Origin of the sequence: Brevundimonas sp. TSRC1-1 (genome assembly GCF_049898245.1) — a bacterium.
GTDB lineage: Bacteria > Pseudomonadota > Alphaproteobacteria > Caulobacterales > Caulobacteraceae > Brevundimonas > Brevundimonas mediterranea_A.
The window spans coordinates 441,629-553,248 of sequence record NZ_JAFCXI010000001.1; the positions used below are offsets into that span (position 1 = coordinate 441,629).

Genomic DNA, 111,620 nt, shown 5'->3' on the forward strand with positions numbered 1-111,620 from the left:
CCAGCCCTTTTCGACCCTGTTGATGCATTTCGCGGAAGAGCTGAACGCCAATGTCATCATTCGCGGTTTGCGCGCGGTCGCCGACTTCGAATACGAGTTCCAGATGACGGCCATGAATCAGCGCCTCAATCAGGACATCGAGACGGTATTCCTGATGGCCGATCCCCGGCATCAGGCCATCGCCTCGCGGCTGGTCAAGGAAATCGCCCGTCTGGACGGCGCGATCGACAGTTTCGTCAGCCCCGCCATCGCCGCGCGCGTGCGGGACAAGGTCAAGAACAGAGGATGAGTTCGTCAATGCGTCTTGGTGTGATCGCGGCGGCCGCCGCCGCTCTTCTGGCGTCGGTTGCGACCCAGGCTCCGGCCGTGGCCCAAGCCCAGGTTCAGGCTCCCGCTGCGGACTGGCGCACCGTCGCGCCCGAGAACCTGCTGGTCATCGACACCCCCAAGGGCCGGATCCTGGTCGAGCTGACGCCGGTCGCCGCCCCCGCCCACGCCGAACGCATCCGCACCCTGGCCAACCAGGGCTTCTATGACGGGCTGAAGTTCCACCGCGTCATCCCCGACTTCATGGCCCAGACCGGCGACCCCCAGGGCACGGGCGAGGGCGGCAGCGAACTGCCGGACCTGAAGGCGGAGTTCAGCTTCCGTCGTGGTCGCGACGCCGGATTCGTCGCCGTGCCGAATGCGGGGCAGGGCGTGCGCGGTCTGATCGGCGTTCTGCCGGTCGAGACCCAGCCCGACGCCCAGATGATGATCACCGCCGACTTCAAGGTCGGCGCCCACGGCCTGTTCTGCCCCGGCGTCCTGGGCATGGCCCGCGCCGGCGCGCCCGACAGCGCCAACAGCCAGTTCTTCCTGATGATGGGCGACCGGGACCAGTTGAACGGCGTCTACACCGCCTTCGGCCGCGTGGTTTCGGGCCTGGACGTGGTGAACAAGCTGAACAAGGGCACGGACGCCGAAGACGGCAAGGTCGCCAACCCTGACGTCATGACGCGGGTCCGCATGGCCTCGGCCCTGCCGGAAGGCGAACGGCCCACCGTCCGTGTGCTGAATCCGGCCAGCGCCGCCTTCGCCGAACGGATCGCGGCGGCCCGCACGGCGCGCGGCGGCAGCTTCAATATCTGCGACGTTCAACCGGTGGCTGAGGTCGTCGGCGGCTGATCGCCAAAATACAGGGGAGGGCCGGGCGATGACCATTCGAAACACGCTGATGGCGGCAGGCCTTGCGGCGCTGCTGGCCAGTCCGGCTCTGGCGCAGCAGGCGGCCGTGCCGCCGCCCCCGCCCGCGCCGACCGAATGGCGCGCCGTCGCGCCCGACAATCTGCTGGTCATCGACACGACCAAGGGCCGGATCCTGGTCGAACTGGCCCCCGAGATCGCCCCCGCCCATGTCGAGCGGATCAAGCTGCTGGCCTCGCGCGGCTTCTACGACAATCTGGCCTGGCACCGGGTCATCGACTGGTTCATGGCCCAGACCGGCGACCCCCTGGGGACCGGCGACGGCCAGAGCTGGTATCCTGACCTGAAGGCCGAGTTCACCTTCCGACGCGGACCGGACATGGCCTTCACCCCCGCAGCCACGCCGGCCGGGGCCCTGATCGGCTTCTACCATTCCCTCCCGGTCCAGACCCAGCCCGACGCCCTGATGGCGGGTACGGCCGACCGCAAGGTGCATGGCTGGGGTCTCTATTGCCCGGGCGTCGCCGGCATGGCCCGCGACGAGGGCAATGACACCGCCAACAGCCAGTTCTTCCTGATGCGTCAGGCCTATCCGGCTCTGGACAAGCGCTACACCATCTGGGGCCGCGTCGTCGTCGGGCTTGAGGTCGTGCGCGCCCTGAAAGCCAGCCCCAATCCGGACGGCGTCGTCACCGATCCCGACCGGATGACGCGCGTCCGGCTGGCATCCGACCTGCCGTCGGCCGAGCGCCCGGCGGTGCAGATGCTGAACACCACCTCGCCGACCTTCCGCGCCCTGGTCGATCAGGCGCGTCAGGCCAAGGGGGCGGACTTTTCGGTCTGCGACATCGACGTGCCGGTGCGGCTGGCGACGGCGGGCTGACGCTCAGGTCGCCGCAGGTCCCCGGCCTCGGCCCCGCCGACGCCTGCGCCGCTTGGGCGGCTTCTTGTCTTCGCGCATCTGCTGCAGCAACAGGCCTTCACGCAGGCCCCGGTCGGCGACCCGCACCCGTTCCGACGGCCAGGCGCGCTGTATGGCCTCCAGAATGGCGGCGCCGGCCAGGACCAGATCGGCGCGATCGGGTCCAATACAGGCCTCCCTGGCCCGGCCGTCCGGGCCCAGGGTCTTCAGCCGTTCCGCCGCCGCCTCGCAGTCGCCGCGCGTCATCCATAGTCCATCGACCCGGTCGCGATTGTAGCGCGGCAGGTTCAGGTGAATGCCCGCCAGGCTGGTGATCGCGCCCGAGGTGCCGACCAGATGGGCGCGGTCCGCCAGGAACAGCTCCATCATGGCCGCATCCTCGATCCCGCCCGCCGCAATGGCCGCGCCCATGTCGTTCACCATGGCTTCGTACCAGTCCTCGCCGGCGCCTTCCGGCTCCGGGTGGCGCTCGGCCAGGGTGACCACGCCCAGGGGCGCGGACATCCAGGCGGTGGTCTTCCAGTCGGCGTCTTCCCGCTTCAGCCAGGACAGTTCGGTCGAACCGCCGCCGACATCGATGATCAGCACGGCCTCGGCCTTGGGATCGATCAGGTTCAGACAGCCCTCGACCGCCAGCCGCGCCTCTTCGGCCGGATCGATGATCCGCAGCCGCAAGCCGGTGCCCTTGCGCACACGATCGATGAACTCGGCGCCGTTCTCGGCCGCGCGGCAGGCCTGGGTGGCGACCGCGCTCAGCCGAACCGACTCCACGCCCTTCCTGACGATCCGGTCGGCGCACAGGGCCAGGGCGTCATAGGCCCGGTCCATCGCCCGCGGGTCCAGCCGTCCCGTGCGGGACAGGCCTTCGCCCAGCCGCACGATCCGGCTGAAGCTGTCGACCACCCGAAAGCCGTCGCGCGACGGCCGCGCGATCAGCAGCCGGCAATTATTGGTCCCCAGATCGAGCGCGCCATACAGGGGCGCGTCCCGACCCGACGCATCCCGCTCGCGGGAAGGCTGGGACCGCTCGTCGCGCCGTCGGGGCGCGCCGTGGGTCTCCGGCATGGGCCGTCATTCCGATGTGGGCGGTCCAAAGCGGCGCCCGTCCGGATCAGCCTAGCCCGCGAAGATCGTCCGCGCCAAGCCATTCTGTCAGGAAGATGAACGGACCTGTGGGCGTCCCGGTCATCCGCACCAGCGTAACAAGACCTCATGACCCAGGTTCACACCGCCCGTTTCGCCATCGGCCAGATCGTTCGTCACCGCGACAACGCCTTTCGCGGCGTGGTGATGGACGTCGATCACGGCTACGCCGGCCCCGCCGTCGAAACCGGCGCGGTGGCGGCGGACCAGCCCTTCTACCGCGTCTTCGCCCTGGGCGAGGACGGCGGCTTCGTCGCCTATGCGGCGGAGGGGGTGCTGGAAGACGGCCAGTCCGTCCTGCTGCCCGATGACGCCCAGCGCTGGTTCACCACCGACGCCGAGGGCCATCACGCCCCCCTGCATGAAGGCATTCACTGAGGAAGACTTGGAAGGGGCGTCCGCCGGGCGTTAGGATGGGGCAAAGAGGAGCGTCCATGTCCGACTTCGAACACGTCTTCGAACAACCGCCAGAGGGCGCGGCCGCCGACTGGACCATTCCCCAGAACTGGGCCGCCTATACCGAGGTCGAACACCAGACCTGGGACACGCTGTACGCCCGCCAGATGAAGATCCTGCCCGGCCGGGCCTGTGACGCCTTCCTGAACGGGCTGAGGGCGCTGGACCTGAATGCAGGCGGAATCCCCGAATTCGAGATCATCAATCCCAAGCTCCAGGCCCTGACCGGCTGGACCGTGGTCTGCGTGCCCGGTCTGGTGCCCGACGAGGTCTTCTTCGATCACCTGGCCAATCGCCGCTTCGTCTCGGGCCAGTTCATCCGCAAACCGGACCAGCTGGATTACCTCCAGGAACCCGACATCTTTCATGATGTCTTCGGCCATGTGCCCATGCTGACCGACCCCGATTTCGCCGCCTATATGGAGGCCTATGGCAAGGGCGGACAGCGCGCCGCCGGTCTGGGCATGCTGCCGAACCTGGCCCGGCTCTACTGGTACACGGTCGAGTTCGGCCTGATGCAGGAGGCCGGAGCCTTGCGCATCTACGGCGCCGGCATCGTCTCGTCGGCGACCGAAAGCGTCTTTGCGCTGGAAGATCCGTCGCCGAACCGGCTGGGTTTCGATCTGGAGCGGGTGATGCGGACCCTGTACCGGATCGACGACTTCCAGCAGGTCTATTTCGTCATCGACAGCCTGGAAGCGCTGAAGGACGAGACGCTGAAGGACTTCGGCCCCGTCTATGACGCCCTGAAAGGCCAGGCCGACCTGCCGATTGAGACCGTCCTGCCCAGCGATCAGGTCTTCACGCGCGGCACTCAAGCCTATGCGTCCAGGGGCGGGCGGTTCGCGGCCTAGGGCCGCTGGAACGGATAGAAGCCGCCGCCCAAATCCAGAATCGCCGTCAGTTCATCCAGCGCGCTCCGGCTCTCGTTTAGCAGGGCCGGATCGGCGAGGTCGGCGGGGCGCAATTCGTCGCGGTACCAGCGCTCGCCCCATGTCTTGAGCCGAGCGTGCAGCGCGTCCGTCAGGCGCATCGCTGGATTGGTCGCCGCCAGTTCCGCCTCGGTCAGCACGACCCGCAGACGCAGGCAGGCGGGGCCGCCGCCGTTGCGCATCGACTGGCGCACATCGACGTAAAGCACCTGGCCTATGGGACCGTTGGAGGCGGCCAGAGCCTGCGCCACCGCATGGCTGCGCGGGTTGTCGCGGGTCTCGGTCGGACAGATCAGGGTCAGGCGGTCCTCGCCCGGAATCTGGATCAGCATCGAGTTGAACAGGTAGCTGCTGATGGCGTCGGCCAGGGGCAGGTCGGCGGACGACACCTCGACGAAGATCGGGTCGAACAGGCCTTCGGCCGCGCGACGGATGGCCGCCTGGGTTCCGGCCGTGTCCTCGAAGGCGAGGTCGTGGAAGAACAGGGTGTCCCGCGCCCCGACGCAGACCACGTCATTGTGGAAGGTGCCGCCGGCGATGGCGGCCTTCGACTGCTGGGCCAGGACGACGCCGCTGGCGCCGTGGCGACGACCGACGGCCTGCGACGCCTCGCGCGTCTGGCGGGCGGGGTAGGGGCCGTCCCAGGGCGTGAAGGCCTCGCGCCCCCAGACCAGCAGATTGACGCCCGACGCCCCATGCTCGGCGCACAGGCGCACATGGTTGGCGGCGCCCTCGTCGGCCAGATGGGCCACGGAGGGCAGGGCGTCATGGACGGCGAAACGATCGGCGGCGGGGAAGAGGGCGTCCAGCGCCCGCTTCGTCTGCTGATGCTCCAGCGACCGGTGCAGATTGGTGACGAGATTGGCGGGTGTGAAATGCACCCGACCGTCGGCGGCGTCGGCGCTGGGCGTCACGGTCGCGGCGTTGGCGGCCCACATGGGCGAGGCGGAACAGGCGGCGGCGGCGAAGGATGGCGCGTCCTTCCAGGCCTGTTCCAGCACCTGGGCGTCCGAGCCCGTGAAACCGAGGGTGCGCAGGAAGGGGATGTTCGGCCGCTCATGCGGCGGCAGGACGAACTGGGGCAGGCCCAGGTCCGCCAGGGTCTTCATCTTGTCGAGCCCCTGCAGCACCGCCGCGCGCGGGTTCGACGCCTCGCCCTTGTTCAGGCTGGAGGCCAGATTGCCCGGCGACAGGCCGGCGTAGGAGTGGGTCGGGCCGATCAGGCCGTCGGCGTTGGCTTCGATGGCGGGGGTCATTCGGCCCTCTCCCCTTGCGGGAGAGGGAGGTCGCGCACGACGGCGCAAGCCGTCGTCCTGGCGCGAGCGGGTGAGGGGTCACGCAGGCGGTCGGCAGGGAGAAACCCCTCATCCGACCCGCTGCGCGGGCCACCTTCTCCCGCAAGGGGAGAAGGACTCACGACCGTAACCCCTTGATCTCGCCCTCGATGTTCGCGACCGCGTCCGCCTCGAAGCTGGCCACCGGATAGGCGCAGTAGTCGGCGGCGTAATAGGCCGACGGCCGATGGTTTCCGCTGGCGCCCAGGCCGCCGAAGGGCATGTCGCCGGCGGCGCCGGTGGTGGGGCGGTTGAAGTTGACCACGCCCGCGCGGATGCGACGGATGAAATGGTCCCAGTTGGACGGGTCGTCGCTGACCAGGCCGGCGGACAGGCCGTACCGGGTGGCGTTGGCCGCCTGGATCGCGGCGTCGAAGGTCGGCACGCGGATCACCGACAGGAAGGGGGCGAACATCTCCTCGTCGGGGACGTCGATCCCGGTCACGTCGATGACGGCCGGCTTTACGAAGGCGCCGGGCAAGTTGGCGACGGGACCCGAGGCGCGGATGACCTTGGCTCCGGCGTCGATCCGTTCCTGCAGCGCTTTCAATGCCGCTTCGGCGGCGCGGGCGGAGATCAGCGGTCCGGCGTAGGGTTCGGGGTCGCTGTCCCAAGGACCGAAGACCAGGCGGTCAGACAGGGCGGCGATGGCTTCGATGATGGCGTCGCCCTGCGCTCCCTCCGGCACGATCAGGCGCCGGGCGCAAGAACAGCGCTGGCCGGTGGTGATGAAGGCGGACTGCACCGCGATGCCCGCGACGGCCTGAGCGTCGGCGGCGTCCCAGACTACCAGCGGATTGTTGCCGCCCAGCTCCAGCGCCAGGATGACGTGGGGATCGTCGGCGAACTTGCGCCGGAAATGGGCGCCGGCCGCGCCCGAGCCGGTGAACATCAGGGCGTCGATCCCGGCGTCGAGCAGGGCCGCGCCGGTCTCGCGTCCGCCCTGGACGACATTGACCACGCCGGTCGGCAGGTCGGCGGCGGCGAAGGCCTCGGCCATGACCTGACCGACCAGGGGCGTCTCATCCGACGGCTTGAACACGACGGTGTCGCCAGCCAGCAGGGCGGGGACGATATGGCCATTGGGCAGATGGCCGGGGAAGTTGAACGGGCCCAGCACCGCCGCCACGCCGTGTGGTCGATGCCGCAGCGTCGCCCGGCCGAAGGCGGTGTCGCTGGTCCGTTCGCCGGTGCGTTCGTCATAGGCGCGGATCGAGATGTCGACCTTGCCGATCATGGCGGCGGCCTCGGTCTTCGTCTCCCACAGGGGCTTGCCGGTCTCGCGGGCGATGGCCTCGGCGATCTGGGGCGCGCGGTCCTTCAGCACGGCCTGATAGCGTTTGACCGCGTCGATGCGGTCGGCGCGAGGCGCGTCGGCCCAGGCTGGAAAGGCGGCGCGGGCGGCGTCGACGGCGGCTTGGACCTGAACCGGACTGGCGGCCTCGCCTTCCCAGTTCACGGCTTCGGTGGCGGGGTCGATGGAGTTGAAAATGGTCATGGCTCTATTCCAGTCCGCTCATCACGATTTCACCCGCACGCTGGCGCCTGCGCCCACCTTCAGGGCCGCAGCGGTCTCGGCGCCGATGCGAACCGTGTCGCCGTCGATGTCCGCCTTGGCGCGGACGGCGCGGAAGGCGGCGATGCTGTCGGTCGAGATCAGGGCCGGCAGTTCGGCCTCGACCCGGTCGGTGATCTCGACCGTCAGGCGGCGCGCGTCGCGCACGGTGCGGATATTGTCGCGCCCGCACGACACGGTCGGACCGGCGTCGAAGATGTCCACCAGACCGTTGGGCCTGAAGCCTTCGCTTTCCAGCAAGGCCATGGCCGGTACGCCCTGGGGGTGGACCTTGCCGATCACGGCGCGCGCCGGCTCGGGCAGCAGCTCGGTATAGATCGGGTGGCGCGGGGCCAGGTCCAGGATGAATTGTTTGTCGGTCGATCCGCTCATCCTGTCGGCGTGATCAAACTCCATCGGGAAGAACTTGTGCGCCACATGGTCCCAGAACGGGCAGGCCCCGTCTGGCGAGAAGACGCCGCGCAACTCGGCCAGCACGTTCTCGGCGAACAGTTCGGGCTGGGCGCCGATCAGCATGTAGCGCGACTGGCTCAGCAGGCGACCCGCCCCGCCCTTCCTCCGATCGGCCTTGAGGAACAGCGACCCGACCTCGGTCCAGCCCGTGCATTCATTGACCAGCACCAGGGTCTGGTGATCCAGCTTGACCCCGAGGGACGGCGAGGAGGCCGTGTTGTTGACGATGCGGAACGAGAAGAAGGGCCGTTTCAGACCCACGGTCGCCTTGACCGATCCGACCCCGTCGATGTCGCCGGTGTCGCCGTCTTCCAGCATCAGGGTGTACCAGGCCTCCTGGTGCGTCATCTCGCCCCGGAAACTGGCCTGGCTCAGCTCCAGCCGTTCCGCCAGGGCGTCGGGATCTTCCGGCAGGCTGGTGAAGCCGGGGCCGGACAGGATGGCCAGCTCCAGCAGATAGTCGAGATCGGCGGGGCCGGCGGGACGGACGACGAGCATTCAGAGGGTTTCCATCCGCAGGGCTTTGAGTTTGGCCGCGTCGATCTCGCCCGAGGCGATCTTGCACAGGATCAGGGCGCTGAGCTGGGCGCGTTCGACGAAGCTGTCGGGCCAGGCGAACTCCTGTTCCGAATGGATGTCGCCGCCCCGGACGCCCAGGGTGTCGATGTTGGGCAATCCGGCGGCGTGGAGGTTGTTGCCTTCGCAGACGCCGCCCGAAGGCTTCCAGGCGATGGGCTGGCCCAGCAGGGCGCCGGCTTGTTTCACCGCCTCGAACAGGGCCGTCTGGGCGGCGTCCATCGGCTTGGGCGGACGGGTGAAGCCGCCGTGCAGGTCCAGGGTCAGACCCTCGAACGGCGGCGTGGCGGCGATGGCGTGGACCGAGGCGTCGATCCAGTCGGCGGCGGCCTTGTCTGGCACACGCACGTTGAACCGCACCACAGCGTTGTCGGCGACGACGTTCAGGGCCCCGCCGCCCGAAATCTTGGCCACATTGACGGTGACGCCGTCCTTCTGGCCGTTCAGCCCGTGAAGGGCGGCGGCGATCATGGCCGCTCCCGCTATGGCGTTGCGGCCCTCTTCGAAGGCGCGGCCGGCATGGGCGGCCTTGCCCGTCACGATCAGATGATAGTTGCCGCTGCCCTTGCGCGCACCGGCCAGGGTGCCGTCCGCCAGGGCCGGTTCATAGGTCAGGCCCACATGCCCGCGCGCGCCCAGTTCGGCCAGCAGCGGGGCCGAGGCGGGCGAGCCGATCTCCTCGTCGGGGCTCAGCAGCACGGTCCAGCCGACGCCGTGCTTTTCGGGGTGGGTCTCGAAGGCGTCCAGCGCGGCCAGCAGCACGCTGATCCCGCCCTTCATGTCGGCGACGCCGGGGCCGTTCAGGGCGCCGTCCGCGCGGGTCGTGACGGTCTGGAAGCGGCTGTCGGCAGGGAAGACGGTATCGTAGTGGCCGGTCAGGACGACCTGGATCGGAGCCTCGGGACGGGCGGTGATCTTCAGCGCGTCGGCGTGAGCCTCGGTCCGCACCGAGCCGTCGTCGGCGACGGTGGTGGAGCCCTGGGTGGCGATCCGTTCGACGACGGCGCCGGGCAGGGCCCTGGCTACGGCCTCCAGCGCGTCCAGCACGGCGTTCAAACCGGCGGCGTTGCGGCTGCCGGAGTTGATGTTCGCCCAGTCGATGGTGCGGCCGATAATCGCCTCGCGTCGCGCGGCGACGTGGTCGAGGACGGCCTGGTCCGTGGTCAGAATCCGCATCGGCCCGACCCTAGCCGTCGCGGGGCCAAAGGTGAAGGTCGCGTGGGGCACGTCGGGCGGCTGAGGCTTAGTTCCGGTTCGGGCGGCGGTCGGTGCGCTGGCCGGCTTCGCGGCTTTCGCGGCGCCAGCGGATCGACAGGCTGGTGTCGCCCTGACCGCCGAACTGCGAACTGATGGCCAGGTTGCGGCGCGGCTGCCATTCGACCTTGACCGCCGCCCCGCCTTCGCCGCCGCCGATGACCTCCAGATAGACGTTGTCGGTGATGTAGCGACCGCCGGCGACCGTCACGGCCGAGGCCTGGCCGCCGAAGGACAGACGGTCAAGCCCGGCCAGTTCGCGCAGGTTCCCGATCACGTCGAAGCCGCCGCCGCCCGCCAGGGCCGCGACCCCGGCGGCCAGTTGCGCCGCCTCGAACGGCGACAGTTGCGAGGCCGAACGGCCGAACAGCACCTGCGACAGGATTTCGTCCTGGGGCAGGGCGGGGGTGGACGTCAGGGCGATCTTCGGCTGGTCGGCTGTGCCGGTCACGGCGATGGAGGCGGTCAGGGCCGTATCCTCGCGCGTCGCCGACAGGTTCAGGCGGATCTGCTTCGGATCGGTCGACAGGGTCACGCGGCCGGTGTCGTTGAAGATGAACCGCTTGCCCGCGAACTCGTAATCGCCGCGCACCACATTGGCCGTGCCGGTCAGTTGCGGCTGGGCGATGGTGCCGCGCACCCGGGCGTTGACGTCGAGCACGACGTTCAGGCCGCGGCCGCTGACCCGCACCTTGCCGCCGGTCGAGCGCAGGGCGATGTCCATGCCGATCTGCGGCCCGCGTTGACGGGCCTCGGTCTCGACCGGATCGCCGCCGGGACGATTGATCTCGACCACGTCCATCGAGACGATGCCGGTGGCGCCGGGCACTTCCGGCTCGATCCGGGCCTCGTCGATATTCATCTGGCCCGACAGCTGGATGTTGCCGTCCTGACCGCGAACAATGGTGATCGGACCTGAAGCGCGGGCCTCGCCGATATCGTTGTCGATGACCCGGAACCGCGTGAGGTTCAACTGCGCCGTCGAGCCCGAGCCTTCGCGCAGCCCGATCCGGCCCTGGCCGGCGACTGTGCCGCCGGCGGTGTCATTGGCGGTGAAGGTCTCGATCAGGGCCGTGGTGTCGTCGAAGCTTGTCCTCAGAGTCAGGTCGCCCAGGACCAGGCCGACCGCCTTCTCGCGATAGGAGCCCTGGGTCAGGTCGAACCGTCCGTTCAGGCGTGGCGCGGCCAGGGTACCGCCTAGGGTCGCCTGGCCCGCCACCTGGCCCGCCAGACTGCGGTCGCCGCCCAGAAACAGGTCCCAGATCGGCTGGATCTGGCCGTTGATCGAAACATTGCCGGACATGGGCCGCTGGCGGGCGATGGCCAGACGCAGCGGGGCGGCCGAGGCCTCGACCGGCAGGACGACATCGGCCGCCGCCTGGACAGCGCCCTCGTCGGACGCCGTCGCCTTGATCGTCAGGCTGTTGTTGATCAGGGTCGCGTCCAGCCGGCCGTCGACCGAAAGCCCGCTGGGGGCGTCGATGCTGCGGACATCCGCCAGGGTGACGTTGGCCGCCCCGGACAGGTCGTCGCCCGCGCCGCGCAGGGCGACCCGCCCGGTGGCGCGGCCGCGGAGATTGGGCGACAGGGTCTGCAGGTCCACGCTGGTCAGGTCAGCCTGGATGATCGCCGTGCGCGCGTCCTGACGCAGATCGGCCAGCAGCACGCCGCTGCCGACACCCAGGTCCAGGTGGGCTGTCCGGCTCTGGCCGTTCAGGGTGATCATGGCGGCGCTGCGGGTGGTGAAGGCCACCTCGCGCACCCGGCCGCCGCCGCGCAGGGTCAGGGTCTGGGCGGCCCCGCGCCGCGAATAGACGCCTGTGCCGTTGAACTGGGCGGGGACGCCGCCGCTGACGTCCAGCGCCAGGGTGAAGGGCAGGTTGTCCAGCGTGCCGCGGCCGTCCAGGTCGATGGTGCGGATGTTCCAGCTCTGGCCGGCCAGGCGGATGTTGCGGCCGTTGACGTCCAGGATGGCGCTTTCGGATCCGCCGCCTTCGGTCAGACGGATGCGGCCGTTGGCCTCGCCCGACGCCAGGAAGGCGCCGGTGCGGGCGGTGAAGGTCAGGTCCGCGCTGGAGGGGACGTTGTTGGACAGGGCGATCGCCCCCTGGGCGGTCACCCCGCCGGCGTTGACGTCCAGATCGCTCAGCCGGATCCGCCGCCCGCCCAGGAAGAAGTTCCCGGACGCCCGGGCCGGGCCGTAGTTCGAACCGCTGGTCACAGTGATCCGGCCGTCCGACGCATCCGCGCCCTTGCGGAAACTCAGGATCAGGTCGGCCTGGGTCAGGGTCAGGGCGCCGGCCGTGACCGTATCGAATCCGGCGGTCAGATCGACGCGCGGCTGGGACAATGTGCCGGTCAGGGCGCCGCGCCCGTTCATGTCGCCGCCGATCTCGACCGGCCCCACGGCGAAGGGGCCGCGCGCGTTCCAGTCCAGCGCCAGCCGCAGGCGGCCGTCGGTCTCGATCAGGCCCTTGGCCCCGGCGCGGCCCGCCGCTCCGGTCAGTTCGCCGCGATCCACCTCGATCCGGTTCCCATTCAGCTTGCCGGTCAGTTGCAGGCGCGGCGTGCGGCCCAGCAACCGGTTCAGCTCGTCCATTCCGACCGTCAGATTGCGGCCCCGGCCGTCGAAGGTCAGCACCCAGGGCGCGCCGGTCTTGGCCGACGAGGCGCGGACCGGACCGCCAAAGGCGCCCTTGGCCTCGGGCAGGACCCGCGAGGCGTCGGTCAGTTGCGCATCGCCGCGGAAGCCCATGCCGCTCAGCAGATTGCGCGAGCCCGAGCCCTTCAGCGTCAGCCCCTGGCCTTGAAGATCAAGTTTTTCCAGCAACAGGGCGCCGTCCTTCATCCGGGCGGCCTCCATCTGCACGCGCGGCGTCGCGCCCAGCAGGCCGCCGATCAGCCCCTCGGATGAACCTCCGACGGCGCGGATGTCCCCGTCCAGATCGATCCGGCCGTCCTTGACCTGGACGTTCAGCGGACCGGCCAGGCGGGTGGCGCGATAGCTGGCCAGATTGGCGTTCAGCAGGCTGGCCTGACCCTCCAGGGTCCAGGTCTCGGCGTCGCCCTTGAACAGTCCGGAATAGGCGGCCGGCCCGCCGACGTCGGACCCGACCAGACGGCTCAGCGAGACGGTCTGGAGATCCAGCCTGATTCCATCAGGCGAACTGCGATCCGACATGCGGATCAGACCGCGGGCCTCGGACGCGACATTGTCCGACATCAGTTTCCAGCCCACGCCCTGGAACGCCTTGTCCTTGGCCGGCACCATGGCGAAGCCGAACCGGGCGGTGCGGCCCACGCGCTGAACAAAGGGTTCGAACAGGTCCGATCCGCTGAAGTCGAAGAAGCCCGAGACGCGCGATCCGTTTTCGCCGAACCGGCCATCGACGGTCAGGGGCGTGAACTGGCCGGTCTGGACCTTGGCGTGGACCATGTCGGCGTTCACCAAGGCCACGGCCGAGAAGGGCAGGTCGGGCGAATAGCCCAGGGATCCGGCCAGCGGCCCGCCCTGGGCTTCATTGGCGCGCAGATTGACGCGGGTCTCTTCCAGCTTGCCGCCGAAGGTCGCCGCCAGCCGCAGATAGTCGCCGTGACGGTTCAGGCTGTCGGCGTTGACGGTCGCGGTCTTGGCCCCGCGTCGCGGCAGGGCGATGTCGCCCGTCAGGTTCCAGCGGCCGTATTCCTTGGAGAAGCCTTCCAGCAGTTCGACCCTGGCGGAGAAGCGGTCGATATCGACGTCGATCGGTTGGGGGCCGCCGGGTTCGCCGCTGGGAGCGTCCAGAACCGGCCGACGAACCAGCTGGATCACCTCGGCGCTGATGTCGGTGGCGTGGAACCGACGGGTGATCAACGGCCAGTAGGACCAGTCGACCCGGACATTGCGGGCGTCCAGCCAGACGCCGTCCCGGTCCGTCACCGTGACCCGGTCCAGGGTGAAGTCGTCGAACAGGTCGCCCTTCAGCCCATAGACGTTGATCCGGCCATAGCGGCTGATCTTCTGGCCCTGGACGAAGCCGGTCACCAGGTCACGCCCGCCGTCCGAGACGATGTACATCCGCCCGCCGATCAGGGCGATGACCAGCAGCACCAGCAGGCCGCCGACCACGCCGCCGACGACCAGGGCCAACAGCTGCAGCAGGCTGCGCTTCTTGCGAACTTCGGCCGCGGATTCTTCCGGCGGTGCGGCGTCCGGCGTGTTTTCGGGCGGGGCTTCGGTCAAAACGCCTGCCCGATGCTGATGTAGATCTGGAAGGCGGAATCGCCCTCGCGCTTGTCCAGCGGCACGGCGATGTCGGCGCGGATGGGACCGAACGGCAGCTTGTAGCGGACGCCCAGACCCGCGCCGTACCGCATGTTGGTCAGGTTCGGCGTCTCCTGGAAGCCGACGGCGCCCGCATCGACGAAGGCCACGGCCTGGAAGCTCTGACCGATGTCACGGCGCACCTCCAGCGAGGTCTCGAACAGCGACAGGCCGCCGCGCGGGGTCAGGTCGGGCAGTTTGGGATTGACGCTCTGATAGGAGTAACCGCGCACCGATCCGCCGCCGCCCGAGTAGAACAGACGGTCCGACGGCACGCTCAGCTCGCCGCCGCCGATGATCGAACCGATGCGGAGACGGCCGGCCAGAACCGTGCGCGCCCCGTCCTGGAGCGGCAGATAGGCCGTGGCCTGGGTTTCGCCGCGCAGGAACAGGATCGTGTCCTGGCCGGTCACGGCGGTCGGCTGGACCGAGGCGGTCACGCGCCAGCCCTGGATCGGATTCAGCGGGTCGTTGGAGTTGTCGATATAGGCGCTGGTCCGCCCGGTGATGATGGCCAGATCGCGATCGAAGCTGACCGCACGGGGCGGGATGGAGGTGTAGTCGTACCGGATCTCGTTGTACCGGCCGGCGTCCAGCCCGACCCCATAGTTGAAGTAGGAGGTCTTGCCGATCCGCTGCTGCAGTTCGGCGGCCAGCACCAGGGCGGTGCGGTCGTAGGCGTCGGTGTCTTCCTTGACCACGCCGGCGCTCAGCTTCAGCGTCCGACCCGGCTTGCGCCAGTGGGGCAGGGACAGGTCGGCGCCGATCCGGCTGTCGATATCGGCCAGCCGTGTTTCCAGCCGAAGGGTGTCGGCGCGGCCGAACCGGTTGTAGCGGGTCCAGATCAGATCGACCCCCGCGCCCTCGGCCGTGGACCAGGTGGCCCCGGCCTCCAGCACGCGGCGCGGCCGGTCCTGCAGATTGACGATGATGGGGCGATGCCCGTCGGCGTTGGTCTGGTCGACGGGCGCCAGGGCGACGCCGACCCCGTCATAGACCCCCGTGTCCAGCAGCCGGCGTTCCAGTTCGGCCACCTGGTCAGGATCATAGCGATCGCCCTCGGTCCAGGGGGCCAGGCCCGCGACCCAGGCCGGGTTGGTGCGACCGGTCCGGGGCATGACCACGCCGTCCAGCAGGACGAGTCGGCCCGAGTCGATGCGGTATTCCGGGGCGACCGTGAAGGCGGCGTGATCAACCACGACGCGGCGCGGATCGGCCTTGGCGTCGGCGTAGCCGTCGCGGACCAGGGTGGCGACGGCCCGGCCCTCGCCGGAGATGACGTCCACGGCCCGGCCAGGGGCTCCCGCCTTCAGGCCTATGGCCTTCAGGGCGTCGGCGGCGCTTTCGGCGTCGGGCGCTGGATCGGTCCAGGTGATCGTGGGCTGGGTCAGCAGGAACCGGCGGCCAGGCTGGACGTCCACGATGGCCGACGGCCGATCCTCGCCCTCGACCACGTCTTCCAGCACGGGCTGGTAATAGGCTTCGGAACGCAGCAGGGCCTCGGCTGCCGACAGGGCACCCTGGGCGCGGCGGCGGGCTTCGAAACGGCTTTCCGGGGCCCCATCCACCTCGCCGACCGCACGTTCCAGCATGCGGCGCAGTTCGGCGTCCATGTCGCCGCGGATCTGGGCGCGAGGATCGGCTGAGGCGGCCTGGGCGGAAAGGCTGCAGGTCGCCAGGGCAGCGAGAAACAGGGTGGGCCGGAACGTCAAACTCTAGCTTTCGTCAAGGGCGCGGACTCCAAGTCGGCGTCTCGGTACGCCCTTGCATCCTGATGTGGCGGCGAAGCGGCGCGCCTCAGTAGAACAGGGTTTCGCTTTCCGGCTGAACCGACTGTTCGGACGTCCGCTCTTCCGGCGGAAGGGGGGCTGGCGCGGGCGCCGGCGCCGGATCGGTCACTTCAGGCGCGACGACAGGCTCGGCCGAATCCTCGGCGGCGGGAGCCTGTTCTTCGACCGGAGGGGCGTCGGCATAGTCGTCCTGCGACCTCGATTGGTAGTCGTCGCAGCCCGCAAGCACCAGCGCGCCCAGCGCCGTCGCGGTCAGAACGAAGATCGAGCGTCTCATCAGAAATAGTTCCCCGGATATCGTCCGTTGCAACGCCCTCGGCGCCGCCTCGTTCCCATAGCGCGGAAAACTTCAGGGGTCATCCCGCCTCTTGCTCCAGGCCGCCTCGCCCAGGGCGGTCAGGGGCGGGACGGTCGGCGTTGGCGGTTCGGCGCCGTCGAAGCGGGGCGCAGGGGCGGGCAGGCCGTTCCGGAAGGTCGCCCGGTCGCGATTGTGCGGATGATCCGGCGCCTCCGCCAGGCCGAGGACGGGCGTCACGCAGGCCTCGGTCCCGGCGAAATGCGTCGCCCAGTCGTCCCGGTCCCTCGCCGCGAACAGGGCGGCGAACCGGTCGTGCAGGGCGGCCCAGCCGGTCCTGTCATGCTGAGGCGCTTCGGACGGATCGATCCCAAGGCCCGCCAGCAGCGCGGCGTAGAAGCGCGGCTCCAGCGCCGCGACCGCGATGAAGCCGCCGTCCCGACAGGCGTAGCAGCGATAGAAGGGCGCGCCTCCGTCCAGCAGATTGGCTCCGCGGCGCTCGCTCCATAGCCCCTGGCCGCGCAGGGCCTGGAACAGGCCGCCCAACAGGGCCGCGCCGTCGGTCATGGCGGCGTCCACGATCCGGCCCCGTCCGGTGGTCCTGGCCTCCAGCAAGGCCGCCAGCACCCCTGTCGCCAGCATCATGGCCCCGCCGCCGTAATCGCCGACCAGGTTCAGCGGCGGGGGCGGCGGGCGGTCCGCCTCGCCCATGGCGTGCAGCACCCCCGACAGGCCGATATAGTTCAGGTCGTGCCCCACGGCGTCGGCCAGCGGCCCAGTCTGGCCCCAGCCTGTCACCCGACCGAAGACCAGGGCCGGGTTGCGGGCGTGCAGAACCTCGGGACCATAGCCCAGCCGTTCCATGACCCCCGGACGGAAGCCTTCGATCACGGCGTCCGCGCCGTCGACCAGGCGCAGGATCCGCTCGCGGTCGCTGTCGGACTTCAGGTCCACGGGTACGGCGGTCCGTCCGCGATGCAGCAGGGCCCCGCCCACCTCGGCGAAAACGGGGACGCCCGCCGAGGCCGCGCGGGTCAGACGCAGCACCTCGGCCCCCATGTCGGCCAGCATCAGGCCGGCGAAAGTCACCGGCCCCAGGCCGTCGAACTCCAGGATGCGCAGTCCGTTCAGCGGTTTCATACGCATTGAGTAGCAGACCCGGTCTTGACCGGAAGAGCGGATTGCAACAGAAGGCGCCCTTCGACGGTTCGGGCCAGTCCTGAACGTCGCACGGTGCGTCCTTAGCTCAGTTGGTTAGAGCATCTGACTTTTAATCAGAGGGTCCTCGGTTCGAGCCCGAGAGGACGTACCATTTTCTCTTTCGCGGTGTCGGGTTCTGGCGGAACCTGGCCTGACCGGTCCCCTGGCGTCCGACGCCAGGCCCGGGCGCCGGAGTCGGCGATTGCGCCCCGGACCTCCGCAAGCTCCGCCGCCAGCGTCCCCGCAGTCCTGTGGCGCCGGTCATCAGCAGCCACCCGTGATAGCCACCCTGGGTGATGCGCTCGAATCCCCCGACCCAGTCCCACCCAAGGAAATGGGTCAGGGCCGCGCCTGCGCCGCCCAACGCCATAGCACCGAGGGCGGCCCAGGTCAGGCGACGATAGGCGAACGGAGCGGCCGCGGAGCCCGCCGCCGTCAGCATGGCCACGGCGAAGGCGACGGCGGCCAAGGCGACAAGGCCGTTGTGACCCGCCTGGGCGGTCGACATCGGCACGCCCGGCGGATCCATTGGAAACCACACCGCGATCGCGGCCGACGCAGCGCCAGCGACCAGCAGGGCGGCCCCCGGGACGCGCCCGGGGCTCCGGCTGTCCCGCCACAGGGCCAATCCCAGAGCCATGATCAACAGACCCGTCACCGCCCAGGCGCCGTTGATCGCCGCGCCGTCCGCCGCTCCCGACATGCCGAGGGCGCTGACTGGATCAGCCAGGTGGGAGTAGCCGGGTTGGTGCGCGCCGCCGAGCACGACCGAAAGCAGAAAAAGCACCGGCGCAAGAAGGCCGGCCACATAGAGGGCCCGGATCACGCTGGCCCCCTTTGGCGCCGCAGACGGCCCGTCATCCTGAGGCCGTCGCGCAGGTTGAGGCCGATCAGCGTGACGTTGACCAGGCCCGCCGCCAGTTCCAGCGCCTGAATCGCGTAAAAGGTCGCGTCAAACGCAGCACTCCGGGCCCTGAACGCCAGGAATAGGGCGGCGGGCAGCAGGATCAGCAGGCCATTGGCGGCGACCACCTGCATGCGTCGGGACTTTACGCCGATCAGGCCGGTCCGCCGGCCGTCAGCCAGGATGAATCCCGAGCCTCCCGTGGCCATGAGGGCCGGGATCAGCACCAGAAAGCCCCAGGGTATGGCTGTCTTAACGGCTGCAACCACCTCCGGGGGAGCAAATATCTCGCTGAGGGCCGTCGAAACCCAGAAGATCGCGATCATCAGAATCGCGATCAGGCCGGCGATCACGTGAACGACTCTGAGCATGATCCCTCTCCGCTCTTCGGAGGAGGCGGCGGTGGGTAGGCGCTGCTCACCCCTTGCTGATCAATAAGGTGCGGCCGGGCGAACGGGCGTTGATCTGGCTCAATCGGACAGGTGAAAACGACGCCGTCCCTCTGATTCTGCTTCAAAGCGACGCCTGGGGAAGGACTGGCCATGGCTTCCCGTCGCCCGCCTGCCGTGGTTCAAGACGCCATGCGCGCCCTATCTCTGGTCACCACCGCCTCCCTGCTGCTGTCCGGCTGCGGCGGCGCCGTGAGCGATTTTGGGGCCGGGGTCGGGGCCGCGGCGACGGCGCCGCTGGAGGATTTCAACCTGCGCCGGGAATACATCCCGACGGTGCTGTTGCAGGCCGAGGCCAATCCCTATGACCTGCGTAATCTGAACCAGTGCTCGACCATCGGGGCCGAGGTGGCGCGGCTGGACGAGGCCCTGGGGCCGGATACGGACGAGCCGCCGCGCCAGGACGGCTCGTATCGCAGCGAACAGGCGGCCGATGCGGCGGCCAAGGCGGCCCTGGACGCCATTCGCGGGACGACGACCGATTTCATTCCCGGACGAAGCTGGATCCGCCGGCTCAGCGGCGCCGATCAGCATAGCCGCCATGTCCAGTCGGCCATCCAGGCGGGGCGGATGCGGCGGGCGTTTCTGAAGGGGATTGGCATGCAGAGGAACTGCGCCCCGCCGGCGGCGCCGAGCTGGTTCCGGCCGAAGCGGTAGGGGCGGCTTGGCCGTTCGACCCACGACCGACAGGATCTAACGTCTGCCGGCAGGCCGGCGCTTGTCGGTGCGATCGCCTCTGATCTGTACCGCGCCGTCCTTGGCGAAGGCCTCGAAGGAGGATTTGTCGATGTTGCGGAACTCGCCGGTCCGGTCCCAGTCCCAGTCGAACGAGATCCGCTCGCCCTTGTGCGCGAACTTGCCGGACCAGTGGGCGAAGAATGAGTATTTGTCGCCGCCGATGATGATGACGTGGCGGTGCAGGGCCGTCTCGTTCCCCGCGTCGCGGGACGGCTCTTCCAGATAGGTGTTGTAGGCGTGGAAGCCTGACTTCTCGACGCGCATCAAATGGTTCCGGGGGTCAGTTCGACACATGCCGCGCATGGAAGTCGCGGCGGAACTGTTCGAATCGGCCTTCCGAAATCGCGGCGCGCATGGCGGCGGTCAGGGCCTGGTAGAAGGCGATATTGTGCCAGCTGAGCAGGACCTTGCCGAGGATTTCGTCGGCGCGGATCAGGTGGTGCAGATAGGCCTTGGAATACTGCGACGACGGCCCGTCGATGGCGGGATCGAGCGGATCCTGGTCCTCGGCGAAGCGGGCGTTCTTCAGGTTCAGCGGGCCGTCCCAGGTCCAGGCCTGGCCGTGGCGGCCGGCGCGGGTCGGCAGGACGCAGTCGAACATGTCCACGCCGCGATACACCGCCTCGACCAGGTCGATCGGCTTGCCCACCCCCATCAGATAGCGGGGACGGTCGGCGGGCAGCATCTCGGGAGCGTAGTCCAGCACCTCGCACATGGCCTGGTGGCCTTCGCCCACGGCCAGACCGCCGATCGCGTAGCCGTCGAAGCCGATCTCACGCAGCTGGTCCGACGACTGGCGACGAAGGTCCTCGAAGGTCGAGCCCTGCTGGATGCCGAACAGGGCCTGGTTTTCCCGCTCGCCGAACCGGGCCTTGGAGCGGGCGCCCCAGCGGATCGACAGTTCCATGGCCTTGCGGGCCGCGTCCTTCTCGGCCGGATACGCCACGCACTGGTCCAGTTGCATCGAGATGTCGGCGCCGATCCGGTCGGCCTGGATCTCGATCGAGCGTTCTGGCGTCAGGACGTGTTTGGAACCGTCGATGTGGGAGGAGAAGGTCACGGCCTCTTCCTTCACCTTTGAAATCCCGGCCAGGGACATGACCTGGAAGCCGCCGCTGTCGGTCAGGATCGGCTTGTCCCAGCCCATGAATTTGTGGAGCCCGCCCAGCCGCTCCATCCGCTCGGGGCCGGGGCGCAGCATCAGATGATAGGTGTTGCCCAGGATGATGTCGGCGCCGGTCGCCTTGACCTGGTCCACCGTCATCGCCTTGACCGTCGCCGCCGTGCCGACAGGCATGAAGGCGGGGGTGCGGATGTCGCCGCGCGCGGTCTTCAGCACGCCGGTGCGGGCGCGGCCCTCTTTGGCGGAAATCTCGAAGGGGAAGGGCATCAGGCGATCAGTCGTTCAAGCTGTTCGACCCGCGCCAGATCCTTGGGGCGGCCGAACAGGCGGTAGAGGGCGATATGGTCCCGGATGTCGGGCACGAACAGCGGGACGTCGTCGATGAAGACCGGACGGCGCGACGTAAAGGCCACCGGCCGCCATTCGGCGCCGTCGCGGGTCTCCAGATCGGCCATGACCTCGACCAGGATCGGCTGATCCGGGGCGCGGCCGAAGACGGCCGAGCGGAACAGGCCCTCGCCCGGGTCGGGCACGATCTGTCCGTCCAGGGCCGCCAGCAGGGCGCGGGCGTCGCGCGGAGCGCACAGGACGTCGATGTCGGGCACATGCAGGTCGGTCAGACCGTAAAGCGCCATGGCCGCCCCGCCGAAGATCCACCAGGGCTGGTCCAGGTCGCGCGCGGCCTCGCCGACGGCGATCAGGCCGTCCTGGAGGTCTTGCGGGAGATCGAGTTCGAAATCGTCGGGCGTCACGGGCGATCTTTCGTCAGGGGACGGCATTTAAGGGTTCAGGCGGCGGAAGGCTACAGGGCGAGCGGAGGCGCCGACGCGCTTTCGCTGCGAAGTTGGAGGCCCATCGCGAGTGGAGGGCAGGACGGAGCGCCGGGCCTCGCCCGGGATGGATTAGTTTTTACCGTTTCGACGAAGACAGACGCTCCGCGCGCAGGGTGTTTCTGCCGGCCGGGGATATTGAAGCGGCAGTTGTGATGCCTCTTCCCCAAGGCCTGCGTCAGGTCGGCGATCCCTGCGAAGGACCGTCCCGAGTGCGACCGGGTTCCTAACCCCGAGTCCTCCGCCGACGTTTCTGCGCGGGATGAGCCCACCGATGCACCGTCATGCGGCGCGAGGGGATCCCACCCCCGCCCCTGATCCCTACGCTCCCGCCGCCGCAAGGTCGCAGGCCTTACGAGCCCTCCTAACGACGAGACCGGGGGTATTATGCGGGGGTTTTGGGGGGTGATTAGAAGAGGGGGGTGAGATTTTGTTAGGGCGTTGGAATCGTTGAAGGCGAGGCAGCGTCATTGTGCGCGCTGGCTCACCTCCCTGCGCGGGAAGGCGCGCGGGGAGGACCGGTCGCGTAGCGACCAGGCGGGGGCGACTCCGGCGGTGGTGATGACCGACCCGACTTCAGACACCGAGTCGCCCCCTCCTGGCGCTCGCTGACGCGATCGCCGGTCCTCCCCGTTCGCCTGCGCGAACGGGGAGGTGAGGTCATCGGCTTTCGCCCGCCCGGAACAGCAAGGACCCGTCCCCGTAGGAGTAAAACCGATACCCGTCGGCGACGGCATGGGCGTAGGCGGTCTTCATCGCAGCCTGGCCGGCGAAGGCGCTGACCAGCATGAAGAGGGTGGATTTGGGCAGGTGGAAATTGGTCATCAGCACGTCCACGGCGCGGAAGCGGTAGCCGGGGGTGATGAAGATGGCGGTGTCGCCGTGGAAGGGGCGGATCTCGCCGGCCTCGGTCGTGGCGGATTCCAGCAGGCGCAGCGAGGTGGTGCCGACGCAGACGATGCGGCCGCCGGCGGCATGGACGGCGTTCAGGGCGGCGGCGGTCTCGGGCGAGACCTCGCCCCATTCGCTGTGCATCTTATGATCGGCCAGGTCATCGGCCTTGACCGGCAGGAAGGTGCCTGCGCCGACATGCAGGGTGACGGCGTGGGTGGAGACGCCCCGGGCCCGGATGGCCTCGAGCAGGGCGGGGGTGAAGTGCAGGCCCGCCGTGGGGGCGGCGACCGAGCCGTCGTGTTCGGCGAAGACGGTCTGATAGTCCGACCGGTCGCGGTCGTCCTCGGGCCGTTTGGCGGCGATATAGGGGGGCAGGGGCATGACCCCGACGTCGCGGATCGCGTCGTCCAGCGCCGGGCCGGACAGGTCGAACTTCAGGGTGATCAGGCCGTCGTCGCCCTTGTCGGCCACGGTGGCGTCGAGGCGGCCCAGGTCGCAGGCGGCGTCGGCTTCCTGTCCGAAGCGGATTCTATCGCCCGGCTTGATGCGCTTGCCCGGCTTCATGAAGGCGGACCAGACGTCGGGGGCGTCGCGGTGGTGAAGGGTGGCCTCGACGGCGACCGTCAGGGTCTCTCCTTCGGGGCCGGGACGGGTGCGGACGCCCGACAGGCGGGCGGGGATGACGCGGGTGTCGTTGAACACCAGGGCGTCGCCGGGCCTCAGGAAGTCGGGCAGGTCGCGGATGATGCGGTCGTCCAGGGCACCGTCCTTGACCACCAGCAGCCGGGCGGAATCGCGCGGATCGGCGGGGCGCAGGGCGATGCGGTCCTCGGGCAGGTCGAAGTCGAAATCGGCGGTCTTCATCGGCGGGGCAAAGGCCATGCCGGGCGCGGGGGGTCAAGTGCGGCGGCCGGTGAACCTCCGCGCGCCTGCGGGGTTGAGGTAGCATGAAAACCCTCGCACTCCTCCCGTCCGTCCTCATCGGCGCCGTCGCAAGCGCCCGGTCCATGACGCCCATGGCGGCCATTGCGGGGGCGCGGCTGGCGCACCGGGAGACGCCGGGGCGGCTGGTGCTGCTGGATCATCCGCTGTTCAAGTTCGGCGGTCTGGCCATGGGCGTGGGCGAGCTGTTCGGCGACAAGATGAAGTCGGCGCCGGACCGGACGGTGTTCCTGGGCCTGCTGGCGCGGGTGATGAGCGCGGGGATCGCCGGGTCGGCTTTGGCGCCGCGGGGGCGTGAGAAGCTGGGGGCGGCGCTTGCGGTTGGGACGGCCGTGCCGTTGGCTTATCTGGGGCTGGCCGGACGCAAGAAGGCGATGGTGCGGATCGGGCAGACGAAGAGCGGCCTGATCGAGGATGCGATCATCGTGGCGGCCGGGGCGGCGGTGGTGAGTTGGGCGGTGGGAGCGTTCGACCGAGGGCGGTGAGCGGGTATGATAGGGGCCAAATAATCAGGAGCCCTCCCCATGATCACCCGCATCCAGCCCGGCGCCCGCATGAGCGAGGCTGTGGTTCACGGCGACACCGTCTATCTGGCCGGGCAGGTCGGAGAGCCGGGCGATGACGTGATCGCCCAGACGAAGACGGCGCTGGCCGAGGTGGACGCCCTGCTGGCCCAGGCGGGCAGCGACAAGTCGAAGATCCTGATGGCCCAGATCTGGCTGGCCGATATCGCCGATTTCGACGCGATGAACAGCGTCTGGGACGCCTGGGTCGATACGGCTAATCCGCCGGCGCGGGCGACGGGCGAGAGCCGGCTGGCCTCGCCGGACTACAAGGTCGAGGTGATCGTCATCGCCGCCAGGGGCTGACGGGGCGGGGGATAAGGCGGTTGACCCGGCGGGTTGCAGACTGCAAACCGCCGCCATGCTTCAGAACCTCGAAATCCTCGCCCGTGAGGCCAAGTCCTGGCCGTTCGAACAAGCCCGCAATCTGCTGGCCCATGTTCTGAAAAAGCGGCTGGGCGAGAGCGAGCGGGCTGAGGCGCGGGCGCTGATCGACGCCGGCAAGGCCGACGAGGCCCTGGCCAAGTTCGAGGCCCTGCGCCGGCCGGTGGTGCTGGAGACGGGTTATGGCCCCTCGGGTCTGCCGCACATGGGCACCTTCGGCGAGGTGGCGCGGACCACCATGGTGCGCAACGCCTTCCGGGCCCTGACCGGCGACCACTGGCGCACGCGACTGATCGCCTTCAGCGACGACATGGACGGGTTGAGGAAGGTGCCGGAAGGCGTGCCGAACCCGGAGATGCTGCGCGAGGATCTGAATCTGTCGCTGACCCGGGTGCGCGATCCGTTCGGCACGCACGACAGTTTCGGGGCGCACAATAATGCGCGGCTGCGGGCGTTTCTGGACTCGTTCGGCTTCGACTACGAGTTCATGAGCTCGACCGAGACCTACAAGTCCGGCGCATTCGATGCGACGCTGTTGACCCTGCTGGAGCGGTTCGACGCGGTCATGGCCATCATGCTGCCGACCCTGGGCGAAGAGCGGCGGGCGACCTATTCGCCCTTCCTGCCGGTCAGCCCGATCACCGGCCATGTGCTGCAGGTGCCGACGCTGGAGCGGAATGTCGAGAAGGGCACCATCGTCTTCGACGATCCGGCGGGCGGGCGCACCGAACTGCCGGTCACGGGCGGTCATGTGAAGCTGCAATGGAAGCCGGACTGGGCCATGCGCTGGGTCGCGCTGGACGTCGATTACGAGATGTCGGGCAAGGACCTGATCGAGAGCGTGCGCGAGAGCGGCAAGATCTGTCGCGCCCTGGGCGGCACGCCGCCGGAAGGGTTCAACTATGAACTGTTCCTGGATATCGAAGGCAAGAAGATCTCCAAGTCCAAGGGCAACGGCCTGACGATGGACGAATGGCTGCGCTACGGCACGCCGGAGAGCCTGAGCTGGTACATGTTCCAGTCGCCGAAGTCGGCCAAGAGCCTGCACTTCAACGTCATTCCGCGCGCCATCGACGACTATCTGGCCTTCATCGAAAGCTACAAGACCCAGGAGCCGGCCAAGCGGATCGACAACGCCGTCTGGTCGATCCATGCGGGGAACCCGCCGACCCATACCTCGCCGGTGTCGTTCGCCCTGCTGCTGAACCTGGTGGGGGTGGCCAACGCCTCGACCAAGGACCAGCTGTGGGCCTATTTCGCCAAATATCTGCCCGACGCGACGCCGCAGAACGAGCCGCTGCTGGACCAGCTGATGGACCGGGCGCTGAACTATTACGAGGACTTCGTGAAGCCCTCGAAGGCGTATCGCCTGCCCGATGACAAGGAGAAGGCGGCGCTGCTGGATCTGGCGGAACGGCTGAAGGCGTTGCCGGCGGACACCACGGACGGCGAGCTGATCCAGAACGAGGTCTATGCGGTGGGCAAGGCGCATGCGTTCGAGCCGCTGAGGGCCTGGTTCGGGGCGCTGTACGAAGTGCTGCTGGGCGCCAGCCAGGGGCCGCGCTTCGGCTCGTTCGCGGCCATCTACGGCCTGCCGCAGACCATCGCCCTGATCGAGGCGGGGGCGAACGGGCGTCTGGCGGACTAACCAGATCGGCCTTGGCGCGAGCCGCTCTCGGGGGGGGGGGCGGCGTCGATGAAGATGAACGGAAAATAACGGCGAAGCTCCGGGAGCCTTCAGGTTCGGCCGGGCATTGTCTCCTCATCGGCAAGCCCGATGACAGGAGATAGAGTTATGTCGAGCAAGTTTCTGAAGACGGGTCTGGCCACGGCTGCGGCGCTGGCCGCCCTGGTGACCGCCGCCCCCATGGCCGCCCAGGCCCAGGCCAATGGCGTGACCAACTGCGACGCCCCCGGCGGCCGTCAACGCGTTGGCGCCCTGATCGGCGCGGTCGTCGGCGGCGTGGTCGGCTCGAACCTGGCGCGCAATGAGCGCACGGCCGGGACCGTGGTCGGCGCCGGCGCCGGCGCGGCGGCCGGCTCCTATATCGGCTGCAACCAGCAGCGCACCCGCGCCGCGGCCCAGGCCAACGCCAACACCTATCGCGCCGGCACGAACCTGCGCATCCGCAGCGGCCCCGGCACCGGCTTCCGCCAGGCGGGCAGCCTGTCGGCCGGCCAACAGTTCACGGCCGTCGCCTCGCAAGGCGACTGGATCCAGATCGCCGGCGGCGGTTGGGTCAATGCGAATTACGTGACCCGCTAAGGGTCGCTTGCGGAAAGACTGTTTTCGGCGGCGGGCTGCTTACGCCCCGTCCGGTTCCGCCGCCGGGACAGTCGAAGGCTCACGGTTCGCCGTTCGAGCCTGGCCCCGTCCGGTTCGCCGGGCGGGGCTTTCTATTGGCTGACCCACAGGATGCGGGCCATCCATTCGATCTCGCGCCGGGGCACGATCCGGGGCGGATAGTCGGGGTTGATCGAGGACAGGGTGGCGGCGCGGGCGGTCAGGCCGGTCAGCTCCTTGGCCACCACCTCGCCCGAGGTCAGGCGCGCCACGACCCGGTCGCCGCGCCGCACGGCGGGGTCGCCGCGGTCGACGATGACACGGTCGCCCTCGCGATACAGGGGCGCCATCGAATCCCCGCTGATCCGCAGGCTGAAGGTGGTGGCGTTGACCCGGGGCAGTTCGGTCTGATCCCAGCCGTCGCCGACCGGCAGGCCGGCGTCGTCGAAGAAACCGTCCAGGCCGGCGCGGGCCAGGCCCAGCAGGGGCACGGTCGTGGACGTCGGCGGCGCATCGTCGGCCAGGGCGGCGAACTCGGCCAGGGAGACGCCGGTCGCCTGAAGGATCAGGGTCATGCTCTCGGTCGAAGGCCAGCGGGGACGGGGCGGATCGCCGGCGCCGAACCGTTTGGACGGATTGAAACTGGTCGCATCCAGCCCCGCCCGCCGCGCCAGCCCCGACGGCGACAACCCCTCGCGCCGCGCCAGGGCGTCCACGGCCTTCCAGAGTTTCGCGTGCGACAGGGGCATGGGGTTCCCGCGACTGAGTCGGGGAAGTTTAGGGGATGGGATTAGGAATTTCTACCTAGACGCAAACTCGGCCTCAGCCTTGCGCTCCTGCCAGGCCCAGAAGGTGCCGACGCCGATGCAGATGATGATGAGATAGCCGATCAAGTTCATCACTGTGTAGAGCGACGCTATGGGGATCGTCTTCGTCGTCAGGATCATGATGTGAGCCATGACAGTAATCAGCTGTAGGCCGGCTACCCATACGGGCCAGGATTGATGCGCCCGCCAGGCTAAAGCGGCGAATACCACTAGGGACATCGCATCAATGAGAAACATCCCAATAGGCAATCCGCGAAAGCCGTTGTTCTCCTGAACGAGCAGTGAGGCGAACCAAGCGGCAAGAAGATAACCGGCACCGACTCGTTCTCGCGGTCCGCCCTTGATGAAGGCGAAAAGGACCATGCCGACCATGAAGATCGCGCCGACGACCGCATAACCCATGTTCACCATGCAAATCGCCCCCGCACTGAGTGCACGGGGGCGATAATGAACCATTGCTGGTTAAACGATAATGTCAGTCCGCTAAGCTTACCAAAAATTCACCCGACCGAGCGAAGGTGGCCGGTCTGCTTGACAGGCTTGGGATCAAGCCAGTCGTCGGGCTTGCCAACCGGACCGATGGCGTAGGTGCCGTAACCCATACGACGGTGATCCTTCTGGAGTTCCGCGTGGCAGGCGACGATGGACTCGCGGGCGGCGGCGAGGGCGGCGATGGTTTCCATGGCCTTGGCCTGCGACGCGGTGGCGGCGACGGGCGAAAGGGACAGGGCGGCGCGGGCGCCGATGAAGGATTGAACCAGCGTCGTCGCCTGGGTGATGGCGGCGTCGATCGCGTGTTCGGTCGCGTGGAGATCGCCGGCGACGCTGGCGATGACTTCGGTCCGTTCCATAGAAAGCCCCTAAAACAAGGTTTACAAGAGATGTAAGCTTAACATGGATTAACCTTGCTTGGTAGAGTCTTGTTAACCGTGATGGTCGTGCGCGTGTTCAGCGCCGATTGTTCGACGAACGGGGTGTCATTTCTGTTTTCGTCCGCCCGAAGCCGCTGAAAGGCTTAGGGATTGTCCAGCAGGAAATGGGCGGTCAGGGAGGCGATGGGCTGGCTGCGGGCTTCCTGCCAGGCCTCGGCCTGGACATGGGCGACGCGGCGGCCGGCGCGGCTGATGCTGGCGCGGGCGAAGACGTCGACCGGGCGGCCGGTGCGAAGATAGGCTACGGTGACATTGATCGGGCGGGGCAGGCGCGGGCTGGGGAAGGCCAGGGCGACCTGGGCCATGGCCGTCATTTCCAGCAGGGCCGCTGTCGAACCACCGTGCAGGGCCGGCAGCATGGGATTGCCGATCAGCCGGTCGGCGAAGGGCAGGATGACGGTGATCTCGTCGCCGCTGACCAAGGTCTGAAGGTTCAGGAAACGGGCGTAGGGGATGCGTTCGAGAAGGTCGCTCATGCCGTGGCCTCACGGTTGGCGGCCGTCTTCTCCCGGGCGGGGCGCGCGCGGTTCAGCACATAGGCGGACTGGGCCGCCGCGACCGGGTCGGATGGGTCTTCTTCGAAGGCCCAGGCCCGGACGAAGGCGATGGTCGGCGTCAGCCGGTAGCATTTCCCCTGGGCCAGCAGGTCCACGCGCGGATGGGCGGCGCGCATATAGTCCACCCGCAGATCCAGGGTGGCGATGGGCTGAAACTCGGCCATGGCCGTCCAGACCGCCAGGCCGCCGATGTGGTCCAGCAGGGTGGTGACGAGGCCGCCGGCCAGGACGCCGGTGTCGGGATCGCCGACCAGATCGGGCCGCCAGGGCACGCGAATACGGGGATCGCCCTCGTGCAGGCCGTCGAAGACGAAGCCCAGCGCGCTGGTGTGGGCGGACCCCGTCGCCAGCTGGGGCAGGATGGTGTCGACGAAACTGTCTTGCATGCGAAAGGAACGCCCGTGAAGCCGATGATCGTCTCCTGTATGGAGGGGGGACCCGACGGCGTCGAGAGCGTTACGGTCCCATGATCCGCCCCGAAGACCTGCTGCACCCCACGCCCGCCGGCCTGTATTGCCCGCCGGGTGACTTCTACGTCGATCCGGTGCGGCCGGTGGATCGGGCGGTGATCACCCACGGCCATTCGGATCATGCGCGGGCCGGGCACGGCGTGGTGCTGGCGACACGCCAGACCCTGGCCATCATGGCCGAACGCTATGGCGCCGAGTTCGCGGGGCAGATGCGGGCTGTGGAGTATGGCGAGGCCGCCGCGGTCAACGGCGTGGACCTGCGGCTGGTCCCGGCCGGCCATGTGCTGGGCTCGGCCCAGGTCGAGGCGAGGTGGAAGGGCCTGACCATGGTGGTGTCGGGCGACTACAAGCGCCGGCGCGACCCGACCTGCCCGGCGTTCGAGCCCACGCCCTGTCATGTCTTCATCTCGGAGGCGACCTTCGGCCTGCCGGTGTTCCGCCATCCGCCGACCGAGGAGGAGATCGGACGGCTGATCCGGTCGCTGGGTCAGTTTCCGGAACGCGCCCATCTGGTCGGCGCCTACGCCCTGGGCAAGGCGCAGCGGATCATCATGAGCCTGCGCGAGGCGGGGTGGGAGCGGCCGATCTATGTCCACGGGGCGATGGAGCGGCTGAACGCCCTGTATGAACGCGAGGGGATCGACCTGGGGCCGGTCCTGCCGGCGCGGGGTCTGGGCAAGGGCGCCTTGGGCGGCGAGGTGGTGATCGCGCCGCCGTCGGCGATCCAGGATCGCTGGGCCCGCAGTTTCGCCGATCCGGTGACGGCCTTTGCGTCCGGCTGGATGGGGGTGCGGGCGCGGGCGCGCCAGAGGGGCGTGGAACTGCCGCTGGTGGTGTCGGATCACGCCGACTGGGGCGAACTGGTCGCCACCTTCGAAGAGCTGAAGCCCGACGAGATCTGGATCACCCACGGCCGCGAGGAGGGGCTGCTGCGATGGGCCGAGCTGAACGGCCAGAAGGCGCGGGCGTTGCGCCTCGTGGGCTACGACGAGGAGGATGAGGAGGCGCTGGAGGTCCGGCCAGACTGAGCCAGGGCCTGAAGCGCGTCAGGCGCGACGGGCGGCGCGGCGCTTTGGAGCCTGGGCGCTCTCACCATCGCCCTCGCCACTGTCATCGGCGGCGGCCTGGGTCGTCGAGAGGGCGGCGTTCATCGCCATGCGCAAGCGTTCGGGCTTGATCGGCTTCTCGACCACGGCGGCCATGCCGATGGACAGATAGTGTTTGGCGTCTTCCGGATCGGCGTTGGCGGTGAGGGCGACGATGGGAATGCGGCTGACCGGACCGTTCAGGGCGCGAATGGCCTGGGTGGCCTGGACGCCGTCCATGCGCGGCATCTTGATATCCATCAGGATCAGGTCGTAGCGGTTTTCCTGAACGGCCTGGAGCGCCTCGATCCCGTCTTCGGCCAGTTCCGAGCTGCAGCCGAACATTTCGCACAGGGCCTGAGCCACCACGCGGTTGGTCGCATTGTCATCGACGATCAGGATGTGCGGGGCGGACTGGAGGTTCAGCTCGGACAGGTCCGACACGTTCGACGGGGTCTCGACCTCGACCACGGCGCGGCGCGCAGTCAGGTCGAAGGCGAAGGTGGCACCGCGGCCCTGGTTGTTCTCGGCCCAGATGCGCCCGCCCATACGGTCGACCACCTGACGGCAGATCGACAGGCCCAGGCCGGCGCCGTCAGGCCCCGAGCCGTGCACAAAGGGTTCGAAGACGGAATCGACGCGGTCTGCGTCCAGGCCGGGGCCATCGTCGCGGACGCGGGCCTGCATGCGGATCTGGTCGCCCTCGACCCAGGCCTTGAGCCGGGCCTCGACCATGCCGTTGCGCGCGAATTTCAGGGCGTTGCCGATCAGGTTGTTGAACACCTGTTTCAGCCGCACGCCGTCGATGACGGCCGCCAGTTCGGTGTCGCCCTCGTAACCGACCATCAGGGTCACGCCGTCCTGGGACGCGCGCGGCTCCCACAGGGACTGGACGTCGTCCATGACGGCGCGGAGCGGGGTGGGGACGGGGTTCAGCTCAAGCTCGCCCGCCTCGGCCTTGGACAGGTCGACCGCGTCCTGAAGGATGCGCAGCAGGCTTTCGGAGGAATCGACGATGGTCTGGACGTGGGCCTGGGCCGCCTCGTTCAGAGGTTGGCGGCGCAGCAGTTCGGCCACGGCCAGCACGCCGTTCATCGGGGTGCGCAGCTCATGGCTCATGATGGCCAGGAACTGGCTCTTGGCGCGGGCGGCGGCGATGGCCTGGGCGCGGGTGTCGTTGAGGATGGCGGCCTGATCGGCCATCTGGGCGTCGTGTTCGCGCTGGCGGTCGGTGGCGACCTTGAGCAGGGTCGCCGCTGTGCCGACCCCATGATACCGGCCGTTCTTGGTGACGATGAAGCCGCGCAGCAGGGCGGCGGGACCGCCGCGCAACATGATGTCGGAGAAGGCGTCGATCCGGGTGTCGCCTTCGACGACCGCAGGTTCGGCGTCCATGGCGAAACTGATGGGGCGCGTGTCGTAAAGGGCGTGGCCGAAGCGGCCGGCGATTTTCTGAAGGAAGGCGGTGCGTTCGACCAGACCCACGGGGCGGTCATTCTCGACAACCGGGATGACCAGGGTGTCGGGCTCGCGCTCGAAACGCGCAAGCACCGCGCAGCCGAGCGTGGACGGGGCGATGGGCTCGGGCCGCTCTGAAAGGGTCTCAATGATCGGCATACTGCCTGGAACTCCTTACTCCCTGCCAACCTTGACCGGAAGCGCTTGCGGATTAGTTAAGCCGGATCAAAAAGTTTCGTGGATGAAATGCGGCGTCAGGTGCGGACCGGCGACCCGGATTTTGCGCCGTCCGCCCCTCTGGTGTAGAAGGCCGCCCCGACCCATATGGGTCCCCATCCCTTTGTGCATGCGCGCGGCCGACCGGCCGACCGCAGATTCGTCATGAGCGTCATCCTGGAAAAGTCTCCGACATCGGCCCTGGTCCTGTTCTCCGGCGGGCAGGACAGCGCGACCTGCCTGGCCTGGGCGCTGGAGCGGTTCGAGCGGGTGGAGACGGTCGGCTTCGACTATGGCCAGCGCCATCGGGTCGAGATGGAGGCGCGCCAGGCGGTGCGCGCCGGGATGAAGACGGCCCTGCCGCAATGGGCCGACCGGCTGGGCGACGACCATGTGGTGGACCTGACCGGCTATGGCCGGATCGCCGAGAGCGCCCTGACCGCCGACCGCAAGATCGAGATGGACGCGCGCGGCCTGCCCACCACCTTCGTGCCGGGGCGCAACCTGATCTTCCTGGTGGCGGCGGCGGCCCTGGCGGATCGGCGCGGGCTGGAGGTCCTGGTCGGCGGCATGTGCGAGACGGACTATTCGGGCTATCCCGACTGTCGCCACGAGACCATGGAGGCCATGGCGCGGGCCCTGTCGCTGGGGCTGGACAAGCCGGTGGTTATCGACACCCCGCTGATGTGGCTGACCAAGGGGCAGACCTGGGAACTGGCCGACCGGATCGGCGGCGAGGCTCTGGTCGAACTGATCATCGAGGACAGCCACACCTGTTATCTGGGCGACCGGACGCACCGTCACGCCTGGGGCTATGGCTGCGGCGAATGCCCGGCCTGTGAACTGCGCGCGGCGGGCTATGAAGACTGGGTCGCATCCCAAGGCGCCAAGGCGTGACCTATTCGGCCAAGGAAGTCTTTCTGACGGTGCAGGGCGAGGGCGGGCAGGCGGGCCGGCCGGCCATCTTCCTGCGCTTCGCCGGCTGCAATCTGTGGAGCGGGCGCGAGCAGGATCGGGCGAGCGCCGTCTGCAGCTTCTGCGACACGGACTTCGTCGGCGTGGACGGGGACGGCGGCGGCAAGTTCGCGAGCGCCGACCTGCTGGCCGATCATGTTGCGGCGATGTGGCGGGGACGGGCAGGGGATCCGAAACTGGTGGTCTGCACCGGCGGCGAGCCCCTGTTGCAGTTGGACCCGCCGCTGGTCGAGGCCCTGCACGCGCGCGGTTTCGAGATCGCCATCGAGAGCAACGGCACCCTGGCGGCGCCGGACGGGATCGACTGGATCTGCGTCAGTCCCAAGGCGGACGCGGGCCTGATCCAGATCAAGGGCCAGGAGCTGAAGCTGGTCTATCCGCAGCCCAAGGCCCTGCCTGAGCGGTTCGAACACCTGGCGTTCGAACGGTTCTGGCTCCAGCCCATGGACGGCCCCGACCAGGCGGCGAACACCGCCGCCGCCATCGAATACTGCCTGACCCATCCCCAGTGGCGCCTGAGCGTCCAGACCCACAAGTACATCGGCGTCCGCTAATGCCCGTCTTCGAAATCACCAAACAGGCCACCTTCGACGCGGCCCACCACTTCCCCAACGAACCCGAGGGCAGCATCTATCGCCGCGTCCACGGCCATTCCTTCACGGTCGAGGCGACGATCCGCTCCGAGACCCTGGACGCCGAGCACAACTGGGTCGCGGACCTGGGGGCGCTGGACCGGGCGCTGAAGGCTGCGGCGGAGCAGCTGGACCACGGCATGCTGAACGAGCACGAGGGGCTGGAACTGCCCAGCCTGGAGAACCTGTGCCTGTGGTTCGTGAAGGCGCTGAAGCCGGCCTGGCCGGGCCTGTGCCGGGTGCAGGTGGCGCGGCCGACGATCAACGAGCGGTGCGTGCTGAGTCTTTAGACGTTCAGCCACTCCGCCAGCGCCGCATTGACCGTCTCGGGCTGTTCCAGCGTCGAGGCGTGGCCGCAGTTGGGCACGACGACCAGTCGGGCGTCAGGGATGGCGGCGGCCATTTCTTCGGAACGATCCGGCGGGGTCAGGGCGTCCTTGTCGCCGACCAGGACCAGGGTCGGAACCTTGATGTCGGCCAGGCGCGGGCGCGAGTCGATGCGGCCGATGATGGCGATCTGCTGTCGCACGAAGCCGGCGGCGCCGAGGGCCAGGCCCATGCGGACCTGGAGCTCGATCAGGCGCTGGTCCATGCGATGATCGGGGTGCAGCAGGTTGGGCGCGATCTGGTGCAGCACGGCTTCCAGCTCGCCGGCCTCGACGCGGGCGATCAGGGCGCGGCGCTGAGTCGACTGTTCGGGCGTGTCGGGGCGGGCGGCGGTGTCGAGCAGGGCGAGTTTCACGACCCGCTCCGGCGCCTGGCGCAGAATCTCCAGCGCCACATAGCCGCCCATCGACAGGCCGCCGAGGGCGAAGCGGGGCGGGGCGTCGCGAAGGATGGCGGCGGCCATCCCGGCGATGGTGTCGCCCTCCAGCGTCGAGGCGATGGTGACCGGGCCGTGCGACCACAGGGCAGGAATCTGCGGCGCGAACAGTTCGGCCGTGCAGACGAGGCCGGGGATCAGGACGGTCGGGGTCATGCCCCGACATTAGCACGGCTTTCTCTCGCCCACTGAAGGGAAGGCGGCTTGCCTCAGCCGATCAGCAGGCCTTGCCCTGGCGCTGGCGTTGTTCGCAGCGACGTTGGTCGCGCTCGTACTCGCGCTGTTCGCGTTCGCGGCGGGCGCGGGTTTCCTCGTCGGAGGTGGTGACGGCGTCGAAGCCGGCGCCGACGACTGCGCCGGTGGCCTTGGCCGTGCCGCCCACGACGGCGGCGGTTCCGCCGACCACGGCGCCGACGACGCAGCCCTGGAGTAGCAGGGCTGCCCCCAGCAGGACGGGGAGTGCGGCGGCGCGCAGGGGGCGGCGGTCGGTCATCGGAGGAGTCTCTCGTGAGATGTGGAGCCTACAGCCGAATGGTGAACAGGGCCTGACCGTCGCCGGGTCAGGCCGTGCGTTGCGGGAGCAGTTTGCGCCGCTGTCGCGCGATGGCCAGCGGGGTTCCGTCCGCGCCCCAGGCGGTCGCCTCGTCCACCGTCCAGCCCAGGCCCAGGTCCAGCATCCGGAACTCGAAGAAGGCCCAGCCCTCGGGCGCGGTTTCAGGCGTCGGGTCGGTCAGGATGTCGATGCGCAGATCGACGGTGGTCATGGGCGCCGGGGTGGACGAGGCGGTCCAGGCCGGGGGATAGAGGGCGTCCAGCAGATAGCAGAGCCCGACCTCGTCCAGCGGGCGGCGATCGGCCATCCGCATCCAGGTGCGCTCGATCACCGGCTTGCCCCTATTGCCGCCCAGGATGTTGGGGCCGCCGTCGAACCGGTATTCGACGTGCTGGGCGAAGTGGGGCGACATAGGGCCCTGGATGGTGGCGGCGGGGTTCAGGCTGTCCAGCGGGGGCGGCGGCAGATGAAGCGGGGTCAGGGGCGTGGTGTCGCCGTCCAGTCCATAGGTCCCGGTGGCGTGATGGGTCATGCGGCCGTCCTGTTCCGCCTCGACCGCCGCATAGATCACATTGCGGCCGCCGCGCAGCAGGCGCGGACGAAAGACGACCTGATCGCCGAACCGGGCCGCCGACAGATACTGGACCGACAGGGTGCGCAGTGGCGCGGTCAGGGACAGGCCCCGGCGCATCGACTGGGCGCACAGGGCCGCCAACAGACCGCCGAAGGGGAAGCCCTTCTCCGGCGCCATGCCGGAAGGGCCGTTGGAGAAATGACCCGGCACGGGCGCCGACAGGCCGCCGTCGTCCAGGGTGTGGAAGGCCAGGGCGGCGTCGAGGGAGATGGGAGTCGTCATATGGGCCATGGGCGCGATCCTGCGTCAGGCGAAGAAGAGGCGGAAGGCTAGTTTTCAAGTTGCGCTACGCTTCGCGACTTGAGCGCAGAGCCCTCCGCCAGTCAAAGGAACAAGGTCGGCGAACCGGGAGGTCCGTCAGTCCGTTGCCAAACAAGACTGACTTAGCGGGTTCGGTTTGGCAACCCTCTTGCCAAGCGGCTGACGCGGGGTCACTTTTGTCGCATGGGACGCACCGCAGACTACAGCCGCCAAAGCTGCTCCATCGCCGCCACGCTGGAGGTGATCGGTGATCCGTGGACCCTGCTGGTCATCCGCGACGCCTTCAACGGGGTGCGCCGGTTCGAACAGTGGCAGGACAATCTGGGCGTGGCGCGCAACGTCCTGGCCGCGCGGCTGAAAAGCCTGGTCCAGCACGGGGTGCTGGAACCGCGCCCCTATTCCGAACGTCCGCCGCGCAACGAATATGTGCTGACGGCCAAGGGCAAGGATCTGTACGGGGTTCTGGTGACCCTGCACGGCTGGGGCGCCAAACACGTCTATGGCGAGACCGACTGCGGAATCGACATGGTTCATTCGACCTGCGGCCAGACCCTGACGCCGCGCATCGCCTGCGGCTGCTGCGGCGAGATCGTCAAGCCGAGGGAGATCCTGCTGACGCGCGCGGAGAACCGTCCGACGGTGGGGGATGTGATGCCGAAGGACGAGGCGGCTTAGGGGGCGTGGCATTTGCGCAGCCAGGGTTTTAGCCTTGGATAAGTTCAATCGACGTCCCAGCCGGAAGGCGCGGGCGCGGAAGGCGATCTTCTTTGTGGCGGCTTTCATGCTCGCCGCAGGCTGTTTTGCCGTCCTGATTGTATTCAAGAACGCGTCGATTCCGTGGTTTCTCGGCCTTTATGTGTTCAGTTGGACGCTGGCTTTCCTGGCTTGGCGGCAGGGGGTCATTCGCAACTATCGCCTCTGGTTTTCAGGATTGAAGTTCCAGGATGTTCAGGGGCCGGGTTTTTCCACCTTGGAAGTTGCCGCGATAAATGAACTTCTGGCCGTGGCGGGACCTGATGCAGGACTACTGCGCCGCCATTTCGAGGACGCCGAAGTCGTCGCGCGCTACAACTCCGGTGTGGGGGGCGTGACCACCTTTCGCAGCCAGCACCCCAGAAGTCCGGTCAGTGACATCACCAACCATGTGTCCTGGTTTCTGGTGGACGATCTGAGAGCCGTCGTCGGTGCGCAGTTCTGGGCGGATGAGACGGGGGTCTTAGTAATGCTGGAGGTCTTCACAGGTGGACTGGACACCCGAGCATTCGATTGGACAAAAGTGTCCTTTGCAACTGCGCCAGAGGAGCTTCCTAAACCATCCATTCCGTCCATGCCGCCGCTGATCACCGAGCCGCATTGGGTGTATTGGCGTCCCTTACCTGAATGACGAAAGCCGGCCCCACCCTGCGGCGGAACCGGCTCCCGTCATCCCTTGACGCACACCACCTGACGCAGAGTGTGCACGACCTCGATCAGGTCGGTCTGGGCCGCGATGACCGCGTCGATGTCCTTATAGGCCATCGGGGTTTCGTCGATCACCTCGGCGTCCTTGCGGCATTCCACGCCCTCGGTGGCGCGGACGTGGTCCTCGATCGTGAAGCGGCGCTTGGCTTCGGTCCGGCTCATGGCCCGACCGGCGCCGTGCGAGCAGGTGCAGAACGAGTCCGCATTGCCCTTGCCGCGTACGATGAAGGACTTCGCCCCCATAGAGCCGGGGATGATGCCCAGTTCGCCGTCCTTGGCCGACACCGCCCCCTTGCGGGTCAGGAAGACGTCCTTGCCGAAATGCTTCTCCTTCGAGACGTAGTTGTGGTGGCAGTTCACCGCCTCCTGCGTCGTCTCCAGATCCGGCCAGAAGGCCTTCAGCACCCCGAGCACGCTGTCCATCATCACCTCGCGGTTGGCGCGCGCGTACTTCTGCGCCCACGACACCGCCCGCACATAGTCGACGAAGCCGTCCGTCCCTTCCGGGAAGTAAGCCAGGTCCTGGTCGGGCAGGTTGATGTGCCAGCGACGCATCTCGTGCTTGGCCCGTTCGATGAAATAGGTCCCGAACCGGTTGCCCACGCCGCGTGAGCCGGAGTGCAGCATCACCCACACGTCACCCGCCTCGTCGAGGCACAGCTCGATGAAGTGGTTGCCCGTGCCCAGGGTGCCCAGATGGCCGAAGCCGCGCGGGTGCGCCGCCTTGGGGTGTTTCTCGACCACGGCGTCATAGCCCGCCTTCAGATCGGCCCAGCGCGTCACGGCCGAGGCCGGCGGTTCGGCGGCCCAGGCGCCCTTGTCGTTGCGCCCGCCATTGTCGGTGCGGCCGTGCGGAACGGCCGCCTCGATGGCGGAGCGGATCGCCGACAGGTCGTCGGGCAGGTGTTCGGCGCGGATCGAGGTCCGCACCGCCATCATGCCGCAGCCGATGTCCACGCCCACGGCGGCCGGGATGATGGCCCCCACGGTCGGGATCACCGACCCCACCGTGGCGCCCATGCCCCAGTGCACGTCCGGCATGACCGCGACGTGTTTGTGGATGAACGGCAGCGAGGCCACGTTCTTCAACTGTTTCAGCGCCGCATCCTCGATGGGCACCCCTCGGGTCCACGCCTTGATCGGCGCGCCCGAGCCTTCGATCACGTCATAGCCTGACATGGCCGACGTCTCCTTCTCTGTCTGTGATCCTCCCGGACCGGACGGAGAGACGTCGCTTGCGGATACAAGAAACCCCTCCGGCCGGTGGCGGGAGGGGTTGCTGGAAAACCGAAGTCGATGACCGATCTTTCCCTACCTACCCCTCACGCATGCGCATTCGCCCTGGACCGGCAGTCGGTCCAAGCCCTTGGGCGCATTCATGGGGACGTAGTGGGTGAACATGGGTCTCTCGTCTTCGGAGGTGGGCGTTTACACTTCGAAGTCCGCCTGCACAACCCCGCCGGGCGCGGGGGGCACAAGAGACCCGCGACCATCACCCCTCCGGCGTGAGGAACACCGGGTTGGCGTAGCACCACAGGTCGCTCCAGGGGGCTTCGCCGGCGGGCTCAAGCTCGGCGCCGTTGGTGCCGCGCACGCGGATGTAGCGGGGCGTGGGCGAGGCGGGGGGGTGTGACGGATGGTGATGATCTCGCCGTCGCGGGTCCAGTCGGCGGCGGTGAAGCGGCGCTCGACCCGGGTGGAGGGGTTGTGGTCGGCGCCCCCGACGAGGTTGAGGAGGATGGATGCTGCCGCTTTCTGGCAGCAGGTCTGCTAGGATCGCGACGTGTCCCGGTCCGAACGCCTGCTCGATCTTCTGAACGCCCTGCGGCGGCGTCGCCGGCCGGTCAGCGGGCGTGCCCTGGCCGAGGAGACGGGGGTCAGTCTGCGCACCCTGTATCGCGACATCGCCAGCCTGCAGGCCCAGGGGGCGACGATCGAGGGGGAGCCGGGGGTCGGCTATGTGCTGAAGCCGGGCTTTCTGCTGCCGCCGCTGATGTTCACGCCGGAGGAGGTGGAGGCCCTGGTGCTGGGCTCGCGCTGGGTGGCCGACCGGGCCGATGCGCGGATGCGCGAGGCGGCGCTGGGCGCGCTGGCGCGGATCGCGGCGGTGGTGCCGCCGGACCTGCGCGACGAGATGGAGACCTCGGCCCTGCTGGTCGTGCCGGGCGCGCCCTTTCCGACCGATCTGGTCGATCCCGCCCTGCTGAGGAAGGCGATCCGCACCGAGCGGCGGCTAAGGCTGTGTTATCGCGACGAGGCGGGGGCGACGTCGGAACGAGTGGTCTGGCCCTTCGCCCTGGTCTTCTTCGACCGGGTGCGGCTGCTGCTGGCCTGGTGCGAACTGAGGCAGGATTTCCGCAGTTTCCGCACCGACCGGATCGTCGAGGCCGAGGTGACGGAGGCGCGCTATCCCACCTCGCGCCAAGCCCTGCTGAAGACCTGGCGCGAGGCGCAGGAAAAACGGGGTGAGGCGGGATCATGCTGACAGGAACTGGCAGTAGTCCGGTCTAGGTTTGTTCTCGTAGAAGGCGGAGGGCGAACATGACTGACATCGACGACATTCTTTTGGCGGTGGCCGATCCCGAGGCCAGCGCCCGCTTCTATTCGGGCCTTCTGGGGCACCGGCCCCTGATGGCGGGGCCGGACCGCGCCCTGTTCATGATGCGCTCGGGCCGGGCGCTGGGTCTGATGCGGCGGGCCCCTGCCGATGCGGGCGAGGGGCGCGAGCTGGAGTTCCCGCTCGACGACCCGGCCGCCGTCGAACAGGCCCATATCGACTGTTGGGACCGGGGCGCGCGCATCCTGATTCCGCCGATGGAGATGGAGGCCGGGCGCGGCTTCGTGGCGCGCGACCCGGACGGGCATCGGCTGAGGGTCTACGCCGTCTGAGGCTAAAGCGCTTCCAGGAAGGCGACGAGGTCGGCGCGCTCCTGTGGCGTCAGGTTCCGTTTGACCAGTAAGGGATCGGTGGTCGGGAATAGGGGATCATCCTTCTGGTCCAGGGCGGGACGGGGGCGGGCCCCGCCGGCGTCATAGAAGGCGACCACGCCCTCCAGCGTCGGGAACAGGCCGTTGTGCATCCAGGGGCCGGTGCGGCTGATGTTCAGCAGGGAGGGGGTGCGGAAGGCGCCGACGTCGGCGGGGGCGCCGGTGACTTCGTAGCGGCCCAGATCCTGGCGGGCGCGGCCGTAGAAGCTGAGGCCCAGATTGTGGAACTTCTGGTCGCTGAGCAGGGGGCCGGAGTGGCAGTTGGCGCAGCCGGCCTTGGTGCGGAACAGGTGCAGGCCGCGCAGCTGTTGATCGTTCAGGGCGTCGCTCCGGCCGGCCAGGAAGCGGGCGTAGGGGCTGGGGCGGGGCTTCAGGGTGCGCTGGAAGGCGGCCAGGGCCTTGGCGATCCGGTCGGTCGTGACCTGGGGCGAGCCGAAGGCCTGGGCGAAGGGGACGGCGTAGGACGGGTCGGCGGCGATGCGGGCCGTGACCGCCGGCAGGTCGGCGGCCATCTCCCTGGCGTCGACGATGGGGTGCAGGCTCTGCTCCTCCAGCGTCCTGACCCGGCCGTCCCAGAACAGGCTGGTCGCCCAGGCGGCGGTCGCGACCGAGGGGGCGTTGCGCCGTCCCCTTTGGCGGTCATGACCGAAGGAGGTGCGGAGGCCGTCGGCGAAACCCAGCTCCCGCGCATGGCAGGAGGCGCAGGCGATCTGGCCCGAGGCCGACAGTTTCGGATCGTCGAACAGGCGCTGGCCCAGGGCGGACTTTTCCGGCGTGGTCGGATTGTCGGCCGGCTCGGGCGCCGGGGGCAGGGGGGCGAACTCGGCGAAGGTCGCGCCCTCTTGCAGGAGCGGGCGAGGCCAGGTCTCGGGGCCGCCGGCGTAGGCGAGGCGAAGCTCGGCGTCGCTGGACGGCGTCTGGACGCGCGAGACCGCCGCCCCCACGCCCAGATGGAGCGCGAGGACGGCGACGACGAGGGCGGTGATGTCGCGGGCGGGCTTCAAGGTCTTCAGTACTTGTATTTCAGCGAGACCCAGAGGTTGCGGCCCAGCTGGTAGGGCTGGCTGGTCGAGGTCGAGTTGTTGTTCCGGATCGTGTCGAAGAGGTTGTTGACCCGCAGGTCCAGGGTCGTCGTGCCGAACTGGGTGCGGGCGATCTCGGCCTGGAGCGACAGATTGGCGTCGATGGAGGCGTCGTACTGAACTTCGCCGTAGACGTCGTAGGCCGACCCATCGACGGTGATGTTCTCGCCCGTGTCCTCGACCTGGGTGAATTCGTCCTTGAAGCGGGCGTTGAGGTTGGTGCGGATCCGGCCGTTCAGCCAGGTCGATCCCAAGTCGGCGTTGATGATGATGGGGGAGGCGTAGTCCGGGCGTTGATTGTCGGCCAGGGCCTTCCACATGGAGACGACCTCGCCCTTGTAATAGACCAGCTCGGCCTCTGTATCCTCGAGCTCGTCATAGTACTCCATCGCCGACGTCTTGGTGTGGGAGACGTTGCTGTTGAACGAGATCGTGTGGCGGCCGAATTTTCGCATCCATTCGACCGACAGGCCGCGATAGCTGGATGAGCCTTCGTTATCGACCGTCGAGACGGTGCGGGAGCGCGTGCCGAGGGTTTCGCTGATATAAGTCTCGGTCGTTTTGGTCAGAGAGAACTGATCCTTGCCTTCGCGCAGTATGCCTTTGACCCGATACTCGCCGCCCAGCAGACCGCCGGCCACCGCCGCCGTCAGTTCGTCGGAATAGGGCGTCTTCAGGTCGGAGTCTGAATACCGGGCGGTGGACGTATGGGAGTATAAGGTCCAGTCGCCGTAGACGCCTCTGACGGGCGTGCGGCGATAAATGTAGTTGTCCGGTGCGTCTTCCCGCAGGGCGTAACCTAGGAAACCGCGGCTGTAATAGCGGTTCAGACCGACCGTTGCAGTCATTCCGAACCACGGCAGGTCATGGGCGATCGACAGGCGCGGCGAGACATCATGATTGCCGAGGAAGGTCTCATGGCCGTAGCGGAGACCGGCCCGAACCTCGAAACCCCGCCAGTCGAAGTCGTAACTGCCCCAGAGGCTGTAGGTCTGCAGGTCCAGCTGGGTCTGGTAGGCCCTGTAGATAGAATACTGGGTCAGAGCATAGGAGCCGGGCACGCAGGTGAGAGCCGCCGCCTCTTCGGGGTAAAGGCATCTGACTGCTGAACTGACTGTGCTGCGCGAGTAGGCGTAGTTGTCTTGAGGCCGGTTCTTTTCCGCCGTCGTATGGGCGAAGTCGAAGCCTGCGATCAGCTTGCCGCCGGCCAAGGGCTGTGACCACGTGGTCTTGAGGCCATAGTCCTGCTGTGACTGTTCCAGATCGCCGAAACTGCCCATGGTGCAGTTGCTGCTGTCGCACCAGTTGGCGACGGACGACGGAAGGCTGAGATTCACAGCGGGCGCGTCGCGGTCGTTGTCGGAGTCGGCGTAGGTCAGTTGGACGTTCCAGTCGGCGGCTCCATGCTTACCGCGCAGGCGCAGGTTGGAGGCCAGGCCGCCGCCGTGCTGGTACATCTGGTTGTCGATGCCGTTGCCCGAGGCGTTCATGCTCTCATAGGGGCTCCAGGTGATCTGGCCTTCCAGCGTCAGGTCCGTCGCCAGATCATACTCGCCCTTCAGCAGGAAGTTCTCGCTCTTGCTGGTCTGGCCGAAAGGGCCGCCGCCATAGGCGGAGCCGCGGTAGTAGGTGACCGTGGCGTCGGAATAGCTGTAGCCGCCCATCAGACGCAGGCGATCATTTACCGGCAGATCGATGGTGAAGCCGTAGCGCGACTTTTCGTAGCCCGGCTTATCAGGATAGACGCCTTCCAACTCGGCGCGCACGGCGTTGGTCATCCGATAGCTGGCCATGTCCGTCTGGGTGAAGCCATAATAGGCCGTCGCCCCATAGGCATAGGCCGGGGCGCGGGTCTTGATATCGACCACCCCGCCCAGGAAACCGCCGTATTCCGCCGGGATGTTCGAATCGATCAGCTTGATCTCGCCGATCAGGCTGGAGTCGACCCAAATGGACTGCGCGGAGGCCGCGCCGGCGACTTCGCCATAGTGCTGGGCGTTGGTGTTGAAGGTGTCGAGACGCGAGTTCACGCCTACGCCGTCCAAGATGAAGAGGTTGTCCAGATAGCTGGATCCGGCGATCGAAATGCGCGAGGGGCGGAGGTCCTGAAGGCTCTCGTCGTCGGCCATGCCCTCGTTGGCGCTGAACTGGACAGTCGGCGCCAGCTTGAGCAACTGATTGGCGTCGCCCGAGCCGGGCGCGCGGTCCTGGACCGACTCGCCGCTGAAGACCGTCGTGCCGGAATCGACGGCCGAACCGAAACTATAGGCGGTGGAGGCTTTTGATTCGTCTGTGACGACGACGGTGGGGATGGCGTCATCCGCCGCTTGGGCGGTCTGAGCCTGTGCAGCGCCTGCAAGCAGCAAAGCCGCTGCGCCGGCGGATGAAACGAGTGCGATACGCATGGTGATGATCCCCAACCCACTGAGCGGAGGCGGGGTACGCCTGGCTAAATTGAATTGCAACTCATTATCAGTTGCGTTCTCAGCAATCCGGTTTTATGCGCCCCTCATGCCGCCTGAGTATGTTTCTCCGCTCGCCAAGGCAGCGACCGGGGTGGTCGTTGCGGTCGTCCAATTGGGTCTGTTGGCGATGCTGGCGGTCGGGTCTGTTCACCCGCCGACGCCCGATCAGGGCGGCGCGCCGGTGATCGAACTGACGCTGTCGCCGCGCGCGGCCTTCGACAGTGTCGATGGATCGACAGAGGCGGCGGCCTCCAAAGGAGGCGACCATCCGAAGGCTGCGGATGAACCCGAGGTCCAGACCGCGCCCGTCCGACCGGCGCCCAGGCCGTCGCAGACCCGGTTTCCAACACTTCAGACGACGCCCATAGCCCTGACGTCCGCCGTTTCGGAGCCGCTGGTTTCGTTTCAGGCGGAGGGCGGATCGGAAGCTGAACCGGGACCCGATGGGGCGCAGGACCTGCGGCGGGGCCTGACCGGGGGCGGCGGGGCGGCGACGTCCGGCGCCAACGGGGGCGCCCAGGTCGACGACTATTACGCCGAGGTTCTGCGCTGGGTGGAGACGCACAAGCGACACCCCGGGGGCGTCACGGGCCTGGTGACGGTGGCCTTCACCCTGGATCGCCGGGGGCGTGTCAGCGACGCGCGCATCTTGTCGAGCAGCGGTCGAGCGGCGCTGGACGCCGCGACCCTGAGTCAGATCAGGGCCGCAGAGCCGTTTCCCCGGCCCCCTGCCGGCACGGCCTGGCGGACGCGCGAGTTCCGCGTGCGGCTGGACTATCGCCCGCGCGAGGGCGGGCGATCCGCGCGCTGAGGCTCAGACCGCGACCGCCGTCGTGTCGCGGATGAAGCCGCCGCCCAGAACGCGGTCGGGGTCGGCCGGGTCGTACAGGGCGCAGGCCTGGCCGGGGGCGACGCCTTCCTCGCCCTCGTCGAAGACGATGCGGACATCGCCGTCGACCAGGGTCAGACGGGCGGGCGAGGGCTGGCGCGTGGAGCGGACGCGGGCCAGGACGGGGAGGCCGGCTGCGGCCGCCTCCACGATGGTGGCTTCGTCGCCCAGCCAGTTGGTTTCTTCCAAGGTCAGGCTGGCGGTCAGCAGGGCTTCGCGCGGGCCGACGATGACGCGGCGGGTTTCGGGTTCCAGCTTGACGACGAACAGGGGCTCGCCCACGGCGACGTTCAGGCCCCGGCGCTGGCCGATGGTGTAGTCGGTGATGCCGGCGTGGGTTCCCAGCACCCGGCCGTCCATGTGCACGATCTCGCCGGCCTCGCGGCCCTGCGGACGCAGACGGTCGATCAGGGTGCGATAGTCGCCGGAAGGGACGAAACAGATGTCCTGGCTGTCCGGCTTGGCCGCGATCTTCAGCCCCAGTTCGGCGGCGACGCCGCGCACCTGGGGCTTTTCCAGATCGGCCAGGGGGAAGCGCAGATAGTCGAGCTGGTCCTGGGTGGTGGCGAACAGGAAATAGGACTGGTCGCGCGAATGGTCGATCGCCTTGCGCATCTGCGAGCGATTGCCGACCGCGGCGCGGCGGACATAGTGGCCCGTCGCCATGGCCTCGGCGCCGAGGTCGCGGGCGACGTCCAGCAGGTCGCGGAACTTGACCGTCTGATTGCAGCGGATGCAGGGGACCGGGGTCTGGCCCTTCAGATAGGAGTCGGCGAACTGATCGATCACCGCGTCCTTGAACCGGCTCTCGTAGTCCAGGACATAGTGGGGAATGCCGATCATCTCGGCGGCCAGACGGGCGTCGTGGATGTCCTGGCCCGCACAGCAGGCGCCCTTCTTCTTCAGCGCCGCGCCGTGGTCGTAAAGCTGCAGCGTGACGCCGACGACGTCATAGCCCGCCTTGTGCAGCAGGGCGGCGACGACGGTGGAATCCACCCCGCCCGACATGGCCGCGACGACGCGCGCCCCGACCGGCAGGCCGACCGCCGCCCGCGCGCTCTCGACCGCCGCATCCATGTCGGTGCGGCGAATGTCGGGAACGGGGCAGATGTCTTCGACCAGGGTCATGGCCGCCATTTAGTGCGGAACCCGCGCGATTTCGAGGCCTCAGCGCAAGCGTGCCGGAATATCCATGCGATCATGCAACACCTGAGCGATCTCGATGCGAAGATCGTCGTGACGATAGGCGATGACATGTCTGGGCGAACTGACCCGCTCGCTTGGCGTCGCCAGATGACGCGCATGGCGAAGATGAAACAATCTCACCGTTTCGTGGTCCAGCGAGAGCGATTTGGACACAGCATGGTTTGGATGTTGAGCCAGAAGCCGAAAAGCGGCGGTAAAAAGCACTCTGTAGCGGGCGCTGGCGACATCGCCGAACTCAACGGCGCCTGTTCGAAGGATCGCATCGATCTGGCTTTGCGCCAGAGGGGCCACGACGAGATGCAGTGGCAAGGGTCAGCGGCCGAGGCCGTCGAGCCAGGCTTCGATATCCTCGACCTCGATGCCGAGACCCGCGTCCAACTCGTCCAGGCCTTCCTGGATTTTGGACTTGAGCGCGGTCAACTGCGTGTCTTGCTGCAACATATCTGACAGAGCGCTTTGGATGACCGCTGATCGGTCACTAAACGCGCCTGAGCCGACCTGCCTATCGACGAAGGCCTCAAGTTGTTCGCTGAGTTGTACGGCGAAAATGGTCATGCTTGGAATTTAACACAGGCGCTTCCAACGACAAGGGCCGCACCCGTCGCCGGATGCGGCCCTCGTCGTCTTCGGGGGGAACCCTTAGGAGCGGTAGCTCTGGATCCGCGTCGTGCGCAGACCCTGCATGCCCCATTTGTCGATGGCCTTCTGCCAGGCGAGGAATTCTTCCGCCGTCAGGCGGTACTTCGCCAGGGCGTCGTCAAGACTCAGCAGACCGCCGCGAACGGCGGCGACGACCTCGGCCTTGCGGCGGATCACCCACCGATCCGTATTGGACGGCGGCAGATCGTTCAGGGTCAGGGGCGTGCCAGTCGGTCCGACCACGTATTGTTCGCCTTTGCTATTCAGGCGTCGCTCTTGCAACATGGGCTTATGCCTCTTTCACCAACACCGTAGTGTCATGAATGTAGGCCACCCCCGCTAAGGTCGGTTTAAGGGTCGTGGTGAAGGAACTGATAAAACCCGTCCCTCCCCAAACGATTTTGTAAACCTTGCTTGAACGACGATTCATTGAGACTAACGCTTACTTACTCGCCGATCAGCGTTTGATGTTGATCAGTTCGGCGAGCATTTCGTCCGCCGTGGTGATGATCTTTGACGAGGCGGAATAGGCCCGCTGGGTGGTGATCAGGCCGGTGAATTCGGCCGACAGATCGACGGTGGAGGATTCCAGCTGCTGGGCTGCGATCGTGCCGGCGCCGCCGGTTCCGGCCGCCTTCAGGTTGAAGGTGCCGCTCTCCAGGCTGACGGCGTAGGCGTTGCCGGACGCTTCCTTCAGGCTGTCGGGGCTGGGGAAGGTGGCGATGGCGACCTGGGCGATACGACGCATGACGCCATTGTCGAAGATGGCCGTCACGAAGCCGCCCTCGTCGATGGTGATTTCGCTGAGGTTGCCGAAGGCGGTGCCGTTGGTGATGGTCGATTGCACCACCGAGGCGGTGTTCAGCTGGCTGAGACCGCCGGCGGAGGTGTTCAGATCCAGTGTGACCGTCTGGGCCGCGATGCCCAGGCCGTCGGCCCATTTGACCTTGCCGTTGTCGTTCGTATCCGCAGGGTCGATGGTGTTGGTCGGATCGGATTCCAAGAAACTAAGGGTCGCCTGCTCGGGATCGTCAAACAGGCCGATGCCCGGCGTCCAGGACTGCATCTTCTCGATGTCGAGACGGCCGGAGGGCGTGAAGGCGATCAGGCCAGTCTTGATCTGTCCGTTGTTATAGGGTGCGCCGGTGACGACGTCCTCGGCGGGAACCGAGACGATTTCAGCGTACCATTCGTTGGCCTTGTTGCTCTTCAAGAAGCGGATTTCCAGATTGCGCTGGCCGCCCTTCGAATCCGACACCGGGATGTTCATCTTGAAGTCGGGCTTGACGCCGACCGGGTTGTCGTCGTCGGCGTTGTACATCGCCATCGAATTGGTCGAGGGGTCATACTTGGTTTTGGCGATGCCGTCGGTCGCCATGCCGATGTCGGCGAAGTTGATGGCGAAGGGCGTGCCGGGCGTCGCTGCGGCGCCGCTGGTCGGGGTGATGGTGATGGCCGTCGCCGTGGCCGTGGCAGATCCGTTGGAGTTGGCGGCGGCGATGGGGGCGAAGCTCGTCAATGCCCCGGCGCCCGAATAGGTCGCCGTGCCGGTGATGCTGGTGATGCCCGTCTTGATCGTCACCTCGTAAGTGTTGGCTCCTTTGCGGACGTAGGAGATGTCCAAGTCGTGTTCCACCGGCGGTGTGGCGGCGTCGTTCACCCCATTGTAGCGACTGGGGGCCGCCGCGCTGGATACGATCTGGGTCGAACGCAGGTTGGCGTTGACCTGGACGCGGGTCGTAGGTTCCGCCGTGCCGCCGACCTGGCCGATATTGATCGAGCGCAGACGCGACAGATCGGACGGGTCGGTCGAGATGTCGCCGTTGGAATCCACCGGCCAGCCCTGCAGGTAAAGGCCGGCGCTGTTCTTCAGATAGCCCAGGTTGTCGACGCGGAAGGCGCCGGCGCGGGTGAACAGGCGGGTGTCCGTGGCGCCGACGTTTTCGGCCTGGGTCGTGGTGACGAAAAAGCCCTGTCCACTGACGGCGAGATCCGTGCTGGAGGTCGTGCGCTGGAGCTGGCCTTCCTGGCTGACGAAGGACCGGGTGTTGGCCATCACGCCGCCCGCCGAATAGGAACCGCCGGCGCGGGTCTGGCTGTTGACCAGGGTCTGGAACTCGCCCTGCGAGCGTTTGTAGCCGACGGTGTTGACGTTGGCGATGTTCTGCGAGATCGCCGCCAGGGCGGCGGAGTTGGCGGCCAGGCCGGACACGCCGGCCAGCATTGCGCTGTTCAAGCTCATGAAGACGCTCCTTGAATGGAATTCATCGGGAAGGCGGCGGAGCGCATCATGCGGCCGCCTCCTCGGTCGGGACGTCCGGATTCTCCGTATCGTCGTTGCTCGGTTTGTCGGCGATCTCGTTCAGAGAGATCACGGTCGAGAGGGGGAGTATGGTCTCGCCGACCACCAGGTACGGTTCGCCATTATACATTTCGACGCCCTTGACCCGGCCCTGGGTCAGAGCCTGGCTGGCGACGTTGGCGTTCTTGGAGTCCATCGCCGAGACCTTCAGCGTATAGACGCCTTCCGTCAGGACTTCGCCGCCGGTCGTCTTGCCGTCCCAGGTGAAGGAGTGAAGTCCTTCGGACTTGTCGGGCGCCGGACCTTCCCAGACGACCTGGCCCTTGCTGTCCAGGACCTTCAGCGTGGCGGCGGCGGCGTCAGACGCCAGTTCGTAGTTCCAGTCCGCCTTGCCGTCCTTCAGCGTCGTGGCCGACCAGGCCGCGGTCACTTCCTTGCCGATATAGGCGGCGGCGTTGTTCAGATTGCCCGACTGAGCCGCGACCAGGCTGGTCAGCAGGTCGTTGGTCAGCAGTTGCTGCTCCACACCGGCCATCTGGGTCAGTTGGGCGGTGAACTCGTTGGAATCGAGCGGCGACAACGGATCCTGGTTCTTCATCTGCGTGGTCAGCAGGGTCAGGAAGGTCTCGAAGTTCGAGGCCAGCATCGTCGTGCCGCTGTTCAGGCGGCCGGCGGCGTCGACGGAGGAAACGGCGGTGGCCATGGGGTCAGACCCTCACATCGACGCGGTCGCGCGTCTGGGAATGGTTGGTCCAGGCGCCCTGGGGCTGCGCAATGGAAAGGTCGGCCTGGGCGGTCAGGCGCGCGCCGCGTGCGAACAGGCTCTGGTGCTGCTGCTGCTGGCGGTCGAAACCGCCGCCGGACGAGGTGTCGCGTTGGGTGAAATCGAGCGAGTCGCTGGCGAGCTGGAAACCGGCGTCCTGAAGCTGGCGACGCAGTTCGTCGGCGCGGCCGCGCAATTCGGCGGCGGCGGCCGGATTGTCGAAGGCCAGGCGTGCGGCGAGCCGGCCGTCGGCGCCGATCTCCAGGCTTACGTCCACCCGACCCAGATCCTCTGGCGTCAGCACCATGTCGAAGCGGGTGGAGCGTCCCTCAAGCTTGCGGGCGATCTGGGCGGCGAGATGGGCCGTCGTCTCGACGGTGGCGCGCGACAGGGACGAGGGGCTGGTCGTCTGGGTCGTGGTCGTCGCCGCATCGAGCGCGCGGGCCTCCGTGGCGCCATCGACAGGCGTGGCCGGGTCAAGCGACGTCATGGCCGCATCGAGGACCGGAACGGTCCCGGTCGGCGCGGCTTCGGTCGAGGCGGCGTTCTGGGCGGGGGGCGGCGTTGCGTCCGCCATGGCGATGTGGTCGCCGAGCGCGGGTTGCGCCACGTTCTGACCTTGGCTCGCCTCGGCGGGCGCGGGCGCGGGCTTGGTCGAGGCCGGGTTGGGTTGGGCGGCGTTCGTCACGGGCGTCGTCGCCGCCTTGGCGGGCGCGCTTTCAGTCGGTTGCGATGTCGCGATGACCGGCGCGGACCCTGTGTCGGACGGTTCCGTTGGGACCTCGACTTTGGCGTCTATGGCCTGAACCGCTTCGGCGACCGCCAGGCTCGAGATTACCGCGACCGTCTGGACGGGTTGCGCCGCGAGGTTGGCCGATTGGATCGAGACCTTCACGTCCATCTTCGGCGCGGCGGTCTCGATTTTGGGAGAAACGGCGCTGGCGCCGGCGGATTGAACGGGTTCGGAGACCGGCTTTGTCGCCGCCTTTTCGGCCGGCTTCACGATAGAGGCGTCGGCCGCCACGGCCGATTTGTCGGGGGCCGAGGCTGAAGCGTTCTTTACGTCAGCCGAAGCCTGTCCCGTCATCCCCGATTCCGGCAAAGGCGCCTTTGTCGTCACGTCGTCTTTGGCGACGGGCGGAGATGACGCAGCGGCGTGGACTTGCTGCGCGGCCAGACCGGCGAGTGTCTGGTCGACATCAGGGGCGACGGGCGCCGCCGCAGCCGTTTCGTGATTCGGGGCGGGGCTCTGTTCGTGCGCGGAGGTTTCTGCCGAGCCGTTGATCGGGGTCTGCGCGGGGGCGTCCGGGATCGGCGATGGGGCAGGCCTTGCCTCGACCAATGCGGTTTCGGTCGCGGCCGTCGCGTTCTGCTGAGCGGAGGGCTCAACGGTCACGCCTGCCGCGGCGCCCTGTTCAAGGACCGCTGTCGCCTGGCCAACGCTTGCGTCCTCGGCAGCCGCTGTTTCAAGCGAGGGTTCGGACGCTGTGGTCGGCGTAACAATGGGAGCGGCCACAGGAGCCGACTGCGGGAGAGGAGGTTGAGGCGCAGCCGCGAGGTCGGAAGGTGCGACGGGCGTATCCGTCTGTTCGGTGTCAGGCGCGGCGTCTGAGGTCGGCGCTTCACCGGCGATCAAGGCGTCAGGTGCGACGTCCACCGCTTCCGCCAGGGCGGGAGAGGCGTCGGACGTCCCGGCCGCTTCCATCTCCGGGCTGGAGATCACCGGGAGCGAGAGGCGGCCCGGCGTCCGATGTGCAGCTTCGGCCTTTGCGGCGTCTGCTTTTACGCCCTGTATGGCGTCGGCCAGGTTCGAGGAGAACAGGCTGGCGGTCTCGCTGTCCGTGGCGCCCGGCGCAGCAGCGGCCGATCCGGCGGAGGCCGGAGGCGCGGAGGCGAACATGGCGAATGCGGACGGCATGAGAGGCAGGCGACCTTCAGGGCTGGGCGGCGCCTGCTGCGCCTGGTTCTTCCAACAGCCCGTCGCAAGGGGCGGGCCAGTTGCATATTCATTGATTTAAAAGGGAAAAAGCGGAACTCGCCAAAGGCCGGCCATCGGGCGTGGGCCTTTCTTGCCGTGCGTTCGCCCCTTTTTTGCCCGGCTTGGAATGCGTCGCGTCTGGATCGAAATCGACGTCCTCAGGCCTCCGTCATGTCGCGACGGACATGTTGGCCCGACGCTTGCGCACCTTGCGGACCATGAAGACTGCGCGATCCGCGATGTCGTTTAAAAACAACGCTCTGGTTGAGCGGCGGCGGCGCGTGGCCGGGCAAGATCTGCGCATGGCAGGGCAGGGCTTGCCGGGTGGGGCGAGGGGAGCCGGTCCATGTCGCTGACGTCGATCATGAATATCGCGACCTCGGGCCTCCAGACGGCCCAGGCCCAGTTGCGCGTGACGTCGGACAATATCGCCAACGTCCATACGCCGGGCTATGTGCGCAAGACCGTCGATCAGACGGCGGCCGTAACCCAGGGCTATGGCGCCGGCGTCGATATCGCGCGGGTTCGGCTGGCGACCGATCGGTTCCTGCAGGCTGCGGGGATGAGCGCCAATGCGGACGCGGCGCGCGAGACCGTGCGGTATGAACTGTACGACCAGATCCAGACCCGGTTCGGCGATCCCAGCGGCGACGGCGGTTTCTTCGCGGACATAGACAAGCTGTTCGCCAGCTATGCGACCCTGGGCGAAAGCCCCACCTCTTCCGCCGCGCGCCAGGACACGATCTACAAGACCCAGGCCTTGTTCAATGAGGCCGCAGGCATCGCCACCCAGATCCAGGCGGCGCGCCAGGAAGCCGACGGGCGGCTTCAGAACGCGGTCGAGACGATCAATCCGCTGCTGGAACAGATCGCCAAGCTCAACAAGACGATCGCCGCCGGAACGGCCATCAACCAGGATGTGACGGGCGCACAGAACGCCCAACAGACGCTGATCGACCAACTGTCCAAATATATGGACGTCAAGGTGGAGGGCCGGGCCAATGGGGGCGTGACCTTGCGGACCGGGACGGGCACGACCCTGGTCGGCGAAGGAAATGCGACCCTGTCCTACAAGGCGGCGGGGACGGTGGACGCGACGACGGCCTTCTCCGACATCATGATCACCGAACCGAACGGCACGCGCTGGCCGCTGCTGGACGGGGTGTCGTCGGGCGAGATCCGCGGGCTGGTCGAACTGCGCGACATCGACGCCCCGGCCGCCGCCGCCCGTCTGGGCGAACTGACGGCCAAGATGGCCGACGAACTGAACCGGGCCCACAACGCCAACAGCGCCGTGCCCGCGCCGACCAGTCTGACCGGACGAAACACCGGCCAGTCGCTGACGAACGCCCTGACCGGCTTTACCGGCAAGACCACGATCACGACGGTGAACAGCGCAGGCGTGATCCAGGGTTCGGCCGAGATCGTCTTCTCCGGCGCGACCATGACGGTCAACGGGGTGGCCGCCGATCCTACGACCTTCCTGGCGACGGTCAACGCCCAACTGGGGGGGACGGCGACGGTCGGCTTCTCCGATGGACAATTGCGGATCGAGGGCCAGGCCGGAAACGGAATCGCCATCGCCGACGATGCGACGACGCCGAGCAGCAAGGGCGGTCGAGGCTTCTCGCACTGGTTCGGGCTGAACGACCTGGTCAGCACCAAGACGCCGACCTTCTATGAAACCGGTCTGAGCCTGACATCTCAGCACGGTTTCGATGCGGGCGAGAGCCTGACCTTCCGCTTCGGCAGCGAGTCCGGCGCGAGACTGCGGGACGTCACGGTGGCGGTCCCCGCCGGGACCGGGACCATGGGCGAACTGCTGTCCGCGCTGAACGATCCGGTCGCGGGCGTGGGGCAGTTCGGCGCCTTCAGCCTGAACGCCTCGGGCGCATTGAGTTTCAAGGCCTATGACGCCAGCGCCACCACCATGAGCGTGGTCAAGGACGGCACGACCCAGGATCCGTCCGGCGTGTCCATGTCGCAGCTGTTCGGTCTGGGCGGTACGGGCGCGACGCGGGCGGGGGCCTACAGCGTCCGCAGCGACATCCAGCAGGACCCGGCCAAGCTGGCCCTGGCCCAGTTGAACCTGTCGGCCGCCGCCGGAACGCCAGCCTTGAGCAAGAACGACGGTCGCGGCGGACTTCTGCTGGCGGACGCGGGCAAGAAGAACGTCAATTTCGCCTCCGCCGGCGGCAACAGCGGCGGAACCAAGACCCTGTCGTCCTATGCGGCGGACTTCGCCGGCGACATCGGCGGCAAGGCCTCGGCGGCCAAGACGCGCAGCGAGACGGCGACGGCCCTGTCACAGGAGGCCGACAGTCGTCGCGCCTCGGCCGAAGGCGTCAACATGGACGAGGAACTGGTCAATATGACCACCTTCCAGCAAGCCTATAACGCCTCTGCCCGCCTGATCCAGGCGAGCAAGGACATGTACGACACCCTGATCGGGATGCTGAAATGACGCGTGTCGCCACCGCCGGAAACTATCAGTCCGCCCTCCTGAATCTGATGACGGCCCAGAGTCGCGCCGAATTGGCGCAGGAGCGGATGGGCAGCGAAAAGATCGCCACCGACATGGCCGGCTATGGCCGGGGCGCGGAACAGCTGACCAGTCTGACCTCGACCCAGGCCCGGCTGGAAGGGTTCATCGGCGCCGGCGAGAGCGCGGCCGCCCGGCTCAGCGCCCAGGACCTGGCCATGGGCCGGATCTACGAAGCCGGCACGGGCGCCCGCGAGGCCATCGCCAATGGGCTGGCCGCCGGCAGCATCACCAATCTGATGACCGAACTGGGTCTGCACTACCAGAACGTCCAGGGCGGGTTGAACGCCGAGCATCAGGGCTCCTATCTGTTCTCCGGCGGGCGTGGCGACGTCGCGCCGGCGACGGCCAAGACCATGGCCGATCTGGCCGCCGCCCCCTCGACCGCCTCGACCTTTGCGAACGACAGCCTGAAGCAGAAGTCGCGCATCGACGAGAACACCATGGTCGAGACCGGCTTCCTCGCGGACGAAATCGGCGGCCCCCTGACCGAGGTGTTCCGCAACATGCAGGCCTATCAGAACGGCACGCCGGTGATCATCGACGGCGTGACCTATACGCCCACGGGCGTCGGCACCCTGACGGGCCAGCCGGGGGCGGGCGTCACGGCCTTCCTGAACGCCCAGATGACCCAACTCGACAAGGCCAATCAGGGCGTGACCAACCAGAACGCCAAGAATGGTCTGGTGCAGAACCACGTCGAATCCGCCCTCGAAGCGCACGAATCCCAGAAGATCGCGCTCGACAAGATGATGCTGAAAAAGACGGGCTATGACCCGGCCCAGGCCGTGACCGACCTGCAGATGGCGCAGGTGGCGATCCAGGCCTCGGCGCAGGTGATCAATTCGCTGCGCAGCACGTCGCTGCTGGATCTGCTGCGATAGTCCGAGCTCCAGCCTCCCTGATTCCCGAGGCGTTCCATTCTGCATGAGCCGGCGGTGACCATGGAAAGGGGGCGGGCCCTGGCCTGGACGAAGGATCAGTCGGAATGCTGACGGTCCACCCGGCCTATCTGCTGCGACTGCCCAGGGCCGCCCAGGCCGAGACGCAACGGGCCCTCGTCGAGGATCTGACCGCCGCGCGACGCCTTGTCGGTTGAAGAACGAACGAATCCGCTCTGGCGGCGTTGCCGTTGTAGCGCCAGCGTGGCGGTGGGGAATATCCTATGGGGGACGCAGGTCCGACACAGTGCGAAAGGAAAGCGCCGTGCAAATGTCATCGCGCGTTGACTTCCCTCTTGGGCTTGACCATGAGGCGTGTCGGGTTTTCGGCGGTCCCCTTCATAGGTTGGGAAGTCGCTTGATGCCCGTTCTGACTTCCGGGGCGCGATGAGCCAGACCGATTACGAAATCACGGACGCCGGCGACGGGACGGCGAAGCTGCGCCTGGTCGGCGACTGGACGACGACGGCCCTGGGCCGTTTGCCGCAACGGCTCGGCAAGGATCTTGACGGCCGCAAGATCGAAAGCGTGGACACCCGCGACCTGGGCCGTTTCGACACGGCCGGCGCCCTGGCCCTGGTGCAGGCGTCGCATTGCGGCGTGCCCAAGTCGGCGTGGACGGAGCGGCCTGAGGCGGGCCGCATCTACACGATGATCGAGGCCCTGGAGCGCAAGAGCTCGCCTCCGCCGAAGCAGCCAGGCGCCTTTACCCGCGCCTTCGCCAAGATCGGGCGGGGCGTCTATGATTTCGGGGCCGAGGCCATGCTGTCCCTGGCCTTCCTGGGACGTCTGATGGAGGCCGTGGTCGAGGCCGCCAAAAATCCGGGCGGCATCCGCTGGCCCGCCTGGGTCAGCCAGGCCGAGCGGGCAGGTCTGGACGCCATCCCCATCGTGATGGTGACGAACTTCTTCATCGGCGCAGTCGTGGCCTTCATCGGCGTGGACCTGCTGACCGACTTCGGCGCCCAGGTCTTCGCGGTCCAGCTGATCGGCGTGGCCATGTTCCGCGAGTTCGCGGTGGTGATCGCCTCGGTCCTGCTGGCGGGGCGGTCGGCCTCGGCCTTTGCAGCCGAGATCGGGTCCATGCGGATGAACCAGGAGGTCGACGCCATGCAGGTGATGGGCGTCAATCCGTTCCAGGCCCTGGTGGTGCCGCGCTTGGCGGCCCTGGTGCTGATGCTGCCGTTGTTGACCTTCATGGGCATGATCGGCGGCCTGCTGGGCGGTCTGATCGTGTGCTGGAGTTCCCTGAACCTGGGGCCGGCCTTCTTCTTCCAGCGGTTGGTCGAAGACGGGAGCATGGCCCAGCACATGATGGTCGGCCTGGTGAAGGCGCCGGTCTTCGCCCTGGTGATCGCCGCCATCGGCTGTCGTCAGGGGATGTCGGTGGCCGGGGATGTCGAGAGCCTGGGCCGGCGGGTGACGGCGGCGGTGGTGCAGGCGATCTTCGCCATCATCCTGCTGGACGCGGTCTTCGCCCTGATGTTCCTGGAGCTGGACATATGACCGACGCGACGGCGGCGGCCGCCGCGCCGGAAGACAAGCCGGCCGAGAACCTGATCGAGGTGCGCGGCCTGCTGAGCCAGTTCGGCGACCGGACCATTCACGAGAACCTGGACCTGGACCTGAAACGGGGCGAGGTCCTGGGGGTGGTCGGGGGATCGGGCGCGGGCAAGACCGTGCTGCTGAACACCATCATCGGCCTGAAGGAGCCCGAGGGCGGGTCGGTCAAGGTGCTGGGCTACGACCGCGCCACCCTGACGGACGATCAGGCGGCGGATATCGAGAAGCGCACCGGCATCCTGTTCCAGCAGGGGGCGCTGTTCTCATCCCTTACCGTTCTCGAGAACGTGGCGGCGCCCCTGGTCGAACATACCAAACTGCCCAAGTCGGTGATGTACGAACTGGCCGAGCTGAAGATCGCCATGGTCGGTCTGAAACCGGAGCATCATCATCTGAAGCCGGCGGAGCTGTCGGGCGGGATGAAGAAACGGGCCGGTCTGGCGCGGGCCCTGGCGCTGGATCCCGAACTGGTCTTCCTGGACGAACCGACGGCGGGCCTGGACCCCATCGGGGCGGCGGCCTTCGACGAATTGATCCGGCAGTTGGCCGACGATCTGGGCCTGTCCGTCTTCATGATCACACACGACCTCGATAGCCTGTACGCCATCTGCGACGAGGTGGCGGTGCTGGCGGACAAACGGGTCGTCGAAAAGGCCACGGTGCAGGAGCTGGAACGCTCCGACCATCCGTGGATCAAGGAATACTTCCTGGGGCCGCGCGGTCGCGCAGCTACCAAGACCGCGGCCTGAGGAGAGCCGAGTATGGAACGAGACGCACACTACGCCGCCGTCGGAATCGCCACCGTCTGCCTTATGGCGGCGCTGGCGGTGTTCACCATCTGGCTGGCCCGACTGCAGTTCAACAGCGACTATGACCTGTACGACATCGTCTTCTATGGGCCGGTCAATGGCCTGTCGGAAGGCGGCGAGGTGCATTTCAACGGCATCCGCGTCGGCGAGGTGACCGACCTGAACATCGACACCAAGCGCGGCGACCAGGTCATCGCCCGGGTTCGCGTGGACGGTACGACGCCGGTGCGCGTGACCTCGCGCGCCCAGCTGGAGCCGCAGGGCATCACAGGCCTGAACTATATCCAGATCACCGCCGGCTCGCCCAACAGCGCCCTGCTGAAGGACCAGTATCCGGACAATGTGGTGCCGGTGCTGCAAAGCCAGCCGTCGCCGATCGCCGAGCTTCTGAGCGGCTCGGGCACGGTGCTTGCCCAGACGGTGGATGCGCTGAACCGCATCAACCGCGTCATGTCCGACGACAATATCCGCAGCTTCTCGACCAGCGTGAAGAACGTCGAGGCCCTGACGACCGAGCTGGAGGCCCGCAAGGCCATCTTCGCCGAGCTGGAGGCGGCGGTGAAGAACGCCAACGCCACCATCCTTGAGTATCAGGGGCTGGCGGCCGACATGCGCGCCGTCGTCAATACCGACGGCCGCGAAGCCATCGCCAACATCAACCAGGCGACGGCGGAGGCCCGCACGGCCATCGCCTCGGCCAACCGCTCGATCACCGGGCTGGAACGACCGCTGGGCGACTTCGCGACGTCCAGCCTGCCGCAACTGAGTGGAACCATTGAGGAACTGCAGGAGGCGACCCGGTCGCTGCAGGCCCTGATCGACGACGTCCGCGCCAGCCCGCGCGACTTCATCGGGAAACCGCAATCGAAAGAGCTGGAGGTGCAGCCGTGATCCGTTCCCTGGTGCAACTGGGCGCCGTCGCGGGCGTCGTTGTCTCGCTGGGCGGCTGTTCGCTGCTGTCCACGCCGGACCCGGTGCAGAACTACCGGTTCGGCCTGCCGCTGGACGCCCCTTCGGCCGAGGGCGACACGCCCGCCCCCCTGTCGGTGTCGATCCGCCGGATCGAGTTCCCGGAAGCAACCGGCGACGACCGGATCCTGGGCGTTACGGGGACCGAAACCGCCTATATCGGCGGCGCGCGCTGGGTGTCGCCCGCCGCGACCCTGTTCGACGACAGCCTGAAGGCGGCCTTCGCCAATCGGGCCGACCAGATTCGCGTCCTGGGCCGACGCGAACCCGGCACGCCGCCGCTGGTGCTGCAGGTCACGGTGACGACGTTCGAGGCGCGCTACGCCGCGCCGGGGGCGACGCCGGACGTGGTGATCACCGCTCGCGCCCAGCTGCGTTCGGCGCCCGAGCGGCGCACCGGCGGGGATGCGGCGATCCGTCCCGAACAGGGGCGGTCGGTGGAGCGGGTCTTCACTGTGACCCAGCCGGCGGGTGAGAACCGGATCTCGGCCATCGTCGCCGCCTTCGACACGGCGACGCGGGACATCAACACCCAGATCGCCGACTGGACGATTCAGTCGGCGAAGTGAGGGCTGGGGCCCGGCTCAGGTGACCCACTGGAGGGACTCGGCTTCGACCGGGTTCCTGTAGGGGGCGTCGTCGCGCTGCGCGCGGAGCAGGGCGGCCTTGGACGCGAAGTAGAAGGCGGACGGGCGGTCCGGGTCGCCGGCGAAGACCAGCGGCAGATGCGGGCTGCGGCCCTCGAGCCGCTCCAGTATGGCCACGTCCTGACGCAGGAAGGTTCGGCCCCAGGCCGACAGCAGCGGGCTGCCGAACCGCAGGGCGGCGACCGAGCAGAGGATCAGGTTGCGGATCACGACGTCGCCTTCCGCCTGGGGCGTGACGGTGGTCAGGTTGATCAGCTCGAACCCGCGGGCCGTGACGCGCTCCAGCCGGATCGACGGCAGGCGGAACTCGATGCTGACCCTGCGGTCTTCGGACACCAGATCATAGGCGGGGGTGGAGGCGAAGGCGTCCGCCGCGACGGCCGTGAAGCCGAAGGGCGAGGGGCTGTAGCTCTTGGTCTTGGTGCGTCGCGCCTGGCTGCGCCACCACCAGGCGTTATGGATCATCGGCACATGGGCCGGGTCCAGCAGACCCAGGACCGCCTGGTCATAGTCGGCGTGCGCGGGGGCCTTGGAGTAGGCGATCAGGGCGAGGGGCGCCTCGGGCGGTGACGGCAGGTCGGGCGGGGCGACGGCGCCGGCGGGGCAGGCCCAGATCAGTCCCAGGCGGTTGATCAGTCGCCAACAGCCGCAGGCCGTCGTCTGGACGGCGTCCGGGGCCACCGTGGCCGGCAGGTCGATCCATTCGCCGTGGAGCTGAGCCCGCGTGGCGGTGCGGGTCCGAGCGGCGCGCACGGGGTACCAGGCGTGGATCGGGGCGCCGAAGCGGCGGTCGCCCGGCTGGCGCGCCATCAGACGGGCGCCGAGGTCGAGCGGGGCTTCCGGCGAGGCGGCGACGTTGGTCTCTGCGGGCCGAGCCTGGAGCGAAGTCGCCATGGGACGGAGGTCGCCTGTTCTGGCCCCTGGAGGCGTCGGGTGCCGGGAGCGGGCGCCCGGGGTCGCACCCGGAGGTCACGAAGGACCTGCGGGTCATCGACACTAGCGGGCGTGTCATCACCCAACAAGGTTCGATTGGGCGACCCCGGAACGGCCGAAGATCAGGCCGCCTTCAGTCCCTGCGACACCGTGTAGGCGGCCTCGGTCTTGGCGGCGACCTCGTCCAGGGTGACGCCGTCGGCGAGTTCGATCAGCTCCAGGCCTGCGCCGTCCGGCTTTACGTCGAAGGTGGCCAGGTCGGTGATGATGCGGCTGACCACGCCCGTGCCGGTCAGGGGAAGAGTGCAGGCTTTCAGCACCTTGGACTGGCCGTGCTTGTTGGCGTGTTCCATGACCACGACCACGCGCTTGACGCCGGCGACCAGGTCCATGGCCCCGCCCATGCCCTTCACCAGCTTGCCGGGGATCATCCAGTTGGCGATGTCGCCGTTCTGGGCCACTTCCATGGCGCCCAGGATGGACAGGTTGATGTGGCCGCCGCGGATCATGGCGAAACTGTCGGCGCTGCTGAAGTAGGACGACTCGGGGATCTCGGTGATCGTCTGTTTCCCGGCGTTGATCAGGTCGGGGTCCTCGTCGCCCTCATAGGGGAAGGGGCCCATGCCCAGCATGCCGTTCTCGGATTGCAGGGTCACGGTCATGCCGGCGGGGATGTAGTTGGCGACCAGGGTCGGGATGCCGATGCCCAGATTGACGTAGAAGCCGTCCTGAAGCTCCTGGGCGGCGCGTTCGGCCAGTTGTTCGCGGGTACGGGGCATTATGCTTGCTCCTTGCGGGCTACCGCTTCGCTACTTGAGCCCGCCGTCGCGCGGGGACGGACGGTGCGCTGTTCGATGCGCTTCTCGGACACGGTTTGGATCAGGCGGTCGACATAGACGCCCGGCGTGTGGATGTGGTCGGGATCGAGCGAGCCGACGGGGACGATCTCCTCGACCTCGACGACGGTGACCTTGCCGGCGGTGGCCATCATCGGGTTGAAGTTGCGGGCGGTCTTGCGGAAAACCAGGTTGCCGCGCTCGTCGGCCTTCCACGCCTTGACGATGGACAGGTCGGCGATCAGGCCGGTCTCCATCACGTATTTGCGGCCGTCGAACTCGCGAACCTCCTTGCCCTCGGCGACCAGGGTGCCGACGCCGGTGGCGGTGAAGAAGGCCGGGATGCCGGCGCCGCCGGCACGGATACGTTCGGCCAGGGTCCCTTGCGGGTTGAACTCCAGCTCCAGTTCGCCGGCCAGATACTGGCGCTCGAACTCCTTGTTCTCGCCGACGTAGGACGAGATCATCTTGGCGATCTGGCGGGTGCCGAGCAGCTGGCCCAGGCCGAAGCCGTCGACCCCGGCGTTGTTGGAGATGACCGTCAGCCCCTTGACGCCGCTGTCGCGCAGGGCGGCGATCAGGTTCTCGGGGATGCCGCACAGGCCGAAGCCGCCGGACATGACCGTCATGCCGTCGAAGGTCAGGCCCTCCAGCGCGGACGTGACGTCAGCATAGATCTTTCCCATCGCTCTCCCTTTTCACCGTCTGATGAATATCGCGGCGTCTTCCGCTCATAGTCCGGAAGCGATCTTGCGGGCAAGCGGTCGCGGCGGCAATCGCGTCGCATCCGAATGTCGCCCCAAAGCGTATCCCTCGTGATCTGACGGGAGCGCCTGCATGAACCTGACCAATGTCGCCATTCGCCAGCTGCAGGACGCGCCCTTTCCCGACTTCGTGACCCGCCCGGCGATCGACAGTCTGGTCACGGAGGCGCGTCGGCGCCTGGATCGCGACGGTCCCCATGACCCGGCGGCGTTTGCGCGCGAGATGGCCGAGCGGGTCATCGCCGAACATGCGGATGCGGCGAACCGGCAGCACTACGAACTGCCGCCCGAGTTCTTCCGCCTGTGCCTGGGCGAGCGGTTGAAATACTCCTGCTGCCTCTATCCGACGGGAACGGAGACGCTGGACCAGGCTGAGGTCGCGGCCCTGCTGGAGACCTGCGCCCATGCCGATCTGGCGGACGGTCAGACCATTCTGGAAATGGGCTGCGGCTGGGGCTCGCTGTCTCTGTGGATGGCCGAGACCTATCCCCGGGCGCGGATCACGGCGGTGTCGAACAGCCACGGCCAGCGGGGCCATATCGAGGCCCAGGCCAGGGCGCGGGGGCTGAGCAATCTGATGGTCGTGACCCAGGACATGAACCTGTTCGACACCGACCAGAGGTTCGACCGGATCGTCTCGGTCGAGATGTTCGAACATATGGCCAACTGGCGGGCCCTGCTGACCAAGGCCCGGTCCTGGCTGAAGCCGGAAGGGCGGATGTTCATCCATGTCTTCACCCACCGCGACGCCCCCTATCGGTTCGATCACACCGACAGCGGCGACTTCATCGCCCAGCATTTCTTCACCGGCGGCATCATGCCCAGCCACGGTCTGATCCGGCAGTTCCCTGACCTTTTCGCGGTCGAGCAGGAGTGGACCTGGAACGGCGGCCACTACGCCCGCACCGCCAACGACTGGCTGGCCAATATGGATCGCAACGCCGCGCGGATCGCCGTGCTGATGCGCGAGACCTATGGGGACGACGCCAGGCTTTGGACCCGGCGCTGGCGGCGTTTCTACCTGGCGACCGCCGGTCTGTTCGGCAACGACGAGGGCCGCACCTGGGCGGTCAGCCACTATCGCCTGAAACCCGTCTGAGGAGCTTGTCGTGATCAAATATGTCTTCGCCTATCTGGGCGCCGGGATCACCTTTGCGGTGATCGACGCCGTCTGGCTGACCACCATGACCGACCGGTTCTACAAGCCGGTGCTGGGGCCGATCCTGGCCGATAAGCCGGACATGAGGGCGGCGGTGCTGTTCTATCTGATCTCCATCGCCGGGACGGTCTTCCTGGCCATCGCCCCGGCCCTGAAGGACGGAAGCTGGACGCGGGCGGCGATCAACGGGGCGGCGCTGGGCTTCGTCGCCTACGCCACCTATGACCTGACCAATCAGGCGACGCTGGAGATTTGGCAGACCAAGCTGACGGTGATCGACCTGATCTGGGGGACGGTTCTGACCACGATCTCGGCCACCGGCGGCTATTTCGCCGCGCGCTGGGCCGAGGGGCGGTTCGGCTGAGGTCGCTGTCGTTTCGCCTGACACGGGACCGGCATGGCGCAGGGCGGGGTCGTTAAGCTATAGCTAACCCTGTTTTCGACGGGGGCGGTCTTGCGCGCAGGCATCAACGGATTGACGGCGGCCCTGGTCATCGGGGTCGTGATCGGCCTGATGCTGACGCCGGACGGGCGCGGTTGGCTGCGCCATCCGACCCTGATGCTGGGCGGAACCGCCAACGCCTCGGCCAGTCCGCCGTCGGTCGCCAGTCCGGTCGAGAGCCCGGCGCCGGCGCCAGTCGCGAAGGCCGCAGTGACGCCGTTGAAGGCGCGGCTCGCGCAGGGCGAACTGAGGATCGGCGTGTTCGGCGATTCGATGGCGGACGGCCTCTGGGCCGCCCTGTACCGTGATCTGCATGGCGAGAAGGGGGTCACTGTGACCCAGTTCAGCGCGGTCTCCACCGGCCTGTCGCGCTACGACTATGTGGACATCCAGGCCAAGACGGCGCGGCAGTTGAGCGAGACGCCGGTCGATGCGGCGGTGGTGATGTTCGGGACCAATGACGCCCAGGGCATCAGCCTGGACGGGGTGATCCATGATTTCGGCACGCCGGGCTGGAAGGCGGCCTATGGGAAGCGGATCGACGATCTGGTCGGCCTGCTGCGGTCCAGGGACGTGGCCGTCTACTGGGTCGGTCTGCCGAAGATGAAACGGGCCGGGTTCGACGCGAAGATGGCGGTGATCAACGGCGTGGTGCGCGAGCGGATGGCGGCCCTGGGCGTGCCCCTGATCGAGACGACCGGCGTCACCGCCGATGCGGCGGGCGAATATGCGGCCTATCTGCCCGGCGCCAACGGGCGACCGCAGCTGATGCGGGCCAATGACGGGATCCACATGACCATGGCCGGCTATCGCCGCATGGGCGCGCCGGTCGTGGAGCGGCTGAAGCGCGACTCGGGGCTCGATGCGGCGGCGGCCCGGCCGCAGACGACCGGCTGACCATGAGCCTGGGGGCCGTGGGGGCGGCGGTGCTGATGCTGGGGATGCAGAGCGGGACCGAGGTCCCCTATGCGCCCATGCCCGCGCCGGCGCCGGCGCCGGGGGCCTCAGTCTGTGCCGAGGGGATTTGCGGCGTCGAGGCGCTGGAGGGGGTGTTCGAGGCCTTGCAGGCGGCGGAGATCGGCCAGGGCGAGCGGCCGGTCCATATTCTTCAGATCGGCGACAGCCATACGGCCGGGGATCGGATCACGGGCGCCCTGCGCGCACGGTTGCAGGCCCGGTTCGGAGCGGGCGGGCGCGGGGTGTTGCCGCCGGGCGTGCCCTATGCCGGCTATGGGCCGATGCAGGTCGAGGTGACGGCGCGCGACTGGCCCATATCGGTCGCACCCCTGACGGGGCCGGACGGGGCGGCGACCCTGAGGGCGGGGCTGAGCGGGGCGCGGTCGGAGGCGGGCGAGGGGGCGGTGCTGAGCCTGACCGCCGAGCCGGGCGCGGCCTTCGACATCGTGGGGCTGTGCGGCGACAGCGGGCCGCAGGCGGGACGGATCACGGCGACGACGCCGGATGAGACGGTCGAGGCGGAGTTCCGCGCGACCGAGGCGGCGCCCCTGTGTCGGAGCCTGCGGCTGGGCGCTGTGACGACTTCCATCAGGCTGAGCCCGAAAGGCGCTGTGGCCCTGCACGATGTCTGGATCGAGCGGAGCGGGCCGGGCGTGGTGGTGTCGAACCTGGGTGTGATCGGGGCGAAGTTGCGGGATCTGGCGGCGCGGGATCAGGCCGTGGTCGCGGCGGAGCTGGAGGCGTGGCGGCCGTCGCTGATCATCCTGGCCTTTGGCGTCAATGATGGATTTGAAGGGGTGGAGTCCGAGGCCTACGCTGGCCTGCTGCGGGGCCAGATCGAGCGGCTGCGGCGGCTGGTTCCGGGGGCGTCGCTGCTGATCCTGGGGGCACCGGAGGGGCTCAAGTCAGGCATGGCGGGTGGATGCGGGGCGGACGGATCACCCGCGGCCCCGGCGTCGCTGGCCGTGGTCCGGGATGTGCAGCGTCGGGTCGCGGGCGAGACGGGCGTCGCCTTCTGGGACTGGTACGGACGTATGGGGGGCGACTGTTCGGCGGAGCGGCTGGCGACCCTGCCCGAACCCTATATGCGGCCCGACCGGGTGCATTTCACCTCCATCGGGGCGGAATGGATCGGCGGGGTCCTGAGCGAGGATCTGATTGGGGCCCATGACCGCTGGAAGGCGGCGAAGGGGGAGGCGGACTGATGCTGTTTCCGACCCTGGCCTTCGCGGTCTTCTTCCTGTTCGTCTATCTGGTCAGTTGGAGCCTGGATCGGGAGAACGGGCGGCGCAAACTGTTCCTGCTGCTGGCCAGCTGGTTCTTCTACGCCCAGTGGGACTGGCGGTTCGTGGGGCTGCTGATCGCCTCGGCCGTGCTGAACTGGGGCGTGGCGGCCCTGATCGTGCGCAGCGACCGGGCGGGACGGCGCAAACTGTGGGTCGGCCTAGGCGTCGCGGCCAATCTGACTATCCTGGGCTTCTTCAAGTATTACGGCTTCTTCGTCGAGCAGGCTGTTGATCTGCTTGCCCAATTCGGTTGGGAGCGGGACCTGCCGCTGTTGCAGGTAGTGCTGCCGGTCGGGATCAGCTTCTTCACCTTCCAGGGCGTCAGCTATGTGGTCGACGTCTATCGCGGCAAGACGGCGCCGGCCGAGAGCCTGCTGGACGTCATGCTGCTGATGAGCTTCTTCCCGCACCTGGTGGCGGGGCCCATCGTGCGGGCGTCGGACCTGTTGCCCCAGTTCGCGCGGGTGCCGCGGCTGACACGCGAGATGGCGACCCATGGGCTGTTGCTGATCGTCTGGGGCCTGTTCAAGAAGACGGTGATCGCGTCCGAGCTGGCGACGCGGCTGGTGGATCCGGTCTTCTTCGATCCCTCGGCCTATGGGGCGATCGACATAGCGGCGGCGGTCTATGCCTATGCGGTCCAGATCTACTGCGACTTCTCGGCCTATTCGGACATGGCCATCGGGATCGCAGCCCTGCTGGGCTATTCCTTCCCGCGCAACTTCGACCAGCCTTATCGGGCGGCCTCGATGCAGGCCTTCTGGCGGCGGTGGCATATCAGCCTGTCCAGCTGGCTGCGCGACTATCTGTATGTGCCGCTGGGCGGGGGGCGCAAAGGGCTGTGGTCGTCGTGCCTCAATGTGATGATCACCATGCTGCTGGGCGGGCTGTGGCACGGGGCGGCCTGGACCTTCGTGGCCTGGGGCGCGCTGCACGGCGGTGCGCAGGTCGTCGAGCGTTTAGGGCGCGCGTTGGTCAAGGACCGCAAGGTCATCCCCACCTGGCTGGGCGTCCTGATCACCTTCCACGTCGTCTGTCTGGGATGGATCCTGTTCCGGGCCGAGACCTTTGACCTGGCGATGCAGATGCTGGCCGGCCTGGGGCGGTTCGAGGGTTTCAGCCTGGTGACGCCCTTCGTGCTGGTTCTGATCGTCGGCGGGTTGGCGATGCACTGGCTGCCGCCGCGCGCGGTCGAGGGGCTGGCGGAACGGCTGAAGACGGCGCCGTCGCCGACGCTCGGGGTGCTGATCGGGGCGGCCATACTGCTGGTCGAGGCGATGCGACCCGAGGGCGTGGCGCCCTTCATCTATTTCCAGTTCTGAGGCGTTGATCCGACGATGAGCGATCCCAAGGACCCGATCGATCCCTTCCCGACACAGGCGCATCCGCCGGTGTCGCCGTTTCCGCCGCTGGACGAACCGGTGGCGGCTGATCCGTCCAGCGACTGGATCGGCGCCGCCGACGCCCACGACCTGCCGACGCGCGAGAACGCCCTGGTCGCCCTGGGCCGGTTCGCCTTTCCGCCGGCGCCGGCTTTGGACGAAGAAGGCGAGGCGTCGCGGGCGCGGCGGTGGACCAGCCAGACCCTGTTCGTGGCCTGCGCCTTCCTGATGATCTTCAATGCGGAGTCTTTGCAGAACTGGGCGCGTCAGCAGCCGCCGGGCTGGGGCCAGTCCACAGTCGACAAACTGGCGACGGTGTGGGTCGATCAACTGGCCCTGCTGGGCGCGAACCTGCCGGTGGACGGCTTGCGTGACGCTTGGCGCGACGCCCAGGCGGTTCAGTTCGACGGCGCGGCCGAGGATCGCTCCTAGACCGCAGGCCTCGAAACCGCATCGGCCGAGCCGATACGGTTTCGAGGGTGGAGAGTCTTAGTTGACCGTCGCCTTGACGATCTTGCCCGGCGCGCGGGGCGGCTCGCCCTTGGGCAGGGCGTCGACGTGTTCCATGCCGGATTCGACTTCACCCCAGACCGTGTACTGGCGGTCCAGGAAGGTGGCGTCGTCCAGGCAGATGAAGAACTGCGAGTTGGCGCTGTTGGGATCGGCGGTGCGCGCCATCGAGCAGACGCCGCGCACGTGCGGCTCGGCCGAGAACTCGGCCTTCAGGTTCGGCTTCTTGGAGCCGGAGGTGCCGGTGCCGGTGGGGTCGCCGCCTTGGGCCATGAAGCCGGCGATCACGCGGTGGAAGACCACGCCGTCGTAGAAGCCTTCCGAGGCCAGTTCGGTGATGCGTTCGACGTGGCCAGGGGCCAGGTCCGAGCGCAGCTTGATGACCACGTCGCGGGCTTCGCCGTCGCCGGTGTCCAGGGTGAAGGTCAGGGTGTCGGCCATTTCGGTCGTCCTCTTGGGGTTGATTTGAGGCGGGACATAGCCCGCAACGCCGGTCGGGGCTATGTGGGAACGATGAGTGAAGACGAAAAGCCCCAAGAACGCCGCCGGATGGTCAAACCGCCCACGGGCGGCACCGCCGCCGGGCGCGGCATGGGCACCAAAATGAAGACGGCCGACACCAAGTCGATGTCGAGCCAGCAATGGATCAAACGCCAGCTGGCCGACAAATGGTCCGAGAAGGCGCGGGCCGAGGGCTGGCGTTCGCGCGCGGCCTTCAAGCTGATCGAGATCGACGACAAGTTCCACCTGATCAAGCGTGGCTCGAAGGTCATCGACCTGGGCGCGGCGCCGGGCGGCTGGATCCAGGTGGCGGTCAATCGCGGAGCCGGCGCCGTGGCGGGCGTAGACCTGCTGATGATCGAGCCGATTCCGGGTTCGACCTTGTTGCAGGCCGATTTCACACATCCGGGCGTGGACCAGCAACTGATCGACGCCATCGGCGGGGCGCCGGACCTGGTGCTGTCGGACATGGCGCACAATACGGTCGGCCACCGCCAGACCGACCACCTGAAGATCATCGCCCTGATCGAGATCGCCGCCGACTTCGCCATCCGCACCCTTCGGCCGGGCGGGAATTTCGTGTCCAAGAACTTCCAGGGCGGCGACGCCGGAGGGGTTCTGGCGCGACTGCGCGAGGAGTTCGAGACGGTCAAATACGTCAAGCCGGCCTCCAGCCGGAAGGACAGCGCCGAGGTGTTTCTGGTGGCGTTGAACAAGCGGTAGGCGCCAGAATCGGCGCCGCCGAGGCTCAGGCCGTCGCCGGCTGCCGGCCGGCGCGGCGCTGTTCGATGCGCGACCAGATGCGGTCGTGGACGGTGAAGAAGACCGTCTGGACCAGGGGCTCGATGGTGCCGATGGCCAGGGCTGTGCGGATGTCCTGGGTCAGGGCGTAGGCCACGGCCACGGCGACAGCGAAATGCATGACGCCATAGGTCACGGTCTTGACCGCCACCTGTTTGAACGAGCGGGGCAGGGCGTGGCTGTGGCCATGGTGGTCGTGGACGCGGGTCTGTTCGTCCGGCGACATGATGTCGAGCCGGGCGGTGAAGGCCTCGGCCGCCTCTTCGATGTTGGAGGCCATGCGGCGGCGTTCGACCCGGTGCCAGACCCGGTCGTGGATCGAATAGGCGATGGTCTGGAAGAAGGGTTCGACCATGCCGACGGCCAGGGCGATACGCCAGTCGCGCGTGATGGCGAAGGCCACCAGAACGGCCACCACAAGGTGCATGACGCCGTAGCTGGCGATCTTCAGAGCCAGTTTGCGCGCGGTGCTGAGGAGGACGCCGACCATGTTGCAAGAATGGTCATTGGCCCCCTCGGTTGCAAACCAATAAAATCTATCGGGCCCATAAGCCGCAAGACCCTTGCCGTGGCCCCCTCCGCACCGTTATACGCGGCCCGCAAAACGGAGACTCCCTATGGAGATACGCGAAGGACTGACCTTCGACGATGTTTTGCTCGAACCCGGCCCGTCCGAGTTCATGCCGGCGATGGTCGATGTCTCGACCCAGCTGACACGCGACATCAAACTGAACATCCCGCTGCTGTCGTCCGCCATGGACACGGTGACGGAAAGCCGCCTGGCCATCGCCATGGCCCAGTCCGGCGGCCTGGGCGTGCTGCACCGCAACATGACCATCGAGGAGCAGGCCGATCAGGTCCGCGCCGTGAAGCGTTATGAGAGCGGCATGGTGGTCAATCCGGTCACCGTCGGCCCGCAGACGACCCTGGGCGAAGTGCGTGAGATCGTGGCCCGCAAGAAGATCACCGGCTTCCCGGTGGTCGATCCGGCCACGGGCAAGCTGGTCGGCATGCTGACCCACCGCGACATGCGGTTCGAGAACGACCTGAACCTGACGGCCGCCTCGCTGATGACCACCGGCGACCTGATCACGGTGCGCGAGGGCGCGAGCCGTGAAGAGGCGCGCGACCTGCTGAAGACCCGCAAGATCGAACGGGTCATCGTGGTGGACGAAGACTATCGGGCCGTCGGCCTGATCACCATGAAGGACATCGAGAAGGCCCAGGCTTTCCCCCATGCGGCCAAGGACGACCAGGGTCGTCTGCTGGTCGGGGCGGCCTCGACCGTCGGCGACGCCGGATACGAGCGGGCCATGGCCCTGGCCGACGCCGGCGTGGACGTGGTGGTGATCGACACCGCTCACGGCCACTCGGCCTCGGTCGCCCAGGTGGTCGAGCGGATCAAGCGCGAGTCGAACCGTCTGCAGGTCATCGCCGGAAACGTCGCCACCTATGATGCGACGCGGGCCCTGATCGACGCGGGCGCGGATGCGGTCAAGGTCGGCATCGGTCCCGGCTCCATCTGCACCACCCGGATCGTGGCGGGCGTGGGCGTGCCGCAGCTGACGGCCGTGATGGACTCGGCGCGAGCCGCGCGCGGCACGGGCGCTTCGGTCATCGCCGACGGCGGGATCAAATATTCGGGCGACCTGGCCAAGGCGATCGCAGCCGGCGCCAATGTGGCCATGATGGGCTCGATGTTCGCCGGCACCGACGAGAGCCCCGGCGAGGTCTTCCTGTACCAGGGCCGGTCCTACAAGTCGTACCGCGGCATGGGTTCGGTCGGCGCCATGGCGCGCGGCTCGGCGGATCGCTACTTCCAGAAGGAAGTCTCGTCCGAGAAACTGGTGCCCGAGGGCATCGAGGGCCAGACGCCGTACAAGGGGCCGATCACCCCGGTTCTGCACCAACTGGTCGGGGGCTTGCGCGCCTCCATGGGCTATGTCGGCGCCGGCACCATCGCCGACTTCCAGGAGCGCGCCCGCTTCGTGCGCATCACCGGCGCGGGCCTGCGGGAGAGCCACGTCCACGACGTGATGATCACGCGCGAGGCGCCGAACTACAGACAGGGATAAGGCCATGACGACCGAACTGACCTATCTGGCTCTGACGCTGATCCTGGCCCTGGTGCAGGTCTTCCTGCCGGCCGGGGCGCGGACGGTCGAGTTCGGTTCGAAGTGGAATGCGGGGCCGCGCGATGAGACGCCGGCGGCGAAGAAGCCGCTGACCGGCCGTCTCGAGCGGGCCCAGGCCAACCTGTATGAAACCCTGCCGCTGTTCATCGGCGCGGTGCTGATCGCCCATGTGATCGGGGCGTCCAGCGCCCTGACCGTGTGGGGTTCGGCTCTCTATTTCTGGGCGCGCGTCGTCTATGTGCCGCTCTACGCCCTCGGTATTCCCTATATCCGGTCGCTGGTCTGGCTGGTCTCGCTTGCGGGACTGGTCATGGTCCTGGCCTCCCTGTTCCTTTGATCTCTGAAAGTCCGCATTGACCCCAGCCGCCCGTCTCGCCGCCGCCGCCGCCGTCCTGGACTCCATCGCCCAGGGCAACCAACCGGCGGAAACCGTCCTGAAGGCCTGGGGGACCGCCAACCGCTATGCCGGGTCCAAGGATCGGCGGGCCATCGCCGATCATGTCTACAAGGTGCTGCGGGCGCGCGGCCGACTGTCGTGGATCATGGGCGGGCGCGAAGACGGTCGGGCCCTGGTGATCGGATCGCTGCACGCCATTGACGGCCTGTCGCTGGAAGAGATCGAGGCGCTGCACTCCGGCGACGGCTATGGCCCGCGACCGCTGTCGAAACAGGAGCGCAGCCGGATCACGGCGGGGCAGGGGGAACTGCCGGGCTGGGTCGCGGCCGGTCTGCCCGAGTTCGTGGTCGAGGATTTCAAGGCGACCTTCGGGGAGCGCTGGGCGGAAGAGGCCCATGCCCTGATGGCGCCGCGCGCGCCCATCGACCTGCGTGTGAACGACGCGGCGGCCACGGTGGACGCGGTCGAAGCCGAGTTGCGTGACGCTGGTCTGGCGGTTTCGCGCACCCCCTGGTCCGTCCTGGGGCTGCGCGTGCCGTCCGAGCCGCCGCCCAATATCCAGGCCCTGGACGGCTTCAAGGCCGGCAAGTTCGAGATCCAGGACGAGGGCAGCCAGGTCGTCTGCTGGCTGGCCGGCGCGCAACCCGGCGCGACGGTGGTGGACTATTGCGCCGGCGGCGGCGGCAAGACCCTGGGTCTGGCCCAGGCCATGGGGGGGCAGGGCAAGTTGATCGCCTCCGACGTCGTCAACAAGCGGCTCGAGAACATCCGCCCCCGCCTGCAACGCGCGGGCGTCGAGGCCGAGCTGGTGCTGATCGGCCAGAACGGCGGCGGGCTGGAAGCCGTCAACGGCCAGGCCGATCTGGTCTTCGTCGACGCCCCCTGTTCGGGATCCGGCACCTGGCGGCGTCGGCCCGAGGACGCCTGGCGTCTGACGACGGAGGAGGTCGAAAAGCTGCACGCCCTCCAGGTCCGCATCCTGAGCCAGGCGACCAAGCTGGTGAAGCCGGGCGGGCGTCTGGTCTATGTCACCTGTTCGATGCTGGCCCGCGAGAACGAGGCCAGCGTCGACGCCTTCGAGGCCGCCAATCCGGACTTCCACCCGGTCGCCATCGCCGACGTCCTGTCGGCGCCGCAACTGACCGAGGCCGCGCGGGCCAGGTTCGCCGAACTGGCGTCCGGCGCGCGTCTGCGTCTGTCGCCGGCGACCGCAGACACCGACGGCTTCTTCGCCGCCGTCTATCAGCGCGCCGCCTGATGGAGGCTGGGCTGGCGCGGCACGGCGAGGTCTCGGTCCTGTACGTCATGGCTGCGCCTGCCGAATACGGCGACCATCTGCGCGCCCGCATCCAGCCCCTGATGACCGGCGTCGGTCCGGTGGAGGCCGCCGTCGTCCTGACCGCCGCCCTGGCGCGGCTGGAAGCGGGGGGCGGCCTGCCGGACCTGATCGTCTCGCTGGGGTCGTGCGGGTCCCGGGTGCTGGACCACGCCTGCGTCTATCAGGCCTCCTCCGTCGCCTATCGCGACATGGACGCCAGCCCTTTGGGCTTCCCCAAGGGCGTGACCCCGTTGCTGGAGCATCCTGCGATCCTGCCCCTGCCGTGCCCGATCCCCGGCGTGCCGACCGCCACCTTGTCCACCGGCGCCAACGTCGTCTCCGGCGCCGCCTATGACGCCATCGAGGCCGAGATGGTCGACATGGAGACCTGGGCCCTGGTCCGGTCGGCCCAGACGTCTGGCGTGCCCCTGGTCGCCCTGCGCGGCGTGTCGGACGGCCGCGCCGAGCTGAAGGCGCTGGAGGACTGGACCTCCACCCTGCACCATGTGGACGAGAACCTGGCCGCCGCCCTGGATCGTCTGACCGCCGTGCTGGAGGCCGAGGGCCTCGCCGCCCTGAACATCCCCAAGCTTGAAATTCCGGCCTTACACGGCCAAGACCCCGCGCAACCTCCCGCCCCGGATTCGATCACCCCATGACCACGCCGCACGACCACCAGAAGGTCCTCATCGTCGACTTCGGCAGCCAGGTGACGCAGCTGATCGCGCGTCGCCTGCGCGAGGCCAGCGTCTATTGCGAGATCCATCCGTTTCAGAAGGCCGAGGCCGCTCTGGCGGGGATGAACCCCGCCGCCATCATCCTGTCGGGCGGTCCCGAGAGCGTGCACGAGGAAGGCAGCCCCCGCGCGCCCCAGGCCGTGTTCGAAGCCGGCGTGCCGGTGCTGGGCATTTGCTACGGCGAGATGACCATGTGCGAACAGCTGGGCGGCAAGGTCGAGGGCGGCCACACCCGCGAGTTCGGCCGCGCCGAGATCACCGTCGAGAAAGCCTCGCCCCTGCTGGCCGACCTGGCCTCGGTCGGCGAGGAAGAGACGGTCTGGATGAGCCATGGCGACAAGATCGTCGCCATCCCCGAGGGCTTCGACGTCGTCGCCTCTTCGGCCGGTTCGCCCTATGCGGTGATCGCCGACGAGACCCGCCGCTTCTACGGCGTGCAGTTCCACCCCGAGGTGATGCACACCCCGCGCGGCCACCAGATGTTGAAGAACTTCACCCATGGCATCGCCGGGCTGAAGGGCGACTGGACCATGGCCGCCTATCGCGACGAGAAGATCGCCCAGATCCGCGAACAGGTCGGCGACGCCAAGGTGATCTGCGGCCTGTCGGGTGGGGTCGACAGTTCCGTCGCCGCGGTGCTGATCCACGAGGCCATCGGCGACCAGCTCACCTGCGTCTTCGTCGACACCGGCCTGCTCCGGAAGGACGAGGCGAAACAGGTGACCACCCTGTTCCGCGAGCACTACAACATCCCGCTGGTGCATGTTGATGCGTCGAAGGAATTCCTGGGCGAACTGGCGGGCCAGTCGGACCCTGAGACCAAGCGCAAGATCATCGGCCGCGTCTTCATCGAGATCTTCGACCGTGAGGCCAACAAGGTCGAGGGCGCCGAATTCCTGGCCCAGGGCACCCTCTATCCCGACGTGATCGAGAGCGTCTCCTCGTCCAGCGGCAAGGCCCACGTCATCAAGAGCCACCACAATGTCGGCGGCCTGCCCGACTATATGAAGCTCAAACTCGTCGAGCCCCTGCGCGAACTGTTCAAGGACGAGGTCCGCGCCCTGGGCCGCGAACTGGGTCTGACCGACGCCTTCGTGGGCCGCCACCCCTTCCCCGGACCGGGCCTGGCCATCCGCATCCCCGGCGAGATCACGCCCGAAGCCGTCGAGACCCTGCAACAGGCCGACGCCATCTATCTGGACGAGATCCGCAAGGCCGGGCTGTATGACAGCATCTGGCAGGCCTTCGCCGTCCTTCTGCCGGTCAAGACCGTCGGCGTCATGGGCGACGCCCGCACCTACGAAAAGGTCCTGGCCCTCCGCGCCGTCTCCTCCACCGACGGCATGACCGCCGACTTCTACCAATTCCCCTGGGACGTCCTGGCCAAGACCGCGACACGGATCATCAACGAGGTCCGGGGCGTGAACCGCGTCGTCTACGACGTGACGTCGAAGCCGCCGGGGACGATCGAGTGGGAATAGTCCCGACCCTTCGGCAGCATTCGGTATCGCTTCCGAAGCGGCCTCTAAAGGCCTGACAACATTGTGAATTCTGTCGAGACCCTTCGGAGCCATTCGGAGGGTCTTTTTTCGTTTTGTCGGACTGGCCGACGGTACGCCGCTGCATTGATCTGGCGGACTCGGGCTCATACCGTCCTGACATCGGGCCGCGGTCTGACGGTATTCATTTCCAGCAAGTCATTGAGATGAATGAGAAAAAGCCGTCTTGGCGGGACCGATTTCGAGGACCGACGGAGAGAGGCGATTATACCGTGCTTACCGACACTGCGCTGAAGAATTTGCGACCGAAAGCAAGGGCTTACAAGAGTACCGACAGGGACGGCATGTACGTCTATGTCTCGACGGGCGGCGCAATCTCATTCCGCTACGACTATCGGTTCAACGGCCGTCGAGAGACCTTGACGCTCGGGCGTTACGGCAGCGCCGGATTGACGCTGGCCCAAGCCCGTGAGCGGCTGATCGAGGTGAAGAAGGCGATCGCGGACGGGGTGTCGCCCGCGGTTGAAAAGCAGCGCGCCAAACGTCGCCTGAAGGAAGCTCACGATTTCGCACAGGTCGCCCAGGGCTGGATGGACCGCGCGCCGATGGCGGACAGCACCCGCGACATGCGCCGGGCGATTTTCAATCGGGACATCCTGCCGAAGTGGAAGAACCGCCTGCTGAGCGAGATCACACCCGACGATCTGCGGGCCCACTGCAAGGCGATTGTGGATCGCGGGGCGCCCGCCACGGCGATCCATGTCCGGGATATCGTCAAACAAATCTACGGCTGGGCCATCCTCCACGGCGAGAAGATCGACAATCCTGCGGATGACGTGGGTCCGGCTTCGATCGCCACCTTCCGGCCGCGCGATCGCTCACTCACCCCAGCCGAAATCCGGATCATGCTGATGCTCCTGGGTGAGGTCGCGACCCTGCCGACCATCAGGCTCGGCTTGAAGTTCATCCTCCTCAGCATGGTTCGGAAGAGCGAACTTCAGGACGGGGTGTGGACCGAGGTGGATTTCGACAATGCGGTCTGGTCGATCCCGGCTGCGCGCATGAAGCGCTCACGCCCTCACAACGTCTACCTCTCCACCCAGATGCTCGACATCCTGGTCGCTCTGAAGACCTGCGCCGGCAACTCGAAATACATCCTGCCGTCGCGCTATGACGCCGATGCGCCGATGTCGCGGGCGACTTTCAACCGCGTCACCAGTGCGATCGCTGAAAGGGCCGGAAAGGGTAACCTTCCGCTCGAGCCCTTCACCGTGCACGACCTGCGGCGGACGGCCTCGACCCTGCTGCACGAGATGGGCTTCAACTCGGACTGGATCGAGAAAGGGCTCGCTCACGAAGAGCGATCTTCGCGAGGCGTCTACAACAAGGCGGAGTTCGAGACCCAGCGCCGCCACATGGCGCAGGAATGGTCGAACGCCGTGGACGCCTGGGAAGCGGGCCGCGCCTACACGCCGGTTCTGACCGTGTCAGAGGTCAGCGCACCGCGTTTTGATCCGAAATTTTGAAATGCGTCGGGATGCCAGCAGAAAATGCAGGGACAAGGACATGATCGACGCGCGGGATAAGGCTGCCGCCACCAAGCGCACGGCCGTCCGGCCGGGACTGCGCAAGCGGTCGCCGGACCTGTTGGGACTGTAGGCCATGGCCGGGCCGTATTTTCCGCCGCTGGAAGTCGCGGGGCAGACGCTCGCGTTCGACCATCTCGAGCCCTTCGTGCTGGAGATGGCCACCCAGTCGCGTCCGAACGGCGTGAAGATCGATGTCCGGTTTAGCAACCACTGCTTCAGTGAAACCTTCGACGCCGCCCAGCACGACGAAACTGCGGTCGCGGTCTGGGATGGTCCGAGGCGGCGCGTCTTCTGTCCGATCCGCTATGGGCTGTCGCAGGCGCTCCCGCATATCCTGAAGGGTCTGCCGACGGCGCACGTCTATCAGACCCCGGAGGCGAACTTCCTGCGGATCGGTGTGCGCAACGACGGCGGAGCAGGGGACTACAGGGTTTTCTTCCGGGTCAAGCGCGGCGCCGACGCGGGCGTCGATCTCAAGCTCTTCGTGGAAAGCGCCTACAGCCCGGAGCCGGCGCAGGCGCTCGCTATTGCGCACATGAGCAAGGTTCGCTTCGCCGTTCTGATCGACAAGACGCTGAAGGGCGAAAAGCTGAAGTTCCACCGGAAAAGATAAGGGCGCCCGGAGGCGCCCTTATCAGAAGTCACTCGGTAGCCGCTTCCGGGATCGAAATCCCTATCTCGCTCACGCGTGGACCTCCGAAGAGGCGGGTGAGGCTGTTTCAACCGATCTGGCCTCGGGACGACATATAGCTCGCGGGGGTGAAGAAATCAATTATCGGCCCTGGAAGCCCGTGTCCCGTCCCCCTTGCCTCCGCCATCCCCGGCTGAAGCAGTCGATAATCCGCTCGCCGTTTTCTAAAGCGAGGCGCGGCTTACAGGTGCGGTCGGGAGGCGCCCGGCCCGTCGTGGACGGGGCGTGATCGGCGCAGGCGCACATCCGGAGCCTTGGCCGGCGTGACGGGGGTGCGGCGGCGTTTCTCCAGCCAGGTCTGCACCTCCGACAGATCCCAGACCACGCATCGCGGCGTCAGCCGGAAGCGTCTGGGGAACTCCCCGCGCTGCTCCATCTCCCAGATGGTGCTGTCTGCGAGCGGCACCATCTGGCGCAGTTCCGGTTTCTTGATCGTCCGTGGCAGGGGCGAATGGGTCTGTCCCATGATGCATCTCCTCGTTCGGGTCGATTCGAACCGAAAGATGCCGCAGGGAAAACACGCAGGCCCGCGGTGTTGGTCTTACGGTTCTCAGCACCGTCTGCGCAGACGTCGTCTGATGACGCCCGGTCGCTTAGTCGACGGGTCACCGATCCCAGTCACTCCGCCGCGGTCATCCCGCACCGCAGGATGGGCGCCGCCTTCTTCAGGCTCCTTCCTCGCTGCAACTGGGTATCGTGGCCAGTGACCGATAAGCTCCGGTTCTTAGCGGTCGACTTTGACGACGGAATGCACGGTTCGTCGGGCTTGCAGAGCTAAGGGCTCCGCCCTCGCGCGCGCCAGGGTGAAGCGGCTGCGCCGCCGGACCGGCCGGTCTCCCCGACCTTCCGCGCCGGCGAGGATCGTCATGATTGGCATTGGCGTCAGGCTTGTGCAGGTCGGGCGATCCCCCTCCGGCCGGTCCGCCCTGGCCCTTGCTACCCCGGTCTCGCCGACGGGCAGGGTTTCAGGCGCGCAGTTCGCGTGCCTGCAACCCTTGCCCAAAGGAGGCAGAGACATGACTGCTCAATCCATCGAAACCGTCGCGACCGAGGCGACCACCCCCGCCCATGGCGCGGAGATCACCGTGCCGCTGAACCGGCTCAAGGCTTCACCGAAGAATGCGAGGAAGACGCCCCACAGCCCGGCGACCATCGAGGCCTTCGCGGCCTCGATCAAGGCCAAGGGGGTGTTGCAGCCGCCCGTGGTCGAGATCGAGCGGGACGGGGAAGGCGTTCCGACCGGGAGCTACCTCGTCAGCATCGGCGAGGGGCGCCGTCAGGGGCTTCGGCTGCTGGCCAAGCGCAAGGCGATCAAGCGGACCCATCCGGTGCGGGTCATCGTGGACGCCGAGAACGACGCCCACGAGATCAGCCTCGATGAGAACATGACCCGCGAGGCCATGCATCCCGCCGACCAGTTCGAGGCCTTCCAGCGACTGGCTGTCGAGAAGGGCTACGGCCCCGAAGAGATCGGCGCCCGGTTCGGTGTGTCCGCCCATGTCGTGCGTCAGCGTCTCCGGCTCGGCTCAGCGGCTCCGGAGTTGATGGCGGCCTACCGGGCCGGGACGCTGGCGCTGGATCAGTTGAGCGCCTTCTGCGTCAGCGAGGATCAGGACCGGCAGCGGCAGGTGCTGGAGCAGGTCGGCCCCCATACCCCGGCCTACGCCATCCGGCGCGCCATGACCGAGGCCAAGGTGAGCGTCGGCGACCGGCGCGTCCGCTTCGTCGGCGTCGAAACCTATAAGGCCGAAGGCGGCGGAATCCTCCGGGATTTGTTCACCGAGGACGGCGGCGGCTGGCTGGAGGACGTGGTCCTGCTGGACCGGCTGGTCGGCGAGAAGCTGTCCGGGTTGGCCGACGAGGCGCGCGAACGGGAGGGCTGGAAGTGGGCGGAGCCCGCCCTGGACTATCCGGACGTCTCGGCCTTCGGGCGGGTCTATCCGGTGGCCGTCGAACGGTCGGAGGCGGACGCCGCCGAGATCACGGCCCTGTCGGAGGAATATGACCGGATCGTCTCCGAGGCGGGCGCGGAGGGGCTGTCGCCCGAAGAGGATGCGCGGCTGGAGGAGATCGACAAGAGCTTGCAGGCCTTCGGTCCGGACTTCGACTACGCCGCCGAGGCCAAGGCCCGGGCGGGGGTCGTGGTGATGCTCGGCCATGACGGTCTGGCCCGTTTCGAGCGCGGACTGGTCCGCGCCGAGGACGCGGTCGCGCCGCCGCCGGAAGAGGAGGCGGTCGAGGACTGCGGTGGCGACGCCGACGCCGAGAGAGGCGGGCGCGCGCCGGAGCCGGAAGAGGTCGGGAGCGCCCTGTCCGACCGGCTGGTCATCGACCTCACGGCCCACAAGACCATGGGCCTGCGCGACGCGGTGCAGGCGGATGTGGGCGCGGCGCTGGCGACCGTGGTTCATGCCTTGGCGCTGCAGGTCTTCTATCCGGGATATGGCCTCTGGACGCCGCTGCAGCTTCGACTGTCTGTCAGCGGTCTGGAGCGGCTGGCGCCGGGGGTGGACGACGGTCCTGCCGGTCGGCGGGTTCGGGACCGGTGCGAGGCTTGGGGCGCGCGACTGCCCGAGCGGGCCGAGGACCTGTGGGGCGTGGTGTTCGGGTTGGCTCCATCGGACCAGTTGGACCTGATGGCCTGCTGCGCCGGGGTCGGCCTCTACGCCGTGCGTGACCCCCACGACCGGCGACCCGGCGCCTTGGCGCAGGCCGAGACGCTGGCGACGGTGGTCGGCCTCGACATGGCCGGGACGTGGTCGGCGACGGCGGCCAGCTACTTCACGCGCGTCCCAAAGACGCGGGTGCTGGAGGCGGTGACGGAGGCCGTCAACGCGGAGGAGGCGGGCCGGATCGCCGGGTTCAAAAAGGGCGACATGGCCGAGGCGGCGGAACGGCTGGTGGAGGGCAAGGGGTGGTTGCCCCCGGTCCTGCGGACGGTGTCCGATGCGGCGGAGCCGGAGGACGAAAGCGCGAGCGAACCGCGCGATGACGACGCCTATGCGTTCGCGGCGGAATAGCCGTCGCTGAGAGACTGAAAACTTGCCGCGCGCCCTTTTAGGGGCGCGCGGCTTTTTCATCGGCGCCGCCGTGCGGCGGCGAAGACCATCGTTGGGTACGACGCTCGCTCGGCGAGGCGGACAGGTCGAAGACGGCGTATTCAGCCTTGCCGTGTGCGGCCGTATCGCGGAGACTCCAGCCATGAAGAAGAGCCTCGATCATCTACCGCTGCGCAAACAGGCCGAACTCCGTCAGGTGGTCGAGACTGTGCGCGCGGCGTTCGAGGAGGCGATCTCGACCCGTCGCGCCGCGCGGCTCAAGGACGGCAGGATTCTCAAGGTCATCCTCTACGGCAGCTATGCGCGCGGCGACTGGGTCCATGACCCCGTCGGGCGCTACTTCTCGGATTTCGACCTGCTGATCGTCGTCGATCATGAAGACCTGACCGACGGCGAATTCTGGTACGAGGCCGAAAACCGGACCATGCCCATCGGGCCTGACATCCGCACGCCCGTCAGCCTCATCGTCCATTCGCTCGACGACGTGAACGAGCAACTGGATCGCGGTCGCTATTTCTTCGCCGACATCGTGCGCGAAGGCGTGCTGCTCTACGACACGCCGGGCGCCAAGCTGCACAAGCCGGCGGACCTCAAGGCGCGCGTGGCGCTGGAGGAGGCGGAGCGGCACTATGAGAAATGGATGACGAGCGCAGCCAGCTTTCGAAAAGTGGCGGCCTTTTGCATGTCGGACGATGAGCCGAACCTAGCCGCCTTCAATTTTCACCAGACAGCTGAACATCTTTATCATGCGGTGCTTCTGGTCGTGACGCTCTACAGCGGCAAGGCTCACAACCTAGCCTTCTTGCGTAAGAAGGCCGAGGCTATCGACCCTCGCCTAGCCGAGGCCTGGCCCCGCGAGACCAAGTTCGAACGCCGCTGTTTCGAACTCCTGCGCGAGGCCTATGTGAAGGCGCGCTACTCCGAGCACTACAGGATCAGTGGCGACGAACTCGCCTGGCTCTCGGAGCGAGTGAACGTGCTTCGCGTACTCGCGGAGGAGGTCTGCAAGGCGCGGCTCGCAGAACTCCTTGAAGCAGCCTCTAAAGACGACGCTTAAGCAACCGATCAGAAGGGCGATGTGGGGCCAATGGCTGGCTTTGACGCATGGCCGACGCTGATTACGTGCGCCATGAGTCAGACTCCGTACCGTCGGCCTTGCCGCAGGGCGTTGCCGTGAGCGACGTTGCGAGCCTCAGGCGGGGACGGCTTTCACACTCGTCTTCACAGCCGTTGGCCAGCGGACATCGAACCCCTTTGCCTTGGGCCAGGCTATACCGACGCCATTGCTCAGGGCTAGTTGGATGTCCCGCTCTTCAGGGGGAGCGAGTTCCAGCACGATCAGAAGGCAAGGCGGGCCGCCGATCGATTGACGATAATCGAGCAGTTGTCCAAGCGCGGTGCGAATGGCGAACCGCGCAGTGGCCGTTTCGCAAGGCTTCACCTCGACAAGAACCAGGCCCTTGGACGCACAGACATACTGAAGGTCCACGCCGCGCCGGTTCTCCGCCAGTTGGTTGCACCGGCTCGAGATGTAGGTCTTGAAGCGGCTCTGAAGGTCATGGTGCCGGGGAGAGACCGCGATCTCCTGCTCCTTCAGCCACCGGACATAGGGCGCGGTGGTCGGGGCGGCGCTCGCGGCGGACTTCTTCGGGGCCTTGGCCTTGCGGATCTTGGGGTTGACCAGCGTGAGGTCGAACTCAGGTTCCTTCAGCCATGTCAAACAGGGATGGCCGGCGGGTATGGTGCCTCCGACAATGGCGAGCGCTTGGTCCGGACGAATGGCCATATACCCACTATGGCGCTTGGCGATGTCCTGTCGGGGACGTGCCGGATCGCCGCTCGGGAAGACCCCCTCCGGGTCGATAGGAATGGGGTTGTCGAACCAGACGTACTCTTCGGCCGGAGACCGCCAGCGAATATAGCCGGCCAGGCTGTCCCAGTGTTTGTTGAACTTGGCCCGCGTTCCGAACTTCTGCTGGACGGATGGCAGCGCCCATATCCTCTCGCCGTCTGCATGGATGCGCAGAGCCTTGGCGATCTTCGCCATCTCCTTGGCCGAGTTCGCCTGTATCGACGTCGCGACCCCGAGCGCTACCGGCCCGATCTTGGGCCGGTATGCAGTCATGATCATGCCAAGCCGACCGGCCTCGGCGAAGCCCTCCATCCGGCCTTTGCTCTCCGTGTGGAAGATCCGGTAACCCTGCCACTCGCGCTTGGGATCGCCATTCCATTCCTCGTGGCCGTAGCCGTTCTCCGAGACAAACCCGCCGACCGAGCGGCTTCCAGCGGGTCCCAGATATCCGCCGGCGTTCCAGACAAGCGGTTTGAGGATCACCAGCTTGTCGGCAGTTTGCTTCGGCGCCGCCACGGTTTCCCCTTTGGTTCGGTCTCGTTCACGCCATAGTGGGCCAGCAGCGACTCAAGGAGAAGCTTATTGTCTCGCTTCGGCTGTGCGTGAAGGTTTGATGCACGTCTGGCGCGATAGGGTCGGTTTCGGCCAGGTAGGAAGCGTCCCTGAGAGGACGTGGGGAGCGGCGGGTTTGAAGGGTTTCAGCGCATCCACGGTCAAGTCGTGGTTCCAATACCGCTGCGAGCGCAAGGTCCGCTATGAGCTGTCGAGCGATGACGAACTGGCGGCCGTGCCGGTGCTCAAGGACATTCGCGAAGCGCCTTGGGCGAAGCTCGGCAATGAGTTCGAGGACCGGGTGGTCAATCGGCTGGCCGCCGAGGCCGCCGTCCTGCGCCCTGCGCCGGGGGAGAAGGTGCTCTCGGAACGACTGACGCTGGCGTTTCTGCGCGGCGAACGTTCGGAGACCTATGCCGCCCAGATCAACCTGAAGCCCACGGGCGTTCCGCGCTTTCTGGAAGGCACGGGGCTGGAACTCAACCGGAACATCGCCGACCTCGTCCGGCGGGAAATCCTGCCCGACGGTCGTGCCTGCTTCACCATCATCGACATCAAGGCCACCCGGCGGGCGACGGCCTTCCACAAGACTCAGATCGCCTTCTATGTGCGGGTGCTGGAAGAGCGGCTCGCCGAGATCCGCCTCTCCAGTCCGGTCACCCTGAACCGCGATGGGGAAGTCTGGCGCATCCCGGACAACGGCACGGCCCAGGGCGATCGGGCCGACGCCGAGGTGTTCGCGCTTCGACCCTATCTGCGCCAGGTCGATGACTTCTGTAGCCAGACCCTGCCAGCCATCGCGCAGAAGCGGATCGGCTTCGGTCCGTCCGACCAGACCTTCCACCACCTCTATTTCAAGTGCGAACAGTGCGCCTTCCTCGAGCACTGCGTCCAGTCAATCGCGCCGGCCCTCGCTGCGGGGCGCGACGTGTCCGCCGTCCCCGGCGTGACCCACGATTCCAAACGTGCCCTCAAGAGGATGGGGATTGAGACCGTTGGTGCGCTGTCAAAAGCCTACGGACTGGCGAAAACGCCCGGTGCCGGCTGGTCCCTGACCCGCAACGCCTCGCGGTTGGTTGCGCGCGCCGCCGCCCTGGCGACCAACGCGATCCAGCGGACCGAAGAGGAGCACACCTTCCTCATGCCGCCGAGAGCCGATCTGCGGTTCTTCGTCTCGGTAGACTACGATCCGGTCGATGACCGGATTGCCGCCGTCGGCTATCGGCGTGTCGGCCCGGACGGGTCGGCCAGTGATGATATCCGCGTGCCTCAAACGGCTGAGCTTAAAGACGAGGCCGATGCTCTGGTCGCCGTCATGGGGCGGCTGATCGGGGATCTGGCCGCTGTCGATCAGGCCAACCGAGAGGCGATGGATCGGGGGGACGACGCCGCTCTCAAATATGCGCACATCTTCTTCTACGAACCCTCCGAAGCTCTAAGCTTGCAGAAGGCCGTCGGCCGTCATCTGGACGATCCCCGCGTGCGTGGCGCGCTGTTGCATCTCGTGCGGCTGTTCCCGCCGGAGGACATCGTCCCGGAACCGGAGTTCAAAGGCGCGCACCATCTGCCCGCCACGGCGGTGCGAAGCGTGGTCGAACACCTCTACGCCCTGCCGGTCTCGGTCGCCTATGACCTGCGCCAGGTCAGCCAGGCCCTCGCGACCGTTGGTGCGGCCGCCGCCTACACCCCGGCGCCCGGGTTCGAGCGACCCTTTTCGTCCTTGCTCTCGATCGACGTCATCCGCGGCTTCCGCGAAAGCGTGGCCGGCGCACCCGGGACCGAGGACATCGTCGCCGACGTCGCCGCTCGCCTGTCCGCTCTTCAGGGCGTGACCGCCTGGCTCTACGCACAACACGCGGTCGCGACCGCGAGCGGCCAGCCGATGCTGAGACTCAGCAAGCGGCCGTTCCTGTTCCACGAGACGTTCGATCCGCTCGATGCGGCGGATCTGGATGTCCTGATCGCCTGCGAACTTCTGGAGAACCGGGCCGGGCTGCTTGAGGCGCTCGTCAACCTCGCCCAACCGGCCAGCCGGCGCCGCGACGCGAGCCGCGCCATGGCGGGGCTCGAGTTGCTGTCCGTCGTCAACTACGGTCGCGACAAACTGATGAGGTTCCGGATTCCGCCGGCCAGTCAGGACAGCGATCTTGGCCCTAACGACCTGAAACTGATCCTTACCGACGACCAACCGGACCTGCGGCTGGATATGCTGCAGTGGCCGCTCGTCGAATGCCGCATCCTGCAACCGTCTCCGCAGGACGTGGCCTATTCCAACATCGTCAAGGTCATCGTTGGGCGTGGCGTTTTCGACGGCCCCCTGTTCCAGGACCTGCTTAGGACGACCCCCACCAAGGGCTGGCACCTGGACCGGCACTTCATCGACTTCAATACGGACAAGGCCGCGCGCTTCCTGCGGCATCTGGCGGCGGGGCAGGCGGCATGAGCACGCGCGATTACATCCTGCGTTTCCTCAACCAGCCCGAGACCTTCGCCAGCGGCGCGACCGATCCGGAGCTCTGGCTTCAGGCTCTTGGGGATTTCGCAGCGCCCCTGCTCGAGGCCGGCGGCGGTCCGGCTCTGCGCCCGGCCCAGGAAAGGGCGTGGGAAGGTCTGGCCTCCACACGGGCCGGTCTTGTGCTCGGCCCGCCCGGGACCGGCAAGACCCACCTACTGGCCTGGCTGATCCTCGGCTACATTCTGGCGCGGCGATCGGCGGGACTGCCCGCGCGCGTCTTCGTCAGCGCCTTCACGCGCAACGCCATCGGGAACCTTCTCGACAGCGTGGCCGCTCGCCTGGGGCAGTTCGCGCCCGAGGCGTTCGAGGTCCACTATCTCGGAGCAGCGCCGCCCGCTGGACTGTCCGATCGCATCAAACACCGTGCCTCTGTCGCCAAAGAGGAGGGGGAGGCGGCCTTTGCGGATCTGACCGCAGAAGCGGTCGTGGTCGGAGCGTCCGTCTGGCAACTTCACCGGTTGCTCTCACACAAGAAGGCGCCCGGCGACGGCGTCGTCGCGCCCCTGTTTGATCTCATCTGCATCGATGAGGCGTCGCAACTGGTTCTGAGCCAGGGCCTGATGGCCCTGTCAGGCCTCAAGCCCGACGGACGGATCGTGGTCGCCGGCGACGACCGGCAACTGCCCCCGATCCGCGCCGGCCGCGATGTCGATGTCAGCGGACGACAGCTCGGAGGCTCGCTCTACGCCTTCATGAAATCCGCCGGCGCCGAAGAGTTCGCGCTGGAGGAGACCTTCCGGCTCAACGCCCCGCTCACCGCCTTTCCGGAGAAGACCTTCTATCCCGGGAAGTATCGATCGGCAGACGCCGTCCGGGAGGCGCGCCTGACCCTGAAGCCGAACTGGCGCGACGGCCTTGAGCCGTGGGAAGCGCATGCGCTGGACCCCGATTGGCCCATCGCGGTTCTGGTCCACGACGGTCCGCCGGCCTCGAGCAGCAACCCCTTCGAAGCTTGGGCGAGTGCGCGTCTGCTGGAGAAACTGGCCGAGCGACTCGTGGATGTCACCGAAAGCGACGGCGCCTATAAGGGCGAACTTTGGCGCGAACGCATCGCGGCCGTCAGCCCCCACCGGGCGCAGAACGCCGCCATCCGCAACGCTCTGCCGCCCTTGCTGCGCGCCAACGCCTTCGTCGAGACCGTGGACCGGATCCAGGGCAAGGAGCGGGATGCGGTCGTTCTCTCATACTGCGTCGCAGATACCGAGTTCGCCCTGGCCGAGGCCGACTTCATCTTCGCCCGCGAACGTTTGAACGTCGCCGTAACGCGAGCCCGTCACAAGCTGATCGTCCTGATCAGCCGGCGCCTGCTGGAGGCTTCCCCGGTCGACCAGGAGCAGATGGACAAGGCGGAAGGGCTGCGGGAGTTCGTCTTCGACGCCGCGCTCATGCGTGAAGTCGAGATCATCGACAACACCGGCGCCAAGATCGACGTCCAGATCCGGCTGGTCGGCTTCCAGGATTCGGGCGACCTGGTCGATCCGCCGGTCCAGGAGCCCGTCGCCACGTCGCAGACGCAGGCGCTTACCGAGGAGGATGAGCACCTCCTTCAGGCGGTGCGGGATGTCGCCCTGGGCAATTCCTACGGCACCGCCGCGAGCTTTGAGCTCGAGAAGCGCCTCGGCCGCAAGCCCATCCTGCCCGGTTTGAGCCGCCTGCAAGCGAGTGGGCGGATCGACCTGTGGCAGGTCATCACAGCCAAGGCGAACTTCTGGAACGCGCGCCCGTTCGATCCGGCGCGACGCATTTTCCCGGTCGACTACGAGACAGTAAAAGGCCGCGCCGAAGAGGTCATCAACCAATCCAAGCGCGGCCGTAAGCCGCCGCTCTATGACGACGTGCGGCGTCAGTTCGCCTGGGTGAACGCGGTAGGCGGGGATGTCGTGCGTCCCGCGTTCGATCGTCTGCGGGATGAGGGCCTGATCCAGTATTCCAGCGATGGCGAACGGCTCCGGATCGAATGGACCGGCGCATCTACCCTCGAGCCCTTGCCGGAACCGCCGGAGGCCCCCGTCCTGTCCGACGAGGATTTCGCGGTTCTAAACGCCCTCGAGACCCTGGAGGCCAGGCGGATCAACTTCGGGGTCTTCGAAGGCTGGACCTCGGCTGCGACCCTGGCGGATGGCGAAGGCTTCAGCCGGACACAGGCCCAGGCCGCCCTAGGGCGGCTGGCCGCGAATGGCTGGGTCTTGTTTGCAGGCGAGGGGCGGGTGCGGAGCCGAATGGCCGAACTGGCCCGCGAGGTGCGCTATGTGAAGCAGAGGTTCGATCGGGATGATGCGGACAAGCGTCCGTTCCTGGTCCGCAGCCTGAAGGTGGAACTGCGGAACCGCGACAAACCCATCAGAAACGAGCCCCTGGCCGCCGTCTTCGATGGACTGGCTGCTGAACTGGGCGGGACCCATGCTCAGGCCCTGACCTCGCTTAAGGACGGACTGCTCAAGCTCTGGGGGCGGGATGCGGCGATCGCCGGATTCCAGCGCCGCAGCCTTGAGGCGCTCAGCCGGGCCTGGGCGGGGGGCGGGGAGAATGCGGTCGTTGTCTCGGCGGACACAGGGGCCGGCAAGACCGAGGCCGCGGCTCTTCCCTTGATCGCCGGCGCCGCGGCGGACCGGCTTGCCGGCGTCAAGGGCGTGCGCGCCGTGCTCGCCTACCCCCGCATCAGGTTGGCGACCAACCAGGCGCAGCGCCTCGTGCGTTACGCCGGCCTGCTCTCGCGGGAGCCTGGAGCTCCAAGACTCACAGTGGGGATGCAGTTCAAGGGCACGCCCAACCGTCTGGACGCCCTGCAATCCTGGGATCTGGACGAGGGTTGGCGGATGCTGTCGGAAGGCGAGCTCATCTTTCCGCTGTTCGGCTGCCCGGAGTGCGCCCAGACCCTTCACCTGCACAGAGGCGCAGGCCACGATCGCGCTGATCGGCTTGCCTGCGTTGCCTGCGACTGGTCATTCGACGGCTGGATCGGCAGCAAACTGGCCCTGCGCGAGACGCCGCCGGCGCTGTTCATCATCACCACGGACTCGCTCCATCAGTGGATGCACACGCCCATCGCGGGCCGCCTGTTCGGTGATGATCCTGACTTCGCTCCGCCCCGGGCGGTCATGGCTGACGAGATCCACCTCTATTCCCATGTCCACGGCGCCCAGGTCGCGCTGGCGCTCCAGCGCCTGTCGGCGCGGACTTCGATGAATGCGCCAGACGCGCCGCCAATGTTGATGGTCGGGATGAGCGCCACACTGGGCGATCCCGCCGCGACCTGGGGCCGCCTGGCGGGACGTGCTAACGTGCTTTCGATCGCCGCCAGCGCTACGGAGAAGCAGATCAATCCGCGCGGGCGGGAGTATTTCTACTTCATCCAGCCAGAGGTCGAGTCCCGTGGTGCAGACATCGCGGGCGCCTCGACGACTATCCAGAGCCTGATGTGCCTGGCCCACGGCATGAGGCGGCGCACCGACAGCGATGGCGGATTCCGCAGCGTCGTCTTCCTGGACTCTATCGATAAGGTCCGACGCCTGCATGGCGACTACACGGACGCCGAGGAGGGCAAGGAACTCGCAAGCTACCGCACCCGGAAATATCCCGAGGACCCGGCGACCGGCGTGCTCCCGACCCAGTGCTGCGGGGAACCCTACGGCTGTGATCGGTTCCAGAGCGGCGAGTGCTGGGTGTTCGCGGCGACCGATCCCGCACAGGTCGGCGCCCAGGGCCTGCGCCGCCCGGGTCAGCCGCTGAGCATCATCGACCGACCTGTCACCTCCGCCTCGACCGGACGCGTCGAGGACGCGATCAAGGCATCCGACGTCGTCTTCGCCACGTCGTCGCTGGAGGTCGGTTACGACGATCCGGACATCACCCTGGTCTATCAGCACTATGCGCCGCAGAACCTCGCCAGCTTCGTCCAGCGCAAGGGGCGAGGGGGCCGCGGGAGCGATGACCGGCCTATCACGGCCGTGACCCTCTCGATCTACACGAGCCGCGACAGCTGGTGGTTCAAACGCCCCTGGACCATGCTTGAGCCGACCGGCTTCGATAGTCCCCTCAACCCCGACAACTTCTTCGTCCGCCGGGGCCAGATCGTCTCGACCATCCTCGACGCGTTCGCTCGCTTCGAGCGCCGTGCCGGTCCCTTCAATCCCCAATCGCCGCCGCCCGCCGCCCTGGCGGAGGCCGAAGCGCTGGTCCGGCTTGTTTTCGGCGAACCCGTTTGGGAGGGCTATGCGTCAGACTTGGCCGCCTTCTGGGCATTGGCCCTGGCCAAGCGCAATGGAAAAGCCCCCGGAGAAGGACTGCCCCGATTGCGCGCCGACCTCGAGTGGGCGCCGGACCTCCTCTTTGATTCCATCAACCTGCCTCGGCTGAACATCATCCGTGCGGGCGAGGTCGAACCCCGCGCCGAGGATGTCTCCCTGGCTACCGCCACCGTCGCTCCGGGCGGAGCCACGAGACGCTACCACCCGGTCGAGGTCGATTGGCGCCCGCCCGTAGCCGGGCAGGGGCCATGGCTCGCGGCGCAGGACTATGCCTCCGCGCTCGTGTCCAAGCCCTTCGGCGATGATCCCGCCGCCTGGCTCGAGCGGCTGCCTAGAGAGGCCCGAACCTTGCTGCCCGGCCTTGCGGCCGAATATGTGAGGCCCCGGCAAATCACCTTGCAGCGCCTCGGACAGGTGCACGGCGCAACCTGGATCGCGGACTTCGGGCTAGATGCGGCCGACGTAGTCGTCCCTGCGGGCCAGGCCCCGGCCAATCGGCAGATTGGTCATCAATCGCACAGCCATCTGCGCGGCTTCCCGATCCTGAAGCCGACCGACGACCAGGCAAGAGCGCTGCCGACAGAGGATCTGGCGCCTTGGGTCGAGGCGTTCAGCGCCTTCCTCGGCGACGGGGTTGGGGGCAAGACAACCGGTCTGGCCCTGGCTCGGGTGTTCTGGGGCGCCGATGCCGAACTCGTTCTGACCGGTCCCCCTCGCGAAACGCTTCCGATCACCCAGGTCTTCACGAGTCCCGGCAAGGGGCCGACCTTGCACGGCTATCACGTCCAGACCGAAGGCGTCCGGTATCGGCTCAACGCCGAACGGCTCGGCGTCTTCCTCGACGCTGAAGAGGCCCGGGTGACGGTCGACGACCAGGTCCGCAAGCGTGTGGTCGGCGCCCTCGTGCGCTGGAAGGTGGAGAGCGGCGCACAGGCGCTTGGCCTGAACATGTTCCAGATGCGCCGCGCGGGCGAACTGATCGCCAGCGCCCTGGCGGACCCGGCCTATCAGGATCGGCTGCGTCGGATCGCGTTCCTCTGGAACACCGGCGACATCGCCGCCCTCTTCGAGGACGTACGCGCCGATCTGTTGGCCTGCCATCCGCTCCTGTCGCCCGATCGCGTGGCCAAGGTGGCGGGAGCCTTCTCTGACGACCGGCTCAAGCCGATCCTGTCAGACGCGCTTCGCGCGGCGGGAAACCCCGGCGAGATACGGGCCTGGCTCCACTCCGCCGTCGTCCACAGCCTGGCGCTTCGGTTGAAGGACAGCTTCGTCCATGTCGGACACGGGGACGATCGTCAGGTCCTCGTTCACGCTGTCCTGCCCCTGCAGTTCGGGGCTGATGTCGCGGGAGGATGCGACATCACCATCTGTGAGGTCGGCAATCACGGGGATGGAACCACCCGCGCGTTCGTCGCCCGGGCCGGGGCGGGCGCCGGGCACTGGCGGGACGGCTTCCTCGGTGATTGTCCCAATGCATCCGAGGACGCCGCGCTTGATCGCCTGTTCTCGCTTCAGGAACACCATGCCGAATGGCGCGCGCTGGATCCGAACGACCCGGATGCGCTCCGCACCCTGGCCGCGCCGCTCGGACTGGATCCGGACATGCCTCTACCCGCCGGGGTGCTGAGGGTTCTGTTCGGGGTTGAAGCGGTCGGAAGCGAACGGTTCGACCTCTATGATCTGGCGCTCGCCGTGCGGGGATCCAGCCTGTCACTGCAAGCCCGGTTGGGACGGCCCCCGACCGCCTGGGAAGCGACGAGCGTCGCCGTGCGCGGGGCCGAAAGCCAGCCGGACTCGGTCTTGAACCACCTGCTCGCGGCCTATGGCGGGCTCGAGGAAGGCCTGCAGGAAGAAGGGCTCAGCGCGCGGGGACGTCTGGCCGACCAGGTCTATCGGCTGAGCGCACGCCTCTGCGTCGATGGATGTCCCGCCTGCGTGCATCGGCCGAGCGACCTGATGAGCGAGGGCCTGATGGAGTCCTCGACCAGTCGGGAACTGCTGACGCGCTTCCTCTGTCAGGAGGCTTAGCCCCGGACGCGAAACGCGGACAGGGCGCCCTTGTCCGTCAGCCAGGACATGACCTTGGGCGTGACCATGTCCAAGCTGGCTTCCTGGCGGGTGACGGCCCCGAGGAAGGCGTCCACTTCAGGCTCGCCCGTGAACGCCTGCATCGCATCCAGGGTCTGCGCACGCCTCAGGCGAAGCGCCGGCGCGACTTCGGCGAGCTTCTCGGCGGACGGATCACCATTGGCGAGCGTCTGGGCTGCGGTGCTGATCTCCACCAGATCACGCCCGATCGACTCCGCGCCAGAGATCTTGGACAGCAGGTGGCCGACGGCCGCCAAGTCCACGAAGTCCTGCGCCACGAGTTGGGACCAGTGGTTCTTCAGCCGCTCTATGACCTGCGACAGGGCGTTGCCGACCGTGGAATAGTCCGTCGCGACTGCTTCCAGATCAGCCGCGGTCTCGGCATCCTCAAGGCTTTCGCCCACGCTTTCGGCCTTGGCGATGGCTGTCGACAACCGCTGACGCAAGGCCACGTCGTTCAAGCCGTCGAGATCGTTGGCGCATTGCACCAGCCGCGTGAGCAACAGTGCATGGCGGGGCGCCTGTTCGACCGGAACGCGCGCGCGATCAGCAGCGGCACCAAACGCCAGGCTCTTTTTCGCGCTGCTGATCCCGGGTGCGAGGCCTTCGAGCAGTTCGAGGGCGTCCGTCATTTTTCAGTCCTCCAACCGTGCGCGGGCGCGTTCGGCCGCCTCAGCCAGCGTTCGCCCTGCCGCATGAATATCATCGATGTTCACTGTCTTGCTGGCGGCGTCCACGAGATCGCGCACATGGGGCAGGAGGGCGGCGACGGCCGCCTCGCCCCGGTTGAACAGATCAAGCGCGCCTGACAGTTCGCCGGCAGGCGCCGAAATCAGCCAGGCGAGGCTCTCGGGGCCGGTCGGCAGCGTCGTGCCGCTCTCTGGCGACAGCCGCCAGAGCAACTCGATCAGCCTGTTGTGCTGCTCAGTTTCCAGAATGCGGGCCTGGCGTCTCCGCTCGTCCTCCCAAGCCTTGATCTCCGTCGTCGCCCTGCCGATCATGTCGTGAGAGACCTGATCGATCAGCGTCACCAGTCGTTCGTTATGGTCGCGTGGCGCCTTGCCGCGAAGCATCCCAAGCAGCCGGTTGACACGATCCTTCAAAATCTCGGTTTCGCCTCGAACGATGCGGGGCAGGTGTTGCGCCATTCGGTCCGACATCGGACGGATATCACGCCAGTCAAAGGGCAGGTCAGGCGTCGAAGGCTCAACGCCCGGCGAGAAGCTCAAGGTGTTGCGGACATGGGCAAGCGCGTGAGCGGCCGTGCTGGCGTCAGCGAGGCCGAAGGTGGTCGCGGTCCCCTGAGGAAGGCTGATCATGCGTCGTAGCGCCTGCCGCACATCCAGATGTCGCTTGTCGCCCCCGGTCAAGGCGTCCTGCCAAGGTTGGGTGCGCTGGCTGGGCGCGGTCGTGGGGTCACCTTCGTCGCTCAGGAGTGCGATCCACTGGTCAGCGCTTGTCTCCGTGGGTGAAGTCGCGCCACGCAACCAGGCGCGGACAGCCAGCGCCTGGGTCGCCGCAGCGACCGGTGACCATCGGCCGCCATCCGTCGTTAGAGGCAAAAGTCGATCCAGATGCGTGCGTGCCCGTTGCTCAAGGCGGCGGCTGAAGCGAGCCAGTCGCCTTCTGTGAAACTCGGTTTGCTCGCCGGTCAACTCATCGTCGACACGCAAGCGGGCGTAGGCTTCCAGGCCTTCGATAAGCCAGGGATCTCGCGGTATGACGAAATGGGTGTTCGTCGTCTGCCCCGTGCCGGCGATCTTGATATTTGATGCCGTGAAGACCTGCTCGAAGGTGCGGCGATCCGCGCCCAGTCGACGCGGATCAATCTCGCGGACCACCGCGTGGACGGCGCCGTTCCAATCACTCACGTTGGGTACGACCCCGTTCGTGCGGAGCGTTTCCAGTTGCATCAGAAGCTTCTGGAGCTCCTGGCGCGTTGCTTGCCTCGGCTGATCCGTTGCACGCGGTTGCGGTGTTGGTGGACGAACGCGCGGAGCCGTCGCGGGCCCCGTCGGCTCTGTGGGTCGATCAAACGGCTGGATCTCCGGCTCAGGCGTCGTCAGCCGAACCGGCGCGGGTGTCGGCTCAGGCGGAGACACCGACTGACCATCGCCAATCCACGGCAGGTTGAACTCTTCAAGAACGCTGCGCTGAACGCCCGCGAAACGCTCGACGCCGTCGTCGACTGTCTTGCGCGGACGAAGGTCGCCCCAATACCGTAGCACTCGGCTGAGGCGGGCTTCGACCGCAGGATCTGAGGTGCTGTTGTGAACGAGGGTCCGCATCGAGCTGTCCAGAAATGGGGGCTCGAGGTAGCGCGACTCGATCTCGGGCCCGGGATATGCGCCCGTATTGAGCCTCTCCGGATTGAGCAATGTGGGATTGAGAACGCCCTGAAGCACCCCTCGGGGCGTCTTGTGGGTCTGGCCGTCGTCGTCGCTCTTGAGAGCCTCATAGAAGCCATCCACCGCCTCCGGCGTGAATGGATACAGGCCGATGCCATCGGTCTGTCCAAAGGCGCTGAAACAAGGCTCGACCCGAGCGCACATCTGGCAAGGATTTGGCAGCTCCAATGAGGCGTTGTCGCGATAGGCGGACCGCCAGGCGACCAAGCCTTCGACCCCGGTCCGAACAGCGGAGAGATAACGCGCCACGAACCGGGTCCGCTCCCCACGGCTCAGTGCGGCGATCTCGCGCGACTGGCCATCAGTGCTGACCCCGAGGCGGACAGAATGTGTGATCCGCTGCTGATAGTTGGTCTTAAGTTGCCGATAGTACTCCGTCGTCAGGCCGATCACCGAGATCAGCGGACACACGTCGCCGTCGTCCCGCAGGGTCGCGTCGGCGACCAGAGCATCGACCAGGCTGTCGTCGAGACCTTCCCACATCGTCACGTCTTCCAGCAGCAGGACCAGGCGGCGGCGCTCGCTTTCCGACTTGTCCTTGTCTTGCCGCGCAAGCTCGGCGCGTAACTCCATAAAGAGCCTCTTCAGAGCCTCGGCCGAAACGCCGAGGACGCCTTGGACAGCTTGATTGCGTCGCGCGTTCAGGGCCTGCACCATTTTCAGAATGTCGGGGATCTGGTCGGCGAGATCGGCCTGGATCTGCTCCATGGAGAAGCCTTGGGCGAGCGCGTCCTCGATCACGCTGCTCTCCAGCGAGAGCTTCATGCCGAGACGCCGCGCCTTTTCAGAGTCACCCGCAGTATGGGCGTGCCAGAGTTCGCCAAGTTCGATCACATCGGCGATGTCAAAGGTGGCCGATGCGGAGTTGCGGTCCTTGCCCCCGCTCATGATTCGAAGGATGCGATCAGGACCCTTCCAGTGCTCACGCACGGGTGCCGACAGGATCAGCTTGTCGGGCTCATGATCGCGACACCACTCGATGTCCTCGGGCGGCGCGTCGAAATAGTTGGGGGCCAACATGGCGCCCAAGGTGGTCAGGAATTGAAAGGCGCGCCCCTCCAAACCGGCCGCATGTCTCTGGCCCAGACCATCGAAGAGATAACCCAACTCGGTCGGAAGCTTGGCCTTCAGTTGCCTCAGCGCGCCGAGCAGCGAACCGTCCGCCCGCTGGATGAGTAGGCAGAAGTCCCGCTCAGCCGGCCAGTTGACTTCCAGCCACCGGATCAGGTGCGACTTGCCCGATCCGGGTTCGCCTTGAACGACGCAGAAGGCGTGGCGCCGGGTTGGGTTCGACAGTGTCTTGAGCAATCCCTCTTGGGTGGCTGCCTCCAGGTCGAATTTCTCAGACGTCGCTTCGAAGTCCCGGACGGGGGTGTGGGTGGCCAGGAAGATGGCCTCCTCGGCAGCGAGCGCCTGCGTCTGCAGGATCGCGTCTGCATTCGCATGCGTCCAGCAGGGCGTGTCGTGGAGATTACTCATGAGGCCGCCATGAGCTTGACGGTGAGCACCGACTTCACTTCGTGAAAGGGATCCGGGGCGAGGTCGATATAGCCGGTCGCGTCTCCGCGGCGGTCCAGTTCGATGCGTCCCTCGTCGTGCAGTTCGCGTAGAGCCGCGCTGAGCAGGTGAGACAGGCGCTTGGGGTCGTCCTTGAGGGACGCCGTGGCAGCGACCCGCGCACGCAGTGCGCCGCGATCCAGATAGGGCATGCGCTGCGCCAAAGTCTGCAGGACGGTCTCAACGGGCAGGGGGACGCCGGTGGGGAGCGCGGCGCGACGCAGTTCGATATCGACCCGACGTGTTACGTCAGGGTGGAAGCTCAACCGCACGGGCAGTTGAACGGCCAGGCCCAGAAAGCCCATCCAGCGTCTCCAAGCGGTTTGTTTGGTGTCATTGAACCGTCTGGCGTCTCCGGTTTCAGCGTTCCCGAGGTCCGCTTCAACCCGGTCTGCAAAGTCACCTGCGGCCGCCCAGTCCGTGCCGGAACTTTCCGCCTTGAGACCAAGCCAGGCGAAGGTCTCGAGCATGACATGGTCAGGATGGTCTGAGGAAGTTTGGCAGAGGCGATCATGCACCTCGTCAGCATAGGCCTCATAGTCAGCGAGGGGTGGCGCGGCGAGGACATAGTCGGTCGCTTCGGGCTTGAGGAAGTCGAGGCTGGACGCGGCGCCGATCACCTGGCGCTCGGCTTCACCGCCGATGGGACGCGCAACACCATCGGTGACGAAGGCGGGGTTCAACCACGTCCAGAGATCGTCGCGACCGATCCGTCCGCCTTCGGCCGCAACAATCCCGATCGCGGACCAAACTCGCTCCGGCGTACCTTGGGTGCTGCTTAGAAGGCTCATATGCCCGTTCCTTGGAAGGCGACGAAAAACTCGTCGAGGATGGCTTCGTCGTAGGGTGCGTGTTGAGAGGCGATCTGGTGGAGCGCCCGACCGTCAACCCGCGAGGCCGGATCTGCAACCAGGATCAGATGTTGGTGGGGGCGAGCGTTTGCCAAACGCTCAAGCTCCCGGACCCATGGACCGAGTGTTGACAGGGCCGGCGGCAGGAAGGCGGTCGGGAGATCTGGAAGCACGCCGTCACGTCGCAGCCAGTCCTCGGCGGGCTGAACGAAACCATATTGAACCGGATGGGCCGCCAAGGCCGCGGCGATATCTGGCGCCTCAGCCTCAGGCGCCACGATCTGCTCGATCCCGACGCGGGCCAGGCGGCCGATGAGGCGGTCCTGTGACCCCTCAGGCGCGACCAGGATCACCCCTCGTGGGAGGATCGGACGCAGCGTCTCGGCGGGCGGCCAGGCGAAGCGCGCAACATCTGAACGCAAGCCGCCTGGAGGCGAAACGCCCTGTCGCCGGCAGGCTTCGCAGCGACCGCATGCAACCGGCGCAGCGTCAGGTTCAATGAGACGGTAGGCGGACCGAAGAAGGCAGTCGCGATCCTGTCGCTGCATCGCCGTCACGAAGGCCCGTAGCTCGGCGCGGGCGCGGCTCGCTTCCTGGTCGCGACCCGCGAAAATCCGCGCCCAGGCCTGTGACCAAGCCGATGCATCTTGAGGGTTCAGCACTTCATCCCGCAGGATCGTTGCGCGCCAATGCTTGGGCGTCTCGTCCTCGCGCGGGGCCTCGGCTTCGATGGTCAGCACGCTCTGGCGTTGCATGAGGTTCAGCAAGCTGCGGTTCCAGCCGCGGTTCCGCTCACCAGTGTAGCGCGGATCCAGACCGTCCCGTGCGGCGTCGAGCGGGAGAACGAGGCGCAATGCGCCGTGCGAATCCCTGCCGTCGCTGATGGCGCCCTTCAGCAGGGCGATCCATCGCGCTTCAGCGAGTTCGGCCGACAACCAGCCATTTCCCGCCATCGACGCGGCATCGTCTTCGTCCGACTCGTAGCGGCCGACCTCGTCGACTGAGCGGCCCCGGGGTCCTGCCCGGTCCATTTTTCGGGTCCAGAGGGTGACGCCCAGGCCCTGGTAGCCATCGCGCGCCGCTCGCCCCACCTCTTGATACCAACGCGCTGCGCTTTCAGGGAGGCAGGCGTGGATGACCGTTCGAACGTCGGCCTTGTCGACGCCCAGGCCAAAAGCGGAGGTGGCGATCACAAGATCAAGGTCGCCGGCCGCCCAGCGTTCGACGATCTCGCGGCGAGCCTTTGCATCGGATATCGCACCCGTGAACAGCGCGACGCGCTCGTACCCGCCTTCCTGCGTCAGGCGGTCGTGGAGCCTGTCGGCGTCCTCGACCCGCGTTGTGTAGACAACGGCGGGTCGCGGCGCCCGGTCAATCAAGCGATACAGGGCCGCGTCCCGCTCCGATTGATCACTGAAATCCGCTGCGGAAAGATCGAACTGATAGCGTGGCGTGCGCGCATGGATCTCGCCCCAGGGTCCCGAGCCGTAGTCGGCGCGCAGAACGGATTGGGAGGCGGGAGTTAGGGTCGCCGAGAGGAGAACGGTGCGCAGAGCTGGATTGCGCGTGCGCAACTCGCCGATGAACGCGGGAAGTCGTTGGAAGTCCGGGCGAAAACTTCGGCCCCAACTCTCGATGATATGAGCTTCGTCGACGAATACGGCCGAGAGGAGACCTCTCTGGCCATACTTCTCCGGCGCGGAAAGGGCGCACGCAGTTTGCAGGAGATCGGGCCGGGCGGCGCCGAAGGCGGCTTCAGGCGACAGCAAGAGGATCGGAATGTCGCCATTGCGGAAGTTCGCGAGGATTTCCTCGCGCTGCGCCAGGGGCGTCGATCCGCTCATCGCCCGACTGGCCTCCAGGCCAGGCATGCCCCGCAAAGTGCGTTCATGATCTTCCGCCAGCGCGATGGTCGGCACGATGACCACGGCGCAGGCTCCGGGAACGCTCTCCCGCCACAAGAGGACCGGAGCTTGGAACAGAAGACTCTTGCCGGCCCCCGTCGGCATCGAAACCATCAGGGAGCTTCCGTCGGGGGCCGTCAGCGCTGTTTGAATAGCGGACTTCTGAGCCCGGCTCCGATAACGATCGTGAGGCGTCAAGCGCAGCAGGACGGCGTCCGAGGGAGCCGGCGAAACACCGCCCCGGGGCGAAGCATCGATCCTGAGAGCGGCGTCCAAGCCGGGCGCGATGTCCGAAAGGTCTTCATCGACAATTCGGATTGCGCCATCAGCTGTGGCTGCAAGACCGAACCGGGCCAATGTCTCCGTCTCGGACGGCATAAGCTGAGCGGGGGGCAGAGCTCGGCCGCCACTCAAGCGCGCCAGTTCCCGCAGCAAGACCATGCGATCCGCAGGCGTTCTCGCAGCCAAGTAGCGCGTTTTCGTCGTCTCAAGGGTCTCCTGAAGCCAGGCATCAGCCATTGGGCACGCTCCGACCCAGGCAAACGCCATCGTGGCGTCGAAAGGAGAAGCGCTCGCGACCCATGAGCCGGTTCGCGACCTCGAACTGCTGACCCTGCACTCAAACTCCCCCTGGGGGGCATCAAAGCGCAGCAACCCAGCGTTGGCAATTCATGCCAAGTAAAGACCGTTGGATGAATCAGGCGGAGGTCTTCCGCCATCGGTCAAAGCCGCTTCGGCGCAGATCGCAGGCGGGGCACTCCCCGCAGCCACGCCCCCAGGGATTCAGGGTTTCGGTCGCGCCCTTGTAGCAGGTCAGGGTTTCGGACCGAATCAACTCGACGAGGTCTCGGCCGCCCAAGCGGTCGGCCAGAGCCCAGGTCTGAGCCTTATCAATCCACATCAATGGCGTCTCGAGGACCAGCCGCGTCTCCATACCCAGGTTGAGCGCGACCTGAAGCGCCTTGATCGTGTCGTCCCGGCAGTCGGGGTAGCCGGAGTAATCGGTCTCACAGACGCCCGTCACGATATGCTTGAGGCCCCGACGATAGGCGACAGTCGCGGCGAAGGTGAGAAAGAGGAGGTTGCGCCCAGGTATAAAGGTGTTGGGTAGCCCCGACGCCATTGTCTGGATTTCCATGTCCTGCGTCAGCGCGGTCTCGCTGATCTGGCCCAATATGCCGAGGTCGAGGACGCGATCTTCACCCAGCTTTCCGGCCCACGCGGGAAAGGCTTGAAGCCCCTGCATGACTGTCTGGCGCACGCTCAGTTCGGCGCGGTGGCGCTGACCGTAGTCAAACCCGATGGTCTCGACATGGTCGTATCGATCAAGCGCCCAGGCCAGACAGGTTGCGGAGTCCTGCCCGCCCGAGAACAGGACCAGTGCGCCGCTCACGCTGCCTCCCCGAAATAGGTAACGCGCTCCTCCGTAGAGTCGCGGAGCACAGCCACGCTGTGGAGGTTGGAGACCTCATCCTCTAGCTTGCGCCAGATGTAGGCACAGAGATTCTCCATCGTCCCGGGGCCGAGGTCGTTGATCTCATCGAGGAAGCGATGGTCCAAGGCTTCCCGGGCCTGTTCAAGCTTCCGGGCCAGCAGGCCGGTGTCGATAATCATCCCCGTGTCCGGATCCGGTCGACCCCTGAGGGTGACCTCGGCGCGATAAGAGTGGCCGTGAATCCGCCGGCTGCCCTCGGTCTCGATCTCACGTTCGAGGGTGTGAGCGGCGTCGAACCGGAATTGTTTGGTCAGTTCATACATGGGCTGGACCCGAGAAGATCATGAGTCGCCGGAATCGCGGCAGAAGGTTAGGCGTCAACGGACTCTAGAAGCCGACTGCGTCGAGCCCTGACGTCGCGGCGGACAATCCCGTCGAGATATCGGGCGAGGGCGGTGACATCGCCGCCAGTGACATTGATGGCCTTCCAGTAACGGACGTCCCCATTCCCGAAGTCCCAATGTCCCGAGGTCCATGCCGTCTGGCCCTCCAGGCAGGCCAGTCCCTTCTGGAACTCGCTCCAGGTCCGGGCTCCGTCGAATTGGGCAAGGGTCTCCATCACAAAACCCAGCGCCTGAATGCCTGCTCCGCCGACGAGTCGCGAGGTGGACGCTTTGTGACCGAACCAGTCTGGCGAGAAGGTCATCTTCACCGCCTTGTAGAACTCGCTGGTCAGGTCGAAGCACTGACGCTCCCCGTTGGGCTCAGCGACCATCGCCCGCATGATCCCGTCACTAAGGGAGTTCATCAGAACCTTCTGGATGGCGGTATCCTTGATGACTCCCGCCGGGTTGGTGTGCAGGTGGATGAGGCCTTGGAGGGATGAGGACTTATTGTGGTTCAGGCGGTCAGTGAGCTTGGCTGCTAGTTGCCTGCTCTGCATCCTGTCCGGCAGGCCGTCGACCGTGGGCAGTAATTCATAGATCAGGGACTTGGGTAGGGGGCGGGTGTTGTTCACAAGAACAAACTGGCGTCGGAGTTCCGCCTCGTCCCGGCACAGCATCAGGGAGACGAAGAGTTGGAAGTCCTGGCGTGACGTCAGGCTGAGTGCGGTCAAACGCTGCTGGCCGTCGACGACAAGGCCCTTGGGTCCCTCCTCTAGATCGATAGTAACGCGGCAGATGCCGTGATCAATCTCCTCGACGATGACACCTTGGGTGAAGCCGACGACGATGGCGTTCGGCAAAATGGCGCCAGGGGTCTCCAGATAGTCGCGGATTTCCCGAATGTGTCCGGCGATCTGGGGACGCTGGAAACCGCTAAGCGTGCCCGACTCGTCACGCCCCACTCGGTCGATCTCGGCGAACTTCAGAACCTCGCTTGCGGTCGCCGCGAAGGTCAGGACGTCATGTTCGGGGCTCTGGCGCGCGCGGGCGGCCAGGAAGGTCAGGCTCGTCATAGGGTCTCGTTTTGGTTCGACGGCAGGGCGTCGACGACGGTCTTAAAGGCCGCCAGGTTATGGATGCCGCGGCGCTTGTTGCGATTGCTGGCGCGGAAGATCATCACCTCAATGCCGACGTCGCGACAGATGCGGCAGTCGCACTTTCGCCAGGGCTTGTCGGCCAAGGTGGTCCGGTATCGGCCCCGCAGTTTCTCCATGATCGGGTGATCGCGCACCTTCTCATAGGCTTGGCCCGTCGCGAGGACGGCGTTGTATGCCAGGACTCTCTCAAGCACGCCTTCGAGGTCTTGGCCGTCGTGGTCATAGGCCCGCAAGGCCGCAAGCGCGTCAGTCTCGAGACGGGTAAGGACTTCGGCCTTGAAATCCCCCTGCCGGACGTGGGCCTGCAAGCGCGGATTCTCAATCGCCTGAGGCACGCGGATCGCCGTGTAATAAGTCAGGTTAGGGCCGTCCCCCAGCCAGTAGTTTTGCTTGTCATCCTTGAAGGCCCGCAACAGAGGGGAGGTGGTGTCGATGCTTGTGACGTTGAACGGCGCAAACTCGTGGATGTCATTGGCCTTGGCGAAGCCGAGGATGTGCAGGCGGGTCGAGGCCGGGACAACGTCGCGAATGGCGGTGAGGCAGCGTTTGATCTGTTCGGACTTCAGGGGAACCATGCCCCCGATCGCCAGATAGTCGTAACCCATTGCAACGAGCCGTCGGGCGGCCTCAGCCATGCTGGTCGGCGACCAGCCCTGGATGACCCCCATGGGGGTGAATCGCCCCACCTGACGCGCCTCGGCGAGGAAGGCGTCGGCGTTCTCAAGCGTGATCTCGAACCGGCGCAGGGCCTCTTGGCTTCCTCCGTCTAGACCGGTCACCGTCTCGTCGAAATCGAATATAATGTGGTCTACTGAACAGCCGTGGGTGAACCCGCAATCGTCGTAGAACTCCATTGTATCTACGGGCGTATAGGGCGGCGTGTCTTCCTTGACGTAGGTGAAGGCACCGCAGTCACCGAACAGGGCGAGGTTCGCGAACTCAGGCTTGTTGAGGCGCAGAAACTCGCGCGCTCCCACCCGGCGGAACCGCATCGCTTGGGCATCAGTGTATTTGCCCTTCACCGGGCCGTCGCCGACTATCCCGCGAGACACCAGCATGCCGTGATAGGGCGCGTATCCCAGGATCTCGTGAGGATAGGCGTCGTCCCAGTAGGGTTTTCGCCCCGGCGAGTTGCGGTCGTTGAGGAAGTCGTACCCGGGATCGACAAAGTCGAGGCTGTCCGCGAAAATGAACTTCATCGCGCCGGTCTCGACAGGTCACGATCCAGTTTGAGAAGAAGGTCGGTCAGTCCCTTGAGGTGTTTGGGCGTTGCCTGCACCTCGTTCCACGGCCAGTTCAAGTCTTCCCACGTCCCGTCCACCCAGCAGCAGCGCGGCGCCAGACGCGCTAGAGCGGTCGCGACAGCTTCGGCGGGGTTTGCCGTCGCGTCCGCCCGAGTCCAGATCGGATCCATTAGAGCCGCCATGACCTGAATACCCGCCGCGTGCATTAGTCGGCTATCCGTCGATGGCTTGCCCCAGGCGTCTGGGAACACGTCCCGGACGGCGCTCCAGTAGGTCACGAGCGCTTGGTAGGCGGCGTCCAAGCCGCCGTCGCCGTCATATGCACCTAGCGCTCCGCCGGGGCGGAGGTTCTGACGGATTGCTTTGGACAGAGCGCTGTCGGCGACAATGCTGGTCGCGGAACCGGCCAGAGATTCGCGTTTGATTAGGCCGAAGAAGGGCGAGGCTGGATCTTCGTTGAGCGCCGTGCAGAGTTCGCTCGGCGCCTGTCTCGGCTTCAGAGAGCGCGGGAGGTTCACGCCCATCTCCGGGAGCAGTTCGTCGATCAGGCGCGCCGACAGCGGCTTAGCCTTATTGACGAGGATGAACTGCTCGCGCTGGGCAGCGACATCATCGGACTGGAACGCGATCACCGGGACCAACAGGTCTCCACAGTCGGCCTTGGCAAGCGCCAAGGAGCGCTGCTGTCCGTCCACAATCCACGCCGCGCGTTGTCCCGCCGGGCGTACGGGTAGGATTAGCTCGCCGCTGCGCACCTTGTCGTCTTCGCCTGCAGGGCCGCGCGAAGACTTGAACCGGACATCTGATGAGAGAGCGAGAATGATAGCGTTCGGGAAGAGGGCAGGGCCCGCTCGGAGAAACTCCGCGATCTCAGCCACGTGAGTCTTGATCTCACGGCGCTGGAATCCTTCCAGATGTCCATCGGCCCGTCGAAGCCGGCTGATATCCGCGATCTCCGCTATCTGATTGCCAGGGACGAAGAAGGCGTAGACATCAACGTCGGCACCTTGGCGGGTGCGCAAGGCGCGCAAGGTGATCCGGGTCACGAAGAAGTCTCCGCCTTCACCTCATTGAACAGTGTCTTGAATCGACCTTGTTCGCAGGCAAGGCCCAGGGTGTCGCGAAGGTGCCGCAACATGATCGATGACTGCCCGCGCGCGATCTCCCAATCCCGACGAATAGCCACCTTGATCGCCGAACTCTCCAGCCGTTGATTAACCGGCTTGGCGCGATGGGGGATCGGTTCGAGGACGGCCCGAACGGCAGCGGCGTCGTCGTCAGGCGAACCAGAAGTTATCGTCGTCGCAAAATGTCGCATGGCGCGCTGCGCGAAATCGCCTTGCGTGCCGGCTAAGCCGGATGCGACGTCATCTAACCGATCGTCGTATGGCATCCAGGCCGAGAGCAGCTTTGCCGCTAACCCGGCAGGCGGCGCCTTGGAGAATAGGCGTAGGCGCAAAAGCTGAGTGCTGGGCCATTGGCTCCACTCCGTGGCGATCATGTCCAGATACGCCGACGACACGGCGGCCAGGATTAAGCCGTCAGTGTGCTGAGGCCGCACCGTGGGAAAAGGCGAGACCTGTTGGATTGCGGCCCACCACGCGGGCCTATCAGAGGCGGTTTTTAGCCTGACATCGTCAGGGTCCCTGCTGCTGGTCGTCAAGCTATAGACCGGGACCGATGTGTCGCCGTCTACGAGGCCGAGGCCTGCGGAAATGATGGCGAGTTGTCCGTGGACATGCTCGGCTGTTCGCAGCGCTTCGACGTGACCGCGCCCCGCATAAAGGTCGCGTGCCCGCATTTCGGGCGGCACGCCGCCCACTCGTAGCGACCAAGAAGACGCAACTTCACTAGCGCTTCCGGCGTCCAACAGCCGAGCCCGAAGGTTCGGGTTTGTCGAGCCTCGTTTTCTTTTGGTGCAGCAGGTGATTACGAGAGGCACTGTTTTTCCGACATTCACGCCCGATCTCGCTACAGTTTTTTGAGCGCGAGCTGCAATAAGGAGCGTAGTTTCTCACTCGGTCTGCGTGAAATCCACCAAAAACTGTGATGTGATGCCTGCGAGTGGGCGCCTCCGGCCGGAGTTATGCTCCTCCGATTCGTGGAGAAACGGCGTGTCAGGCTTAGTGCAGTTCGCAAAAACGTACTCAGCAAAGGAAATATTCCTGACTTTGCAGGGCGAAGGCGGCCAGGCGGGTCGGTCTGCTGTTTTCCTTCGCTTTGCGGGCTGCAATCTCTGGAGCGGACGCGAGCGTGACCGCGCCAGGGCAATCTGTACCTTCTGCGACACGGATTTCGTGGGTGTGGAAGGCGACGGTGGTGGAAGGTTCAGGACTGCCGAAGCCCTGGCAGACCATGTTCAAGCGATGTGGCGCGGACGAGCGGGCGATCCACGTTTGGTAGTCTGCACTGGCGGGGAGCCTTTGCTCCAGTTGGATAGGTCGCTGATCGACGCCTTGCACGCGCGAGGGTTCGAGATCGCGATCGAAAGCAACGGCACGATCACTGCACCTGAGGGCATCGACTGGATTTGCATCAGCCCGAAGGCTGATGCGCCCGTAGTCCAAACCTCTGGTCAAGAACTCAAGCTCGTCTTTCCTCAGGACAAGGCCATGCCGGCAAAGTTCGAACACCTAGCCTTTGAACGCTTCTGGCTTCAGCCCATGGATGGTCCGGATCATGCCGCTAACACCGCCGCCGCCATTGAATACTGCTTAAATTTTCCGCAGTGGCGGCTCAGCGTCCAGACCCACAAATATATTGGAGTTCGCTAAGCGGGCGATCCGGTGAACATCGGGCGGAGTGGCGCAGTACCCATCGACGATGGGCGGATCAAGACGGTTCAGCGACCAGGATCCTCGTGCGGAGGGCGGTTGACGGCGGCGCGCGGGGCGCGCCGCCGCAGGATCGATCTGCGGCATGCAGTTGGGTCGTGGCGCCGGCGCGTCCGTGCAAGCGTTCGGTACGGCGACGCCAGCATGCGGATTGAGCGTTGGGCGGAGCGGTTCGCGGGCGTTTTGATCCTGCGGCGACGGGGTCTGGGGAAGAGGCGAGGTCTGGGGGCTTCATCCGTGTTGGGCCAGGGAGGCGCGCGGCGTCCGTTCGAATGTCGGGTTTGAAGCGGGGGGAAGCCGCAGCGTGTGGGGCGACCGAAGTCGCCAAACGTCTCCCTGCGTCACGCCTCGTCCTTGCGCGGCCTCTCAATGGGCTTGATCTGGCCGAAGCCCGGCCGACTTCCGCAACCGGTCGGGCGAGTTTCTTCCCCGGCCTTCGGCCTTCCTCGCGAAACAAGAAACTCTCCCTCGTCGGTCCTTCGCTGACGCTGCGGGGTCTCGCTGCGCTCGCCCTGCGGGTCGCCCGGGCTCCGGCCTGTCGATCGCCATCGAGGCCGCGGCAGGCGTGGCCCGAAACCAGCAAGGAGAGACTACCATGGCCACCATCGGCACCTTCACCCAACAAGGCGACGGCTACACCGGCTCGATCAAGACCCTCACCCTCAACGTCAAGGCCGCGCAACTGCGTCCCAACGACAAGACGGACGAGAAGGCCCCCGACTATCGCATCTTCTCCGGCCAGACCGAGTTCGGCGCCGCCTGGAAGAAGACGAGCCAGCAGAACCGCGACTACCTTTCGGTCAAGCTCGACGATCCCAGCTTCCCGGCGCCGATCTACGCTTCCCTGGTCGAGACGGACGACGGTCACAGCCTGATCTGGTCCCGCTGATCGAACCTGCGGCGGCGCGCCCCGCGCGCCGCCGCCCTTCCTTCCATCGCCATCTTCGAGGAGGCCGCCATGACGCGCCCGAACGAACCCGCACGCCCCGACATCCACACCCGCATCACCAACCAAATCCTCGCCCAGCTCGAAGCCGGGGTCCGCCCCTGGATCCAGCCCTGGACTTCCGACGGCAAGGTCAGCCGTCCGCTGCGCCACGACGGGACGCCCTACAACGGCATCAACATCCTGCTCCTCTGGTCGGAGGCCGCCGTCCGGGGCTTCACCGCCCCGACCTGGATGACCTTCCGCCAGGCGCTCGCCCTCGGAGGGCACGTCCGAAAGGGAGAACGCGGATCCACTGTCGTCTACGCCAACACGCTGGTCCGAACGGAGACGTCAGATGCCGGCGAGGAGGCGACCAGCCGCATTCCGTTGCTCAAGGCCTATACGGTCTTCAATATCGACCAGATCGAGGACCTGCCCGAACGGTATGTCCCGCAACCGCAGCCCGCGATCAATCCGGAGGTACGGATCACCGAGGCCGAGGCCTTCTTCGCATCGTGTCGGGCCGACATCCGCCATGGCGGCGGAATGGCCTATTACGCGCCGGGGCCAGACATCGTGCAGATGCCGCCCTTCGAAAGCTTCCGTGACGCCGAGAGCTACTACGCCACCCTCGGTCACGAGATGACCCATTGGACCCGGCACTCCAGCCGCCTGGATCGCTACTTCGGTCGGCAACGTCATGGTGACGAAGGATACGCGCGCGAAGAGCTGGTCGCCGAACTCGGCGCCGCCTTCCTCTGCGCTGACCTGGGTCTCGCCCTCGAACCTCGGGAGGACCACGCCTCCTATCTGGCGTCGTGGCTGCAGGTGTTGCGCAACGACAAGCGCTTCATCGTCTCCGCCGCCGCCCATGCCCAGAGGGCGGTTGATCATCTCCACGGTCTGCAACCCGGATCGGCCTGAGCCGTCAGGGGCGCGACGCTCAGGCGTCGCGCCCCTGATCCTCGCTGTCGCCGGCGACGAAGGCTTCGAAGAGCGCCGTGTATTCCGGATGCCAACGCGAGAGCGGCGGTCGGTTGTTGATGATGTCGCCGGCGGCCCAGGCGATGCGCTTCTCGTCGAGCTCGCGATGGACATCGTTGTCTGGACACAGGATGTAGAAGTCGCCGAACGTCAGCCGCTCCAGCATGAAGTCCACGGTCTGTTCGGCGCTCCATGCGGCGGCCGGCTTCTCCGTCCGTCCACCGGCTGTCAGACCCGTGAAGACATAGCCGGGGATCAGCAGGTGCGCCGAGACATGGCAGTCCCGTGTATTGCGAAGCTGATGTTCGAGCGCTTCGGTATAGGTCTTCACCCCGGCCTTGGAGACATTGTAGGCCGGGTTTCCGGGTGGGGTGGTGATGCCCTGTTTCGAGCCCGTGTTGATGATGAGGCCGGGTCTGGCACGCGCGATCATGTTCGGCGCGAAGACCTGGCTGCCGTCTATGACGCCCCATAGATTGACCGCCATCAGCCGGCGCCAATCTTCGCCGGACCCGATGGCGTCGGTCGCGATCTGGATGGCGGCGTTGTTCATCAGGACGTCGGTGCCGCCGAGGCGACCGGCAACCGAGCGTTCGAGGTTCTCGAGTGCGGCGCGATCGGAGACATCCGTCTCGATCGCGATGACATCGGCGCCCATGACGGCCTCGGACCGGATCGTGCGGACGGCCTGTTCGAGGCGGTCGGCTCCCAGGTCTGCGATGCAGACGGTGAGCCCGAGCGCAGCGAACCGGCGCGCGGCGGCGAGACCGATGCCGGATGCGCCACCGGTGATCACGGCGACGGCGCCAGGCTGTAAGGCGGCGTGAGGCATGGCGGTCTCCGGCGGAATGTGGGGCGCCTCATCGATGACGGACACCAAGATTCGGAGCAAGGCGAGAGGGTCGAACCCGCCAGGCTGGGGCGCCGTTGGGCGGCGGGCGAGCGGCCGGCTTCGGTCGCCGAGGGGAGGGCGGGTCGCACCGGAGGCCTACGGGGCGAAGGGTGTGACGGTCTAGGGCAGGATAGGCTTTGCGCCGGCATTGTCAGACAAACGACCGCCCTCATGGACCGCCTCACCGTTCGCCTCCCGCCCGACCTGGCCCGCCGTTTCGATGCGGCGGCGGCCGGTCACGGCGGTCGGTCCCGTCTGCTGCGTCGGCTGATCGAGGGCGCGGCCCAGGCCAGCCTTCCTGCGGCCGAGACGCCGTCTATCAGTCCTTCAAGCGGCAAGCTGACCCTGAGGCTGGGCGTCGACGACTTGGCCGTGCTGGAGGCTGCCGCAGCCCATGCGGGCCTGTCTCGTACCCAGTGGGCGGTCGCTCTGATCCGACGCCGGCTCCATGGTCGGCCCCAGCTGACGCCTTCAGACTCGGTCGTTTTCATCGGCGTCCAGCGCGAGCTTCGGCGGATCGGGGTCAACGTCAACCAGATCGCTCGGGCCCTGAACACAGCAGTTCTCGAAGGCCAGGTGCTGGCTTTGGAAGTCGCCCAGCTCGACGCTTTCGCGACGGAAATCCGTGGCCATCTGTCCGAGCTCCAGGCCGCCTTCCGATGCAATCTCGACTACTGGTCGGATCGCTGATGGCGGACTTCATTCAGGTACGTGGGTTCGAGGAGGCGATCCGACCGCCCGTCCGGCCCAAGCGCGCGAGGATCACCGATCATGGGACCGTGACCTCGCGCTCGCGCGCAGACATGGCCCCGCGAGCGCGTCTGGATCGGATCGCGCGACGGGTCCCGGAGGTAATGGTCAAGATCACGGGGCGGACGAAAGACGGCGGTCATCTCGCGGCCCATCTGGCCTACATCTCTCGCAACGCCGCCCTCCCACTCGAGGGCCCTGACGGAGAACGGCTAGAGACGCGCGACGCGGTGAAAGCGCTGGCGACCGACTGGATGGCGGAGGTAGAGGCCGATCCCAGGAGGCGGAAGGACGCGTCCGTGAGTCTGTCGATCGTGCTCAGCATGCCGCCGGGAACCGATCCCTTCCGGATGCACGATGCATCCCGCGCGTTCGCGGCGCGGACCTTCGGCGAGACACACCCTTACGTCTTCGCCTTCCACACCGACGAACGTCATCCGCATGTCCATCTGACGGTTCGCACGCTTGGCCACGACGGACGAAAACTGAACCCGAGAAAGGCGGACCTGGAGCAATGGCGCCAGACCTTCGCGGCCGTGCTTCGCGATCGCGGCGTGGAAGCGGAGGCGACGCCGCGACGGGCGCGGGGCGTGGTTCGCAAGGCGGAGATCGGCGCGGTGCTGCGGATGCGGGAGCGTTTCGACACGGGGCAGGGGGCGCCGTCGAAGGCGGATATTGGCGCGGTCAGAGCGGCGCTCGATCAAGCACGCCGGCAGCCGTGGATCGCGCCAAGTCGGGAGCGGCAGGTGGCGGTGCGGAAATATTTCGTCGCCCAAGCTGTGGCGCTATCGCGATCGCCGGACACTGAGGATCAGCGCCTAGCCAAGACCCTCGAGGCCTTCGTCAAGACCATGCCGCCGGTTGAGACCAGACGGGAGGCGTTGGCCAAAGAGATCGAAGGCCGAGCCGTCAAAGCGACGATCAAAGACCGCGAACCGACCCGCCGGCGGTGAGAGGACGGCAAGGTCTGACGAGCGGATTTTCGCTGCGGACATCCACCTGGCAGAGCTGAGGGGACTTGGACCAACGCCACCCGAAGAGTCTGACTTGCGCCAAGACCGGTCGTTCCCTGTTCGCCCGGAAGCGGACGTTCGGACGGCGTTTCGACTCAATGTTCGCTATCGCCCCATAGCCACGACCGTCCAGAACCGGGCGGTGAAGGCTTGAGCTGCTTCCGACAACATCAATAGCGTAGCCTTTGCGCTTGTGAGTTTCTTACCGTTCGATACGTTGCAATCTATCCGGACTGCATCTTCGCGCTGCGGTCGCCCTAGCGATTGCTGAGAGCAGATGTATCACCCCGACCGCGCTCTAACTGATCGTGAGAAGGACGAGCTCGGCCTCGCTGCCGTGGCCGACACGGTGGCAGCCAAAATCCTCGCCTTTCAGCCCGCTGATGGCCTAGTCATCGGGCTCCAAAGCCCGTGGGGGATGGGCAAATCGAGCTTCTTGAACTTTTTCACCGAAACGCTTGAGGCGAGCCCTCAGATTATCGTGGTCCCATTCTCGCCTTGGCTGATCGATGATCGAAACGCACTCCTTCAGGAGCTATTCGCCGAATTGTCGGGAAGCCTCACGAAGAGGGAGAAACGACATTCCCACCGGTGGGACCTTGAAGAGGCGAAGAACAGGCGGGAGGCAGCGCAACGCATGCGTCAGTTCGCTCGTTTGGCGGCGAAGCTGAAAGCGATCCCTACCGCACCTCATCTGTCGTGGTTCAAGGACCTGATGAATCTGCCGGGTCTCAGGGAAGTTGCGGCGATCACGGGATTCTTCATCTCAACCGCCGCAGCGTTCAAACCAACTGATCAAACCTTGGGAGAACTCCGTGGGGAGATCGCTGAGAGGTTGGCCCTGCTCAATCGCAAAGTGCTGGTGATTGTGGATGATGTAGATCGGCTGGAAGTGGCCGAGGTCCGGGAAGTCTTCCGGCTCATCAAAGCGGTCGCGAACTTTCCCAACACGACCTACATTGTGGCGTTCGACCGCGAGCCTATCGACCTTGACGCCAGGCAAGGGGATGATGTCGCCAGATCCTATCTCGACAAAATCATCCAAGTACCAATCTTCCTGCCCGAACCCGAGCCGGTCGATCTCCGGCGGATGTTGACCAATGCGCTGCTCGGGACGAGCTCAGCCGCGGGCATCATCAATCGGCCGCTACGCACGGTTAGTACGCCCTACCAGCAGGATTCAGAGCAACACCGGCTTGCCGAGGTTCTCGATCCCTTGGTCAGGACGTACCTCAGCTCGCCTCGACGCATCCGAATTGTTCAGAATACGCTAATGACCCTTTGGCCATCAGTCTCGGAGGATGTTGACGCGTCGGACTTCCTTGTCTTCCTGTGCCTTCAGAACTTCGACCGACCGCTCCTCGCGTGGGTTGACGACTACCTCGCCCTACGTGCCTCCCGTAGGTTTACCACCATAACCACCAATATGACGTTCAAGCTGCGAGAGCGGCTCGACGAACTCCTGAACGCCACGGTCAAACATCGGTTTGACCGTCTAACGCTCCTGCGTTCTCTACTCCCGGCGATGAGTGCGTACTGATGGCAAACGACGAAAATGCATCGTGGCTGTTCGGCGGCGACAAAGGGGAAAAGGGCGAATGGGAGGCCCACCGGCGCTTTATTAGTCCTCAATACAACGCGATCTACAGGCAGGGTATGGTGGGGCCGAGACACCTTAAGGAGTCAGAGTTTGCCCTCTTCCTCCAAGCCGCCCGAGAGAGGAGCCCGAGGGCGAGCGAGCAGTTTCAGCGATGGTTTCTGACTGACCGCCTTGAGGGAGGGGATTACGGCGATGTTGCGATGGAGCGCATCGGAGCCCGGGCTCAT

At 66.8% G+C, this 111,620-nt stretch carries 102 protein-coding genes and 1 tRNA gene (2 of these 103 running past the window's edge); 51 read left to right on the forward strand and 52 right to left on the reverse strand.

All coding sequences use genetic code 11. The features are described 5' to 3' along the window. The 3 genes in view from coaD to ACP7CK_RS02265 are tightly spaced (at most 28 nt apart) and all read left to right on the forward strand, a layout consistent with a single transcriptional unit that may run on beyond the window. On the forward strand, window positions 1–289 hold the 3' portion of the coding sequence (gene coaD / locus ACP7CK_RS02255; protein WP_008263176.1) for a pantetheine-phosphate adenylyltransferase. Its footprint begins 200 nt before the window's first position; 289 of the gene's 489 nt are visible here — the last part of the coding sequence; its start codon lies off the left edge, out of view; the stop codon is at window positions 287–289. 8 nt (window positions 290–297) lie between these two features. After that, window positions 298–1,167: a peptidylprolyl isomerase gene (locus ACP7CK_RS02260; RefSeq protein ID WP_426024995.1), complete on the forward strand. Its 870-nt coding sequence runs from the start codon at window positions 298–300 to the stop codon at window positions 1,165–1,167. Window positions 1,168–1,195: 28 nt separating this feature from the next. Then, a complete protein-coding gene (locus ACP7CK_RS02265) occupies window positions 1,196–2,068 on the forward strand; it encodes a peptidylprolyl isomerase (RefSeq protein ID WP_426024996.1) in 873 nt (290 codons plus the stop codon). A gap of 3 nt (window positions 2,069–2,071) precedes the next feature. On the opposite strand, the gene ACP7CK_RS02270 is transcribed toward ACP7CK_RS02265, so the two are convergent. Beyond that, a complete protein-coding gene (locus ACP7CK_RS02270) occupies window positions 2,072–3,172 on the reverse strand; it encodes a Ppx/GppA phosphatase family protein (RefSeq protein ID WP_426024997.1) in 1,101 nt (366 codons plus the stop codon). 147 nt (window positions 3,173–3,319) lie between these two features. On the opposite strand from ACP7CK_RS02270, the gene hspQ reads away from it, so the two are divergent. Both hspQ and phhA read left to right on the forward strand, forming a co-directional pair. After that, complete coding sequence (gene hspQ / locus ACP7CK_RS02275) at window positions 3,320–3,628, forward strand: heat shock protein HspQ (protein WP_008263584.1); 309 nt, start codon at window positions 3,320–3,322, stop codon at window positions 3,626–3,628. Between the two features lie 56 nt (window positions 3,629–3,684). After that, the gene (gene phhA, locus ACP7CK_RS02280) at window positions 3,685–4,560 is read left to right on the forward strand and encodes a phenylalanine 4-monooxygenase (protein WP_035309663.1); all 876 of its coding nucleotides are present in this window, start codon (window positions 3,685–3,687) and stop codon (window positions 4,558–4,560) included. Here phhA and astB read toward each other — a convergent pair. The 8 genes from astB to ACP7CK_RS02320 all read right to left on the reverse strand — a co-directional run bounded on the left by astB (window position 4,557) and on the right by ACP7CK_RS02320 (window position 17,365). Continuing rightward, window positions 4,557–5,894, reverse strand: a complete 1,338-nt coding sequence (astB, locus tag ACP7CK_RS02285; RefSeq protein WP_426024998.1) for an N-succinylarginine dihydrolase — start codon at window positions 5,892–5,894, stop codon at window positions 4,557–4,559. The two genes, phhA and astB, sit on opposite strands and share 4 nt — an antisense overlap. Before the next feature lie 157 nt (window positions 5,895–6,051). Next, window positions 6,052–7,470 (reverse strand): succinylglutamate-semialdehyde dehydrogenase, encoded by a 1,419-nt coding sequence (gene astD / locus ACP7CK_RS02290; protein ID WP_426024999.1) that lies wholly within the window; start codon window positions 7,468–7,470, stop codon window positions 6,052–6,054. Window positions 7,471–7,491: 21 nt separating this feature from the next. Then, complete coding sequence (locus ACP7CK_RS02295) at window positions 7,492–8,499, reverse strand: arginine N-succinyltransferase (RefSeq protein ID WP_426025000.1); 1,008 nt, start codon at window positions 8,497–8,499, stop codon at window positions 7,492–7,494. Then, window positions 8,500–9,753: a hydrolase gene (locus tag ACP7CK_RS02300; protein ID WP_426025001.1), complete on the reverse strand. Its 1,254-nt coding sequence runs from the start codon at window positions 9,751–9,753 to the stop codon at window positions 8,500–8,502. Between the two features lie 67 nt (window positions 9,754–9,820). Then, complete coding sequence (locus ACP7CK_RS02305; RefSeq protein WP_426025002.1) at window positions 9,821–14,053, reverse strand: translocation/assembly module TamB domain-containing protein; 4,233 nt, start codon at window positions 14,051–14,053, stop codon at window positions 9,821–9,823. Next, complete coding sequence (locus ACP7CK_RS02310; RefSeq protein WP_426025003.1) at window positions 14,050–15,846, reverse strand: autotransporter assembly complex protein TamA; 1,797 nt, start codon at window positions 15,844–15,846, stop codon at window positions 14,050–14,052. Before ACP7CK_RS02310 ends, ACP7CK_RS02305 begins: the two co-directional genes overlap by 4 nt. Before the next feature lie 85 nt (window positions 15,847–15,931). Beyond that, window positions 15,932–16,201 carry a hypothetical protein gene (locus tag ACP7CK_RS02315; protein WP_008258639.1) on the reverse strand — a complete coding sequence of 90 codons (270 nt, stop codon included), beginning with the start codon at window positions 16,199–16,201 and terminating at the stop codon, window positions 15,932–15,934. A 72-nt stretch (window positions 16,202–16,273) separates the two neighbouring features. Next, entirely contained in the window at window positions 16,274–17,365 is a 1,092-nt protein-coding gene (locus ACP7CK_RS02320) for a CaiB/BaiF CoA transferase family protein (RefSeq protein ID WP_426025004.1), read from the reverse strand. Between the two features lie 89 nt (window positions 17,366–17,454). On the opposite strand from ACP7CK_RS02320, the gene ACP7CK_RS02325 reads away from it, so the two are divergent. After that, a tRNA-Lys gene (locus ACP7CK_RS02325) sits at window positions 17,455–17,531 on the forward strand. Here ACP7CK_RS02325 and ACP7CK_RS02330 read toward each other — a convergent pair. Next, window positions 17,490–18,245, reverse strand: a complete 756-nt coding sequence (locus tag ACP7CK_RS02330) for a DUF998 domain-containing protein (protein WP_426025424.1) — start codon at window positions 18,243–18,245, stop codon at window positions 17,490–17,492. The two genes, ACP7CK_RS02325 and ACP7CK_RS02330, sit on opposite strands and share 42 nt — an antisense overlap. Further along, window positions 18,242–18,694 carry a hypothetical protein gene (locus tag ACP7CK_RS02335; RefSeq protein WP_426025005.1) on the reverse strand — a complete coding sequence of 151 codons (453 nt, stop codon included), beginning with the start codon at window positions 18,692–18,694 and terminating at the stop codon, window positions 18,242–18,244. The genes ACP7CK_RS02330 and ACP7CK_RS02335 overlap by 4 nt, the downstream gene beginning before the upstream one ends. 171 nt (window positions 18,695–18,865) lie before the next feature. On the opposite strand from ACP7CK_RS02335, the gene ACP7CK_RS02340 reads away from it, so the two are divergent. Further along, complete coding sequence (locus ACP7CK_RS02340) at window positions 18,866–19,429, forward strand: hypothetical protein (RefSeq protein ID WP_426025006.1); 564 nt, start codon at window positions 18,866–18,868, stop codon at window positions 19,427–19,429. Between the two features lie 36 nt (window positions 19,430–19,465). On the opposite strand, the gene ACP7CK_RS02345 is transcribed toward ACP7CK_RS02340, so the two are convergent. From ACP7CK_RS02345 to queA, 4 genes are all read right to left on the reverse strand, one after another. After that, window positions 19,466–19,774: a hypothetical protein gene (locus ACP7CK_RS02345; RefSeq protein ID WP_426025007.1), complete on the reverse strand. Its 309-nt coding sequence runs from the start codon at window positions 19,772–19,774 to the stop codon at window positions 19,466–19,468. Window positions 19,775–19,790: 16 nt separating this feature from the next. Continuing rightward, complete coding sequence (gene tgt, locus ACP7CK_RS02350; protein WP_156796405.1) at window positions 19,791–20,903, reverse strand: tRNA guanosine(34) transglycosylase Tgt; 1,113 nt, start codon at window positions 20,901–20,903, stop codon at window positions 19,791–19,793. Next, a complete protein-coding gene (locus ACP7CK_RS02355) occupies window positions 20,900–21,385 on the reverse strand; it encodes a hypothetical protein (RefSeq protein ID WP_426025008.1) in 486 nt (161 codons plus the stop codon). Before ACP7CK_RS02355 ends, tgt begins: the two co-directional genes overlap by 4 nt. Window positions 21,386–22,123: 738 nt before the next feature. Beyond that, window positions 22,124–23,221 carry a tRNA preQ1(34) S-adenosylmethionine ribosyltransferase-isomerase QueA gene (queA, locus tag ACP7CK_RS02360; protein WP_426025425.1) on the reverse strand — a complete coding sequence of 366 codons (1,098 nt, stop codon included), beginning with the start codon at window positions 23,219–23,221 and terminating at the stop codon, window positions 22,124–22,126. Between the two features lie 83 nt (window positions 23,222–23,304). Between queA and ACP7CK_RS02365 the strand changes: the two genes are divergently transcribed. From ACP7CK_RS02365 to ACP7CK_RS02380, 4 genes are all read left to right on the forward strand, one after another. After that, window positions 23,305–23,784 carry a hypothetical protein gene (locus ACP7CK_RS02365; RefSeq protein ID WP_426025009.1) on the forward strand — a complete coding sequence of 160 codons (480 nt, stop codon included), beginning with the start codon at window positions 23,305–23,307 and terminating at the stop codon, window positions 23,782–23,784. Window positions 23,785–23,823: 39 nt separating this feature from the next. Then, entirely contained in the window at window positions 23,824–24,168 is a 345-nt protein-coding gene (locus ACP7CK_RS02370; RefSeq protein ID WP_267514057.1) for a RidA family protein, read from the forward strand. 55 nt (window positions 24,169–24,223) lie between these two features. Beyond that, the gene (locus ACP7CK_RS02375) at window positions 24,224–25,894 is read left to right on the forward strand and encodes a lysine--tRNA ligase (protein ID WP_426025010.1); all 1,671 of its coding nucleotides are present in this window, start codon (window positions 24,224–24,226) and stop codon (window positions 25,892–25,894) included. A gap of 147 nt (window positions 25,895–26,041) precedes the next feature. Continuing rightward, window positions 26,042–26,512: an SH3 domain-containing protein gene (locus tag ACP7CK_RS02380; RefSeq protein WP_008260398.1), complete on the forward strand. Its 471-nt coding sequence runs from the start codon at window positions 26,042–26,044 to the stop codon at window positions 26,510–26,512. Window positions 26,513–26,643: 131 nt separating this feature from the next. On the opposite strand, the gene ACP7CK_RS02385 is transcribed toward ACP7CK_RS02380, so the two are convergent. The 5 genes from ACP7CK_RS02385 to ACP7CK_RS02405 all read right to left on the reverse strand — a co-directional run bounded on the left by ACP7CK_RS02385 (window position 26,644) and on the right by ACP7CK_RS02405 (window position 29,232). Next, window positions 26,644–27,279, reverse strand: coding sequence for a S24 family peptidase (locus ACP7CK_RS02385; RefSeq protein ID WP_426025011.1), 636 nt, complete (start codon window positions 27,277–27,279; stop codon window positions 26,644–26,646). A gap of 51 nt (window positions 27,280–27,330) precedes the next feature. After that, entirely contained in the window at window positions 27,331–27,768 is a 438-nt protein-coding gene (locus tag ACP7CK_RS02390) for a hypothetical protein (protein WP_008259595.1), read from the reverse strand. An 89-nt stretch (window positions 27,769–27,857) separates the two neighbouring features. Then, a complete protein-coding gene (locus ACP7CK_RS02395; protein WP_008263080.1) occupies window positions 27,858–28,208 on the reverse strand; it encodes a hypothetical protein in 351 nt (116 codons plus the stop codon). A 164-nt stretch (window positions 28,209–28,372) separates the two neighbouring features. After that, a complete protein-coding gene (locus ACP7CK_RS02400; RefSeq protein ID WP_008260356.1) occupies window positions 28,373–28,765 on the reverse strand; it encodes a PaaI family thioesterase in 393 nt (130 codons plus the stop codon). After that, complete coding sequence (locus tag ACP7CK_RS02405) at window positions 28,762–29,232, reverse strand: PaaI family thioesterase (protein ID WP_372706061.1); 471 nt, start codon at window positions 29,230–29,232, stop codon at window positions 28,762–28,764. Before ACP7CK_RS02405 ends, ACP7CK_RS02400 begins: the two co-directional genes overlap by 4 nt. 80 nt (window positions 29,233–29,312) lie before the next feature. On the opposite strand from ACP7CK_RS02405, the gene ACP7CK_RS02410 reads away from it, so the two are divergent. After that, window positions 29,313–30,344 (forward strand): ligase-associated DNA damage response exonuclease, encoded by a 1,032-nt coding sequence (locus ACP7CK_RS02410; RefSeq protein ID WP_426025012.1) that lies wholly within the window; start codon window positions 29,313–29,315, stop codon window positions 30,342–30,344. 18 nt (window positions 30,345–30,362) lie between these two features. Here ACP7CK_RS02410 and ACP7CK_RS02415 read toward each other — a convergent pair whose 3' ends face one another. Beyond that, a complete protein-coding gene (locus ACP7CK_RS02415) occupies window positions 30,363–32,018 on the reverse strand; it encodes a response regulator (RefSeq protein ID WP_426025013.1) in 1,656 nt (551 codons plus the stop codon). A gap of 222 nt (window positions 32,019–32,240) precedes the next feature. Here ACP7CK_RS02415 and queC (ACP7CK_RS02420) point away from each other — a divergent pair, with 222 nt between their 5' ends. Genes queC (ACP7CK_RS02420) through ACP7CK_RS02430 form a run of 3 tightly spaced genes read left to right on the forward strand, consistent with a single transcriptional unit; the run spans window position 32,241 to window position 33,972 of the window. Beyond that, window positions 32,241–32,972 carry a 7-cyano-7-deazaguanine synthase QueC gene (gene queC, locus ACP7CK_RS02420; RefSeq protein WP_426025014.1) on the forward strand — a complete coding sequence of 244 codons (732 nt, stop codon included), beginning with the start codon at window positions 32,241–32,243 and terminating at the stop codon, window positions 32,970–32,972. Beyond that, complete coding sequence (gene queE / locus ACP7CK_RS02425) at window positions 32,969–33,604, forward strand: 7-carboxy-7-deazaguanine synthase (RefSeq protein ID WP_426025015.1); 636 nt, start codon at window positions 32,969–32,971, stop codon at window positions 33,602–33,604. The genes queC (ACP7CK_RS02420) and queE (ACP7CK_RS02425) overlap by 4 nt, the downstream gene beginning before the upstream one ends. Next, window positions 33,604–33,972, forward strand: a complete 369-nt coding sequence (locus ACP7CK_RS02430; protein ID WP_426025016.1) for a 6-pyruvoyl trahydropterin synthase family protein — start codon at window positions 33,604–33,606, stop codon at window positions 33,970–33,972. The genes queE (ACP7CK_RS02425) and ACP7CK_RS02430 overlap by 1 nt, the downstream gene beginning before the upstream one ends. Here the strand turns inward: ACP7CK_RS02430 and ACP7CK_RS02435 are convergent. The 3 genes from ACP7CK_RS02435 to ACP7CK_RS02445 all read right to left on the reverse strand — a co-directional run bounded on the left by ACP7CK_RS02435 (window position 33,969) and on the right by ACP7CK_RS02445 (window position 35,923). Continuing rightward, on the reverse strand, window positions 33,969–34,661 hold the full coding sequence (locus ACP7CK_RS02435) for an alpha/beta fold hydrolase (protein WP_035309251.1): 693 nt from the start codon (window positions 34,659–34,661) through the stop codon (window positions 33,969–33,971). The two genes, ACP7CK_RS02430 and ACP7CK_RS02435, sit on opposite strands and share 4 nt — an antisense overlap. A gap of 61 nt (window positions 34,662–34,722) precedes the next feature. Further along, window positions 34,723–34,998: a hypothetical protein gene (locus ACP7CK_RS02440; protein ID WP_426025017.1), complete on the reverse strand. Its 276-nt coding sequence runs from the start codon at window positions 34,996–34,998 to the stop codon at window positions 34,723–34,725. 67 nt (window positions 34,999–35,065) lie between these two features. Next, window positions 35,066–35,923, reverse strand: a complete 858-nt coding sequence (locus ACP7CK_RS02445) for an acyl-CoA thioesterase (protein WP_426025018.1) — start codon at window positions 35,921–35,923, stop codon at window positions 35,066–35,068. Between the two features lie 213 nt (window positions 35,924–36,136). Here ACP7CK_RS02445 and ACP7CK_RS02450 point away from each other — a divergent pair, with 213 nt between their 5' ends. Further along, complete coding sequence (locus ACP7CK_RS02450; protein ID WP_426025019.1) at window positions 36,137–36,628, forward strand: winged helix-turn-helix transcriptional regulator; 492 nt, start codon at window positions 36,137–36,139, stop codon at window positions 36,626–36,628. Window positions 36,629–36,662: 34 nt separating this feature from the next. Beyond that, complete coding sequence (locus ACP7CK_RS02455) at window positions 36,663–37,337, forward strand: hypothetical protein (protein WP_426025020.1); 675 nt, start codon at window positions 36,663–36,665, stop codon at window positions 37,335–37,337. Window positions 37,338–37,375: 38 nt separating this feature from the next. On the opposite strand, the gene ACP7CK_RS02460 is transcribed toward ACP7CK_RS02455, so the two are convergent. Next, the gene (locus ACP7CK_RS02460) at window positions 37,376–38,593 is read right to left on the reverse strand and encodes an RtcB family protein (RefSeq protein ID WP_008262927.1); all 1,218 of its coding nucleotides are present in this window, start codon (window positions 38,591–38,593) and stop codon (window positions 37,376–37,378) included. Between the two features lie 604 nt (window positions 38,594–39,197). Between ACP7CK_RS02460 and ACP7CK_RS02465 the strand changes: the two genes are divergently transcribed. Then, window positions 39,198–39,899 (forward strand): helix-turn-helix transcriptional regulator, encoded by a 702-nt coding sequence (locus tag ACP7CK_RS02465; protein WP_426025021.1) that lies wholly within the window; start codon window positions 39,198–39,200, stop codon window positions 39,897–39,899. 56 nt (window positions 39,900–39,955) lie between these two features. Beyond that, the gene (locus ACP7CK_RS02470) at window positions 39,956–40,303 is read left to right on the forward strand and encodes a VOC family protein (RefSeq protein WP_426025022.1); all 348 of its coding nucleotides are present in this window, start codon (window positions 39,956–39,958) and stop codon (window positions 40,301–40,303) included. A gap of 2 nt (window positions 40,304–40,305) precedes the next feature. Here ACP7CK_RS02470 and ACP7CK_RS02475 read toward each other — a convergent pair whose 3' ends face one another. Beyond that, window positions 40,306–41,406, reverse strand: coding sequence for a cytochrome-c peroxidase (locus ACP7CK_RS02475; protein ID WP_426025023.1), 1,101 nt, complete (start codon window positions 41,404–41,406; stop codon window positions 40,306–40,308). Between the two features lie 5 nt (window positions 41,407–41,411). Further along, entirely contained in the window at window positions 41,412–43,889 is a 2,478-nt protein-coding gene (locus ACP7CK_RS02480; protein WP_426025024.1) for a hypothetical protein, read from the reverse strand. 106 nt (window positions 43,890–43,995) lie between these two features. On the opposite strand from ACP7CK_RS02480, the gene ACP7CK_RS02485 reads away from it, so the two are divergent. Beyond that, on the forward strand, window positions 43,996–44,760 hold the full coding sequence (locus tag ACP7CK_RS02485) for an energy transducer TonB (RefSeq protein WP_426025025.1): 765 nt from the start codon (window positions 43,996–43,998) through the stop codon (window positions 44,758–44,760). Between the two features lie 3 nt (window positions 44,761–44,763). Here ACP7CK_RS02485 and mnmA read toward each other — a convergent pair whose 3' ends face one another. The 7 genes from mnmA to ACP7CK_RS02520 form a co-directional block, all read right to left on the reverse strand. Further along, complete coding sequence (gene mnmA / locus ACP7CK_RS02490; protein WP_426025026.1) at window positions 44,764–45,975, reverse strand: tRNA 2-thiouridine(34) synthase MnmA; 1,212 nt, start codon at window positions 45,973–45,975, stop codon at window positions 44,764–44,766. A gap of 30 nt (window positions 45,976–46,005) precedes the next feature. Beyond that, window positions 46,006–46,353: a type II toxin-antitoxin system RelE/ParE family toxin gene (locus tag ACP7CK_RS02495; protein ID WP_426025027.1), complete on the reverse strand. Its 348-nt coding sequence runs from the start codon at window positions 46,351–46,353 to the stop codon at window positions 46,006–46,008. A 3-nt stretch (window positions 46,354–46,356) separates the two neighbouring features. Next, window positions 46,357–46,599, reverse strand: a complete 243-nt coding sequence (locus tag ACP7CK_RS02500; protein WP_426025028.1) for a type II toxin-antitoxin system ParD family antitoxin — start codon at window positions 46,597–46,599, stop codon at window positions 46,357–46,359. Window positions 46,600–46,683: 84 nt separating this feature from the next. Next, entirely contained in the window at window positions 46,684–46,968 is a 285-nt protein-coding gene (locus ACP7CK_RS02505) for a DUF1153 domain-containing protein (protein WP_026108337.1), read from the reverse strand. Window positions 46,969–47,140: 172 nt separating this feature from the next. Then, window positions 47,141–48,925: a flagellar hook protein FlgE gene (flgE, locus tag ACP7CK_RS02510; protein ID WP_426025029.1), complete on the reverse strand. Its 1,785-nt coding sequence runs from the start codon at window positions 48,923–48,925 to the stop codon at window positions 47,141–47,143. Window positions 48,926–48,971: 46 nt separating this feature from the next. Beyond that, window positions 48,972–49,688: a flagellar hook assembly protein FlgD gene (locus tag ACP7CK_RS02515; protein WP_426025030.1), complete on the reverse strand. Its 717-nt coding sequence runs from the start codon at window positions 49,686–49,688 to the stop codon at window positions 48,972–48,974. 4 nt (window positions 49,689–49,692) lie between these two features. Beyond that, window positions 49,693–51,666: a flagellar hook-length control protein FliK gene (locus tag ACP7CK_RS02520; protein WP_426025031.1), complete on the reverse strand. Its 1,974-nt coding sequence runs from the start codon at window positions 51,664–51,666 to the stop codon at window positions 49,693–49,695. Window positions 51,667–52,072: 406 nt separating this feature from the next. On the opposite strand from ACP7CK_RS02520, the gene flgK reads away from it, so the two are divergent. From flgK to ACP7CK_RS02550, 6 genes are all read left to right on the forward strand, one after another. Next, a complete protein-coding gene (gene flgK / locus ACP7CK_RS02525; protein ID WP_426025032.1) occupies window positions 52,073–54,190 on the forward strand; it encodes a flagellar hook-associated protein FlgK in 2,118 nt (705 codons plus the stop codon). Next, window positions 54,187–55,152 carry a flagellin gene (locus ACP7CK_RS02530; protein ID WP_008261892.1) on the forward strand — a complete coding sequence of 322 codons (966 nt, stop codon included), beginning with the start codon at window positions 54,187–54,189 and terminating at the stop codon, window positions 55,150–55,152. The genes flgK and ACP7CK_RS02530 overlap by 4 nt, the downstream gene beginning before the upstream one ends. Window positions 55,153–55,596: 444 nt before the next feature. Then, window positions 55,597–56,715 (forward strand): MlaE family ABC transporter permease, encoded by a 1,119-nt coding sequence (locus ACP7CK_RS02535; RefSeq protein WP_035305225.1) that lies wholly within the window; start codon window positions 55,597–55,599, stop codon window positions 56,713–56,715. Beyond that, the gene (locus ACP7CK_RS02540) at window positions 56,712–57,521 is read left to right on the forward strand and encodes an ABC transporter ATP-binding protein (protein WP_008261119.1); all 810 of its coding nucleotides are present in this window, start codon (window positions 56,712–56,714) and stop codon (window positions 57,519–57,521) included. Before ACP7CK_RS02535 ends, ACP7CK_RS02540 begins: the two co-directional genes overlap by 4 nt. Window positions 57,522–57,533: 12 nt before the next feature. Then, window positions 57,534–58,472, forward strand: a complete 939-nt coding sequence (locus ACP7CK_RS02545; RefSeq protein ID WP_008262102.1) for an MlaD family protein — start codon at window positions 57,534–57,536, stop codon at window positions 58,470–58,472. Continuing rightward, window positions 58,469–59,119, forward strand: coding sequence for an ABC-type transport auxiliary lipoprotein family protein (locus ACP7CK_RS02550; protein ID WP_426025033.1), 651 nt, complete (start codon window positions 58,469–58,471; stop codon window positions 59,117–59,119). Before ACP7CK_RS02545 ends, ACP7CK_RS02550 begins: the two co-directional genes overlap by 4 nt. A gap of 15 nt (window positions 59,120–59,134) precedes the next feature. Here ACP7CK_RS02550 and ACP7CK_RS02555 read toward each other — a convergent pair whose 3' ends face one another. The 3 genes from ACP7CK_RS02555 to ACP7CK_RS02565 form a co-directional block, all read right to left on the reverse strand. Continuing rightward, entirely contained in the window at window positions 59,135–60,091 is a 957-nt protein-coding gene (locus tag ACP7CK_RS02555) for a hypothetical protein (protein WP_426025034.1), read from the reverse strand. A gap of 161 nt (window positions 60,092–60,252) precedes the next feature. Next, window positions 60,253–60,909: a 3-oxoacid CoA-transferase subunit B gene (locus tag ACP7CK_RS02560; RefSeq protein ID WP_008263071.1), complete on the reverse strand. Its 657-nt coding sequence runs from the start codon at window positions 60,907–60,909 to the stop codon at window positions 60,253–60,255. Then, on the reverse strand, window positions 60,909–61,652 hold the full coding sequence (locus ACP7CK_RS02565) for a CoA transferase subunit A (protein ID WP_426025035.1): 744 nt from the start codon (window positions 61,650–61,652) through the stop codon (window positions 60,909–60,911). Before ACP7CK_RS02565 ends, ACP7CK_RS02560 begins: the two co-directional genes overlap by 1 nt. A 151-nt stretch (window positions 61,653–61,803) precedes the next feature. Between ACP7CK_RS02565 and ACP7CK_RS02570 the strand changes: the two genes are divergently transcribed. From ACP7CK_RS02570 to ACP7CK_RS02595, 6 genes are all read left to right on the forward strand, one after another. After that, a complete protein-coding gene (locus ACP7CK_RS02570; protein ID WP_426025036.1) occupies window positions 61,804–62,829 on the forward strand; it encodes an SAM-dependent methyltransferase in 1,026 nt (341 codons plus the stop codon). A 10-nt stretch (window positions 62,830–62,839) separates the two neighbouring features. Further along, window positions 62,840–63,253, forward strand: coding sequence for a DUF2177 family protein (locus tag ACP7CK_RS02575; RefSeq protein WP_008260687.1), 414 nt, complete (start codon window positions 62,840–62,842; stop codon window positions 63,251–63,253). Window positions 63,254–63,343: 90 nt separating this feature from the next. Then, entirely contained in the window at window positions 63,344–64,228 is an 885-nt protein-coding gene (locus tag ACP7CK_RS02580) for a DUF459 domain-containing protein (RefSeq protein ID WP_426025037.1), read from the forward strand. Window positions 64,229–64,230: 2 nt separating this feature from the next. Continuing rightward, window positions 64,231–65,493 carry a GDSL-type esterase/lipase family protein gene (locus ACP7CK_RS02585; RefSeq protein WP_426025038.1) on the forward strand — a complete coding sequence of 421 codons (1,263 nt, stop codon included), beginning with the start codon at window positions 64,231–64,233 and terminating at the stop codon, window positions 65,491–65,493. Then, window positions 65,493–66,896 carry an MBOAT family O-acyltransferase gene (locus ACP7CK_RS02590; RefSeq protein ID WP_426025039.1) on the forward strand — a complete coding sequence of 468 codons (1,404 nt, stop codon included), beginning with the start codon at window positions 65,493–65,495 and terminating at the stop codon, window positions 66,894–66,896. Before ACP7CK_RS02585 ends, ACP7CK_RS02590 begins: the two co-directional genes overlap by 1 nt. A gap of 15 nt (window positions 66,897–66,911) precedes the next feature. Next, on the forward strand, window positions 66,912–67,388 hold the full coding sequence (locus tag ACP7CK_RS02595) for a hypothetical protein (protein ID WP_426025040.1): 477 nt from the start codon (window positions 66,912–66,914) through the stop codon (window positions 67,386–67,388). A 57-nt stretch (window positions 67,389–67,445) separates the two neighbouring features. Here ACP7CK_RS02595 and ACP7CK_RS02600 read toward each other — a convergent pair whose 3' ends face one another. Continuing rightward, window positions 67,446–67,907, reverse strand: coding sequence for a peptidylprolyl isomerase (locus tag ACP7CK_RS02600; RefSeq protein WP_426025041.1), 462 nt, complete (start codon window positions 67,905–67,907; stop codon window positions 67,446–67,448). Window positions 67,908–67,979: 72 nt separating this feature from the next. Between ACP7CK_RS02600 and ACP7CK_RS02605 the strand changes: the two genes are divergently transcribed. Next, a complete protein-coding gene (locus ACP7CK_RS02605) occupies window positions 67,980–68,690 on the forward strand; it encodes an RlmE family RNA methyltransferase (RefSeq protein WP_035305198.1) in 711 nt (236 codons plus the stop codon). 25 nt (window positions 68,691–68,715) lie between these two features. Here ACP7CK_RS02605 and ACP7CK_RS02610 read toward each other — a convergent pair whose 3' ends face one another. Then, window positions 68,716–69,258, reverse strand: a complete 543-nt coding sequence (locus ACP7CK_RS02610) for a DUF2061 domain-containing protein (protein WP_183195827.1) — start codon at window positions 69,256–69,258, stop codon at window positions 68,716–68,718. 127 nt (window positions 69,259–69,385) lie between these two features. Between ACP7CK_RS02610 and guaB the strand changes: the two genes are divergently transcribed. The 7 genes from guaB (at window position 69,386) to ACP7CK_RS02645 (ending at window position 77,056) form a co-directional block, all read left to right on the forward strand. Then, window positions 69,386–70,843 (forward strand): IMP dehydrogenase, encoded by a 1,458-nt coding sequence (gene guaB, locus ACP7CK_RS02615; protein ID WP_008259075.1) that lies wholly within the window; start codon window positions 69,386–69,388, stop codon window positions 70,841–70,843. A gap of 4 nt (window positions 70,844–70,847) precedes the next feature. Then, window positions 70,848–71,240 carry an MAPEG family protein gene (locus ACP7CK_RS02620; RefSeq protein WP_292147994.1) on the forward strand — a complete coding sequence of 131 codons (393 nt, stop codon included), beginning with the start codon at window positions 70,848–70,850 and terminating at the stop codon, window positions 71,238–71,240. 16 nt (window positions 71,241–71,256) lie between these two features. Next, window positions 71,257–72,558: an RsmB/NOP family class I SAM-dependent RNA methyltransferase gene (locus tag ACP7CK_RS02625; RefSeq protein WP_426025042.1), complete on the forward strand. Its 1,302-nt coding sequence runs from the start codon at window positions 71,257–71,259 to the stop codon at window positions 72,556–72,558. Continuing rightward, a complete protein-coding gene (locus ACP7CK_RS02630) occupies window positions 72,558–73,277 on the forward strand; it encodes a 5'-methylthioadenosine/S-adenosylhomocysteine nucleosidase (protein WP_426025043.1) in 720 nt (239 codons plus the stop codon). Before ACP7CK_RS02625 ends, ACP7CK_RS02630 begins: the two co-directional genes overlap by 1 nt. After that, the gene (gene guaA, locus ACP7CK_RS02635; protein ID WP_426025044.1) at window positions 73,274–74,836 is read left to right on the forward strand and encodes a glutamine-hydrolyzing GMP synthase; all 1,563 of its coding nucleotides are present in this window, start codon (window positions 73,274–73,276) and stop codon (window positions 74,834–74,836) included. Before ACP7CK_RS02630 ends, guaA begins: the two co-directional genes overlap by 4 nt. 290 nt (window positions 74,837–75,126) lie before the next feature. Next, entirely contained in the window at window positions 75,127–76,380 is a 1,254-nt protein-coding gene (locus ACP7CK_RS02640; protein ID WP_040349340.1) for a tyrosine-type recombinase/integrase, read from the forward strand. 136 nt (window positions 76,381–76,516) lie between these two features. Then, window positions 76,517–77,056 carry a hypothetical protein gene (locus ACP7CK_RS02645; RefSeq protein WP_008260164.1) on the forward strand — a complete coding sequence of 180 codons (540 nt, stop codon included), beginning with the start codon at window positions 76,517–76,519 and terminating at the stop codon, window positions 77,054–77,056. A 259-nt stretch (window positions 77,057–77,315) separates the two neighbouring features. Here ACP7CK_RS02645 and ACP7CK_RS02650 read toward each other — a convergent pair whose 3' ends face one another. After that, entirely contained in the window at window positions 77,316–77,600 is a 285-nt protein-coding gene (locus tag ACP7CK_RS02650; RefSeq protein WP_008260373.1) for a helix-turn-helix transcriptional regulator, read from the reverse strand. 550 nt (window positions 77,601–78,150) lie between these two features. Between ACP7CK_RS02650 and ACP7CK_RS02655 the strand changes: the two genes are divergently transcribed. Next, entirely contained in the window at window positions 78,151–80,154 is a 2,004-nt protein-coding gene (locus tag ACP7CK_RS02655) for a ParB/RepB/Spo0J family partition protein (protein ID WP_008263418.1), read from the forward strand. 22 nt (window positions 80,155–80,176) lie between these two features. After that, window positions 80,177–81,250 carry a HEPN domain-containing protein gene (locus tag ACP7CK_RS02660; protein WP_244999708.1) on the forward strand — a complete coding sequence of 358 codons (1,074 nt, stop codon included), beginning with the start codon at window positions 80,177–80,179 and terminating at the stop codon, window positions 81,248–81,250. A gap of 135 nt (window positions 81,251–81,385) precedes the next feature. On the opposite strand, the gene ACP7CK_RS02665 is transcribed toward ACP7CK_RS02660, so the two are convergent. Next, entirely contained in the window at window positions 81,386–82,561 is a 1,176-nt protein-coding gene (locus ACP7CK_RS02665) for a hypothetical protein (protein ID WP_219354461.1), read from the reverse strand. A 172-nt stretch (window positions 82,562–82,733) separates the two neighbouring features. On the opposite strand from ACP7CK_RS02665, the gene ACP7CK_RS02670 reads away from it, so the two are divergent. Then, window positions 82,734–85,040, forward strand: a complete 2,307-nt coding sequence (locus ACP7CK_RS02670; RefSeq protein ID WP_426025045.1) for a hypothetical protein — start codon at window positions 82,734–82,736, stop codon at window positions 85,038–85,040. Further along, window positions 85,037–91,390, forward strand: coding sequence for an AAA domain-containing protein (locus ACP7CK_RS02675; RefSeq protein WP_219354459.1), 6,354 nt, complete (start codon window positions 85,037–85,039; stop codon window positions 91,388–91,390). Before ACP7CK_RS02670 ends, ACP7CK_RS02675 begins: the two co-directional genes overlap by 4 nt. On the opposite strand, the gene ACP7CK_RS02680 is transcribed toward ACP7CK_RS02675, so the two are convergent. The 10 genes from ACP7CK_RS02680 to ACP7CK_RS02725 form a co-directional block, all read right to left on the reverse strand. Beyond that, window positions 91,387–92,082 carry a hypothetical protein gene (locus tag ACP7CK_RS02680; RefSeq protein ID WP_219354458.1) on the reverse strand — a complete coding sequence of 232 codons (696 nt, stop codon included), beginning with the start codon at window positions 92,080–92,082 and terminating at the stop codon, window positions 91,387–91,389. The genes ACP7CK_RS02675 and ACP7CK_RS02680 overlap by 4 nt on opposite strands. A gap of 3 nt (window positions 92,083–92,085) precedes the next feature. Next, window positions 92,086–95,337: a hypothetical protein gene (locus ACP7CK_RS02685; RefSeq protein ID WP_426025046.1), complete on the reverse strand. Its 3,252-nt coding sequence runs from the start codon at window positions 95,335–95,337 to the stop codon at window positions 92,086–92,088. Beyond that, window positions 95,334–96,206, reverse strand: coding sequence for a hypothetical protein (locus ACP7CK_RS02690; protein WP_426025047.1), 873 nt, complete (start codon window positions 96,204–96,206; stop codon window positions 95,334–95,336). The genes ACP7CK_RS02685 and ACP7CK_RS02690 overlap by 4 nt, the downstream gene beginning before the upstream one ends. Next, window positions 96,203–98,689 carry a DEAD/DEAH box helicase gene (locus ACP7CK_RS02695; protein WP_219354456.1) on the reverse strand — a complete coding sequence of 829 codons (2,487 nt, stop codon included), beginning with the start codon at window positions 98,687–98,689 and terminating at the stop codon, window positions 96,203–96,205. The genes ACP7CK_RS02690 and ACP7CK_RS02695 overlap by 4 nt, the downstream gene beginning before the upstream one ends. Window positions 98,690–98,867: 178 nt before the next feature. Next, complete coding sequence (gene queC / locus ACP7CK_RS02700; RefSeq protein WP_426025048.1) at window positions 98,868–99,563, reverse strand: 7-cyano-7-deazaguanine synthase QueC; 696 nt, start codon at window positions 99,561–99,563, stop codon at window positions 98,868–98,870. Beyond that, a complete protein-coding gene (locus ACP7CK_RS02705; RefSeq protein ID WP_426025049.1) occupies window positions 99,560–99,928 on the reverse strand; it encodes a 6-pyruvoyl trahydropterin synthase family protein in 369 nt (122 codons plus the stop codon). The genes queC (ACP7CK_RS02700) and ACP7CK_RS02705 overlap by 4 nt, the downstream gene beginning before the upstream one ends. A 47-nt stretch (window positions 99,929–99,975) precedes the next feature. Then, the gene (gene dbpB / locus ACP7CK_RS02710) at window positions 99,976–101,064 is read right to left on the reverse strand and encodes a DGQHR domain-containing protein DpdB (RefSeq protein WP_426025050.1); all 1,089 of its coding nucleotides are present in this window, start codon (window positions 101,062–101,064) and stop codon (window positions 99,976–99,978) included. Then, window positions 101,061–102,347 (reverse strand): tRNA-guanine transglycosylase DpdA, encoded by a 1,287-nt coding sequence (gene dpdA / locus ACP7CK_RS02715; protein WP_426025051.1) that lies wholly within the window; start codon window positions 102,345–102,347, stop codon window positions 101,061–101,063. The genes dbpB (ACP7CK_RS02710) and dpdA overlap by 4 nt, the downstream gene beginning before the upstream one ends. Then, window positions 102,344–103,438 carry a DGQHR domain-containing protein DpdB gene (gene dbpB / locus ACP7CK_RS02720; protein WP_426025052.1) on the reverse strand — a complete coding sequence of 365 codons (1,095 nt, stop codon included), beginning with the start codon at window positions 103,436–103,438 and terminating at the stop codon, window positions 102,344–102,346. Before dbpB (ACP7CK_RS02720) ends, dpdA begins: the two co-directional genes overlap by 4 nt. Next, a complete protein-coding gene (locus ACP7CK_RS02725) occupies window positions 103,435–104,205 on the reverse strand; it encodes a hypothetical protein (protein ID WP_426025053.1) in 771 nt (256 codons plus the stop codon). Before ACP7CK_RS02725 ends, dbpB (ACP7CK_RS02720) begins: the two co-directional genes overlap by 4 nt. Before the next feature lie 313 nt (window positions 104,206–104,518). Between ACP7CK_RS02725 and queE (ACP7CK_RS02730) the strand changes: the two genes are divergently transcribed. The 3 genes from queE (ACP7CK_RS02730) to ACP7CK_RS02740 all read left to right on the forward strand — a co-directional run bounded on the left by queE (ACP7CK_RS02730) (window position 104,519) and on the right by ACP7CK_RS02740 (window position 107,078). Then, window positions 104,519–105,166, forward strand: coding sequence for a 7-carboxy-7-deazaguanine synthase (gene queE / locus ACP7CK_RS02730; protein ID WP_426025426.1), 648 nt, complete (start codon window positions 104,519–104,521; stop codon window positions 105,164–105,166). Window positions 105,167–105,821: 655 nt separating this feature from the next. Then, window positions 105,822–106,115: a DUF736 domain-containing protein gene (locus ACP7CK_RS02735; protein WP_426025054.1), complete on the forward strand. Its 294-nt coding sequence runs from the start codon at window positions 105,822–105,824 to the stop codon at window positions 106,113–106,115. A gap of 69 nt (window positions 106,116–106,184) precedes the next feature. Next, a complete protein-coding gene (locus ACP7CK_RS02740) occupies window positions 106,185–107,078 on the forward strand; it encodes an ArdC family protein (protein WP_426025055.1) in 894 nt (297 codons plus the stop codon). A gap of 19 nt (window positions 107,079–107,097) precedes the next feature. Here the strand turns inward: ACP7CK_RS02740 and ACP7CK_RS02745 are convergent, their stop codons facing one another. Continuing rightward, window positions 107,098–107,970, reverse strand: coding sequence for an SDR family NAD(P)-dependent oxidoreductase (locus ACP7CK_RS02745; RefSeq protein WP_426025056.1), 873 nt, complete (start codon window positions 107,968–107,970; stop codon window positions 107,098–107,100). 231 nt (window positions 107,971–108,201) lie between these two features. Between ACP7CK_RS02745 and mobC the strand changes: the two genes are divergently transcribed. The 4 genes from mobC to ACP7CK_RS02765 form a co-directional block, all read left to right on the forward strand. Continuing rightward, window positions 108,202–108,720, forward strand: a complete 519-nt coding sequence (gene mobC, locus ACP7CK_RS02750; RefSeq protein WP_426025057.1) for a plasmid mobilization relaxosome protein MobC — start codon at window positions 108,202–108,204, stop codon at window positions 108,718–108,720. Next, window positions 108,720–109,733 (forward strand): relaxase/mobilization nuclease domain-containing protein, encoded by a 1,014-nt coding sequence (locus ACP7CK_RS02755; RefSeq protein ID WP_426025058.1) that lies wholly within the window; start codon window positions 108,720–108,722, stop codon window positions 109,731–109,733. Before mobC ends, ACP7CK_RS02755 begins: the two co-directional genes overlap by 1 nt. A 337-nt stretch (window positions 109,734–110,070) precedes the next feature. After that, entirely contained in the window at window positions 110,071–111,333 is a 1,263-nt protein-coding gene (locus ACP7CK_RS02760) for a KAP family P-loop NTPase fold protein (protein WP_426025059.1), read from the forward strand. Then, window positions 111,333–111,620, forward strand: the start of a protein-coding gene (locus ACP7CK_RS02765; protein WP_426025060.1) for a hypothetical protein. It continues 696 nt past the right edge of the window; the window shows 288 of its 984 coding nt (coding positions 1–288); its start codon is at window positions 111,333–111,335; the stop codon falls past the right edge of the window. The genes ACP7CK_RS02760 and ACP7CK_RS02765 overlap by 1 nt, the downstream gene beginning before the upstream one ends.

What these genes read in the sequence shown, in the direction of transcription:
- ACP7CK_RS02435 (WP_035309251.1), bottom strand. Translation starts at nt 34,661, where the DNA reads ATGACCCCGACCGTCCTGATCCCCGGCCTCGTCTGCACGGCCGAACTG.
- ACP7CK_RS02450 (WP_426025019.1), top strand. Translation starts at nt 36,137, where the DNA reads ATGGGACGCACCGCAGACTACAGCCGCCAAAGCTGCTCCATCGCCGCC.
- ACP7CK_RS02460 (WP_008262927.1), bottom strand. Translation starts at nt 38,593, where the DNA reads ATGTCAGGCTATGACGTGATCGAAGGCTCGGGCGCGCCGATCAAGGCG.
- ACP7CK_RS02405 (WP_372706061.1), bottom strand. Translation starts at nt 29,232, where the DNA reads ATGCAAGACAGTTTCGTCGACACCATCCTGCCCCAGCTGGCGACGGGG.
- ACP7CK_RS02655 (WP_008263418.1), top strand. Translation starts at nt 78,151, where the DNA reads ATGACTGCTCAATCCATCGAAACCGTCGCGACCGAGGCGACCACCCCC.
- ACP7CK_RS02755 (WP_426025058.1), top strand. Translation starts at nt 108,720, where the DNA reads ATGGCGGACTTCATTCAGGTACGTGGGTTCGAGGAGGCGATCCGACCG.
- ACP7CK_RS02680 (WP_219354458.1), bottom strand. Translation starts at nt 92,082, where the DNA reads ATGACGGACGCCCTCGAACTGCTCGAAGGCCTCGCACCCGGGATCAGC.
- ACP7CK_RS02375 (WP_426025010.1), top strand. Translation starts at nt 24,224, where the DNA reads ATGCTTCAGAACCTCGAAATCCTCGCCCGTGAGGCCAAGTCCTGGCCG.
- ACP7CK_RS02590 (WP_426025039.1), top strand. Translation starts at nt 65,493, where the DNA reads ATGCTGTTTCCGACCCTGGCCTTCGCGGTCTTCTTCCTGTTCGTCTAT.
- mnmA (WP_426025026.1), bottom strand. Translation starts at nt 45,975, where the DNA reads ATGGCGGCCATGACCCTGGTCGAAGACATCTGCCCCGTTCCCGACATT.
- ACP7CK_RS02505 (WP_026108337.1), bottom strand. Translation starts at nt 46,968, where the DNA reads ATGTTGCAAGAGCGACGCCTGAATAGCAAAGGCGAACAATACGTGGTC.
- ACP7CK_RS02645 (WP_008260164.1), top strand. Translation starts at nt 76,517, where the DNA reads ATGGCCGGGCCGTATTTTCCGCCGCTGGAAGTCGCGGGGCAGACGCTC.
- ACP7CK_RS02320 (WP_426025004.1), bottom strand. Translation starts at nt 17,365, where the DNA reads ATGCGTATGAAACCGCTGAACGGACTGCGCATCCTGGAGTTCGACGGC.
- ACP7CK_RS02585 (WP_426025038.1), top strand. Translation starts at nt 64,231, where the DNA reads ATGAGCCTGGGGGCCGTGGGGGCGGCGGTGCTGATGCTGGGGATGCAG.
- ACP7CK_RS02605 (WP_035305198.1), top strand. Translation starts at nt 67,980, where the DNA reads ATGAGTGAAGACGAAAAGCCCCAAGAACGCCGCCGGATGGTCAAACCG.
- ACP7CK_RS02535 (WP_035305225.1), top strand. Translation starts at nt 55,597, where the DNA reads ATGAGCCAGACCGATTACGAAATCACGGACGCCGGCGACGGGACGGCG.
- queC (WP_426025014.1), top strand. Translation starts at nt 32,241, where the DNA reads ATGAGCGTCATCCTGGAAAAGTCTCCGACATCGGCCCTGGTCCTGTTC.
- ACP7CK_RS02520 (WP_426025031.1), bottom strand. Translation starts at nt 51,666, where the DNA reads ATGCCGTCCGCATTCGCCATGTTCGCCTCCGCGCCTCCGGCCTCCGCC.
- ACP7CK_RS02675 (WP_219354459.1), top strand. Translation starts at nt 85,037, where the DNA reads ATGAGCACGCGCGATTACATCCTGCGTTTCCTCAACCAGCCCGAGACC.
- queA (WP_426025425.1), bottom strand. Translation starts at nt 23,221, where the DNA reads ATGAAGACCGCCGATTTCGACTTCGACCTGCCCGAGGACCGCATCGCC.
- ACP7CK_RS02545 (WP_008262102.1), top strand. Translation starts at nt 57,534, where the DNA reads ATGGAACGAGACGCACACTACGCCGCCGTCGGAATCGCCACCGTCTGC.
- ACP7CK_RS02610 (WP_183195827.1), bottom strand. Translation starts at nt 69,258, where the DNA reads ATGGTCGGCGTCCTCCTCAGCACCGCGCGCAAACTGGCTCTGAAGATC.
- ACP7CK_RS02745 (WP_426025056.1), bottom strand. Translation starts at nt 107,970, where the DNA reads ATGCCTCACGCCGCCTTACAGCCTGGCGCCGTCGCCGTGATCACCGGT.
- astB (WP_426024998.1), bottom strand. Translation starts at nt 5,894, where the DNA reads ATGACCCCCGCCATCGAAGCCAACGCCGACGGCCTGATCGGCCCGACC.
- hspQ (WP_008263584.1), top strand. Translation starts at nt 3,320, where the DNA reads ATGACCCAGGTTCACACCGCCCGTTTCGCCATCGGCCAGATCGTTCGT.
- ACP7CK_RS02410 (WP_426025012.1), top strand. Translation starts at nt 29,313, where the DNA reads ATGATCCGCCCCGAAGACCTGCTGCACCCCACGCCCGCCGGCCTGTAT.
- ACP7CK_RS02705 (WP_426025049.1), bottom strand. Translation starts at nt 99,928, where the DNA reads ATGTATGAACTGACCAAACAATTCCGGTTCGACGCCGCTCACACCCTC.
- dbpB (WP_426025050.1), bottom strand. Translation starts at nt 101,064, where the DNA reads ATGACGAGCCTGACCTTCCTGGCCGCCCGCGCGCGCCAGAGCCCCGAA.
- guaB (WP_008259075.1), top strand. Translation starts at nt 69,386, where the DNA reads ATGGAGATACGCGAAGGACTGACCTTCGACGATGTTTTGCTCGAACCC.
- flgK (WP_426025032.1), top strand. Translation starts at nt 52,073, where the DNA reads ATGTCGCTGACGTCGATCATGAATATCGCGACCTCGGGCCTCCAGACG.
- ACP7CK_RS02685 (WP_426025046.1), bottom strand. Translation starts at nt 95,337, where the DNA reads ATGAGTAATCTCCACGACACGCCCTGCTGGACGCATGCGAATGCAGAC.
- ACP7CK_RS02315 (WP_008258639.1), bottom strand. Translation starts at nt 16,201, where the DNA reads ATGAGACGCTCGATCTTCGTTCTGACCGCGACGGCGCTGGGCGCGCTG.
- ACP7CK_RS02380 (WP_008260398.1), top strand. Translation starts at nt 26,042, where the DNA reads ATGTCGAGCAAGTTTCTGAAGACGGGTCTGGCCACGGCTGCGGCGCTG.
- ACP7CK_RS02630 (WP_426025043.1), top strand. Translation starts at nt 72,558, where the DNA reads ATGGAGGCTGGGCTGGCGCGGCACGGCGAGGTCTCGGTCCTGTACGTC.
- ACP7CK_RS02560 (WP_008263071.1), bottom strand. Translation starts at nt 60,909, where the DNA reads ATGCCCCGTACCCGCGAACAACTGGCCGAACGCGCCGCCCAGGAGCTT.
- phhA (WP_035309663.1), top strand. Translation starts at nt 3,685, where the DNA reads ATGTCCGACTTCGAACACGTCTTCGAACAACCGCCAGAGGGCGCGGCC.
- ACP7CK_RS02430 (WP_426025016.1), top strand. Translation starts at nt 33,604, where the DNA reads ATGCCCGTCTTCGAAATCACCAAACAGGCCACCTTCGACGCGGCCCAC.
- ACP7CK_RS02565 (WP_426025035.1), bottom strand. Translation starts at nt 61,652, where the DNA reads ATGGGAAAGATCTATGCTGACGTCACGTCCGCGCTGGAGGGCCTGACC.
- ACP7CK_RS02415 (WP_426025013.1), bottom strand. Translation starts at nt 32,018, where the DNA reads ATGCCGATCATTGAGACCCTTTCAGAGCGGCCCGAGCCCATCGCCCCG.
- astD (WP_426024999.1), bottom strand. Translation starts at nt 7,470, where the DNA reads ATGACCATTTTCAACTCCATCGACCCCGCCACCGAAGCCGTGAACTGG.
- ACP7CK_RS02620 (WP_292147994.1), top strand. Translation starts at nt 70,848, where the DNA reads ATGACGACCGAACTGACCTATCTGGCTCTGACGCTGATCCTGGCCCTG.
- ACP7CK_RS02265 (WP_426024996.1), top strand. Translation starts at nt 1,196, where the DNA reads ATGACCATTCGAAACACGCTGATGGCGGCAGGCCTTGCGGCGCTGCTG.
- ACP7CK_RS02365 (WP_426025009.1), top strand. Translation starts at nt 23,305, where the DNA reads ATGAAAACCCTCGCACTCCTCCCGTCCGTCCTCATCGGCGCCGTCGCA.
- ACP7CK_RS02390 (WP_008259595.1), bottom strand. Translation starts at nt 27,768, where the DNA reads ATGGTGAACATGGGTTATGCGGTCGTCGGCGCGATCTTCATGGTCGGC.
- ACP7CK_RS02500 (WP_426025028.1), bottom strand. Translation starts at nt 46,599, where the DNA reads ATGACCATTTTCGCCGTACAACTCAGCGAACAACTTGAGGCCTTCGTC.
- ACP7CK_RS02270 (WP_426024997.1), bottom strand. Translation starts at nt 3,172, where the DNA reads ATGCCGGAGACCCACGGCGCGCCCCGACGGCGCGACGAGCGGTCCCAG.
- ACP7CK_RS02440 (WP_426025017.1), bottom strand. Translation starts at nt 34,998, where the DNA reads ATGACCGACCGCCGCCCCCTGCGCGCCGCCGCACTCCCCGTCCTGCTG.
- ACP7CK_RS02345 (WP_426025007.1), bottom strand. Translation starts at nt 19,774, where the DNA reads ATGCGCGTCGAGAAGTCAGGCTTCCACGCCTACAACACCTATCTGGAA.
- ACP7CK_RS02395 (WP_008263080.1), bottom strand. Translation starts at nt 28,208, where the DNA reads ATGGAACGGACCGAAGTCATCGCCAGCGTCGCCGGCGATCTCCACGCG.
- ACP7CK_RS02300 (WP_426025001.1), bottom strand. Translation starts at nt 9,753, where the DNA reads ATGCGGATTCTGACCACGGACCAGGCCGTCCTCGACCACGTCGCCGCG.
- ACP7CK_RS02650 (WP_008260373.1), bottom strand. Translation starts at nt 77,600, where the DNA reads ATGGGACAGACCCATTCGCCCCTGCCACGGACGATCAAGAAACCGGAA.
- ACP7CK_RS02740 (WP_426025055.1), top strand. Translation starts at nt 106,185, where the DNA reads ATGACGCGCCCGAACGAACCCGCACGCCCCGACATCCACACCCGCATC.
- ACP7CK_RS02735 (WP_426025054.1), top strand. Translation starts at nt 105,822, where the DNA reads ATGGCCACCATCGGCACCTTCACCCAACAAGGCGACGGCTACACCGGC.
- ACP7CK_RS02540 (WP_008261119.1), top strand. Translation starts at nt 56,712, where the DNA reads ATGACCGACGCGACGGCGGCGGCCGCCGCGCCGGAAGACAAGCCGGCC.
- flgE (WP_426025029.1), bottom strand. Translation starts at nt 48,925, where the DNA reads ATGAGCTTGAACAGCGCAATGCTGGCCGGCGTGTCCGGCCTGGCCGCC.
- ACP7CK_RS02485 (WP_426025025.1), top strand. Translation starts at nt 43,996, where the DNA reads ATGCCGCCTGAGTATGTTTCTCCGCTCGCCAAGGCAGCGACCGGGGTG.
- ACP7CK_RS02470 (WP_426025022.1), top strand. Translation starts at nt 39,956, where the DNA reads ATGACTGACATCGACGACATTCTTTTGGCGGTGGCCGATCCCGAGGCC.
- ACP7CK_RS02385 (WP_426025011.1), bottom strand. Translation starts at nt 27,279, where the DNA reads ATGCCCCTGTCGCACGCGAAACTCTGGAAGGCCGTGGACGCCCTGGCG.
- ACP7CK_RS02555 (WP_426025034.1), bottom strand. Translation starts at nt 60,091, where the DNA reads ATGGCGACTTCGCTCCAGGCTCGGCCCGCAGAGACCAACGTCGCCGCC.
- ACP7CK_RS02480 (WP_426025024.1), bottom strand. Translation starts at nt 43,889, where the DNA reads ATGCGTATCGCACTCGTTTCATCCGCCGGCGCAGCGGCTTTGCTGCTT.
- ACP7CK_RS02695 (WP_219354456.1), bottom strand. Translation starts at nt 98,689, where the DNA reads ATGGCTGATGCCTGGCTTCAGGAGACCCTTGAGACGACGAAAACGCGC.
- ACP7CK_RS02690 (WP_426025047.1), bottom strand. Translation starts at nt 96,206, where the DNA reads ATGAGCCTTCTAAGCAGCACCCAAGGTACGCCGGAGCGAGTTTGGTCC.
- guaA (WP_426025044.1), top strand. Translation starts at nt 73,274, where the DNA reads ATGACCACGCCGCACGACCACCAGAAGGTCCTCATCGTCGACTTCGGC.
- ACP7CK_RS02335 (WP_426025005.1), bottom strand. Translation starts at nt 18,694, where the DNA reads ATGCTCAGAGTCGTTCACGTGATCGCCGGCCTGATCGCGATTCTGATG.
- ACP7CK_RS02570 (WP_426025036.1), top strand. Translation starts at nt 61,804, where the DNA reads ATGAACCTGACCAATGTCGCCATTCGCCAGCTGCAGGACGCGCCCTTT.
- ACP7CK_RS02530 (WP_008261892.1), top strand. Translation starts at nt 54,187, where the DNA reads ATGACGCGTGTCGCCACCGCCGGAAACTATCAGTCCGCCCTCCTGAAT.
- ACP7CK_RS02760 (WP_426025059.1), top strand. Translation starts at nt 110,071, where the DNA reads ATGTATCACCCCGACCGCGCTCTAACTGATCGTGAGAAGGACGAGCTC.
- ACP7CK_RS02400 (WP_008260356.1), bottom strand. Translation starts at nt 28,765, where the DNA reads ATGAGCGACCTTCTCGAACGCATCCCCTACGCCCGTTTCCTGAACCTT.
- ACP7CK_RS02515 (WP_426025030.1), bottom strand. Translation starts at nt 49,688, where the DNA reads ATGGCCACCGCCGTTTCCTCCGTCGACGCCGCCGGCCGCCTGAACAGC.
- ACP7CK_RS02295 (WP_426025000.1), bottom strand. Translation starts at nt 8,499, where the DNA reads ATGCTCGTCGTCCGTCCCGCCGGCCCCGCCGATCTCGACTATCTGCTG.
- ACP7CK_RS02445 (WP_426025018.1), bottom strand. Translation starts at nt 35,923, where the DNA reads ATGGCCCATATGACGACTCCCATCTCCCTCGACGCCGCCCTGGCCTTC.
- ACP7CK_RS02600 (WP_426025041.1), bottom strand. Translation starts at nt 67,907, where the DNA reads ATGGCCGACACCCTGACCTTCACCCTGGACACCGGCGACGGCGAAGCC.
- ACP7CK_RS02595 (WP_426025040.1), top strand. Translation starts at nt 66,912, where the DNA reads ATGAGCGATCCCAAGGACCCGATCGATCCCTTCCCGACACAGGCGCAT.
- dpdA (WP_426025051.1), bottom strand. Translation starts at nt 102,347, where the DNA reads ATGAAGTTCATTTTCGCGGACAGCCTCGACTTTGTCGATCCCGGGTAC.
- ACP7CK_RS02260 (WP_426024995.1), top strand. Translation starts at nt 298, where the DNA reads ATGCGTCTTGGTGTGATCGCGGCGGCCGCCGCCGCTCTTCTGGCGTCG.
- ACP7CK_RS02340 (WP_426025006.1), top strand. Translation starts at nt 18,866, where the DNA reads ATGGCTTCCCGTCGCCCGCCTGCCGTGGTTCAAGACGCCATGCGCGCC.
- mobC (WP_426025057.1), top strand. Translation starts at nt 108,202, where the DNA reads ATGGACCGCCTCACCGTTCGCCTCCCGCCCGACCTGGCCCGCCGTTTC.
- ACP7CK_RS02370 (WP_267514057.1), top strand. Translation starts at nt 23,824, where the DNA reads ATGATCACCCGCATCCAGCCCGGCGCCCGCATGAGCGAGGCTGTGGTT.